Genomic DNA, 115,343 nt, shown 5'->3' on the forward strand with positions numbered 1-115,343 from the left:
CTGGTTTTTTATTTAGATGACAGCGTCAATTTGTGTGACTTTCCAATTTTTTTGTACTTTTTCGTACGTAACAGTTCGTTTTACTTTGCGTCCATCAAGTGTTGGGACAGTAAATTCATATGTGCGGACCGTTTGTTTTTTAGAAACAAGTTTAGGTGTGGCTTTTTCCCAATTGAGCATGTTGTCTCCATCACCGACTGGAACAGCCATTTTGCCTTTATGAACAATGAACTGATAATCTTTTAAACCATGTTTGATGGCATCTGGAGTGAAAACTTGAGATAGGTAGCTGTTTAATTTTTTCTTTGTATCAAATGTTTTAGAAAGATAGTTGTACGTCATATCTTTATAGGTAAATGATTTTAATTTGACATTAGAGTGGTCTTTAATTTTGTAGCCTGACATTGCACTCCAAAAATGTTCTCTTGCATCAAGGGCAATATGTAACGCTTCTTTATTTGTCAAAGAGGCTGATTTCTTGGAAGCGGCCAATGTTGTTGTTTGTAATGAGATCATAAGCATAATAGCAGTTAATAAAACAAATAATTTTTTCAAGGCGATTGCCTCCTTTTCTCAATGAAAACTTCTTATGTTACAAATGTTACAATAATTACAGCGATATTACAAGTATTAAATCTAAATGTTTTTTTATTTCTTTTGTTTCTAATTATATAACGTTTGAGGGAGACAAAAAGTTTTCATTTTTTTTATTTTTCTTCTTAATCATTATTTAACCGTTCTAAAGAAGAACGAAACGTCTTTTGGAAAAATTTCTATTTAGACGTTTAACACTCTTTTTTATTTATGACATATACTGTCGTGATGAATGTCTAAGGAAAGTGGTGTTTATTATGTATCATCCGTATGAAGGTGTGTGGAATGGGTACTCATATGATAGGCAGATACAAGGATTTCCATCTATTGGTATTCCTTCAGGTGGAGGGTTTCCTGGGTTTCCAATCGGAGGAGGAGGTACTTTACCAGGGCAAGGTTCAGGCGGACACTCAGCACCGCCAGCACCGCCGCAGCATATCATTTCCCAGTATCAGCAAGCACTCTCTCAGCCTCAAAGTATGCAGTCATTTCTATTTGGGCATGGTGCAGGGGGAGGCCATCAAGCTGTACAATTTGCAGCGGGATGTAATAGAAGATGGACGATTGTGCTTTTGAGAAACGGCCAAGTATTTTTAATGTTCGTTCTTTCCTCACAGCCTTTTGGCCGAACAACTGGATTTATATGGCCGAACTTTACATTTGGTTCCTTCCCAAGCTCAAGTATTCTTGCCTATTCTTGTGCATAAGAAAAAGCCGGTTCTCATCAGCAGCTGATGAATACCGGCTTTTTTTAATGAATATTTCGAAAAACGCCAATCACTTTACCTAGTATACTCACATTCTGTAAAATAATCGGTTCCATTGATGGATTTTCTGGCTGTAATCTAAAGTGTGTATCTTCTTTATAAAAACGTTTCACTGTCGCTTCATCTTCCTCTGTCATGGCGACCACAATATCTCCATTGTTAGCAGTGCTTTGCTGACGCACAATGACATAGTCCTTGTCCAAAATACCTGCATCAATCATACTTTCTCCCATAATTTCAAGCATAAACACTTGTTCGTCTGGTGCAGCAAATGTCTCTGGAAGAGGGAAGTATTCTTCTACATTCTCAACAGCTGTGATAGGAAGGCCTGCCGTTACTTTTCCGATGACTGGAACGTTCATTACAGCACTCTTTGGAATATTCATTTCCTCTTCATCTAGTACTTCGATCGCTCTAGGTTTTGTCGGGTCTCTTCTAATTAAACCCTTTGTTTCTAGTCTAGCTAAATGTCCATGGACCGTTGAACTGGATGCTAGACCGACAGCTTCTCCAATTTCACGGACGGATGGGGGATAACCCTTGCTTTTTACTTCATCTTTGATGAATTTCAGGATATCGAGTTGTCTTTTTGATAGCTTCGTCATCTTTTGCACCTCAAAACGTCAATTTTAAAGAAATTATAGCATGTTTTTCCTAACAGTACAAACATAGGTTCGAAAAAACGTTTGACAGAAACGTTTGTTCGTATTTATAATGAGAGACAGAAAGAGCGAACACATATTCTATTAGGAGAGATGACATTATGAGGTTAAAAGAATCTATTATTTTTATTGGGGTATTCTCATTCATCGTTGGCATTTTTCTCTCACTTATTGCAGTCACAAGCCATAATGATTCAAATCAATATGTTAAAATAGAGGTTCAATCAGGAGATACTCTGTGGGGGTTAGCTGATCAAGTAAATGACAGCAAATCAATCGACAAAAATGCATTTATTGACTGGGTAACAGAACACAATGATCTTGCTTCAACAGAAATCCAGCCTGGAGACATTCTTGTCATACCCGTGAAAAAAGAGCATCCAGTCGTATATCAGCTTGCAACAGTACAGTAGAAAGGTCGATTGAAGACATGAACGCAATCATTTATGCGAGAGTAAGCACTGTGAAAGAAGAGCAGGAAACCTCGCTGAAAAGACAAGAAGAAGAACTGCTGGCTTTAGCTGCCATGCACAAGATGAATGTGGTCAAAGTCATCAAAGAAAAAGCAAGTGGATATGAGCTAGATCGTGATGGCGTGTTTGAAATGCTTGCTGCACTGAAGGAAGAGTCGATCGATGCTGTTCTTATCCAAGATGAAACACGTCTTGGAAGAGGACAAGCAAAAATTGCGCTTCTTCATTGTCTATTTAAAGAGAACGTAAAGGTATACAGCGTGTTTCATAGAGGAGAGCTTGAGCTTTCAGAAGCAGATGAAATGGTCATCGAGATTGTAGGAGTCGTCGAAGAGTACCAACGGAAAATTCATAACCTGAAAATCAAGCGGGGGATGAAAAGGGCTGTTGAGCGCGGATATCAGCCTGAACTGAATTTAAGACAGCAGAACCATGCACCTGGCCGTGAGCGTATTGAAGTGCCGATTTCAGAAATTGTTCGATTAAGAAAAAATAACATGACGTTCGCCGAAATTGCCGCAACTCTTCAGGCATTAGGTTTTGACATTTCAAAAGCAACGGTGCATAGAAGGTATCAAGAATATGAAAAAGGCTTTACCACCTAAAGCGTGATTTGTTGTCAAAATGATTGATATTTAGTAGTATGTAGAGAAAATGCTTTAAAGGAGTTTGTCATGATTTCTAAAGAACAGCTTGCAAGAATAAATGAGCTTTCAAAAAAGTCGAAAGAGACCGGTTTATCAGATGCTGAAAAAACAGAACAAAAGCAGTTGAGAGAAGAGTATTTGAAAGCTTTTCGTTCTTCTATGAAAAATACACTTAAAACTGTTAAAATCGTTGACCCTGAAGGAAACGATGTTACACCAGAAAAATTAAAAAGAGAAAAAGATCAGAACCTTCATTAAGGCTGTGATTTCTTGAATTTTGAAAAGATGGGAAGAATATTCTCGTCTTTTTTCATATTTGCATAACTTTTTAGGTGATCGATAAACTAAATGTGACAAAATCCTTCTTTTTCAGCGTGAAATAGTTGTGAAAAAAGGACAGTAGATTTATGATAATGGTGTACACAAGATACGGAAGGGGATTTATATGGAAACGATTGAATTGAAATCTATTGCAACAATACGTACTCTCTCCATAGACGCAATTGAAAAAGCGAATTCCGGTCACCCAGGAATGCCGATGGGTGCTGCACCAATGGCGTACGCTTTATGGACGAATCACTTAAACGTAAGTCCGCAAAATCCAAATTGGTTTAACAGAGACCGCTTTGTTTTATCTGCGGGCCATGGTTCTATGCTTCTATACAGCATGCTTCATTTAAGCGGATACAATCTGAGCATTGATGATTTAAAACAATTCCGCCAATGGGGAAGCAAAACACCTGGACATCCTGAATTTGGACACACAGAAGGCGTAGACGCGACAACGGGTCCACTAGGCCAGGGAATTGCTATGGCAGTAGGAATGGCACTTGCAGAAAGACATCTTGCGGAAACGTATAACAAAGACAACTTTCATGTTGTAGACCACTATACATACAGCATTTGCGGAGATGGAGACTTAATGGAGGGAATTTCCTCTGAAGCAGCTTCACTTGCTGGTCATTTAGGCTTAGGCCGTTTAATCGTTCTTTACGATTCAAATGACATTTCTTTAGATGGCGACTTAGATCGTTCATTCTCTGAAAATGTGAAGAATCGTTTTGAAGCGATGAACTGGGAAGTTCTTTACGTGAAAGACGGCAACAACATCGAAGAAGTAACAGCTGCTATTGAAAAGGCGAAGCAAAGCACAGACAGACCTACATTAATCGAAGTGAAAACAACGATCGGTTTCGGATCGCCAAACCGTGCGGGAACGTCTGGTGTGCATGGTGCACCGCTTGGCAGTGAGGAAGCAAAGCTGACGAAGGAAGCTTACTCTTGGACGTTTGAAGAAGATTTCCATGTACCTTCTGAAGTGTACGATCATTTCAAAGAAGCTGTCAAAGACGCTGGACAGAAAAAAGAAGCAGCGTGGAATGAATTGTTTGCGCAATACGAAAAAGAATATCCAGAGCTGGCAGCACAGCTGAAGCTTGCGATTGAAGGAAAGCTTCCTGAAAATTGGGATCAAGAGGTTCCTGTTTATGAAGCAGGTTCAAGCCTTGCCTCCCGCGCATCTTCAGGTGAAGTGTTAAATGGCATTGCAAAGCAAGTACCTTTCTTTATTGGCGGGTCTGCTGACCTTGCTGGATCAAATAAAACAACGATTAAAAACACAGATGATTTCGGTAAAAATAATTATGCCGGCAAAAACATTTGGTTCGGTGTCAGAGAGTTTGCAATGGGTGCAGCGCTCAATGGTATGGCACTTCACGGCGGTCTTCGTGTATTCGGCGGAACGTTCTTTGTTTTCTCAGATTACTTAAGACCAGCGATTCGTCTTGCTGCCTTAATGGGACTTCCAGTCACTTACGTCTTTACTCATGATAGTATCGCTGTTGGTGAAGATGGCCCGACGCATGAACCGGTTGAACAGCTTGCTTCACTGCGTGCGATGCCTAACCTTTCCGTTATCCGCCCAGCAGATGGAAATGAAACAGCTGCAGCGTGGAAACTAGCTGTATCTTCAACGGATAAACCGACAGCACTAGTTCTTACTCGTCAAAACCTTCCAACGATTGACCAGGCACCAGAGAAGGCATATGAGGGAGTAGAAAAAGGTGGATACGTTGTAGTTGAAGCAGCTGATGCACAGCCAGAAGCACTTCTACTCGCTTCAGGATCTGAGGTTGGTTTAGCCATTGAAGCACAAAAGGCACTTGAAAAAGAAGGTATCCGCGCATCTGTTGTCAGCCTTCCTGCATGGGATCGCTTCGATCAGCAGTCAGACGAATACAAAGAATCCGTTCTTCCTAAAGCAGTGCGTGCACGTATTGCGATTGAAATGGGTGCTTCACTTGGCTGGGAGCGTTACACTGGCCTTGATGGTGACATAATTGCAATTGATAAATTTGGTGCTTCTGCTCCAGGTGAAACCATTATCGAGAAATACGGCTTTACTGTCAGCAATGTAGTCAGCCGTGTGAAAGCGAAGCTGAATAAATAAACGAACTCCAAGCATCATGCTTTTTTGCTATCTGTTTGCAGAGCATTTTCATCCGCTCTGCAAACTTTTTTCTTTTTTCTTGTTTTTTTGACAAAACTAGTTTCTTCTTGCTTCATATATAGACAATTCTTTCTTTCACATTTTTGTATAATACAAGCAATAAACGAGATTGACGAAATGTGAAAGGAAGGGATAGACATGGAACGTCATTATTATATTTATTGGATTGAGGATGAATTTGCGCATCACTATTTTGGCAGAGAATCGATTTTGTTTCATTTGTTTGAGTCGTTACATTGGACGAACCGCACTGACGATGAGTTGGTTATGCTTGTGAAGCAAGTGGATTATGTGACGAAACGTATCCCTGCTTTTCATATGCACCAGCGTCTAATGAATAACTTAACGAACATTCACTATACACAAATAGGCTCGATTTACAGCGCTTCTTTACCAGATGGAAAAGGAACTGCAGCATTTATTATTAAAGACCGGTATATTCAAATGTCTGCCACTGGCAGTTATGAGGCAGAAGCGGTGTTTTTTGAAGTGCTGAGAAAAATCAGCCCTTGTTTTCTTGCGATGGACTTTAGTTCAAAGAAACACGGATGGCTCAATCCAGTAAAAGTGAGGAATTTTGTTTAAAAAAATAAAATTGAACGTGAAATGTTGTATAATAGCCTTTTGTTTAGTACACTTTATACGAGACAACATGAAGGAGGAAGAATTATGGATTTATGGGTTGTCATCCTTGTAGGCGTTGTTGCACTGCTTGCAGGAGTTGCACTCGGATTCTTTATTGCTCGTAAGTATATGATGAGCTATTTGAAAAAGAATCCACCGATTAATGAACAAATGCTTCGAATGATGATGATGCAAATGGGCATGAAACCGTCCCAGAAGAAAATCAATCAAATGATGAAAGCCATGAACAACCAAGCGAAATAATACGTACGATATTATGATCATAGATGGAACATGGTTTTAAAGAATGGACAAGCGTTGTCCTTTCTTTATTCAATTCACCTTCATCAGACGCTTAAAACCACTGTACTTGCATGAATGAAGCAGGGAAGGTGGTTTTTATTATGGCGTCAAGAGCATGTGAAAAACAAAAAACCCCTATGTCAGAGGTTTTTGTTTCGTTTATGGTCACACATATCAACTGTTCTAAAAATGGTACGGCATGTTTGATATCATGAAGTATGATTAGTTGGCTGAGTTTGAGTGTAAGTGTCGTTGATATTGTAAGAGGAGATGATCTAGCTGCTGGCTATGTTCGATGGTCACTGTTGATGTCATCCCATTATGCAAGACAACTTTCATCAGCTCTTCTCTTTTTTCTTCGATTTGAGTTAATAATGATGTTTTTACCAAAGTCATGTTCCTTTCATGCAAATCTTGATAAAAAGAATCGATTCTATTATATCCATTTTAAGGTTTATTTTCAAATTTAAAGGATTCATTATCTTGATGTCAAATTAAATTATATAAGGTTTTAAGAGAATAGACCATCTTTATTGAGGTGATGTAAAAAAAATGAAATGATTTTGTCATCTCTTATTGTATATTGTAAGAAGGGGGTGTTCTTTTGACAGATTTGAATTACTTTTTAGCATTTGGAGCAGGATTTCTTTCTTTTATTTCACCGTGCTGTCTGCCGCTTTATCCAGCGTTCTTATCGTATATTACGGGCGTTAGTATAGATGAAGTGAAATCTGAGAAGGTGATGCTGAGAAGAAGAAGTCTGCTTCACACATTATTCTTTTTAGTTGGATTCTCTATTATATTTATTGCGATTGGCTTTGGGACATCGTTTGTCGGGAAGTTTTTTAATGATTATCATCAAGCGATTCGTCAAATTGGAGCCATCCTCATTATTTTCTTTGGTTTTATGACTCTTGGCGTATTTAAGCCCTCTTTCCTCATGGGCGAAAAGAGAATCCAGTTCAAAAACCGTCCTGCTGGTTTTTTTGGATCCATTCTCATCGGAATGGGCTTTGCCGCTGGATGGACACCTTGTACTGGACCTATTTTATCCGCTGTCATCACACTGGCGAGTAACAATCCTGAGTCGGCTGTCATGTATATGATTGCGTATGTATTCGGATTTGCCGTCCCGTTTTTTATTCTCTCCTTTTTCATTACGAAAATGGCGTGGATCAGAAAACGTCAGCAGCTCATCATGCGAATTGGCGGAATCATTATGATTGTGGTAGGGATTTTGCTGTTCTTTGATCTTCTAACATGGATTATCATCATGTTCTCATCATTGTTTGGCGGCTTTACAGGCTTTTGAAATCGTTTTCTACAGTCGCGGCGAATGGTTTTTTTTCGTCAATTGGAGTATATTATACATAGGCTGACCTTAAAGAATAAAGGAATGATTTGATATGATGATCTTGATCTCTTCTATAATTGCGGTATGTATGGCGGTGGCCGTCATGTTTATTCGCATTAAGTCATCTGCAAAACCTGCAACTGCGAAAAAAATTATTTTACCTCCTATTTTCATGAGCACTGGCGCATTGATGTTTTTTGTTCCTATGTTTCGGGTAACTGGAGCTGAATTTCTAGAAGCGATCACAGTGGGGATGTTTTTCTCTATATTTTTAATCAAAACATCGAAGTTTGAAATTAGAGGCAATGACATCTACTTAAAACGGTCGAAAGCATTTGTGTTCATTCTCATTGGACTTCTTGTCCTTCGTATCGGGATGAAGACCATCCTAAGCTCTTCTATTGATTATGGTTCATTAAGCGGGATGTTTTGGATTCTTGCCTTTGGCATGATCGTGCCTTGGCGGGTTGCCATGTATTTATCGTTTAGAAAGCTGTCTAAACAATTAGATCCGCAGCAGATCCAAATGAATTAAACCTCCTTTTTTAAAGGAGGTTATTTTAATAACGATTCATATGGCGAGTGATCAATGTTTTTTTCTTGAAGGCGCTTCAGTAAAAACTTATGATCCCTCTTTGGTGTGGCCATAATGTAGCCGCGAATGATTAAGTCTAAATTAATGCTGGCAGCCTGTTCTTTTAATGCCAGCTCACCAATTTTACCCGCTATTTTTTCTTTGGCAACATCTCTAAACAGCTCTGGAACAGGTAATACGAGTTCATTTAACAGCTGTTTGTCCTCATCCCGCCATAGGTGAAGGCTCTTTTGAATATATTCATCCTGCCAATCAAGCTCTGATTTCCCATCTTCCTTTGGCAATCGTTTTAAAAATTTACGAAACATAAAAAAGCCACCGATTGCGAGTAATCCGATCATCACTGTACCCCAAAATAAAATGAACCACAAAAACCAGCCGCTTAACATGTTCTCACTCCTTATACCCCTTATCTCTCTATTTTATATTACATGAAGAGAGGATAGAAGAAAATAACAAAAATGTATGTCTATTTTCTCTATAAACGCCCTTTTTCATTGATAGCCGCCCATTTACTAGAATGACCCAAACCAATTAGTAGAAAAAGAATACTTTATCATATAGCGACTCTACTATTTGGCCATGGTGGTTCGCAAAAGGTATTGACTTGAAACGAACGGGAAGAGAGCCCACCTATATAAAGGTGGGCTCTTAATGTTTGAAGTGCGGGATTTGAAAGGAAAATGCACCGTTTGGATGGTCGGAACATTTTTTAATTTTTATCGATATGATTCGGTTTTCATAATCTGTTTCAATGTCTTTGTCGTTTAAATAAAAAGGGAGCATCACGCTTTTTTCAATTGGCTGTTCGCCTTCACCATTTGGATGCTGTACTGTGTAAGTCAACGTCAGCTCATGTCCAGCGAAGGTCAGCTTTACATCAGTGATCGATAAGGTGGAGACATCGATTTCGATAATATAATCACGGCTTGTTTCATAAAGATCAATTGGGAGGTGTTCATCATACCAGGCAAATGGATCATCCATTAAAACATTGAGCCAATCATCTATTTCAATAAAATCAGAGGAATTCGATTGCTTTTCATTCTCCATAAACACTCCTCCATCACATCTCATAATAAATCATATGATGAAAATGTAAATGTGTGAAAGACCTAAAACATCCCGTGTGGTCACGGGATGAGAGGGGAATAATTACATATCATGATGAGAATTGTGCTTTTGTCTTGTATGGTTGCGGTTTTTCACTTTTTTACTGCCTGATAACGGCTCAGGCTGACCGCCTTGATGCTCCTTAGGAGAGTTTTGACGGATGTCTTTCCCTGTGTTTTTATTCGTCATGATGTTTGGCTCCTTCTTATTGATTCTTTTTACGTTTTTTATTGTTTTGCCTTTGTTCTTCTGTTAAAACGAGCTGATCATCTTCCGTATAGCCTGCGCCATTACCCTGGCTTTTGGCTGCGTTCATGCCATTAATGACATGATTAGCTTTGCGTTTTGTCATGTTCTATCACCTCATTTGTAGTATGAGCCCGCCCCGCTTCGTTTATGAAGAGTAATCATTTCCTAATGATAAGTTAAACTTATTGAATTTAATAAAAGCATTGTTATTTACTTATGTATGAATTTGTTTTAAGATGAAATTGTGAGAAAATTGTGGTGAAATACGACGATTTTTCTGAGAATTGAAATTGATCTTGATCATCAAAAGGGGGATTTTGGACATGTCGAAACAGCAGCAAGTCGCTAAACAAGACGCTTTTCAATCTAGAAAAACGTTTTCGACAAATGGGAAAACGTATCACTATTATTCGTTAGAAGCACTAGAGAAACAAGGAATCGGAAATGTTTCTAAGCTGCCTTATTCCATTAAGGTACTTTTAGAATCAGTGCTTCGCCAAGTAGACGGTAGAGTGATCAAGAAGGAACACGTTGAAAACTTGGCAAAATGGGGAACTGCCGAGGTAAAAGAAATTGATGTTCCGTTTAAACCTTCTCGTGTTATTTTACAAGACTTCACGGGTGTACCAGCCGTCGTTGACCTTGCTTCTTTAAGAAAAGCAATGGCAGATGTAGGCGGGGATCCGGATAAAATCAACCCTGAAATTCCAGTTGACCTTGTGATTGACCACTCAGTACAAGTTGATAAAGCTGGAACTGAAGATGCATTAAACATTAACATGGATTTAGAATTCGAACGTAACGCAGAGCGTTATAACTTCCTTAGCTGGGCAAAGAAAGCGTTTAATAACTATCAAGCTGTCCCGCCTGCAACAGGAATTGTTCACCAAGTGAACTTAGAGTATCTTGCAAGTGTTGTTCATGCGATTGAAGAAGATGGCGAGATCATCACTTACCCAGATACATTAGTTGGAACTGACTCTCATACAACGATGATTAACGGTATCGGTGTACTTGGATGGGGCGTTGGCGGTATCGAAGCGGAAGCTGGTATGCTTGGTCAGCCTTCATACTTCCCAGTACCAGAAGTGATTGGTGCTAAATTAGTTGGAGAGCTTCCAAATGGAACAACTGCAACTGACCTTGCATTAAAAGTCACACAAGTCCTTCGTGAAAAAGGCGTAGTGAACAAGTTCGTTGAGTTCTTCGGACCGGGTGTTGCACAATTGCCGTTAGCAGATCGTGCAACCATTGCGAACATGGCGCCAGAATACGGTGCTACTTGCGGATTCTTCCCAGTAGATGAAGAAGCGCTTGCTTACCTGCGCCTTACTGGACGTGATGAAGAGCAAATTAATATCGTTGAAGAATATTCTCGTGCAAATGGCTTATTCTATACGCCAGATGCAGAAGAACCAATTTTTACTGATGTTGTGGAAATTGATCTTTCTAAAATTGAATCAAACTTATCTGGTCCTAAACGTCCACAAGATTTGATTCCACTTTCTCAAATGAAAGAGACGTTCCATAAACACATCGAAAGCCCAGCTGGTAACCAAGGGTTTGGCTTAGATAAATCAGAGCTTGATAAACAAATCGAATTTGATCTTGCAAACGGTGAAAAAGCTGTGATGAAGACAGGTGCGATTGCGATTGCAGCGATTACGAGCTGTACGAATACATCGAACCCGTACGTGTTAATCGGAGCAGGTCTTGTTGCGAAGAAAGCAAGTGAGCTCGGTATGAAAGTGCCAAACTACGTCAAAACGTCACTAGCACCGGGTTCTAAAGTTGTAACAGGGTACCTTGTGAATTCGGGACTTCTTCCATATTTAAAAGACCTTGGATTTAACATTGTTGGATATGGCTGTACAACATGTATCGGAAACTCCGGACCGCTTGAGAAAGAAATTGAAGATGCAGTCTCTGAAAATGATCTGCTGATCACTTCTGTTTTATCAGGTAACCGTAACTTTGAAGGTCGTATTCATCCGCTTGTGAAAGGGAACTACCTTGCATCTCCACCATTAGTTGTGGCTTATGCACTTGCTGGTACGGTGAATATTGATTTAACAAAAGATCCTATCGGTGTCGATAAAAATGGCGAGAACGTTTATTTCAATGACATTTGGCCATCAATGGATGAAATCAACAGCGTCGTTAAAAGCACTGTCACACCTGAGCTATTCCGTTCAGAGTATGAAACTGTTTTTGACAACAATGACCGCTGGAATGAAATTAAAACGACGGATGATGCATTGTATAAATGGGATGAAAATTCCACATACATTGATAACCCGCCATTCTTTGAAAACCTATCAGTTGAACCTGGTAAAGTTGAACCGCTTAAAGGCTTGCGCGTCGTTGCGAAGTTCGGTGACTCTGTCACAACTGACCATATTTCTCCTGCTGGAGCGATTGGTAAGGACACACCGGCGGGCAAATACTTGCAAGAAAGAGGCGTATCGCCTAGAGACTTTAACTCATATGGATCTCGCCGTGGTAACCACCATGTCATGATGAGAGGTACTTTTGCAAACATCCGTATTAAGAACCAAATTGCACCAGGAACAGAAGGCGGTTATACAACTTACTGGCCAACTGGTGAAGTGACATCGATTTATGATGCATGCATGCGTTATAAAGAGGATGGAACAGGTCTTGCGATCTTAGCAGGTAAAGATTACGGAATGGGTTCTTCACGTGACTGGGCTGCTAAAGGAACAAACCTTCTTGGAATTAAATTTGTTCTAGCTGAAAGCTTTGAGCGTATCCACAGAAGTAACCTTGTCTTCATGGGCGTACTTCCTCTGCAGTTTAAAGATGGAGAAAGTGCAGAAACTCATGGTCTAACAGGAACAGAAACATTTGAAGTTCATGTTGACGAAACAGTTCGTCCACGTGATCTCGTCACTGTGAAAGCAATTGACACAGATGGAAACGAGAAAACGTTTGAAGTGGTGGTTCGCTTTGACAGTGAAGTCGAAATTGACTACTATCGTCATGGCGGTATCCTTCAAATGGTACTTCGCGAAAAATTGGCAAGCAACTAATACAGCAAAGAAGAGAAGGCGATCCAACAGCTTTCTCTTCTTTTTTAAAATAGTGGAGGATCAATCATGTGGAAAAAAGGAATGGCAAGCGCTGTTTTACTTGTGTTGATTGGTTTACTTGCGTGGAATTTATTTGGGCCAAAAGAGCCCGCAATCGGTCTTGAAAAAGGGGATCAAGCCCCTGATTTTGAACTGAAAACCCTTGATGGCAAAACCGCCTCGTTATCTGATTACCGAGGGAAAAAGGTGCTCGTCAATTTCTGGGCGACATGGTGTAAGCCGTGCAGGACGGAAATGCCGGATCTAGACGCGATTAGGAGCGAAAATGACCAAGTTGAAGTACTAGCAGTGAATTTAACGACCACTGAAAAGAGTGTGGATCATGTGGCAGCATTCACAAAAGAATTAAAGGTGAGCTTTCCTGTTTTATTGGACCAAAAAGGCATTCAAGCAAGATATCAGGTGCTTTCATACCCAACGACATACATATTAGATGAAAAAGGGCGCATCATGTCTGTGAAGCATCAAATGCTGACAAAAAAAGAAATTGAAAAAGAGCTGGATCTATAATGATTCAGCTCTTTTGCTTATTTTCTAAATGTTTTGGCGAAAATGTAATCATACATATATGGAGGTGAGTGAAATGAGAAGAAGAAAACGACGCACATTTGAAGAGCTTGTGCTTGAAAATAAAAAAGAATTATTAAGCAATGAGGAATTTTTAAACCAGCTTGAAGAAAAGTTGGAAGAGCGATTTAGACAGAAATAAGTTATGAATTATCCGTTTTCGTTCATCCTAAAGAAGAGGGAGGGATGAATAATGGGTAGAGAGCATGATAAACAAGCGCAGTTTACACCAGACCATTTAGGGACAAAACCTGTAGCATACAAACGGAATAAAGGTAAAAAGATGCATAATAAATCAAATGAACAGCCTGATGTGATACAGACGAAGGGCGAATAAGGAGGGGAATCATCATGAATAACGAGTCATATCAATCCAATCCAGATGATCGTTCTGATAATGTTGAAAAGCTGCAAGATATGATCGAGAACACACTTGACAATATCGATGAATCTGAAGCAGCGATGTCCGTTTCGACAGAGACAGAAAAGCAAATGATCAAACAAAAAAACGAAAACCGCAAAATGAGTATTGACGCGATGCGTTCTGAGATCAAGGACGAAGAAGCGGCAAGAAAGAATGGTTATACCGAATAAACCAGGGATTCCTGGTTTATTTTATTGCCTCTTTTTAGAAGAACCATTTGGAATGTGGTAAAATGGCAGAGACAGACCTTAGGTTTTGATAGGAGAGCGATGAAAACGTGTATGTATCCAAAAAAGAAATAGAAGTCCGTTATGCAGAAACAGATCAAATGGGCATCGTGTATCATGCCAATTATTTAATTTGGATGGAAGTCGGCAGAACAGCATTGATTAAAGAATTAGGGTTTTCCTATGCGCAGCTAGAAGCAGATGGTGCTCTTGCACCTGTGATAGACTTGCAGGTTCAATATAAAAAACCATTGCTGTATGGTGAAACAGCAACCGTTCATACATGGATTGAAGAATATAATGGTCTCAAAACGGTGTATGGCTATGAAATTCAAAAACCTGATGGACAAACAGCGATTACAGGGACAACCTCACATATATGTGTGGATAAAGACACCTTTAGACCTATTCAATTTAGAAAAGCCTTTCCTGCCTGGCATAAAGTATATGAACAGTCGAAGAAGCAGGTTTAATTTATGGCTTTTGGTATTAAACGAAGCGATTTAAACGCTTGGAAATCAGCTGTCCAGCAAGGAAAAGTTGCTTTTTTAACACACTACTGGCTCGATGACCGTTTTCCAAATGCCAATACTGTCACAAAAGCAGCCTGTCAGGATATGAAGCGGTTAGTTGAGTGGGGAGAAAGACATGGACTAAAAAAAGAATGGATTCATGACCGCGAAGGGTTTCCTCATTTTGACTTGATCGGTGAGCCGCAAAAAAGAATTCTGCAAAAGGAACGATCTTTAGGGAACATTCAGGAGTATGGGCTGTATATTGAAGTGTAAAACAAAAAAGATACCCGAGGGATGAGGTATCTTTTTTGTTTATTCATAATGAAATTCTGGTTCTTTCACGGACTCGTTATAATCAATATGCAGATCATGGTTGTCAAAGTACCAAATATCACTTTCCTCAATAAAGAAAGTAATACCTTCTATTTCAGCGGTTGCGCCGGCATTTTGAGGTTCATCTTTTGCGACGCCGAGAGAAAAGCCTTTTTGTACATTACTGCACCCGCCATATCTCACAAAAAAGCGAACTTGATCACCTTTTTCTAAATCTAATTCATTCTTGTACCAATTGAGTGCATCTTCTTTTATCGTTAATTTCAATGTGATCGCCCCTTTTTGAAGTCATGCTGTTTTTAAAATGCAGGATGCAAAAACAGCTTTTCTTTACTTTTACCACATATTTAAATGGATGAAACGGCTAGAGCCATTTGATTTTCGGTTCAGTTTTGTTGAGAATTCGTTTGAGGTTGGCGATGTGTCTGTAGATCACAAAGCCAGCAAGAACGGCAACAACAATGATTAAGAATAGGTCTTTGGTGAATATGCTGTAAATGAATGTATAGATCCCGGTCAGCATAGATGATAGTGAAACATATTTACTAATGTATAAAAATAAGAAAAAAGCAGCGATCATCGTGATAAATAGGAATGGGGCATAAAATAGCAGCACACCGCCTGATGTAGCGACTGCCTTTCCCCCTTTAAATTTTGCAAAGACAGGAAAGCTGTGACCGATAACAGCAGCAACTCCTGCTAATAAGGGATGGATGTCCAGCTGCATGAAAAACGGTAAAGCTGAAGCAAGCGTCCCTTTTAGGATATCAGCAGTAATCACAATAGACCCTGCTTTTACGCCAAGTGTACGAAATGCATTCGTCGCACCTAGGTTTCCGCTGCCATGTTCACGGATATCGATACCCTTTGCAGCTTTCCCGACAATGAGACCGGATGGAATACTGCCGAGAAGATAAGCCAAAATAAACATCAAAGCAATTAACATCTGCATAACTCCTTTATATTCTCCCTCTTGTCTTACATTTTAACATGATCTTGTGAAAAACATGGGGAACTTTTTTTGAAAAAATCGAAAGCAGATGGATTCGGCTTTGTTTTTAAGCAGAAATTCGCTAAAATGGAGGAAAAGGAGTGTCTTGATGAACAATCCTACGAAAGAAGAAATCGGCCGTATATTAAAAAGCAGTAAACGAATTGCTGTTGTTGGATTATCAGATCAGCCGCACCGGACGTCTTATATGGTGTCTAAGGCGATGCAGGATGCCGGGTATGAGATGATCCCAGTGAATCCAACGATCGATGAAGCACTCGGTGTGAAAGCAGTCGCTTCTTTAAAAGATATAAAAGAGCCTGTTGATATTGTCAATGTCTTTAGACGTTCAGAGTTTTTACCAGAGGTGGCAGAAGAGTTTCTCGAAATAGACGCACCTGTTTTTTGGGCGCAGCAAGGCATATATCACGAAGAAGCGAAAAGGCTGATTGAGGAAAATGGCAAGGTCGCCATCATGGATTTATGTATCAAGGTGGCTCATGCGATGACAAAAACTCATTAAATCGTCAAAAATCCTTGGTTTTTCAAGGATTTTTGCTTTTTTGTTGCAGAAATATATTTGCGATTCTGAAAGAAAGCGATAAAATAAGGCGACAGGGACATATCGGCGGCCTTGCATATCGAGAAAAAGAGCGATAAGATAAATATAGAACATTTGTTCTGTTTTGCTAAAACCATCATATGATTGCATTTGGCTTATGAAACAGTCTTGTTTATAATGGACTTCTAGTTCTGATTGCAGAATGTAGAATGATTCTCATAGCTGTGCAAAAGAGCATGTATTGGTGAATGACACATGCATGATGATGATGCAGCTTATTAAAGTGGACAGTAATGAGCAGCATGATCATCATTAAAATCTAGAGAGATCATTTGATGATTAGCCGGTTATGTTTGTTAGTGAAAGGGGATTAAGCATTTGGTTAAAAAGCAGCAAGTAGATTATAACGATGATTCTATTCAGGTGCTAGAGGGGCTTGAAGCGGTCCGTAAACGTCCAGGGATGTATATTGGATCTACGGATTCGCGCGGTCTTCATCACCTTGTCTATGAGATTGTAGACAACTCTGTCGATGAAGTGCTCGCTGGCCATGGAGATCATATCATTGTCAAAATACATAAAGATAACAGCATTTCCGTCCAAGATAAAGGGCGTGGAATGCCTACTGGTATGCATAAGCTTGGAAAACCGACACCTGAGATCATTTTAACGGTCCTGCACGCAGGCGGAAAATTTGGTCAAGGCGGATATAAAACAAGTGGTGGACTTCACGGAGTTGGGGCATCTGTTGTGAACGCGCTGTCAGAATGGCTCACTGTCACAATTGAACGTGACGGATTTATTTATCATCAGCGCTTTGAAAACGGCGGTAAACCTGTCACATCACTCGAAAAAATCGGAAAATCGAAAAAAACGGGAACACTGATTCATTTTAAGCCGGATCCTACCATGTTCAGTGTCACGACCTATAATTTCGATACATTATCAGAGCGTTTAAGAGAATCTGCCTTTTTATTAAAAGGGTTAAAAATAGAGCTGATCGATGAACGGCATGATGTACAAGAAACGTTTTACTATGAGACAGGCATTGAAGCCTTTGTTGCTTATTTAAATGAAGAAAAAGATGTTCTCAGTGAAGTCGTCTCATTTGAAGGAGAGCATCAGTCCATTGAAGTAGATTTTGCTTTTCAATTTAATGATGGCTATTCGGAAAATATCCTTTCTTTCGTTAATAACGTCAGAACAAAAGATGGCGGAACACATGAGTCTGGTGCCAAAACGGCCATGACGAGAGCCTTTAACGAATATGCTCGCAAAGTCGCTCTTTTAAAAGAAAAAGACAAAAATTTAGAAGGCACTGATATTCGCGAAGGACTGTCTGCTATTATTTCTGTCAGAATTCCTGAAGAGCTGCTTCAATTTGAAGGGCAGACAAAAGGAAAGCTTGGGACAAGTGAGGCACGTTCAGCTGTTGATGCTGTCATTTCTGAAAAACTTGCGTATTTCCTTGAAGAAAACCGGGAAACAGCCACTCTTCTTGTGAAAAAAGCGATTAAAGCGCAGCAGGCAAGAGAGGCTGCTAGAAAAGCCCGTGAAGAAGCAAGGAGCGGCAAGAAACGGAAAAAGTCTGAAGCCACGCTGAGCGGAAAATTAACACCTGCTCAATCTAGAAACCCAGCAAGAAACGAACTATACCTAGTAGAGGGTGACTCAGCGGGCGGGTCAGCAAAACAGGGGCGCGACCGTAAATTCCAGGCAGTGCTGCCGCTGCGCGGAAAGGTCATCAATACAGAAAAAGCAAAGCTTGCTGATATTTTCAAAAACGAAGAAATCAACACCATTATTCATGCAATTGGTGGAGGCGTCGGTGTCGATTTTAATGTAGAAGACATCAATTATGACAAAATCGTGATCATGACAGATGCGGATACGGATGGAGCACATATTCAAGTGCTTCTCTTAACATTCTTCTACCGCTATATGAAGCCGCTGATTGAGCATGGCAAAGTGTTTATTGCACTCCCGCCTTTATATAAAGTCAGCAAAGGCTCAGGGAAAAAAGAAATCATTGAGTACGCATGGTCTGATGAAGAAATGGATGACGTTTTGAAGAAAGTTGGAAAAGGGTACACGATTCAGCGCTACAAAGGGTTAGGTGAAATGAATGCCGACCAGCTATGGGAAACGACAATGAATCCAGAATCGAGAACACTTGTCAGGGTCAAAATTGATGATGCTGCACGTGTGGAACGCCGCGTCACAACTCTAATGGGTGACAAAGTAGAACCACGCCGTAAATGGATTGAAAAGAATGTCGCCTTTGGACTTGATGAGGAAAGCAACATTCTTGAAAATGAAAACTTGTCGCTAGCTGAGGAGGTTTAAACATGGCACAACAAGAACGATTTCATGATTTACCATTAGAAGAAGTAATCGGGGACCGCTTTGGCCGCTATAGTAAATATATTATCCAAGACCGTGCGCTTCCAGATGCACGTGATGGACTAAAACCTGTACAACGAAGAATTTTATATGCGATGTATGCAGAAGGAAATACGCAGGATAAAAACTTCCGTAAAGCCGCTAAAACAGTCGGTAACGTGATTGGTAACTATCACCCGCACGGAGACTCATCTGTTTATGAAGCGATGGTAAGAATGAGTCAGGAGTGGAAAGTACGAAATGTACTGATTGAGATGCATGGGAATAACGGGAGTATCGATGGTGATCCGCCTGCTGCCATGCGTTATACGGAAGCAAGGCTGTCTGCTATTGCTTCAGAGCTTTTAAAGGACTTAGACAAGGAAACGGTCGAATTTGTCGCAAACTTTGATGATACAAGCAAAGAGCCCGTTGTATTACCAGCGATGTTCCCAAACCTTCTTGTGAACGGATCAACAGGGATTTCAGCCGGGTATGCCACTGATATCCCGCCGCATCACTTGGGAGAAGTCATTGATGGCGTTATTAAACGAATCGAACAGCCGCATTGTACGGTTGAGGATTTAATGACGGTCATCAAAGGGCCAGATTTCCCAACAGGCGGTATCATTCAAGGTGTAGACGGTATTAAGAAGGCGTATGAAACAGGAAAAGGAAAGATTATGATTCGAGGCAAAGCGGAGATTGAAACCATCCGCGGCGGACGCCAGCAAATCGTGATCACAGAAATTCCTTATGAAGTGAATAAAGCCAATCTTGTCAAAAAGATGGACGAGTTCCGAATTGAAAGAAAAGTAGAAGGCATTTCAGAGGTCCGAGATGAGACAGACCGTACTGGGCTTCGAATCGTAGTAGAGCTGAAAAAAGAAGCAGATGCAAATGGTGTGCTGAATTTCTTATATAAAAACTCAGATCTGCAAATCCCATATAACTTTAATATGGTAGCGATACATAATCGAAGACCGACCTTAATGACGCTCACCACTGTACTAGATGCATATATTGCCCATCAAAAAGAAGTGGTGACGAACCGCTCAGCGTACGAGCTTCGAAAAGCGAAGGAACGCCACCATATTGTAGACGGATTAATTAAGGCACTTTCCATCTTAGATGAAGTTATTGCCACAATTCGCTCCTCTAATGATAAGCGTGATGCAAAGAACAACTTGATGGCCAAATATGACTTTACAGAAGCACAATCAGAAGCGATTGTTTCACTCCAGTTATATCGTTTAACGAATACAGATATTACGCAATTAAGAGACGAAGCAAGAGAGCTAGATGTGCGCATAGCAGAGCTTGAAGACATTTTAGCGAACGAGAAAAAGCTGCTGAAGGTCATTACAAACAGCCTGAAAAAGCTCAAAAAGACATATGCTGATGAGAGAAGATCCGTTATTGAGGAAAAAATCGAAGAAATTAAGATTAACCTTGAAGTGATGATCGCATCAGAGGATGTATACGTCACAGTCACAAAGGATGGTTACATCAAACGGACAAGCCAGCGCTCCTATGCTGCCTCTAACGGTAAGGACTTTGGCATGAAGGATACTGACCGTTTGATTCATCAGTTTGAAATGAATACAACGGATGTTCTTCTGCTGTTTACGAATAAAGGAAGCTACATTTATTGTCCTGTTCACCAGCTGCCAGATATACGCTGGAAAGACATGGGGCAGCATATTACGAATATCATTTCGATTGATCGCGAGGAATCCATCCAAAAAGCCATTCCAATAAAAGAATTTGATGAAACGTCATATCTTTTATTCTTTACGAAAGGCGGAATGGTGAAGAAAACAGAGCTTCTTCAATATAAGGCGCAGCGTTATTCGAAACCGCTTGTTGCCTTGAACCTAAAAGGTGACGATGAACTCGTCGATGTTCATGTCACAACAGGACAGCAGGAATTGTTTATTGCAACGAAAAATGGTTACGGTTTGTGGTTTGATGAAGAAGAAGTAAGTGTTGTTGGACCGAGAGCGGCCGGCGTCAAAGGAATCAACTTGAAGGAAGGGGACGAGGTAGTCTCTGGCCAGATCATTGATCCGAAAAACGATGTCCTTGTGCTCACGACACAAAGAGGGGCTGTAAAGCGAATGAACCTCTCTGAATTTGATAAAACATCAAGAGCGAAACGCGGAGTTCTTATGCTGAGAGAATTAAAGAAAAACCCGCACCGTATTGTGGCTGTGATCGCTGCAGCGCTGCACGATACACTTGAGATAGATACCGAAAAAGGTACAACGATTCCACTTGATATTTCTACTTTAAGAGCAAATGACCGCTATAGCAATGGATCATTTATTGTAGATGAGGAAGAGCAGGGAGAAGTGACTCATGTCCTTCTGACACCTGAACCTGCACCAGATGACAATAAATAAGCAAACGAAAACCCCCTGCGACTGGCAGGGGGTTTCTTTTATATACGGGTCATTTAGCTCTCGTGGTTGCCAAACATGCTTGTAATGGCGTGCACTACTTCAATTCCTTGGTAAACGAAAAGAGAAAGTGAAGTGACAGAGAAAAGACCTAGAATGAAAATTCTTAAGAAAAATAACATCGTGTAAAACCTCCCAATTTTTGTTTTGATTTAGATGGTTGGGTTAAACACGAGCTTGTCGGAAATAAGAAGATTGATAGAACACTGCAAGTAAATGCTTCTTTTTCCGGTCAAATCGATCAGTATGAGTGATGCGTGCAAATCCAGCTGTCATACTGCCAATAATCAGCAGTGCTGTAAATGCGGCAAATACTGCGTTCACATGTTTTTGTTTCTTTTCATCGCCCATTGTCTGGACGATTTTCATTTCATGTGATTCTTGATCGGCAACCACCTTAGCATGATGGTATACCTGAACGGAATGAGGCATTGAGAACAAATGAAAACTTGCAAGTGCTATGCATAAAACACCTAATTTTAATAGCATATTTTTTTTCATTTTTCTCACCCCTTCCTGGTTATTTTCATGATCTTACCACGTTTTCAGTTATTTGAAAAGTCTTATTTTTTTACTTTCCCTCTTTAAAAAAGCGATAAACATCACGACATCTATAGGACTGTTTCACTTCATGAAAGGTTTCAATTTTATTTTTTAAATTTAAAAAAAGTGCCATGATCACAAAGGATCAGACACTTTTAGTCGCTTGTAATGAATGTGGTTTTGCTACAGCTTTAGTAAAGATTCCTGCAATACATATGGCAAATAGAACAAAGATAAAGGCATGAAGGAGTCCAACCTGATTGGCAAGCAGCCCTAAAATAGGAGGACCGGAAAGGGAGGCTGTGTAACCAGATAAGGTCACAATACTAACGCGTTTGACAGCGTACCGGCTATCATCGCCTGCTGCAGAAATGGTTAGCGGAAAGCCTAAAGATGCGCCAAGTCCCCATAAAAAGATTGATATCATACATACAACAAGTGAAATCTTCAAAATGACTAAGAATAGGCCGGCAGCTGCTGATAAAATCGCAACTCTTAGCAATAATACTCTGCCAAAGCGATCGATCAAACGTCCGCTGATCAGTCTGCCGCTAATCATGCCGCACAAAAACAAAGCATAGATGACCGTACTCATGGAATGTGAAACTTGGTAGCCATCCACCATTGCAAGTGGAATCCAATCATTGGCGGAGCCTTCGACAAACGCAAGACATAAGGCGATCATCGCAAGAGATATCGTTCGTTTGTTCAGCCATGCCGTTTGAGTAGGCTCAACTGTATCGGACTGTTTCTCATGCTGATCCTTTCCTGTCCCGTGCGGAATAAACCGTGTACAAACCAATATGCTGAGGAAAAGCAGAAGGGCAATAGCGAGAAGGTGTATCAATACAGAAACCCCTAAATGGATAAAAAGAATACCAGCACCTGCTCCAATTAAAGTCCCAATGCTAAAGGAAGCATGCAATATAGGCAGAATGGTTTTCTTGATGCTGTACTCAATCTCTGTTCCTTCTAAGTTCATCGCTACATTGCACATGCCAGAGCCTGCGCCAAAAAGAAAAAGACCAGAAGTGACGACAAAGATAGAAGAGAGTGTTGAACCAATGGCAAGAGTAGTAAATCCAAGGAACATCAAAAAAGCACTGATCACAATCGCCACTCGGCCGCCTTTTTTGCGGACGAATACATTTGAAAGAACAAGCCCAACAATTGAACCAACGGATAAACCGAGTAAAATAAGTCCCATTGTTCCAGTGTTTGCTTGTAATAAATCTCTCACTTCCGGTGTCCGTGAAAACCATGTAGAAATGGAGATCCCAGACATCGTAAAGATCACAATAATTGCTTTATACCACTTTAATTCCATCTAATCCCTCACATTTAAAGATATATATGTTATTGAACAAATCTACTCGATTATAAATGAGACTTGCTGATTCGTAAATAACTTGCTGGAGGAACAAGGTCAATTCTAGTCAAAAGAAATCATTCCTTCCCAATTCTTATGATGAGAAGGTAAAATAAACATAAAGGGGGCGGTAGGATGTAATCATATCGCATCAATTTAAATAGAAGGGAGGAGGAGATCAACATGAAAAGTGAAAAGGAAAAAATGATTCAAGGAGAACATTATGTATCTAGTGACCAAACACTGATCGCAGATCGTGAAAGAGCGAGACAATTGACATACGCATATCAGCAAACCAATCAGCAAGAAAAAAGAGCATCCATTTTAAAGGAATTATTAGGCGCTTGCGGAAATGATGTCGTTTTTGAAGGAAGACTGCAGTGCGATTACGGATACAATATCGAGATTGGTGAGCATTTTTTTGCAAATTTTGATGCAGTGTTATTAGACGTGTGCAAAATTACCATTGGACATCACTGTTTATTAGGTCCGAATGTACATATTTATACGGCTGGACACCCGCTTGACCCGATAGTACGTGCAAAAGGCATTGAATTCGGCAAACCAGTCACCATTGGAAACCATGTATGGATTGGCGGCGGTGCTATTATTAATCCAGGTGTCACAATTGGCGATAATGCTGTCATTGCTTCTGGTGCCGTTGTGACAAAAAATGTTCCAGCAAATGTGGTGGTTGGCGGAAATCCTGCGAAAATCATTAAATATCTTGATGAATCAAAATCTGGCGAATAACGTTGGATTTTGATTTTTTCTATTTTGTCTCAATAAGATGAGTATACTTAATTTTGAGACAAGAGAAATTCATTGTTTGTTTAACTTCCTAGAATATATATTATGTAAACTAAGAAATGAGAATACATATTTGAGTGTCGATATTTAATTTCACAACCTCTACCACCTTCTCAATAAATTAGATCGGTCGTAAAGGTTGTGCCTTTCCTTATTGGCTGCTACAGTAAATTAAATACTTTGGGATATTTCGTTTAAAAATACTTTCCTCTTTTCATCTGTTGTTAAGTTAACTCTCGAAAAATGAATCCATTTGGTGTCTTCATTTTTAAGTCCCAAGTCAGCAAGAGTTCTGTTAATAAAAACGCTTTGAATCGCATTCCCACCTTCAGATTCTATATAATCCTTATCTGTTGTAGATGTTGAGATCACGGTTGTTTTTTTAATATTTGTCAATAAACCTTTTAAAGCCCCAGTGTTTTTATCTTCTAAGAATGCGAAACCTCTTAACATGACTTTATCAATAAATCCTTTTAAAATTGCAGGTAAATCCCACCACCAGACAGGAAATATAAATATTAATTCAGTTGACTGCCTTAATTTCTTTTGATAATCCTTAACTAATTGATCAGGCGTTTCTCCTTTATGAAAATACTTCAATTCCTCAGCTGAAAAAACGGGATTAAACCCATCTTTATATAAATCGATCACTTGAAATGGTTCTCTCTTTGTTTCTAGATTTTCTGTAATGGAAGTCAAAATGGCATGATTATAGCTTCCATCCCAAGGATGTGCATAGACAATTGTTTTCATGATTCATTCACCCTTTTTTGTTATTTTCATCATATTTTGATGTACATTCATTTTATTGTATGCTATAACGTACTACAAGTACGGTAATTAAAGTGCGATACTAACCTAAAGGAGAGTGTGAAATGACCAAAGAATCCTTTACAGCTCATGCTGATCTAAAAGAAACTGGATTTGGGTACACTTTATCATTAATTGGCGGGAAATATAAGATGACGGTACTGTATGCTTTATATGCAAACAATGCGCCTATTCGCTATAATCAGTTGAAACGAATGCTTGGGGCAATCTCTTTTAAAACATTAACCAATACACTAAAAGAGCTTGAAGCAGATCAGTTAATTAATCGTAAAGAATATCCTCAAGTGCCTCCAAAAGTAGAATATAGTTTATCGGAAAAGGGATTATCATTGATCCCTGTATTAGATGCGATTTGCTATTGGGGTGAAGAACAAATGAAAAAATAGTTAGACGTTGAGTGAAATTGTACTTTTAGGCAAAAGGGTGTACATTCAGTCAAAAAAAGAGCATCTCTCTTGAGATACTCTTAGAACATTGATAAATCTCATGAAATATTAAGTTGTCTTTCTCTTATCTTTTGTTTGAGTTATGCTGCAAATAAACAACATGAGTTTGTAAAAATTCTTCTAAACCATGTTTACCATCTGCTCCGCCAATTCCAGATTTCTTACGACCTGCGTGGAATCCCTGAATGGCTTCAAAGTTTTCACGGTTAATGTACGTTTCTCCAAATAGTAACTCATTTGCAGCACGCATCGCTGTATCTAAATTCTGTGTAAAGATAGATGATGTTAATCCATATTGGCAATCATTCGCAAGCTCAATTGCTTCATCTAAATCTTTAAACGTCATAATCGGGAGAACCGGTCCAAATACTTCTTCCTGTACAATTTCTGAATCTTGTTTTACATTCACGAGGACTGTTGGTTCATAGTAATATCCAGGTGTCACATCTGCACGTTTTCCACCAGTTAACACTTGGGCCCCTTCTTCAACAGCTCGGTTTACCATCGCTTCAATTGATTCTATTGCTTGCTTATTTGTAAGTGGTCCCATATCTAAACCTTCATCTTCGAGAGGATTGCCATATTTCACATTTTTCATTGATGTGACAATTTTTTTGATAAATGGATCGGCGATACTTTCATGAACATACACGCGTTCAGCACAGTTACATACTTGTCCCGTATTAATGATACGTGAGTCGACAATTGCTTTCACGGCTAAATCAATGTCTGCATCTTCAGCTACAATAGCTGGTGCTTTACCGCCAAGCTCTAGACTGACTTTTGTTACATTTTGAGCTGCAGCTTTCATGACACTTACACCTGCATCCACGCTCCCTGTTAAACTGACTAAACCAATCTTTTCATTTGAAGCAAGTTCGTCTCCCACTGTATCTCCGCGCCCTGTTACAAGATTGAATACCCCTTTTGGAATACCCACTTTATCTACTAATTTTGCAAATTCTATTGCATTATTTGGCGTATCACTACTAGGTTTAATGACAATGGTATTCCCTGTTACCAATGCAGGCGCAGCCTTTCTCGCTACAAGGAAGAATGGGAAATTCCATGGTAAAAAGCCAGCTACAACCCCGATTGGCTCTTTAAAGATCATTATATTTTCATTTGGTCTGTCACTTTGAAGAATTTCCCCTTCGTACGTCCTTGCTGAACCTGCCATATAATCAATGTACTCAGCAGTAAAATCAACTTCTGTAGTAGAGAGAGCAAGTACTTTTCCTTGTTCTTCTGAAATGACGCGTGCAAGAAAATCTCTATTTTTTCGAATTTCTTCAGCTAAACGTGTTAAATACTTTGCACGCTCAGCAGCCGGTTTCTTTTTCCATTCTTTTTGTGCAGCTTCTGCAAACTCAATCGCTTCTTGAACCTCTTCTTTAGAACAACTTGGCACTTCTGAAATCACTTTTTCAGTTGCCGGATTTAACACCTGTATCACTTCGCCAGAGCTAGCATTTACAAATTCTCCATTAATGTACATTTGAAATTGTTTAACATTGGTTTGTGAGTTCATTTACTGAAACCTCCTAATATTGGATTGTAGGAAAGACTATTTTTATAGATTTAAAACTCCTTGTCTTGGCACAACACCAAAAGCATCTGCCAAGTCTTGAAGCTGTTGATCTGTAATGGTTTGTTTCACGCTTCCTTGTGCACATACAACTGTGTATACTTCCGCAGCTTTTTCAGCTGTTTCAATTAACCCAAATGTCTCATCCATTGTAGTTCCAGCACCAAAAATTCCGTGGTGTGGCCAAATAACTGAACGAACATCTTTCATTTTTGCAGCTGTAGCTTCTCCAATTGAATCAGTTCCTGGAACCATCCATGGAATAATACCAATTCCTTCTGGGAATACAACAATGCATTCGGTACACATCTGCCATAAAGTTTTTGTAAATGCTACTTCATCCAAGCTGTGTGTGAATGTCATACCAATAAGGTTTGTTGCATGACAGTGCATGATCACACGATGGTTTGGATCTGCTTTTAATCTTTCAATATGGCTCATTAAATGTGATGGAAGCTCACTTGTTGGAACGCCTCCCTCTTCTAACCCCCATAAAATATCAAGCGATTTGCCATCTTCAGTTATACGAATAATACCAAGGTTAGCGGCTGGATCATCTATTACATTTTTAAAATATTTCCCCGAACCCGTCACAATAAAATATTTCCCTGCTAACTCAGCACCATTAAAAATCATCGGCACCGTTCGTTTCACATCATGAACGTCAAGGTACTCTGCTACTTCGTCTTCTTTTAATAAATAACTAATATTCCCGCCATTTCGTTCATCCCAACCTAAGCGATATAGGTTTGCTGTCGTTTTGGTCATTTCTTGAAGGAAAGGTGCTTTTAGTATATTTTTCTTTGTCAAAAGGTCTTTCATCTCCATCTTCTCCCTTGTTTTCATTGATATATATCTTTCTAAATAAAAATTATACTTTTGATAAACTCATGCAAAAGCGTTTACATCCTCATATTACTTCGAGAAACACATTAAGTCAACACAAACAAACATTTTATCTTTGTTTGTGTTTGTTTTGATTGTGATATAAGTGGTTATTTTATGAATGATACAATGCTGTTTCATTCGCGTTAAATACTAAACCTTGCTGCTGTTTAAGGTCATTTTTTTGAAGTTATAAGTATGTTATGATGAAAACAAACAAAAATAAAAACAAAACAACAACCTTATAGGCAATTTTATGCTGTTTTTCTTTTATTCATATTTAAAAGCGAAAGGAAGTTACACATGTTATTAGCTGAAAGGCATCAAAAAATAGTAGATTTAGTTAATTTACGATCCAGCATTCGTGTATCAGAATTAAGCGAAATTTTTTCTGTGACAGATGAAACGATTCGCCGTGATCTTGAAAAATTAGAGAAAGAAAATAAGTTGCGGCGAAGCCACGGCGGAGCAGTTAGTATTGAGGAAAAAGAATCAGAAGTTGATTTTTCAGAGCGAGAAATTACGAATGTATTAGAAAAGAAAGTGATTGCACGTGAAGCTGTGAAGCAAGTTGAAGAAGGCGACCGTATTATCCTTGACGCAAGTACCACTGCATGGTACATGTCAAAAATCCTTCCGAATATTCCTTTGACTGTTATCACCAACTCCATTAAGGTAGCCATAGAATTAAGTAAGAAAGAAAAAATTCAGGTGATCTCAACAGGAGGTCTCCTCCTTCCTAAATCGTTGTCCTACGTAGGACCTCTAGCAGAGCGCTCACTGGAAAATTATCATGTGAATAAAGGGTTCTTATCCTGTAAGGGTATTGACTTAAATAGCGGCTTAAGTGATTCAAATGAGTGGCAGGCTCTCTTAAAAAGAAAAATGATTGAACGGTCACATGAGACCATTTTAATGGTCGACTCTAGTAAGTTTGGATCCCGTGAATTTTCTCATATCTCTTCATTAAGTGATATTAGCCGCATTATTGTTGACGATAAACTAAGCAATGATGCACATGCCATTTTACGTGATAAAAATATTAATGTTACTTCTGTAGCCTTGATGAGTGAATCTGCTTCATAGTCAAATCCAAATAGAAGATTAAGGTCTCTCCTTTTCTGTGTATATACGTGTTCAAGACAAACCTATATAGGTTTGTCTTTTTCTATATCCACAATTTTATCTTGCCTTATTTATGATGAACCCCTCTCGTAATCAACATTAACAAAAACCAATAATAAAAAAATGTTGTTTTATTTTTGTTTTTATAATAATATGACCATATAAACAAAGAAAAATAAAGATTTTGCAGAAATCAGGGGAAAAAATCACTTTATTGTGAAGATTAAATTGCTTTTTGCAAACGCTTTCTTTATTTTTTTCATTTATTCTACAGTACAAGGAGCGAGAGAGATGATAAGAAAAGCCAGTATTATGTTTGTACACAAGGATCAATTTGATGAATACAAACGTCGACATGATGAAATATGGTCGGAAATGGTTGAGGCATTAAAACAGCATGGAGCTCATAACTATTCTATTTTCTTAGAAAAAGAAAGTGGCCAATTGTTTGCTTATTTGGAAATCGAAAATGAAGATAGATGGAACCAGATGGCTAAAAGTGATATTTGTAAAAAATGGTGGGATTACATGGCACCTATCATGGAGACAAATTCAGATAACAGTCCACGCTCTGTAGATTTAAATGAATTGTTTTACTTAGCATAATTTTTTAGGAAAACAAAGACAGCAAAAATACAGGCATTCAAACGGATGTATCGTTTGAAGGTACTTGAGAGGAGATTTAAATATGGCTGGTAATGCAAAAGGCGGATTAAAGTCTACTATTACTGTAGCAATGTCAAATTATTTGGAGGCAGCATCCATCGTAGCTGCTGCTGGCGGCCTGACACTCTGGATGGAATATTTAAATTTAAATGACTTTAAACTGGGATTATTAGGAGCGCTGAGTGCTAATGGATTTGCTTCAGCTGCAGGAGCCCTCATAGGAGGCGTTCTGGTTGATAAATATGGGCGAAAGTTAATTTATAAATACGATTTATTGGTCTATATGTTTGGTGTCTTATTAACGATGTTGTCTTTTAACTTCCCCATGTTGTTAGCTGGTTACATTATTACTGGAGTAGCCGTAGGAGCTGCCATTCCAGCTGCTTGGACGTATATAGCAGAAGAAGCGCCTGAAAATGAACGTGCATCTCGTGTAGGATGGGGACAGTTAGCGTGGTCGGTTGGTCCAGCTATTTCGTTACTCCTCTCTGTCGCCTTGGCCCCATTAGGTCTTTTAGGAAGCCGAATTATTTTTGGTCAATTATTTGTAATCGCTTTAATTACTTGGATTATGCAACAACAAATTAGTGAATCAAAAATATGGGAAGAAGAAAAACAAAAAGAAGAGAATCAAAAAGCAAATGGTGAAAAATTAAAAAGTCCAGTCAAAGAATTATTCACAATCAAAGCAAACCGTCATGCCATTATTTTATTACTAGGGATCTATTGCTTTTGGAACTTAGTAGCTGGTGTAATGGGATACTTCATGCCGTATATTTATCAGACCGTTGGAGGGCTTTCATCATCACAAGCAAATTTATTACAAGCGTTTTTATGGATTTTGACCGTTTTAGGAACGTACTTTGTCTTTATTAAACTAGGTGATAAAGTGAACAGACGTGTATTGTATGGCATAGGAGCGGCAATGGGGATTGCTGCTTGGGCTACTCTTACGTATGGCGGAATGGGCATGACTGAACTGCTTATATTTGTAATATTATGGGGAATTGCAGCTGGTTTTGGTGCTCAAGCATTTTATGGTCTTTGGTCAAGTGAGTTATTTCATACAAAATACCGTGCAAAGGCACAAGGATTCCTTTTTTGTACAGCGCGTGTAGCCGTTGGCCTTATATCACTTGTGATTCCAACGATGATTTCTACATTAGGATTTAAAATATCAGGTTCTATTATGATTGGGTTTCTTGTAATTGCTGCAATTATTGGATTAGTCATGGCGCCAGAAACAAGAGGAAAATCATTAAAAGAAATTGAAAAAGAACGATACAGCGCTTAAAAAAATAGCCAAGCTTTCTTTGAGAAGCTTGGTTATTTTTCTGCCTCCCCTCTGCTCTCCTTACTACAATAAAAAATAGAGATTCCAAATGGAAACTCTATTTTTTATATCAACCAACCTTACACAATGAAATAAAAAGCTTTTAAAGGTCCATGCACACCTACGACCAAATTCATTTCGATATCTGCAGAATTACTTGGTCCAGAAATAAAGTGAATACAAGAAGCAACAGCTTCTCCCTTTTCCACACGTTGGTTTAGGTCAGAAACAGCCTGTGTAATACGTGCCACAATCGTTTCACGCGGGATAATCGTGACATAGACAGTCGGCAAAAAGTGAAGTGCCCGCCCTTGTCCCTCATGAGTTTTTACAACAATTGTTCCTGACTCGGCAAGTGCATAGTCACTGAATGTAATACCAATATTGGCTTTTTCGGCGAGGGAATGATTCGCTTCACGTCCTCTTTTTGAATCCCATACATGTACCTCTATATTTTCTTCCGGCCATTCTTTTTCAAGTAAATCTGTTAAGCCATATTCTTTGAAACGTGAATCTTGGGCTGTCATTACGGGCCCCCCGCCATGTTCAGCAACAATTTTCTTTAAATCTTCAGCTAAGTGATCTTTTGTTGTTTCAAAAACAGTGGTATGAATTTTGCTGCAGTGCTCTGTGAACGTAGCGATTAACTCCTTTTCTGTATAACCTTTCATTACATCCCAGTTTACGTTATTCTTCCACTCTGGACGTACAACACCACTTATTCGTCTTTCCCGTCCCAGCTGTTTAGCCACATGATTTAAAAAAACTTCCTGATTTTGAGCTGTTCCTCTCATTACTTTTCACCACCTTTTTTATGATTGTCAAACCAGTCTCGAAAACGTTCTTTACTTGGAGCTGGGAATTCTCGAATTTCAGTCCAATTTTTTAATGGGCCAATTCCTTTGGAGACTCGATCTCCTGATACAATGGGCTTCATAGCTGTAGGTGCCATTTTTGTACCTAGTTTGTATAGAGCAGCAGATGATGCTCCCATTCCAAACATTTTCATCGCTAGTTTCTCACCTAGAGGAGCACGTCCTTCTTTTTCAACAATTACTTGACGATGTTTTAAAAGTAGTTCGTGTAGCGGAATTTTAACTGGACAAGCATCAGTACATGCTGCACAAAGAGTTGATGCATATGGCAGTTCTTTATAATCGTCATATCCACCTAAAAGTGGACTTAATACTGCACCAATTGGCCCCGGATAGATAGAGCCATAAGAATGTCCTCCGACATGACGATATACTGGACATACATTAATACATGCCGCACAACGGATGCATTGTAATACTTGTTGGAACTCAGACCCTAAGATTTCAGAACGGCCGTTATCAACGACAACAAGGTGAAATTCTTCTGGACCATCTGCCTCTTCTTCATATTTAGGCCCTACTGTTGTAATGTAACTCGTTAGCTTTTGCCCTACTGCACTTCTGCAAAGCAATCCAACGAGTACATCCAGCTCCTCCATTGTTGGTACAAGACGTTCCATTCCCATTACAGCGATTTGCGTTTTTGGAATAGCAGTTACAAGATCGGCATTTCCTTCATTGGTCACTAAACAGATTGATCCTGTATTTGCAACGGCAAAGTTGCAACCGGTGACACCGATTTCTGCTTCAAGAAATTTTTCGCGCAGGATTTTACGAACAAATTTTGTCATCTCGTAAGGATCTTCCGACTTTCCATAACCTAGTTTTTCTTTAAATACATCACGAATTTGTTCTTTTTTCATATGAAGAGCCGGCGCTACAATGTGGGAAGGTGGTTCACGATCATCAACTTGCAAAATGTATTCGCCAAGGTCACTTTCTACCACTTCACAACCTATGTCTTCTAGTGTTTTATTCATTTCGATTTCTTCGGTTACCATTGATTTGGATTTCACGACTTTCTTGGCTTGTTTTTTTTCTGCAACTTCCTTCATGTATTGAGCGGCGTCTTCTTTTGTTTTCGCAAAAAAGACATGTCCCCCGCGTTTTGTAACATTTTCACTTAATTGCATTAAGTAATAATCTAAATTCTCCAGCGTGTGTTGACGGATTTGCTCCCCTAAATCGCGCCATTCTTCCCAGTTCCCAAGCTCTTCACTAGCTGCCAAACGACGTGTATACAGGCGTTCTTGAGCTGTAGACACAGCTTCACGCATCGTAGAATCTTGGATTCCTTTATCAATACGTTCATTAAATTTTTTATCACTAATTTTCATGCTCATGTCGTGTTCCCCCCTTGAATTAACGGCTATTTAATACCTCTGCAATATGCAGTACCCGCGCTGATTTTCCTAAACGTTCTATTCGTCCTCCAATATTCATTAAACATCCACAATCTGCACTAATTAAATAGTCCGCACCTGTCTGTTCAACACTTTCCACTTTTTCGTCTACCATTTGTTCAGATATTGGCATCATTTTCACAGAAAAAGTTCCACCAAATCCACAGCAATTTTGGGCGTTGGGAAGGTGCTCAACCTCTAATTCTTTTACATTAGAAAGCAGCGTAAAAGGTGCTTCCTTCACACCTAGCAAACGTGTCATATGACAAGATGTATGATAGGTCGCTTTCCCTTTTAAACGTGCCCCTACATCTGTAACCTTTAACACCTCTACGATAAATTGAGTTAGTTCATACGTTTTCTCAGCAAGACGCCTTGCTCGCTCCTCCCATTGAAAATCTCCTTTGAATATATGTGGATATTCGTGGAACATCGCTGCACAAGAACCAGAGGGAGTTACTATATACTCTGCATCTTCAAAGGTTTGGATCATATTTTTCGCTGCTTGCTTGGCTTCGGCAACATAGCCACTATTATAGGCGGGCTGGCCACAACATACTTGTGATGTAGGAAATGATACTTCACAACCAAGGTGTTCAAGTATCTCAACTGTTGCCTTACCGACATTTGGCTGGAAAGTATCAATTAAACATGTAATAAATAAGCTCACTTTCAATTTTAAAACCTCCTCTTAACGAATATTTAGATTTACCTGGTCGGCTGATGACTGAAAAATAAAAGCAGGACCCTTCTCTCATAAGTATTTTATTGTGTATTCTCCATGTGAGATGAATATGATTCCCTTCAATTAACCCTATAGCACGCGTAGAGTGGAAAAAACATTGAGTTGTAACCTATTCATCTAAAAAGGAATCCTTGTAATATAAACAGGGGAATTGATCTATTAGACCCTTCCCCTGACTGTATCTCTTTGTAAATTTACTAGTTAGCCTTTCATGATTTTTTAGGCTAATACAGAGTTTCTTTTTGTTAATACATCTTGCTCATATTGTTTCACTTCTTCCAGCCATGTTTCTTTTACAGGCACGCCCATTTTTTCACAATAGTAATCCCAGATTGCACCGAAAGGATACGTTTTGAATTCCTCTATTAATGCTAATCTTTCTGTAAAGTTTCCATCTTCCTGTAACTCTTTTAAATGTTCATTTGGTACTAACATTGCATATAGTAACGATTTAATCATGTTTCTTGTTCCAATTGTCCATGCTGCAACTCGGTTAATACTTGCATCAAAGAAATCAAGGCCAATCATCACTTTATCCAATGCTTGATTTCGAACAATTTCGAGACCAATTTCACGTAACTCATCATCCAGCGTCACAACATGATCACTGTCCCAGCGAACAGGACGAGAAACATGAAGGGCAAGCTTGTCACTGTAAAGCAGCATAGATGAAATTTTGTTTGATACCATTTCAGTCGGATGGAAATGTCCTGTATCTAATAAACATAGTTTATTATTCTTTAATGCGTATCCAAGATAAAATTCATGCGATCCAACCACATAAGATTCAGAACCAATACCGAATAACTTACTTTCAACGGCATCAAGATTATAGTTTTCATTGATCTCCTCTTCAAAAATCTTATCTAACGAATCTTTTAACCGTTGACGAGGCGTTAGTCGATCACTTGGAATATCTTTATAACCATCTGGAATCCAAATATTTGTTAAGGATGCTGTTCCTAATTCTTTACCAAAATACTCACCAATTTTGCGGCTGGCGATACAATGATTGATCCAAAAATTTCTGATATGTTCATCAGGATGAGACAACGTTAGCCCATCTGCTGCTTTTTCATGTGAGAATAATGTTGGATTGAAATCTAAGCCTACACCTTGATCTTTAGCCCATTTCACCCAGTTTTCAAAGTGTCTTGGCTCTAATTGATCCCTTTCAACGACTTCTCTATTTGTTTCCGCATAAATGGCATGTAAGTTCACACGATGTTTTCCAGGAATTAAAGACAACGCTTTCTCTAAATCTGCTCTTAGTTGTTGAGGTGTGGTTGCTTTACCAGGATAATTTCCCGTTACATCAATTCCACCTGACAATTCTCCTTTATTTACTTCAAATCCAGCAATGTCATCTCCCTGCCAGCAATGAATGGAAATCGGTACATGTTTTAATTGTTCCAATACTTCATCAACATTGATTCCCCATTTTTCATATTCTTTTTTCGCAATCTCATAATTTTCTCTTATTGTCATGTGATATTCTTCCTTTCTTTTTTACGGTGTCGTTACTGTTAAAGGTGTGTATTTTTTAACCTTAAAAGAGTTCTTAATGATTGTTCTTGCTTCTTTTATATCTACAATTTCGCCAACTGCCATTAACTGCGTTACAATATTTCCAATGGCGGTTGCTTCAACTGGACCAGCGTATACTTCTTTTTTTGTTGCGTCAGCAATTAGTTGATTTAACAGTTCATTTTGGCAACCCCCTCCGATCACATTAATTTGATTGAATGTTCTTTCAAAAATTTCTTCAATTTGATTAATGGCTTGCTGGTAGCTGCATACTAAACTGTCAAACACACATTTTGCTACTTCTCCAGGTCTAGATGGAATTGGCTGGTTTGTTTCTTGACAATAACTTTGAATCTCTTGAATCATATTTTCTGGCTTTAAAAACCGTGGATCATCTACATTAACGATGGATTTAAATGTTTGAGCCTGATTAGCTAAGACGACCAACTCTGCAAAAGAAAATTGATTTTTATAATTTCTTTTCACTTCTTGTATCATCCAAAGCCCCATAATATTCTTTAAAAATCTATAGCGATAATCAATGCCGCCCTCATTGGTGAAATTGTAATCTAAAGCTTTTGTAATACATATTGGAAAATGATTTTCTACACCAACTAAAGACCACGTTCCTGAACTAATATAGATTGTTTCTTCCTGCTCAGGAACCGAAATGACAGCTGAACCAGTATCGTGAGTGGCTGGGAGAATAACCTTCATATTAAAGCCGAATTCCTCTATTAAATCTTCAGTCAATGTACCCAACACTGTTTTGGGGGTATGAATTTCTTGGAACATTTCTTTGTTCATGCCTAGTTGATCTAATATTTCATGATCCCATTTCTTTGTGAAAGCATTAACCAGCTGAGTTGAAGTGGCATTTGTGTATTCGTTTGCCTTTTTTCCTGTTAATAAATAATGAAAATAGTCAGGAACCATTAGAAAAGATTTTGCATTTTCTAAAATCTCCGGATGATTTTGTTTGATTGAATAAAGTTGATAAATCGTATTAAATTTTTGAAATTGAATTCCTGTCTCTAGATACAGACGTTCCTTCATAAATGTTTTAAAAACCTCATCCATCATCCCGTCTGTTCTCGAATCGCGATAGGCAACAAAATCTGTTAAAGGTTTGTTCCATTCATCTAGTAAAACAAAGTCTACTGCCCATGTATCAATACCGATACTTTCTGGAGATAATCCCATTTCACTACATTGATGAATTCCCTTTTTTATTTCTTCAAATAATCGATCAAGCTCCCAGCAAAACTGGCCATTTTTTTGGACCATTTTATTCTCGAAACGGTGGATTTCTTTTAGATTTAAAAGTCCATCTTCAAGATGACCCGCTATTAATCTTCCACTAGAAGCACCAATATCAACTGCTAAACAACATTTCTTCATTTTAATCACCCTTTGCATGAAAGCGTTTGCTTATGTCTTTATATTAAGCCAGCTAAAAGGAGAAAATAATGTCTAAAATGATTTATTTATTGTCCTTATTTGCAACTGTTTAAAATAAAAAAGAACATTTAGCAGCATCTTATTTTTTTGCTAAGTGTTCTCTGAATTGCTTTGGTGTCTGATGATATTTGTTCTTAAAAATCCGATAGAAATAACTTACATTATCATATCCAACTTGATCTATGACAGAGGCAATTGGCATATCTGTACTTTCCAGTAACTCTTTCGCTTTATTTAAACGTTTTTCTTGAAGTAATTCTTTAAATGTATAGTTGGTAGCCTTTTTAATCTCTTTACTTAAAGCATAAGCGGGCTGGCTTAATTTTGTGGCTAATTCATTCAGTGATGCACTCTGGAAATGTTCATCAATATACTTTAATGCTTCAACAATTAAATAATGTTGTACAGGATTGTCTTCTGTATGTTCGGCCTTATCAGCGTGTTTAATTAACTCCACCATTAAAAGACCCATATACAATTTAATGGTGGATTCAGACATAAAAGCAGGAGACATAATTTCAATAATAATTTTTTTTATTAATTCTTGAATGCTTTCTACTTCTGAAACTTTAAAGTAAAGGAATTGTCCATTTTGAGTACTGTTATATAAACTGTTAATTAAGAAATTACTAATTCTGTTTTCAGTCGTTAAAAACGAAAAGATAAAATCAAAAAAATGAGGTAAAATGATAAAATTAATAATAATGTCTTCTTCTGCACAAGCTTGAGTTTCATGCTCAATATGCTGGTTTAAAAATAACAGCTCCCCTTGTTGCAAATTTATTCTTTGATTCCCTACTTTTTGGTTATACTGTCCATTGTAAACATAATTAATCTCAATGTAGTCGTGTTTATGTTTAGGAAAATCCACAAAGCGTGTATGTTTTCGAACCGTAATCATACTCTCTTGATTGAGAAATTTTTGACTTTCTATAATAAAATTAGACTGATTGGTATAAATGTCTTTATTTATCTCTCTTCTGTTTTGTAGAATCAGTTCCTCTTCATCTGTTATCTTTAATAATTGATTCAGAAGATCATGTTGCATAGGTTTCTCCTTTGTTTATAATCTTACTTCATTGTTTATTAGACTTCTTCAACCAAAGCCCACATACCTTCTTTCTTTTATAGAGTCTAACTCCATGCTTTTTAAAAAAAGACTACCTAAAGTAGTCTCTTTATTATTTCCCAAGCTCATAGGTTTGTACAAAAGTGCTTTCTGCAAGAGTGGCTTTCACTCCTGTTTGTTCAATTATCTAAAAATGAATGATTCCTAATTCAATTGATGTTTTAATGGCTTCAGCTCTTGATGTCACATTTAGTTTTTGATAAATGTTTGTTAAATGTGCTTTTACAGTTCTCTCGGAAATTCCCATATCAAATGCAATTTCCTTACTCCGAAACCCTCTAGCTACTGCTTGCAAAACGAGCATTTCTTTTTCGGTAAGCAAGTGGTTGTCTGTTTTCAATTTTACTTGAGGTTCTTTGTGTACGGTTGATTCAAATACCTTTGAGGCCACATTTGATTGAAGTAAAATGTCTCCTCTGATGGCCGCTTCAATTGTATTAAATAAGTTTTCTCTGCTGGCATCCTTTAAGAGGTAGCCTTTTGCACCAAGCTGTAACCCTTGGATCATTAATTTTTCTTCATTATAAGTAGTCAGAATGAGTACAGGAACTTTTATTTGAAGAGTCTGCATTTCTCTAAGCATATCAAGCCCGCTCATCATAGGCATGTTGAGGTCAAGTAATACAAGGTCTGGGGATTTTTCTTTTATGACATCTATCCCCTTTCCTCCATCTTCTGCTTCTCCAACAACTTCAAATCTTTCGTCTGTTTCAAGAATTAATTTTAATCCTTCTCTCACAACATAATGATCATCAACAATCACAATTCGATAAGACACTGTATTTACTCCTTTTTCAAAGGTATGTTCACTATTACTTGTGTACCTTCATTTTTTTTACTTTTCAAATGGATCTCTCCACCAAGCAGCCGAACACGTTCTGACATACCAATGATGCCGTAATGTCCAAAAGTGGATTCTCGTTTTTTCTCATCAAATCCCACTCCATTGTCTGCTATTTCCAAATGGATGTGATCACCTTGTTGTACCAACACTAACTCGACATGGCTTGCTTTCGCATGTTTTGAAATATTCGTTAAGCATTCTTTTATAATATAAACGGTATGTTCAATAAAAAAAGGCGACATATTCTGAGGTACAGAGATCTTTGTACGAATTGTGATGTTCGTTGCTGTCATAAATCGATTTACTTCATTTTTCACTGTTTCAGTTAAATCGTATTGATCATGACGATCCTTCCGAAGATCATCGATCACCAATCGTGCCTCACCTAATGTTTTTCGCGCTTGGCTCATTGAGCCCTTGATAATGCTTTGAGCACGCTGGGTATTTTGAGTCTCTAAATGTGCTTGAACAGCTTCCAATTGCATAATAATGCCTGCAAGCCCTTGTGCAAGGGTATCATGTAAATCTCTCGCCATTCTTTGACGCTCATTAGCAAGGGTTAACTCCTCCACCTGCTGATGTGCGAGTTCGAGTTCCTTTAGAAACGTTTGAGTTCGAATTCTAGCCTTTACTTGTCTAAAAAATAAGATAGAGTATGCAACGACCACAATAAGGATAAGAAATAAAATCGGAATGTAGACAGTCAGATCATCTGTATCATTAACCAAAATAAGAGCTAGAAAAAAAAGTACATAAAAACAAAGTCCTGTCAAAATAATCTTTAATGTATGATAGTATACACCGATGCTTTGAGCAATTAATAACGGTAAAAGACCAATTAAAATAACAGGAGAGGCAGCTTGCATAGCTAAAACACAAAGTAAAATAACGATTCCTTGTATGAAGAAATAAATCCAAGGCTTCTTCTTAAACCAATAAAATGACCACCAGTGCAAAATGAGATGGATCGCGATAAGGCCCGAAAAAAACAAACTTGAAAGCGATAAAGATGCTGTTAAAAACTGAAAAATCATCGCTGCAGCATAAACAAGAACGCCCCATAATAACGCGGGAATTCGGGAATAGATCATTTCATTAAAAGGGTCTATCCGTTTCTTAACCATAAACTCTCACCTTCCAAACCCCATCATAACACGAAAAATACCGCCCGCCTTTTAAAGAGGCAATGGCGGTATTAGGATTTTAACATTTTAAAAAGAATACATTATATAATCTTCTTTTCTTTTTGGGCAATTGACTCTCCTTCAATATCAATATGCGGAAGCAATCGTGCCAGCCATTTTGGTAAGTACCAATTTGCCCGCCCTAATAGCATCATACAAGCAGGGATAAAGGTCATTCTAATGACAAATGCATCGAATAAAACCCCAAATGCCAATGTTAATCCCATTGTTTTAATAATCAAGTCTTGAGCAAAAATAAAGCTTGCGAAAACGAAAATCATAATTAAGCCTGCTGCAGTTACAACCCTGCCACTATGCTGTAATCCAGAAATAACAGATTTCTTTGCATCATGAGATAGAAGGAATTCTTCCCTCATTCTACTAACTAAAAATACTTCATAATCCATTGCAAGACCAAATAATATTCCTGTCACTAGTACAGGCATAAAGTTTAACAACGGTCCTGCTGCAGGTATTCCAAACAATGGGGCAAGGTGTCCATCCTGTAAAACAAAGACAGCAAAACCTAATGTAGCAGTTAATGTCATTAAAAACCCTAGTACAGCCTTTAATGGAACAAGGAATGATCTAAATACAAGAATCATTAACACAAAAGCAAATCCAATAATGACTCCTGCAAATTTTGGCAATGCTTCACTGAGTCTATCTGAAATATCTATATTCACGGCAGTAGAACCAGTCACAAGAAACTTTGTGTCAGTCACACTCGATACATTTCGAATGTCTTTCACTAATTGCTTCGTTTCTTTATCCTCCGGACCACTTCTAGGTAAGATTGTTAACATTGCGTACTCACCCGATGGATCAGGGATCGCCGGCGTGATTTGTTTGATACCATCCATTTTTTCTAACAATTTTGATGATTTCTCGATGGACTTGGACTTCATCGTTTTATCTGCTTGAGAGGCATCTATGATGACAACAAGTGGTCCATTAAACCCCTTGCCAAAACCTTCTGCTAAAAGATCGTATCCTTTACGTTCAGTTGTTTCTTTGCCTTTCATACCGTTATCCGGAAGACCAAGCTCCATATGAAGTGCTGGCCAGCTTATCAATCCTGTCAATAAAATGACACCTAGCATTATTTTACCCGGATGCTTTTGAATAAATCTTCCCCAGCCCATTGTTTTTTTCTCTTTTTTTGGCTGTAATTTAGAAAATAACTTATTTTTCCTAGAAGGACTCACCTTATCTCCAAGAAGCCCTAGTATAGCTGGAACAATCGTGAGGGAAACAAGCATAACAGATAGTACCATAAAGGCTCCCACAAGGCCCATGATACCTAGAAACGGTATGTCAACTAATACAAGTCCACATAATGCAACAATGACAGTGACGCCCGCAAATAATACAGCACTTCCTGCGGTACCCACAGCTCTAGCAGCAGCCTCATTCAAATTGTAGCCTTCTGCTAACAGCTGTCGATATCTTGAAATGATAAACAGCGCATAATCAATTCCTACTGCAAGACCAATCATCACCGCTAATGTGAGACTAAATGCAGACATGTCTACAAAGTTTGAGGTGATTAAAATGACCATCACACCTATTACTAACCCAATCACAGCCGTCAATATTGGTAATCCTGCGACCAAAAGTGAAGCAAATGTAAAGGCTAAAATCAAGAAGGCGAAGATAATCCCTATGATTTCAGAAATGCCACCTACTTCAATTTCAGAGAATGTCACGGAGCCGCCTAATTCCGTTTGGATGCCCGCATCTTTTGAAATCTTTATGCTATTTAATACTTTCTCTTTTGAGGATTCCTTTACCTTGTCCGCTTTCACTCGATACGTAATATCCGCATATCCTATTTTCTTATCTTTACTTATCGTAAAGGTCTCATATAAATCGGTCACCTGCTTAACTGCTTTATCCTTTTTAATTTCTTTTATCGTCTCATTAATTTTATGTTTCACTTTCTTTGCTTCTAAAGTTTCATCTTTAGGTGCTTTAAATATTAGACGAATCGTTCCCTCATCATCACCTGCTGGGAACTTCTTTTCCAAGAGATCCATCGCTTTTTCAGATTTTGTTCCTGGAATCGACATATCTCCATTAAATGAAACGCCTGTCCCTATTGTTGCTGCAACTACAGCTGCTAAAATAAGTAACCAACCGATTAACATTCGTTTCGGCTTAGTAAAAGCAAAGTTTCCTAAGTTATATAAAAATTTAGCCATTCACTTACTCCTTTTTCATCGAATTCATGATATTCACCTCTTTATTCTACGTAATGAAATACTTGATTAAAATTGTACTTTTGGGCAAAAGGGATTGTACATTTAGGCAAGAAAAAGAGCATCTCTTTTGAGATACCCTTCTATTTATAGAGAGCGTTCATTTTATCTATATCATCATCTGGCCAATTCCGGATCAGTTGTATTAGTCATATCTGGTTATTTTGATTTAATTCCTGCACCGCAAAGAGGTATGACGATTGTTTCTTTTGCTTCTTTTTTATATTTCATGTAGCCAGCAAAATTGACTGCAGATGTCACTTCCACATAAAATCCTTTCTCACTTAGTTTAGAGCGTGCATTCAATATCTCATCCTCTTCAATATCTATAAATGTACCATTGGTATCTTGTACAGCTTCTAGAATTTGTTTGGAGCGCGCCGGGGCAGCAATGGCTATACCTTCTGCCAAAGTTCCTGTATTCGTAACAGGCGATGCTGAATCTTTCGCATTTTGAAAAGCTTTCACGAGAGGAGCACAGTTTTTCGCTTGTATGGCAATGATTTTCGGTATTTTTTGAATTAAACCATTTTCAAATAACTCTTTAAAACCGTAATATGCACCTAGGAGGAGAGTACCATTTCCAACCGGAATGATTAATGCATCAGGTGCTCCTTTTATTTGTTCATAAATTTCATAGGCGTATGTTTTTGTTCCTTCAAAAAAATAAGGATTATACACATGGCTTGCATAAAAAACGTTTTCGGCGTCTACTGCTTTTTGCGCCGCTGCTGCAATATCCTCTCGTGTACCGCGAATTTCTTTAATCGTTGCTCCATGGGCTTTTATTTGAGCGATCTTTTTAGGTGAAGTTTCATCGCTTAGATAGATGTCACATGCAATCTCGCAACGAGCTGCATAAGCGGCAATCGCCGTTCCTGCATTCCCGCTGCTATCCGCAATGACTTTTGCTACCCCTAATTCCTTTGCCTTTGTCATTAAAACAGCAGCTCCTCGATCTTTAAAGGATAGCGTAGGCATCATATAATCAATTTTTACATAAGTGTTTGGCTCATGAGGATCTAAAACGATTAACGGAGTTTGACCTTCACCCATTGTCACAGATTCCCAAGTCTTTGACCCTTTTGAAAATGGCATGGTTTCAACATAACGCCATAATGAGTTTGGGTAGTGATTCCAAACCGCAATATCTATTTGAGGGGTATCTTTCACCAGGTTTAATACGCCGTTACAATCACATTTCCATAAAGTTGGTGTCATCTCATACTTTTTACCGCAATGGTTACAAATCAATTGATTCATCAATCATCAACCCCCTTTGGATAATTTTTTATATAAAATATACTTTTTTATATATCATGGGCAAAAAAATATTCTAAATATAAGAAATAGCATCAATTTCAATTTTGAAACCAAAATGTAATTCATTCGTTGGTACAACAGTACGTGCTGGTTGATGTTCACCGAAAAATTCAGTGTAAACCGCATCTACTTTGTCCCATAGTTCAATATCAGAAATGTATAATGTCATACGCAAAATCTTTTCTTTTTTACTTCCGGCTGCTTCTACAATCATCTCCACATTCTTAAGCGCTTGTAATGTCTCTTCTTCAATGGGGCCGAATTCTTTTTCTCTCGTTTCAGGATTGATGGCAAATTGTCCTGAAACATAGACCGTGTTTTGATGAATGGTTGCGAATGCATAGTGTCCGTTGGATTTTAGATTTCCTACCTCAAGGATGTTTTTCATTTCGTTTCCCCTTCATTCGATTTATGTTTGATTTCATCCAAATAGCTATAGACGGTGACTTTAGAAATTCCTAACATAGATGCGACTTTCTCAACTGAACCTTTCATTAAAAAGATTCCCTTTTCATCCATGAACCTTATTAATTCAATTTTTTCATGACGTTTCATAACTGGGTGGACACTGTTTTGAATGATCTGTTGAATCAATTGATCTACGATTCCTTCCACATTTTCAAGATCATCATTTGATGTTGTTTCATTCTCTTGAACTTCAACTTTTGTAGAAAGAAAAGTATCCATAAATTGCTGCATTTGATTCAATGCTTCAACATCAAAATTGATACAGAATGCCCCGATCACCTTTTTCTTCGAATCACGAATTAATGAAGTCGAAGAACGAATGGTACGGTTGTCTTCTGTTTTAAATGTATACCCAGCAAGATAATCTTCTTTAAAATTTTCTGATTGTAAAACAGTCTTTACCAAATGATCAAATGATTGACCGATTTTTCTTCCCGTCACATGATGATTGACTGTAAACATGACAGATGCTTGAGGGTTCGTTAAATCATGAATAACGACTTCACAATTTGGTCCAAACATTTTTGCCGTAGATTTTGCTAAAGGAATATAGCTCTCTAATAAATTCTTTATATTTTCCATGCCTAAGCACCTCATTTGTTTATTCCACTAGATTATATAATTTTTTATATATAAAAACAATATATAGATTTTTTTATATATGTTGAAAAAGTTAAGAAAATATAAAAAAAGCAGCCATTGACTGCTTTTTGCTTGTGCTCCTTTCTAATTGATTTCTTGCTGGATTCCATACAAAATGACTTCAATTCCCCACCTGAACCGTTCCATTGATACGGTATCACCTGCAAACATTTCTTCTTTTAGGCTATGGATGAAAGGAAACCGCGTTTTGTCTGCATCATGAAATGCTTTTTTTGTATCTGAAATCTGCGAAGAGCCATGTTTCTTCCAAGAGACCTTTTCGTATGCTACGGAAGATACGTATAACAGTAACAGGTCTACTCCCCATGCAGCAGATGTAGATTTGATCCCGCCTTCATGCAATGCAGCGAGAATATGTTCGGTCAACTGTAAAAAGTTCGTTCCTTGCGGGATGGTGGAAAGAGAAATTTCAGCAAGACCAGGTTTTTCGAATAACAGTAGGAAATAAGTATGCAATATGTCAAATAACTGTTCTTTCCATGTGCCATTCACTGAATTTGGGTAAACCATTTGGCCGAGACCATAATCCAATACGTAAGCACTTAGTTCTTGAAAATTGTTCACGTAGACATACAAGGATGCAGGTCCCGTATCGAGTGCTTTAGCCACCTTACGCATACTCATGCCCTCTAACCCTTGCTCCTTTAGTAGCTCATAGGCAGTTTTCACAATGAGTTCACGGCTTAAGGGCTCTTTAGCCGGCCGAGACCGACGACTTATAATACGACGATTTGAATTGTTCATAATCTCTTTATAACATGTCAAAGTCAAATAGTAAATTGAGCATCAATCACCGTTTTCTTGAAAAGAATTCATCATTTCAGCAAGCTTGATTGCAGCATCTTTTGAAAAACACAGCTTTAAACTTTTTTCCGATTCATGAGCTTTCTCCGATGAATATTCGTACATCCTGTCTTCGTATTCTTCAATAGCCTTTTCAATATGATGAGGATTTCGAACAATCGCAAGTGCAAGCTCCATTGCATCAAACATCGCCATGTTTACACCCTCCCCTGCGAATGGCGACATGACATGAGCGGCATCACCGATAAGCGTTGCTCCTTTATGGCGGTTCCATTTAAAACCGACAGGAAGCGTATAAATCCGTCTTGGAATGATGGCATCTTCAGCATAACGAATATAATTTTTCAGCTGATCGTCCCAATCACTAAATAATTCTAATAATTGTTCTTTTGCTTCTTTCGCTTGATGAAACGGAATACCACAAGTCTCAATCCAGTTACGCTCTACCATAAGGCTTGCATACACTTTGATTCGTCCATCTCCGTTTAACTGACCAATCAGTCCTTTGTGGTCAGCTAAAGCAAACATCTTACCACGTTTATTAAATGCAGCTAAATCAGGGTGGTTTATCTCTACGTTGAGGATATTCAGTTCCAGCATCGTGAGTCCGGCGTATTCAATATCAATATCTGTTAACAGAGGACGCACACGAGAAAAGCACCATCTGCCCCGATTACAAGATCAACTGTCTCAACAACTCCGTTTTCAAAATGAAGCTCCGTCATGCCGCTTTCTAGTGAAATGCAACTTTCTAGTTTATATCCATATTTGATGTTTTCAGCATCAATTTGATCTAACAGCAGTTCGCACAAAACACCACGATCAATTTCTGGGCGGGTTCCTTTTTGATCTGATTCCGTTTCTTCATCTAAATAAATTCTTCCTGATTTATCAAGTAAACGGAAATCTTCTCCTTCATAGCGGGCGTTCCTTTGAAATTCCTCATAAACTCCTGCTTCTTTTAAAGCTTTTTGACCTGTTTCTTCATGAATATCCAGTGAGCCCCCTCTTTCAAGACTCTTGTCATGCATCTCTCGCTCATAGATAGTAGTTTGTATACCGTAATTTTGCAGAATTAAGGCGAGTGTTAGCCCCCCAGGTCCTCCTCCAATAATAGCGATCTGCTTTTGTTTCTTAGATAATGCCGTCATCGTATGCATCTCCTCTTCTTTATGGAAATCGTTTAAAGCCACATCACATTTATATTATAACGAACACCGTTCGTAAAGAACAGTGTTCGTTTAAAAAGTTTATTTCACAATTGTGTATTTTACAATCGCCCGCCACCATATGATACACTCCAACTAGGAATGTGAAAGGATGTCGAATCATCACAATGATTCTTGAATCAGTCGTTTCCATTGTTCTAATTCTGAGTGTAAGAGGTGTTTCTATGAATAAATTATTGGCAACGTTCATATTAGGATTGAGCTTTAGTGGTGCGGCTCTCATTCTTTCTGTCCCTTTGTTATTCAAGTCAAAACCAGAACAATTTGAGCTAGTGTTTGCTGCTGGATCAGCGGGCGCTTTCGCAGTATTCGCTGTCTCATGCCTAGTTCTTCGAAAACAATTCAATCGCTAAAAAACCTAAACACAATCCGCCATTAGAACAATGGAGAGTTGTTTAGGTTTTGTGTTTTATTCTGATATCAACTTAAAGAATGTGGTACAAGCTGACCCCGATACTGAGAGCGAATAACACAAGTGCAGGGAGTGCTTTTTTAAAGGGATCTTTGGCTAATACGATCAGAGTAAAGGCAGCTGCAAGCATCGTGCCTCCTAACAGTAAGCCTGATAATATTGCTATTGTTGGCATCCATATGCCGATCAGCATTCCAGCTGCGCCTATGAGCTCAAAGGCTCCGGTTAAAACATTAAAAAAAGCAGGTAAACCAAATCGTTTGAACTCTTCTGCCATTTTCCCTGATATAATTTTCGATCCTGTTACAAAAAAGAAAGCAGCCAATATCATTTGCAGAATAAGTATGAAAATCGTGATCACATCTTTCTAAGTTATTTGACTGAAACACTCAGTCCAAATGGACAAATTTTCAGCTGGTGAAAATTATATGTCATAGCATATATTAGATATAAATCGTTTGTTACAGATTAGACGTTTCAAGATTCATAGTGTGAATGAAATAATTTGTTCAAAAGTAATTTTAATTGTTGAATCTCTTCATCGCTTAATTGTTTTGTTACCGTTTGGTGTGCATCCATGACGACAGGAAGAATGGCCTTTTTGACCTCGTGCCCTTTTTTTGTTAAAAGCAGGTGATGTGAGCGCCGGTCTTGTTCGTTATAGATTTTTTTGACAAGCCCTTTTCGTTCCATTGATTGGATCATTCTGACGACAGTGGTTTGATTTTTATCAATTCCTTCTGCTAATTCTTTTTGAGTAGTCCCCTTTTCACTGCTCAGAATACTGATAATACTCCATTGTTCAGGAGTGACCCCGTAAGGCTTTAACCTGTTTGTAAAATAATTTGTCATTTTGAGATCGGTACGATGAACGAGATAGCCTATTAAATCTTGTAACTCCATGTAAAACACCCTCTATGAAATTTATATGCTATAGCATTTATATTAGTGAAGCCTTTGAAAATTGTCAAATCAACTATCTGCTTGTTTAAAATCAATCCCTGACAAAATATATGGCACTGCTGATTTGATAAACTCCTCTGATGATATGTGCGAACTATTTTTTCTCCACTCAACAGAAGCTCCGTGAATTCCCCAGCTTAAAAAAACAGCTGTGACCTTCAGAATTTGCTTTCCGACATTTGTATATTGATTGATTAACAATTGATAAAAAATGATTTCAAGCTGTTCCCTCACAATAGGAGCAAGTTCAGTTTCATATTCTACTTGGCAGCGGTTATGCAGAGATTGTTGAAAATTCGTTAATGCTTTAAAAATATTGATGATCGTATCTTCATCTAGTTTACGATGATTGAAATGAATACTTTCTAAATTAATCGATAATACTTCTGACAGCGTTTTATCCAGCAAATCGTATTTATCCTCAAAATGATAATAAAACGTCGCTCGGTTGATCATGGCTTCTGCCGTGACATCTTTGATCGTAATATCCTTAAATTCCTTTTTCGATGAAAGTTTCATAAAAGACTCCATGATTAACTTACGCGTTCTCAGAACCCGAGGGTCTGTCTTTGGCTGCGTCATCTTATCCCTCCTCCTTTTTCTACACATCTATTAATCTGTTGGATAAACAACAAATTGAAGAAATTATTGGTGTTGGTCTTACTCATTGTGTCTTAAGATCTAATTGTAATGCAAATGATTGATTCAAACAAACATAGGGAATAGCGTTTCCTGCATAATTTGAGGAGGTAAATGAAATTGAAAAACAATGAGATGTTTTGTGATATAGAAACAGGTGTATGTGGTGTAGGTGAAGAAGAGGATATCCAGGTGATTGATTTTCAACAGCCTAAAAAAACAATAACGCTCTATTATGTAACAGATCCGATTTGTTCGCATTGCTGGGCAATTGAACCTGTCCTGCGTCGATTTAAAGAGCAATATGGACATTATTTTCATTTCCAGACTGTGTTGGGTGGACTGTTAGAGAAATGGCATGGTGGTCCAATTGATCCTGCAAACGGAATTTATAAGCCTGCTGATGTTGCTGGTCACTGGAGAGAGGTTGGAGAACATTCCCGCATGCCAATTGATGGTTCCTTAATGATTGACAATCCTGTTCAATCCTCCTACCCGCCCTCTCGCGTGTTCAAAGTGATTCAAAAACATCATGATGATGCACTAGCCTATACTTTTTTACGCCGTGCAAGAGAAGCGCTATTTGCCTTCAATCAAAATATATCGGATATCACGGTGTTAATTGATATCGTCAACGACCTTGGACTTAACGGAGATGTGATAGTCCATGAAGCGGAGCTGCCTAGCGGCCAGGAATTATTAGATCAAGATTTTACTCTTGTTCGAGACCTTGGTGCTAGAGGTTTCCCAACGATCATCTTCGTCAACGAAGAAAATAAAGGAGTCAAAATCACGGGTGGCCGCTCATTTGAAGTCTATGTTGAAGGATTAAAGCAAGCTTTAAACACTGAAGAACTTGAACCGAAAAAGCGCCCAGCTGTTTCTATCCTGCTCGAAAAAGAAAAACTTCTATTTTCTAAAGAAATTGAAGTAATGTACGATGTTGACCAATCAGATGTACGGTCTTTTATGAAGAAAGAACTTCCGCAGCAGCAGTATCAAATGAAAGAAGTGCTGGGAGAACTGTATTTTACAACTTCGATATAAGGAGAATGACGATGGCACATTTATTACAGGTGGATTTTAAGATGAAGGGCCCTTTCGGTGATGAAATGACAAAAGAGTTTTCTGATTTAGCGAAAAGTATAAATGAGGAAGACGGATTCATATGGAAAATATGGACGGAGAATCCCGAGAAGAATGAGGCTGGCGGAATCTACTTATTCGAAACAAAAGAAGCAGCTGAAAACTATCTTGAGATGCATTCTAAAAGAATAACCAGCTTTGGAATAACAGACATCAACGCTAAAATCTTTGATATTAATGCTGAGCTTTCTCAAATCACAAAAGGTCCATTAAAAACTCATCAAGGTTGACACACGAAAAAAAGAGCGGCTGATGGCTGCTCTTTTTTTCGTGTGATTTCATCGATTCATCCACTTTACATTTTCTTTTTTCTCTTCATTGACGACGAGTTGGAAGACATCAGGTCTTGAATAATGTCCTACGACATCGAAGTCAAATTGACTAGAAGAAATATCACGCAAATCAAGATCTGCCAGCAGTATCTCTTCTTGACCATAGACAGGTTCTTTTATATATTCGCCTAACGGACCGACGATTGCACTTCCCCCTCGGCACATTTCATCAGGAGAAGATGCTAATTCATCATAGCAGGCTAAATCTTTAGGATACATCTCTTTATTCACATATTGATTACAAGATAGAACGAAGCAGCGGCCTTCTGCGGCAATATGGCGAATCGTTGATTGCCATAGCTCCCTGGAATCTGCTGTAGGGGCTATATAGATTTGGACGCCTTTTGCATACATCGCTGCTCTAGCTAATGGCATATAGTTTTCCCAGCAAATTAAAGCACCTATTTTACCATACGGTGTATCGAAAACCGGCAGTGTGCTGCCATCCCCCTCTCCCCATATGAGTCGTTCAGAGCCTGTCGGCTTTAGTTTACGGTGCTTTCCAAGTAAGGTTCCATCTGGTCCGAAAAACAATACGGAACAGTATAAAGTCCCGCGGCTTGATTCATCATCTCTTTCAATGACACCGATGACGAGGTAGACACCAGCTTTGCGGGCTGCTTCTCCTAATCTGTCTGTTGTTTGACTAGGAACTGGAACTGAATTTTCTAAGTAACGAAGCCAGTCCTTTCTTCCTTCTGGAGAACGGCTTCCTACAGTGGCGCCAAAAGCTAGTCCTCTTGGATAAGCAGGTATAAAAGCTTCAGGAAATACAACAATATTGGCTCCTTTTTCTCCAGCCTCAAGTGTTAATGAAATGGCTTTTTCAGTACATGCTTCTCTATCCATAATGACAGAAGCAGCTTGCACAACAGCAACTCTACATGTTGACATCTTACCCCTCCTTATTCTCAGTGTAAAAATAAACGTTTATCATGTACAATATATCATCATCATAATGAGTATGCCTTATTGGAATAATGGGAGGATAAAATGAACATACGGGACTTTGAAATATTTAAAACGATTGCGGATTGTGGAAGTTTTTCAAGAGCAAGTGAAAAGCTTTTTATCGCACAGCCTTCCCTCTCTAAAACCATTCAAAAATTAGAGAAAAAACTGGGTGTCATTCTTTTCGATCGGTCAAATCGAATTTTTAGGTTAACGGATGAAGGAGAGCTTGTATATGAAAAAGCGATTGCGGTGCTTCAGCAAATGAATGAGCTGCAAATGGAGCTGGGTGATACCGACACGCATATTCGCGGCCATTTAAAGATCGGTCTGCCACAAATAATTGGTACCTTTTTCTTTTCCAAAGTGGCAAAGGCTTTTACTAAAAAGCATCCAGATGTGACGCTCGAAATGATTGAAGAGGGCGGCTTGCATGTAGAAAAACTCGTTGAGAAAGGCGAAGTAGATGTTGCCTTTGTTGTCATACCTGCGCAAAGTCATGAATTAGAAGAACAACTCATTTTTGAAGCGCCATTTGTAGCTTGTGTACCAAAAAATCACGCTTTAAAAGATGAACAACAGCTCTCACTCGAACAGCTTAAAGAGGATAACTGGATATTGTTTGATTCTTCATTTGCGTTGAGTCAAGTGATTTTAGAAAGCTGCCGTAAGGAACATTTTGTTCCCAACATCGCTTACAGCACAACACAATGGGATTTGCTTTTGACATTAGTTCGTGATGAACTTGGAGTGGCGATCCTTCCAAGTCCTTTAACGGATATGTACAGAGAGGACATTTGTGTAAAACCAATTAGCAGTCAATATATTCCCTGGAAAATTGGCATTGTCGTGAAGAAAGATCGATATAAGACACGTGCTTTGAAGGCTTTTTTAAAAATCGTTGCGGATATCTATTCTGGGGAACAGAAATAGAAACAAATAAAAAATCATCCTTCTTAGTTTCTCCATGATAGCACCTGTCAGCCATGCAATAGACATGAGACCATCAGGTCATCACTTTCTGCTCGTTTTCTTAATCAAGTCCACGCCATCGTATGACAGACTTTCCACATGTACAGGCTTTTGCAGAATGTAATGATCAAAAAATGAATGTGAAATACACATTTTGATATAAGCGCTTTTCAAAACGATGACCACTCTCTTTATGTTTCTAGCTTTATGATATAATAACTTGTCAGTGCCAACCGCTTAGTGAAACCGAAATGAACTTGCTGGAAGGTATTCATCATTGGAAAAGATTCTGAAGAAATGATAGGTGATCACAATGAGAAGGCTCGAGTCTGGAATGTCAGTAGACAACGAAATATTTTCTGATATTGTCAGGTATGAACATGAAACGATAAGCGGAACGACCATCAATAACTCGAATGTTCATTCACCTATATTTTGGAGCTGTCAGCTGCGTCATCTTGTATTTAATACGTGTGATCTGACGAATGCGAGATTCTTTGCAGGTAGTACGATTGAGCATTGTACGTTTATTCGTTCCGATTTGCGCTCTGTTGGGATTGCTAAAGGCGAGGCTGTTTTTACGAATTGCGAATTTTCCTCCTGTGATATGAGAGGAATGACATTGGAAAATGCTGCGTTTATCAACTGTACATTTTATCAATGCAGGTTTAATGACCGCGTTTTACAAGCAGCAAATATCGTAAATTGTACCTTTACCGGTAAGCCGGTGGATATAACGTTTGAGGGAAATGGTAAACAAAAGCTGATTGCCAATTTTGAAAACTGTATTCTTGACGGTGTTCGCTTTACAGGCTGTGACCTGTCGCAATGTATTCCGCCAGCTTCCAAAAACCATCTATATGTTGAAAAGGTCTCCGCGCGTGTCAAACAGGCATTGCTGAAGATAAATCATGACCCTCATCTTTCTGACGAGGATCGCAAAGTACTGGTACGCAGCCTGCGCAAGCTTGAGCATATGGAACAATATATTTTTAATACGGCGCATATGGAGAACATACATGGGGCTGATTTTGTGGAGCGATTTTTCAGTTATCTGGAATGTAACAAAGAGAACGCTTGAAGCTGCTAAGTCTAGGCTGTATATCAACTTCTAGTATATTTGAGTGGAATGAGTTCTCCAATTTTCACTTTGACTAGTTCGCCATCTATTTCTAAGATGACAAAACATTCTGGTCCGAAATCTGAAATAAGCTCTCTACAGATGCCGCAAGGGCTTACGACCCTCAATCTTCTATCCTCTTCATCTGAATATGGATGTCGAACGGCAACAATTGTATCAAAATCTTTATATCCATTCGATAAAGCACTGCCAATTGCAATGGCTTCTGCACAAACCGTTACCCGCCCGATATAGGCTTCTATATGGACAGCCGAGATCATTTCTCCTGTTTTCATGCGGATAGCGGCTCCTACATGGTGTTTATCCTCTTCATAAAGGCTCGTAATCTTCTTTTTTGCTTCGTCTATTAACTCTACATCTTTTGGAGTAAGATCAAATGTGTGCATTGTGTTCCCTTCGCCCTTCTTTGCTCGTTTTGAATATACTGATCTATTATACCAAACTTCAGATAATGGGCGGTTCCGCTACATGAAGAATGGATACAAAAAAGCTGATTTTTGTGACCATCAGCTTTTTCGTTATGCTCTTTTATAGCGGGCATACATATATCGAATGATTTTTGTGATGACAGAGGTACACATGCATAAAAAGGTCATCACCACGACCCAATACATATTTGACATGTCAAACCCAGTATAGGCAAATATGAAAATAGTGGAGACTGCAAATGTGATGATAAGAACGATGTAAACTCGCTTAAAGATGCAGTAGCCAACAATCCCCCATATCAAAGATAACAAAGGCAGTGTAAATAAGATCAGCGCCATGGGATGAAGAAAGAAAACACTCATCATGTCACTCTCCTTTATGAACCGGTGAAGAACCGAATATGTATCATATTAATAGGAAATCCGCACATTGTAAACAAAAATTGGAATTTAAGGAATATTTAATCTGAGGTGAATTGACATTCCGAATGTTATGTCATGTTGAATGGAAAAAGACTGCTTTCAGTCAGCAGCCCATTTCGCTAAGCTTTCAAATATTCAAGCCGGAGCATTTTGATATGTGAAAAGAGAATCTAACTATTTATCACCTGAATGATTTTTTCCTGAGCGTCTTGTGCCTCAGGGATTGGCATGACGACAAATACATGCAGCATTTCTGGATAAACAAAGGTTTTCATGTCAATTCCTTGTTCTGCTAGCTTTTCATCAAGCTTTAGTGCATCTGGATATAAAATATCATGTGTTCCAATAAAATGAGTGATCTTCGCAAGACCGTTAAAGTCACCGTGAATCGGACTGATTAATGGGTCAGTTACCTTTTTATCTGCTGCCCACATTTTTGTAATGACATCTATTCCTTCTGGCGCTAGAATGGGATCTTTATCGGCATATTCAAATATAAGAGGATTGCTTAAACTCATATCAACACATGCAGATAATAAAATGATATCCTTCGGCTGCGGCAGACCTTCCATCTTTAAGAGGTGCGCAAGGCCAAGAGAGATATTTCCGCCCGCTGAATCACCCATGATCGTTAATTGATCGGTACTCTCAACCGTTTTTAGTATTTCTTTATATAGATTTAGAATTTTTGGATAGGTATCTTGGTAGCTGTAATGAGGTAATTTAGGGTAAATAGGAGCGATGACTTTGGCGTTAAGGGACCTAGCCATTTTATCCATGTACCACCAATGGAAATCGAGAGGCTGGTTTACCCAGGCACCACCATGTATATATAAAATCACCTTTTGTTTTTGCGACATTTGGTCATTCAATGTGAAAACCTGCATTCCTTCGAAAGTCTGCTCCTTTATCTCACTCTTTAATTTCACATCGTCTCCGATTGCATAAGGCTTTATATTTTCTATTTGAGACAGAAGATTTTTGGTTTTTTCGACACTAGCAAAACTCTCTTTATTACTTTGGGACGTGAATAATGTTTCAAATTGAATACTTTCTTCAGAACGTTCTCCATTAAAAATGTCGATACTCATTTTGTTATCTCTCCTTTAAGCAGATATGTTTATTCGTCATCCTCATTCATCACACGAAATGATTTGAGATACACTTGTACTTCTTTCTCAGGAGTCTTTAATAAGTTAGATAAAAGGTCTTGTATGAGACGGAGACCCTTAATTTTCTTTTCAATTTCTTCATGTTTTTGATGTACAATTCTTTTTAAAGTATCAAGTTCTATGTCTTGACTCAGCATTTCCAATATTTCTTTTATTTCCTTTAGTGAATAACCCAATGATTTGGCATCTTTGATCAATTGAATTTTCACAATGTAGTCTTCTGTGTATCGTCTATAACCGTTCGAACGGCGTCTCGGGACAGGTAAAATGTTGTGTTCTTCATAGTAACGAATTGCGGCAGGGCTTATTCCTGTTTGTTTGGCAAGTTCTCCTCTAGTCATCAACTCCGTCGTTACTCCTTTTTCGTGATTTTGTCTTTCTATATTTACATTATAAAGGTTGAACTATACTTCAAGGTCAAGATACGTTTTCTTAAAAAACAAAACACCATCGCATGCAGCCGGTTAAGGCGCCCTGAGATGGTGTTTTACATCATTCAATTTGCTTTTATAGGTCTTCTCCATTTGATGCGATTACATTTTTGTACCAGAAGAATGAGTCTTTGCGGTAACGATTCAGTGTACCATTTCCTAGGTCGTCTTGATCCACATAGATCAAACCATAGCGTTTAGTCATTTGAGATGTTCCGCAGCTGATTAAGTCAATGCAGCCCCAAGGTGTGTACCCCATTAAGTCAACACCTTCTTTTACGGCTTCTTTCATCTGTTCAATATGTTTTTTCAAATAATCAATTCGATAATCATCGTGTATTTTTCCGTCTTGTGTCAATGTATCCCTTGCACCAAGTCCATTTTCACAAACAAATAAAGGCTTTTGGTATCTGTCATACAGTTTAATTAATGAAATGCGCAGACCCATTGGATCGATCGGCCAATCCCATTGTGATAATTCCAAGTGTTCATTTTTAATCGGACTGTCAAACGTACCCGCTAGCTCAGCTGCATCTTCACGTGCTTCTGCTACATGGGACATATAGTAGCTGATCGCAACAAAATCAACAGTGCCTTCTTTTAAAATTTGTTCATCCTGCTCTTTAATATCCAGCTTGATTTGATTATCAGCAAAGTATTTTACCATGTATGTTGGATATTCGCCTCTAGCTTGAACATCAGGATAGAACATATTCAATTGATTCGATTTGACTGCCTGCAGCTGATCCTCTGGTTTTGTTGTTTTTGCATACGCTTCAATTTGGTTAATCATACAGCCAATTTGGACATCTGGAATGATTTCCTTTGCAGCCTTCACTGTTAAGGCACTTGCCACAAATTGATGATGAGATGCTTGGTAAGCAGCTTGTAATTTATGGTCTACTAGATCCTCTAAAATTCCAGCACCTGTATAAAGACTATTAAGGTTCATATTCATTTCTTAAACGTAATCCAATATTTCACTTTGTTTTTATATCTTTCTAAAATCGCACGTGCGTATTTTTCGAACAATGGGACAAGCTCTCTACTCATCCATCCATTATATTTTTCTGTTAAAGTAATCGGCATTTCATAATGGGACATCGTTACTAGCGGTTCAATTCCATATTTCGCACATTCATCAAATACTTTATCGTAAAAAGCCAATCCTTCTTCATTCGGCTTGTCCTCTAAGCCTGTTGGAAAGATTCTTGCCCATGAGATAGACAAACGAAATACTTTAAATCCCATTTCTGCAAACAGTGCAATATCTTCTTCATAACGATGATAAAAATCAATTCCGCGTCTTTTTGGGAAATCAAATGCATCAGGATTTTCCTTGTACTTGTTTAGTTCAGCTGAACTCACATCGAATGTAAAGTTGTTCACTTTTCCTTGTGCGTAAGGATCTTTATATGCAGCGAAGTCTGAAGTTGACAGCCCTTTTCCACCTTCTAAATATGCACCCTCTATTTGATTGGCAGCGGTTGCGCCACCCCATAGAAAATTATCTGAAAATCCTTTTTTTAATTCTTTCATTTCAATCATCCCTTCTATTTTGATTAATGAATAAGCATTAAGAGTTTATTTTCTCCTGCGTTGACATAAGAGTCACCTGTATAGATAACATCCAGGTACTTCGAGGAATTAGTGACGATGATAGGTGTCACGACATCTAATCCTTTTGATTGAATTCCTTCTATATCAAATGATAATAAATGATCCCCGATGTTGATTTCATCTCCTTCTTCCACCAATACCTCAAAGAATTGACCATTTAGGCTGACGGTATCAATCCCTACATGTATTAATAATTCAACCCCATCATCTGAAACCAAACCAATTGCATGTTTAGTAGGTGTAACGGTCACTACTTTTCCGGCAAACGGCGCTTGTACCACCCCCTTATCAGGTATAATCGCTACTCCCTTTCCCATCATTTCGCTTGAAAAGACGGCATCATTTACGTCAGATAAAGGAACGACTTTACCAGTTATAGGTGCTTGTACTTCATAAGGATTTACTTGTCTGGCAGCTTGTTGATTGACTGGATTTTCTGGATTTTTAGATGGCTTTCCCTGTTTTTCTGGCTGCCCTTCATCCTTTGTGGCAGGTTCATTGAAGCCAAGAAACATAGTGGCAAGCAGTGAGACCAAAAAGCTTAGCGCTATTCCAATTAAAGCCAGCTGAAAATTATTTGTGCCTTTCATAATATAGGTTGGCAGAGATGTAATACCTGGAATTGAAAATGCTGTCGTTTTGACTGAGAATAAACCATAAAAACATCCGCCAACTGCGCCGCCTATTAATGAAGCATAGAAAGGTTTTTTCAATCTCAGTGTTACTCCATAAATGGCTGGTTCTGTAATTCCAAAGAAACTCGGAAGCAATGTTGATAACGCCAAAGACCTTGTTTCTACTCGTTTTGTGCGAATGATGACCCCTAAAACGGCACCTGCTTGTGCCATATTGGCAATAAAGTTCATCGGAAGCAGCATGATATCGTAGCCAACTTTTTCAAAGCTGGCAAACGTGCTTGGGAAGAATGCGTAATGCATCCCAGTTAGCACAATTAAAGGCATGAGGCCTCCCATTAATAAACCTGCAATCGGCCCAGCAAAATGGAATAAAGAAGTGAAAAAGATCTCTAAATACTGACCGAAAACGTTTCCAATAGGCGCTATGAAAGCTAGTGTAAGAGGCGCCGTGATCATTAAGCTCAGTACCGGTGTAAACACGATGCTTAAGGATTTTGGAATCACTTTCGTTATCCACTTATCAATAAAGCTAAGGAGCAGCACTCCTAAAATAATCGGTAAGACAGAAGAAGTATAATTATTTAATGGAATACTCAATCCTAAAAAACTAAGTGGATCTGCCCCTTTTGCTGCACCTTCCACCATCGTTGGATACAATAAAATCCCAGCGAGTGCCATCGCAAGAGATTCTCGTGTTTTAAATTTCTTCGCTGCAGAATACGCAATGAGGAAAGGTAAAAAGTAAAAGACAGCATTTGAAAAGATTTGAAGTACAGCATAGGTAGAGCTTTTTTCCGTCATCCAGCCTAAACTAACGAACAAAGCCATGATCCCTTTTATCAATCCACTACCAACAATCGCCGGCAAAATCGGTGTGAAAATCCCGCTAATGACATCGAATACGACTTCGATTGGATTCATTTTTGACGTATTTTTAGCAGGAGTAGAAACATTGCTGCTCTCTCCAATCAGATGGTCGATTTCTTCATAGACTTCTGCAACCTTTGCTCCAATAATGACTTGGAATTGTCCGCTTTGGAATTGCGCTCCCAGCACACCGTCTACTGTTTTCAGTTCATCTACTTTCACCTGTTTTTCATCGTTGATATTAAATCTCAGCCTCGTAATACAATGCCAGCTTTGAGATATATTGCCGGTTCCACCGATTAATTTAATAATTTCTTGCGCCAATTCTTTGTTTCCCATGTCTTCACCCCTTCATTTTCACAAAAAAAACCTAAACAAAATCCACCATTAGAAAGACTTCTAAATGGAGATTTGTTTAGGTTAATGCTTTTTCATAACACGCCTAAAAGAAATCATTTATTTTGTTGATGTTTCTTTGTAATTCTTTCAATATGAATGACTAGAAAAACAAGTTCGTCTTCAGTGACATTCCAATTGAATTCCCGCTTTAACATTTCTTTAATAATTAAACCGCATGCATAGCTCTTTATATAACGATCCTGAATTAATTCTTTTAATGAATCATCCATTTGCTGCGGTGGTTGATTTGTTTCTTGTCTGACAATAAAATATCTCAAATGAGTGATAAACCTCGAATAATCTATTGATGATTTATCTAACACCATCTCGAAAATGTTTTGAATAATCTTAACGATTTCCTTCGTGAGATGGGTCATTTTGATCGTATCTCCCATAGACTGACCATCTATTTGAGCGTTTACAAAATGAAGGGCAATGAGTGAAGCCTCTGTATCATGAAAAGTAATCCCCATCATTTTTTGAATAATTTTAAGTGCTTTTTTCCCAATTTGATATTCTTGAAAATATAGATGTGGAATTTCCCATACAATTGGGTTTTCATATTCCATTTTTTCTTGATGCCTTTGAATAGAAAAGGTAAGATGATCAGATAGCGAAAACAGCATGCTAGAACCTAATTTTTTATTCAACATCTCTTCGCCCATATGAATGATTTTTTCAGTTAATAAAAGGATATCAGTTGGGATAGCGGCAAGTTGAGATTCTAATGGAGACGTCTGATCAGAATAAAATGTCTTACTGACAGCGCTCTCATCAAGTGTATCACCCTTTTTCTTCTTAAAGCCTATTCCTGTACCAAAAACAACTACTTCATTTTGAGTGTCTGTTAGAGCTAATACGATATTATTGTTTAAAACTTTAACGACGGTGAACATCTTCATCCCACCTTACCTAAAACTGCTAAAAAAGCATAAAAAAACACCAAAATCTCAGCAAACAACGTACAAATGTACAACATGTTTACCTGACTTGGTGGTGCCTGATGATATCAGTAACACTCCTGCATCGGTTACGACTTTATTGTAAACACAGGATAAACCAAAGTCAACTATTTTTTTCGGTAAAATAGATTTAAATACCTATATTATAGTATGTCGTTTATAAATTATTTTAAAAGGTAAACATTTTTAAGGTTGCTGTAAGGTTCAGATTAATACGGATTAAGGTTGAGGTAGTACAATGTGTATGTAGTGAATAAATCATAGAGGTGAAACGTTTTGAGAGAAAATAAAGTCTTGTCATCATTATGTTACTTCAGTATCTTTTTCGCACCATTTTTGTTCCCAATTATCGTCTATTTCTTAGGTCAGGACGAAGTGAAATATCATGCGAAAAAATCATTATGGACGCATGTCATACCTTATTTGATTTTTGGTATTGGCATCCTTGGTTCAGGTTTACTTGGTATGAAAGATATCAGCCATGCGGGGCCTTTCTTAATTGCGACATATGCAGTGACATTCCTTGTTGCCATCTACTTCTTCATTTGGAACATTGTGAAAGGCATCAAAGTATTTTCAGAATAAATAATTAGGTGAAAAAACGGTTCTGTTGTTGATCAGAACCGTTTTTTTGTCTATTTTTATGCTGGTAGTTGGATATCAATTGTTGTTCCTTTTCCTACACTGCTGCGGATCGTGATGTCTCCGCCGTGCTTGACGATAATATCCTTTGCAATGGCCATCCCAAGACCAGAGCCAGCATGTGAAACTCCTGTATTCGTCCCCCTGTAATAGCGGTCAAACACTTTTTCCAGCTCTGCCTCTTCTATTCCTCTGCCGTTGTCTTTAATCGTGATATGGGTTTTTTCTTTTTGTTCAAGCTGTACAATGATCGTCACATCAGGATCATTGTGAACGAGTGCATTTAAAATCAGATTGGTAACCGCTCTTCGCATGAGGATTTTATCAATATTCAGCATGAGCTTGTCTTCATTCGTTTGAAGCTCAATCGTTTGATCCGCATATCTTGAATCGTTTAAAATATCAATTAACGTTTCCCGCAGCAGTGACACGATGTTGACCAGCTCTTTATTGAGCATGACGCCGTTATTTTTCAGCCTTGTCGTTAAATTCAGATCCTCCATGACATCTTTGATATACAATGATTTATTCTCAATGATGCCCGCGTAATGTCTGATGTCTTGCTTTGAAAGAGGATACTTTGGGTCTTTCATGATTTCTGCATAGCCTTGAATAGAAGCAAGCGGCGTTTTAATATCATGAGAAATATGGCTGATCCATTCTTCACGCATTTGCTCTAGTTTGTCTTTTTCTTTTTTGCTTGAAGCGAGCTGCTCTGATAAGTGATTGACATTATAGAAGACATCTTTATAAATTCCTTTAGCAGGTAGATTTGTCGTGTAATCTCCGTTTGCCAGCCGCTGGATGCTATGAATGGCACGGCCGAGCGGTTTTGTGAGCTGCCGGCTGAATAAGTAACCAATGAGTAAAGCTATGATGGCATCAATTGATAATAAAATCATCGTCCCGATATTGAATCTTGTTACTAAATCCTTCGTGTCAAACGAGAATAGATATTTTCCAATGGAAGGATCTTTAAATCCGATAAAGTAGCTGTATTCTTTGCCCTTTACTTTTTTTCCGCCAGCATAAATGGTCGATAATAATTGCTTATCTTTATATTTATGTAAGTTCACGATTTCAATCGGTGTATATTTGTTCTTTAATCCTTTAGGTGCCTGCGCATGATACACGTCCTGTCCATTTTCGTCTAAAATTTGAATCCATGCATTCTGTTGTTTTAAGGCTTTCTGCCCTTCTTTGTTTACGGTTATCCCTTGATCAGAAAAAGAGACGTATTGTTCAAATGATCTTGTAAAGGTTTCGGGTGTATTTTCCTCGTTATGCTGGCTGTTTGCCTGAAGTATGAGCCAAATCATAAATACGAATAAGTTGATAAAGACTGTGATTATGGTCACGATAATGACAGAGACCATATATCTGCCTGTTAATCGCCATTTCATCCTTACGCATCCTTTACAACAAATTTATAGCCAAGCCCTTTGACTGTGACGAGAAACTCTGGTGTTGACGGGGAATTTTCTATTTTTTCCCGAAGTCTTCGGATATGAACCATCACCGTATTGTCAGAACCGAAGAAGTCTTCCCCCCAAACAGTTTGATAAAGCGTTTCTTTACTGATGATGCGGTTCGGATGCTGCAAGAAGTAGGTCATCAGCAGAAGCTCTTTTGGCGTGAGCTCAATGACCGTGCCGTTTTTCGTCAGTTCTGCTTGCTGCTCGTTTAATTCAAACGGCCCTTTTTTGATCACGGGATCGGCTTGAGATGACTGCAAGTATGAGAGCCGTCTCAGCTGCGCTTTCACCCGGTAGGCGACTTCCTTTGGGCTGAACGGTTTTGTAATGTAGTCATCCCCGCCGATGGCAAGTCCTACAATTTTGTCTGTTTCCTCTCCCTTTGCTGATAAAAAGATAATCGGAACATGGGAGGTCTCTCTGATTTGTCTGCAAATATCATAGCCTTCACCGTCTGGCAGCATAATATCAAGTATGACAAGATCGGGCTGTTCTTGATGAAATTTCGTGAGCCCCTCACGGGCAGTTGAAGCTGTTATGACACGATCAATGCCTTCTCTTGTTAAAACTGTGTTGATTAATTCCAAAATTTCTTTTTCGTCATCGATCATTAATACTTTGCTTTGATGCTTTGGCATACATTGATCACTCTCCTGAAGTCATTGCCATTATTATACCCAATGTAAGAACATAGTGAAAAAATCAACTTCCTATTTGCATAAAAAAAGCCAATTTCCTTTTGAAATAAGAAAATTGGCTTTTGGTGATACAATTAATTTTTAGCGTTTGACTACAAATGTTGTCACACTTTGAGCCGGGAGATGAGCCCAAAATTGATTACCTGATATATTTAAGTCTGTACCCGGCTGAAGGTTGCTGTTACTGCTCGTAATCCATCTTGATGCTTGCGAAGCAGTTCCATTTTGCATCACAAAGTGCTGATTCACTCCTGAATTGTTTTTGTTAATGGCGACAATGACGACCTGATTGTTTCCTTTGTAGGCAGATACGAAAACATTTGGTTCAGGACTTTTCGTTGCATCAATTCTGACGTATCCTGGGCGTACAAACTTGGAGAAATGCGCCATGTTGTAACCGCGTTTACTGATCAGGCCATCTTCCTTCATAGGGCCGTAGGATCTGCGGATGTACCACCAAACATATGCCTGAAAGTCCCCTTCTACCATCGAATGGTGAATATGCTCTGAAACCCCTAATGCCTCAGGCCAGCGGTCCGCTGAATTGTTATCGCTATTCGGGTAGTAGACCTCTGTCATCCAAAGCTCCTTCCCCCCGCCTTTTTGTTTGAACAGAGGATACGGAAGCTGGCTGATTTGGGTTCCGTACAAATGGGCTCCGAGAATGTCCATATTTCCTAGCGCCTGCGGATCGTTTAAGATAGGATCTGATATATTTTTAAGGTATTGAAAGGATTCTGGTGCAATCACGCGGGCATTAATGGAGCCGGCATTTTCTCTCATGAAACGCAGGATTTCCTGAGGAGTCCACCAAGTCCATTCATGTGCATAATCGGGCTCGTTTTGTACTGATATCGCATAGAGATTGACGCCATTATTTTTCATATACGTCACAAAATCGTTCAGATGCTGAGCATATGCAGCGTATTGATTGTATCTCAGACGCTTTGCAGTTGTACCATTACGGTTGAAAGTCTCGACCATATGGCTTGGAGGATTCCAAGGTGAAGCGATCACTAAAGCCCCATGCTCTATTGCTCTTTTGGCTGTGGCGACCTCTCTGTGCCAATTATTTCTGTTCTCATCTACAAAAATTCTTAGAATGGAAAACCCTAATTGATTCTGCCCATTGCCAAAAGCGGTTTCCCTTTGAGGTGCGGTCAAATCACCAATCCAAGCCGGGTGGTTCATTCCGCCAAAGCCACGAATCACTTGTCTTTCTGCATTGATATTAATATTGGCATCTGCTGCTGAAACTTCAGTGACGCCAGGTCCGATGAACATGACAGACAGCATGGTGAAGCAGATCAATAAAGTACAGATTGGTTTTTTGATCATTGACATCAAATTTTTCCACTCTCCTATCATTTTGTCATCCTTTGTTATTGAGTAAAACGCCAGGAATCAAACTGAAATAGGTTTGAACCTGTTCCAGTAAAGACAAAAAATACGTTGTGCACGCCAGCTGCTCCGTTTACTGTCGTTTCTACTTCTCGCCAATTGTTTGTTCCGCCTGTCGAAGGGACATTTAGTGTCCCGACGAGTCTGCCGTCAGGGCTTCCGAGGCGTACTTCTATTTTTCCGCCTGCATTTGATGCTATATTCGCTTTAAATGTTCTTGCGCCGTTTGATCCGAAATCGACGTTACTGGCAGCCACCCAATCTCCGTTTTGAATGTTTGTGACATGCTGGTTATTGACCGGTCCGCCTGGAGCTGAAGAGGCCTCTGTCAAAATGCGTCCATTCCATGCGAATGTTTCAGCTTCTACCCGCTGATAAGGATTCAGGTTGGAAAGCTGTTTGACCCCTTCAAAATTGGCTGCAACCTCTCGAAGGGAGCCGTCAGCATTATGCACAAGCTTATTTATATGTGGAGATCTGTAGCCTTTTCCTGCCCCGTATAAGGCAGAGCTGACCGTTTGGGTATGATACACGACATACCACTCGTTTTTAAAATTGAACACAGCATGATGGTTGTTACCGCCTCCACCGAAAAATGCACCCGGATTTTTCAGGAAGTGCCCTCTATACGTAAAGGGACCCATCGGACTTGAGCTCGTCATATAACCGATCTCACCAGGTGGTTTATCTGCTGGGTGGGAGCCGCCAAAGTTGATGCAATAGGAATAGTAATAGGTTCCGTTATACTTATGCATCCCTGAGTCTTCAAACATAAAAGGAGCATCAATGGTCGAGGCGCTGCCCACAACACTTGTCATATCAGGACCTAGTTTTAAGACTCTTGCTGTTTTCGGATTGGCCCATTGTCCCTGCGTTGGATTAGAACCGCCTGGTACACCTCCGCCGGCATATAGATACCCAGTGCCGTCATCATCTACAAAAACGGCTGGATCAAACAGCCATACAACCCCAGACATTCCTGGTGTATTTGGCGTGACGAGCGCTTTTCCGATAGGATCTGTCCATGGACCGATTGGGGAGTCTGCTGTCAGAACACCAATCCCTCCGCCGCTGTTCGCGAAATAAAGGAAAAATTTATCTTTCCCATTGATTTTTTTCACCGCCGCTGATGGAGCCCAGGAAGCACCTGCCCATTTAGCGATCCCTTTGCCGCCATTTGCTCCATTTGCACCGGCTACTGGAATCGCGCCATGATCTGTCCAGTTCACCATATCTGCTGAAGAGATGACGAAGACCCTATTCAAATTGGCAAAAGAATTATCCTTAATCGTTCCGTTGCTGTGATATTCATAGTCATCACTCGACATATAAATGTACACTCTTCCGTTATAGGTGAGCGCAAACGGATCAGCGCCCAAGTGGTGGTCTATGAGCGGGTTTGCATTTCCTACACGTTTTGCAATTGTTGTGCTTGCCGCACTCGCATCATATACCGGTAAAAAGCTCAGTACCAAAGCAAAAATCAATAAACCAACGCCGCACTTCATCCTCGTCCTCATCGTTTCATTTCCTCCTGTTTTCGTCTTCCTAATATTGGGGTTTAGGCCCAATTTCAAAATATGTTGATAGATACTGATGAAGAATGAATAGAAAGAATGATTTCTAGGGCAAATCCTTGCTGGAATCACGATGAAAACCCTTACTTTTTGACTAGAAGACAAAAAAATGCAGTCTCCCATGATGGAGCTGCATTTTTTCTTTTTTGGAATGAAAAAGAAACTGCTTTCAGCAGCCTCTTCTTTTGAATTGATTATACTTTTTCAGGAACAAATGATTGATGATAAAAGGCTGGACGTTGTTGGAGATGGATTGGTGTTGTCTCACCAGTTGCCTTTGCTTTAAGACAAGCATCTGCTGTTACGGCAGCTACATATCCATCCCAAGCAGTAGGTCCATTTACTTCTCCTTTTAAGGAGGAATTGATCCAATCCTGCAATTCTTCGTCATAGGCTGCTTTAAATCGATGCTGCCAGTCTGTTAAGATATTTGTAGATCGTGTTGCCTGACTATGCAAAACGACACTGGCAGGATCAGGCAGACTTGCAATTCCTTTTTCACCGACAATTTGACACTGAATGTCATAGCCGTACTGACAATGAACGAATATTTCGCCGTTGATGATGGTTCCTTGTTGCGTCTTCATGATCACTATTAAAGGATCTTGTAAGTGCTCAGCAGCTTGCTGCGTTTTTTTAGGTGCAATGACTTGTACGGATACGTATTCATCATTTAGTAACCAGCGGTGGACATCGATTTCATGAATGAATGTATCGACAATTGACATATCTCCTGTATATGTGTCAGGGACGGTTTGGTTTCTATGTGCAGCATGAATTATTAATGGTTCACCTACTTGTCCTTCATCCAGTACTTGTTTTAAAGCGCGATATCCCGAATCGTACCGGCGCATATATCCAACCTGTACGAGTAATTTGCCTTTCTTCATTTCAGCCTCGACAATACGAAGGCAGCCTTCTGCTGTGGTTGCAAGTGGTTTTTCACAAAAAACAGGTTTATTAGCTTCAATAGCAGCTAACACATATTCTTCATGTGTCGGCCCCCATGATGTGACGATAACGGCATCTACCTCATCTGATTGAATGAGTTGATGGCCATCCTCATAAATACGTGCATCCAGGCTGAATGCATCTACGATGGCTTTTGCCTGCTGTCTGTTCACATCAGTAACAGCCACCACTCTTCCTTTAGACAGCGTATTTGTAATTCGCTTCATATGATCTTGACCAATGGCACCTATACCAATAACACCAATCTTTAATTCCATCTTGTTACCTCCTGTATTTGTGCTTTTTCGCACAGCTGTTTTGAAGTTGATAGGAGTATGTTGTATTACATATAACGAGCGGTGACCATTTTCTTTCTAGTATAAAATTCAACACCGTCCGTGCCATTTGCGTGCAGGTCGCCATAGAATGAATCTTTCCAACCTGAGAATGGGAAAAATGCCATTGGTGCTGGAACACCGACATTAATACCTAACATGCCTGCATCAATATTCTCGCGGAATTCCCTCACACTTGATGCACTATCAGTGTAAAGGCAGGCACCATTTGCAAATTTAGACTCATTGGCAATTTCAATAGCATCAGCAAGCGATGAAACGCGAACAATGGATAAAACGGGAGCGAAAATTTCGTCCTGCCAAATTTTCATTTCTTTTGTTACATGATCAAAAATAGTCGGTCCGATAAAGTATCCTTCTCCCTCTGTTTCACGATCTTTGCGGCCATCACGAATGAGACTCGCTCCTTCTTCAATACCTGATTGAATATATTGAAGCGTTCGTTCTTTGTGACTTTCCCGAATGACCGGGCCGAGGAAAACATCTTCATTCATACCATTTCCAATGACCATCTGATTGGATTCAGCGATTAATTTTTGAATGAGCTCGTCAGCGATATCTTCTTCTACTGTGACAACAGCTGCAGCCATACATCTTTCTCCAGCAGAGCCAAAGGCAGCACCAACAATTTGTTTGACGGCTGCATCTATATCTGCGTCTTTTAGGACAATGGAGTGATTTTTAGCCCCTGCAAGTGCTTGGACACGTTTGCCATGCTCTGTTCCTTTTTTATAGACATATTCTGCGACTGGCTGAGAGCCGACAAATGAAATAGCTTTGACGTTTTGATGTTCAAGCAGGCCGTTAACGACATCGTGAGCCCCATTGACTATGTTAAGAACACCTTTTGGAAGACCCGCTTCTTCAAACAGCTCTGCTAACCGTGCCGCAAGAACAGGCGTACGTTCTGAAGGTTTTAAGACAAATGTATTTCCGCAGGCAATGGCAAGCGGGAACATCCAGCAAGGAACCATCATTGGAAAGTTAAATGGCGTAATGCCGCCAATGACACCAATAGGATAGCGGTACATGCCTGATTCAAGTCCAGTCGCAATATCTGGCAGCTGTTTTCCCATCATTAAAGTTGGGGCACCGGCTGCGAATTCGACGCATTCAATGCCTCGCTGTACTTCTCCGCGTGCTTCAGTTAAGCTTTTTCCATTTTCGAGCGTAACCAGTTCGGCTAATTCCTCCCATTTTTCGACTAATAATTGCTGATATTTAAAGAGAATACGTGCACGTCTTGGTACAGGGGTTTTCGACCAGCTGGTGAACGCTTCTTTAGCTGCTTGAACTGCTCGTTCTACATCTCCTTTTGTTGATAGGGGAACTTCTGCAATGATTTTCCCTGTTGCTGGATTATAAACGGGTTCAGTTTGACTTGTTTCAGCATTTACCCATTCTCCTCCAATATAATTTTTTAATGTTTTGACAGTTGTTTTAGCCATGGTATTCTCTCCTCTACGATTAAATTGGTTGTGTTTGTTCAACTTTTGTTTCGTTCATAAAGTCTTTGATTTCTTTAACTGTGGGCATGGCATCTGATGAACTATGCTTAGAAATTACGATGGAGGCAGAAGCGCTTCCAAAACGCATAGCTTCTTCAATGGACATGTTGTTCATCAGTCCATAAATAAAGGCTGAAGCATATGAATCACCCGCTCCGAATGTTTTGAGGACCTTTGTTTTAAAGATGCCGCCTCGATATGACTGTCCATCCTGCGTATAAGCGATGGAACCATCACCCCCATGTTTAATAACAACGATTTTGGCATGGTGTGAAAACCATTTTTTGGCCGTTGATTCATCATTTGATGGTCCATCTGCTATGAGTTTTTCCATCATATCAAACTCTTCTCTTGTGCCGATGATCACGTCTGATTTTTCAGCAGCTAAATTGTAATAAATCGCTGTTTCTTGCTCGGTTTGCCAAGTGTATGGACGATAATCCAGGTCAAAGAAGACAGTTACGTGATGCTTACGTGCATAATCAAGTGCCACAAATACTGCTTCTCTTGATGGACTTTTTGCTAGCGCAGTGCCTGAGATGAGTAAGGCTTTCGCCTTTTTGATATATTGTTCAGATACTTCTTGGACATCGATTTTTAAATCTGCTACATTGTCTCGGTACATTAAAATACTGCATTCTTCGGGACTCTTAATCTCAGTAAAAGCAAGACCCGTGACAGCACCAGATTGATCTATGACAATGCCGTCTGTATTGATGTTGTTCTTTACCAAGTAGCTTGTTGCAAAACGTCCCATCTGATCGTTAGCGACTTTTCCAATGAATCCAGATTTCATACCGAGCCTTGCTAAACCAATGGCAATGTTGGCTGGAGACCCCCCGACGTATTTTGTGAAAGTCATCGTCTCTTCCATCGGCCGATTCAGTTCGTTCGCATTTAAATCAATACATAATCTTCCCATTGCAATAACATCAAGCTGCCGATCTTGTTTAAATGATAAATCTAGCATCAGCGCCCCTCCCTTTTCATACTCAATTTGTTTTTCATCACCCATTCATGTTCAGCATTGTTATGAAACTTCCAAGTTCTCACTGGACCTGCCATGACATTCAAATAATAGATTTCATAGCCTGGTGGTGCTGACACAGGGTGATATCCTTTTGGTACAAGAACGGCGGAACTATCTCTTACAGCCATTGTCTCATCTAGTGAAAGATCATCTGTATATACTCTTTGTAAAACAAAACCTTGTTCTGGGTTTACTTTGTGATAATACGTTTCTTCTAAATAAGATTCGTGCGGTAAATTATCTTGATCATGTTTATGCGGCGGATAGCTCGACCAGTTTCCTTCCGGTGTAAATACTTCTACAACAAGCAGGTGGTCAGCTGGTTCATGTTCGGGTAAAATGTTGTGAACCTGTCTTGCAATATTACCTGCGCCTCTATGTTCAACCCCTACTCGTTCAGGAAGAATGAGACGAGCTGGATATGTGCCTTTTCCAGGTGCACTACAAACGGCGATCTCAATATCTGTTATGGCTTCAATTTCGTAATGATCATCGTTTGGTATATAAATGGAGAAAGGAGGTGTTTTCTCAAAAACATTCATTCGTTCCCCAATTTCTTTCCATGTCTTTTCTTTCGTTTGGAGATGAAGTTTACCTGAGAGAATGACAATGCACACCTCATTTTCACCTGTTTTTTTACGAAGGTTTTCACCTTTTGCCAATGTGTACACCTCAAAGCCAATATAGGTCCAACCTGCTGATTGAGGTGTGATGCTCAGCACCTTTCCCTCTTTGTCTCTTTTTTGTTTAGGTACAATTAAATCAGCCATTATGCACACACCTTTCATGTAGCTTTTCTTAATATTGTCTTGCTTGTTTTAATTTTTGCTGTTTTTCTTCATATTCTTTTTTGATCTGTTCTTTATCAGAGATTTCTGAGATACCTACGTTCCACCATGAGTCACCGTAACCTGCTGTCATAGTTTTTGGAAGTACCTTCACATCAATCAGGGTACTGACTGTCTGCTTTTTAGCATCTTCAACCGCAGATTTCAGTTCATCGAGTGTATGAACTTCATATGTTTTTGCTCCATAACCTTTTGCTGATTGTGCAAAATTGATTCTCATAATCTCTCCATCAAGCTGTCCTGTTTTCTTGTTTCTTTTTCGAAATTCAGTCGCAAAACTGTCCATTCCATGGCCCATTTGCAAATTATTAATACAGCCAAAACCGGAGTTGTCAAAAAGAATGATATTAATCTTATAGCCCTCTTGAATGCTTGTGACAAGTTCACTATGCAGCATTAAATAACTGCCATCACCTGTTAAGGCATACACTTCTTTGGTTGGTTCAGCCATTTTTACTCCAAGTGCAGAAGCAATTTCGTAGCCCATACAAGAGTATCCATATTCAAGGTGATATGTGTTTCGCTCTTTTGTCACCCACATTCTCTGTAAATCTCCTGGGAGACTGCCTGCAGCACATGTAATAATGGCGTCAGATGGAATCCATTCGTTTAAACAGCCAAGTACAGTCGTTTGAGGTAGCGTTGTATGAAGTTTTTCCTTATATTCATCTAATTCATGATCAAAGTGGCTTTTGATTTCAGGTGTAAAGCCTGTTTCAGTGTACTGAATATGATGAAGCCGATGTAATTCTTGTGCCCAGCGCTGCTTTGCTTCTTTGATTTCATTTTGATAACCTGTTTGATAGTTTGCCAGTTCATCCTTTAATGCAAGGAGTGCCATCTTCGCATCAGAAATGACTGTTGTTGCATCTAATTTAGATGCATGATAATCGGATAGATTGATCGTTAAAACATCACTGTTTGCGTATAGCCGTTTAGATGATGTTGTAAAGTCTGTAAATCTAGTGCCGACGCCAATAATAAGGTCAGCCTTCTGAGCGAGTTCATTGGCAGCACTATTGCCAGTGACACCAAGTCCGCCTACATTTAATGGGTGGTTGCTTTCAACACAGCTTTTACCAGCTTGTGTTTCACTAAAGGGTATATGAAAAGTTTCAGCAAATTGGACAAACTCGTCAGCCGCCTCTGAGTAACGCACCCCTCCGCCTAAAATCAAGAAAGGCTTCTTTTTCTTACGAATGAGTGCCGCTGCTTCTTGAATACTTCTTGCTGAAGGTGCATATCTGTCTAAAAAATGCGTCCGCTCTTGAAAAAAAGACAGCGGGTAATCCCATGCTTCTCCTTGAACATCTTGAGGAAGCGAAATTGTGACCGCACCAGTATCTGCTTGATTTGTTAAAACACGCATGGCGTTAATCAGTGCGGACATGAGCTGTTCTGGTCTTGAAACCCGGTCCCAGTATTTACTCACAGCCCGAAAGGCATCATTCGTCGATAAACTCAAGTCGTATGTTTGTTCAATCTGCTGAAGTGCTGGATCTGGCTGTCGTGTGGCAAAGACATCACTTGGGAAAAGCAAAAGTGGAATTTGATTCGCTGTTGCCGTTGCAGCAGCTGTGATCATATTGGCAGAGCCAGGCCCAACGGATGAGGTGCAGGCCATTACTTGTTTACGTTGCTTTTGTTTTGCGAAAGCCGTTGCAGCATGTGCCATCCCTTGTTCATTTCTTCCTTGATATACCTCGAGCCTTCCAGGGTTTTCTTGAAGGGCTTGACCGAGCCCCAACACATTTCCGTGACCGAAAATAGTAAAGATTCCTTTGATAAAAGGCTTTTTTTCACCGTCATATTCAACGTACTGGGCATTTAAAAATTTGACCAATGCTTGACTCACCGTTAATCTGATTGTGTCCATTTTTTCCCCTGCCTTATCTGAAAATATTTTTGACATGTTCCTTCATGTTAAAGTCTGCTGACTTTCATCTTGTGAAGGAGCAACGATCCATTTGATATGATTCTTTTTGAAAAAGGTTGTATAGGAGGTATCCAGAGAATCGTCAGTGATTAAGTAGTCGATTTCATCCAGCTGGCAATATGTCAACATCGCATATTTATTGAATTTTGTATGATCGACTAATAGAATCACTTCTCTACCTTTTTTGACGACCATTTCCTTCATGCTTGTTTCTACTGGCGATGAATTTGTTACTCCATTTGAAATAGAGACACCTGTTGAGGCCATAAACACTTTATCGAAGTTGTATTGAAGTACATCATTTGTATTAGTAATGCCGGAAAATGATTTCGTTTTCCGCTCTAATTGGCCGCCAGTTGAAATGACTTGAAGCTGAGTGTAAGGCAATGCTTGTACAATAAAGTCTAAGTTGTTCGTGACAACCGTTAATTCCTTTTCTTTTATAAAATGAATCATTTCTAATGTTGTGGTACCAGAGTCAATAAAAATGACATCGCCATCATCTACTAATTGAGCCGCATCTTTTGCAATCCATCTTTTTTGAAGTTGGTTTCGTGTTTGTCTGTCATGAAATGATTCAAGCCTTGCATGATTGGCTGCTACTCCCCCATAAACTTTTTGGATATGTCCTTCTTCAACGAGCTTTTGAACGTCTCGCCTAATCGTATTTTTTGACACCCCAAAGGTTGAGACAAGATCATCTAACGAGACAGACTGATGTTGGATCACATATTCTTTTATTTGCTGGATTCTTTTCGTTTTTATCATGCTTAATCTTCCTTTTCATCTTATCTATGGGAGTGTCTGCTAGATGTGATCAAACACGCTGACTTGATCCAAATTGTTGGATTTTCATCTTGACAGCTTGTTTAATGGCTTCTGTACCAGGTGTTAAAATTGTTTGTGGATCATTGGTTGCTTTGTTTTTAGTTAGTTGAGCTCGGACAGCTTGATTCCAAGCTTCCAAGCATTCAGTGTTGACATTGATTTTTGCATGACCAAGTGAGATTGCCCTTTGAATCTGATCAACAGGAATGCCTGAACCGCCGTGTAAGACAAGCGGAACGTCTGTGAGTTCAGCTATTTGCTTCATCTCATCAAATCCTAGCTTCGGTTCTCCTTGATAAGGGCCATGCACTGAACCGAGTGCTGCGGCCAAGGCATCAATTCCTGTTTCTCTAACAAGACGCACACATTCGTATGGATCAGCATAGATGATATTTCCTATCAAGCCATCTTCCATTCCTCCAACAGAGCCAACTTCAGCTTCGACAGATACACCTCTTTTAGAGGCATAATGAACAACTTCTTTTGTCATGGCAATATTTTGTGAGAGAGGATAGGAAGAGCCGTCTATCATGACTGAGCTAAATCCTGCATCAATGGCAGCTTTGCACCGAGAGACAGTCATGCCATGATCTAAATGTAAAGAAACTGGGACACTGATCTCCAAATCTTTCATTAACCCTTCAACCATGCCTACAATCGTGTGAAAGCCGCCCAAATAATCAATGAGCCGGTCAGATGCTGCTAAAATGATAGGAGATCGCTCCTCTTTTGCCGCAAGTAAGATGGCTTTCACCCATTGCAAACCATTGATATTCATTTGTCCTACTGCATATTGTTTTTGTTTTGCTTCATGCAGTATGCTTTTCATTGAAATGAGCTTTGAATCTATTACTTTCATCTATTGAACACTCCTTACTGTTGAAACTCCATTTTCACAAATTGGTTCGACACCATCTTTGTTTTCATCCCTTTTATTTAAGACAGTGTTTGATGATCTGTTGTGATGTCAATTGATGTTTGATCGTGCTTACGGAAATTCATTTCTAGTTCTTCAAGTGTCAGCCCTTTTGTTTCCGGTAAGCACTTCACCACAAACAAAATAGACAGGACTCCGAAAGCGACAAAAACGAAGAAAGTCATCGAGAGGCCGATCTGAGCAAGTAATATTGGGAACGTCAAACCAATTAAAAAGTTCACCATCCATAGACAAAATACACTTACCCCCATACCAAGCCCCCGCAGCCGAAGAGGAAAAATTTCTGACAGCATGAGCCAAGTGACAGGAGAGATGGCGCCTTGCTGGAATGAAAGAAATGTAATCGTCAAAAATAAAATCAAATATGGAAGAAAGGCTGTTCCTGCAAAAAGATTAGAGCAAATGCCGATAGACAGTAATGTAAAGGTTGTTCCAATCAAGCCTGAAATTAACATAGGGCGACGTCCTATTTTGCCAAGCAGCCAAATGCCAACAAATGTAGCAAGGACAGAGATAACACCATTCCCAATATTCCCAATTAGTGCTGCCTTCGTTTCGAAACCTGCATCTTTTAAAATTTCTGTTCCGTAATACATGATGGAATTAACTCCTGTGAACTGCTGTACAACCGCAATTCCTATGCCGATAAACACAAGCCGCCTAATCCAAGGCGTGGATAAATCTTTTAAAGTCGCTTTATCTAAATTCACTTCTTCCCTGTAAGCGTTCTCTATTTCGAGCAACTCCGTTTTCGCCGCTCCTTTTGAGCGAATGCGGTGAAGTACTTGAAGTGCTTCTTTGTTTTTCCCCTTTGTTACAAGCCATCTTGGGCTCTCTGGCACTTTTAGCATACCGAAGAATAAAATAATGGCTGGAATCGCCGCAATTGGTAGCATGATGCGCCATACATACGGGTTCTCTCCAAATATATTTCCAATCAATGCATTACAGGTAAAAGCAAGTAATTGACCGGATACGATCATCAGTTCATTTTGTGTGACGATTCTTCCGCGATTTTCTGCTGGAGAGATTTCAGCTAAAAAGGCTGGAACTATGACTGAAGCTCCTCCAACTGCAAGCCCTAATAAGAATCGGAATAAGACCATTACTTCAGCGTTTGGTGATACAGTACATCCTAATGTAGAAAAAAAGAATAGAGCGGCTAAGTAAAAAATAGTTTTACGGCGTCCGAACCTGTCTGATAAACGTCCGCATATGACTGCACCTAATGCTGCACCTAATAATAATGCACTTGTCACAATCCCTTGCATCAATGCTGTTAAATTTAACTGATTCGGTAAAGACATGTAAGGTAATGCACCATTTAATACACCAGTGTCATAACCAAAAAGAAGTCCTCCAAAGGTCGAAATTAGGATAATAGATCTTAAATTGGTTTGTTGACTTTTGTTCATGGTCTTTTCTCCTGTTCTCTTTAAGAATGAATAGCCAAGTTTTCATCAATATACTGACGAGCCTTTAATGCATATTCTAAAGGATGGGCAATCGCAGGATTCTGTTCAGCTTCTATGACGATCCACCCTTTATAGCCATGACTGATTAACAAACGGTATACTTCATTAAAATCGATACAGCCATCCCCAGGTACTGTAAACAATCCATTTAAGAAAGATTCAGAAAAAGACAATTCTTTTTGACGACAGCTTTCCATCACTTCTTTTCTCACATCTTTAAAATGCACGTGCTGGATACGGTCGATATGCAGCTTGAGCAAGGATAAATAATCGCCATCTGATACGTAAATATGTCCAGTATCATATAGAAGGTGAACATACCGAGGGTCTGTTCCAGCTAAAAGACGTGTGACATCTGATAAGGTTTGTACCCCTGTTCCGAGATGATGATGATAGACTAGTTTGAGATGGTAACTGTTTGCTATTTGACCTAATTCATTGAGACCTTCTAAAAGCAGTGCCCATTCCTCACCTGTGAAAGATGGCTGATGCTGATAGATGTTGATGTTTTCTTTTTGAATGGAATACGTTTGCTCTGAGACAACAGCTACACTAGCATGAATGTCTTGCAAGTACTGACAATGCTTTTTGAATGCTTGTATTGAAGCCGCTAAACCATCTCGTATCATATAACTGCTAAACCATTTTCCAGCTATTTTTAAATTGCGAAGTTTTAGTTCTTTATTCAAGACAGCTGCTTCTGGAAAGAAACCACCTGCTTCAGTTCCTTCAAAGCCAGCGACACAAATATCACTTAATAAATGAGATAGTGTGTTTTCGGCGCCAAGTGCTGGAATGTCATCGTTCCTCCATCCAATAGGCGCGATGCCCCATAAAATTTCTTCTTTAGACACGTTGTTTGTCACCATCCTTTTATTCATCATCTTTATTCCCATCAAACTTTATCACAACTTAACCAATATGGTGATGATTAATTGGGTAACTTATGGTTAAGTTTGAGGTAATCATAATATTAAAAGCGCTTTCAGTCAATTATTTTTCTGAATTTTTTCTATTTATTTATGATTTTTTGTATAAAAAAACCTGATGGCATTTGCGCATCAGGTCTCGTTCCTTATTCATTTATTATAGATTTGACTTAATTTTAATGATAGATTCACCGTAATGCTTCATGGATTCTTTTAGTTCTTCAATAAACTTTTTCACATATGTTTTCATAATGAATGACTCCTTCGTTTTTCGGATTCTTTCATTATGAAGACAGTGTGTTTTATTTGCAAAACAGATGAAAGCGTCAACAAACTTTCAATTCATCCATTTGGCTCTTTTTCCTGTGATTTTCACCGACTCCTATTTTTTTAAAAAAGATTGATTGGCATGATTAATTTGATGACGGTGATGAAGCGCTATACTGTGTAGCCCCTTTGTAGGCTGGCAGTCTATCTCCATGTGCTTCAATGAGGTCGTCGCAAAGATTCACGATGTCATCAATTGATAGTTCAGCGCTTGTGTGTGGATCCAGTAGAGCTGCTTGATAAATGTGTTCTTTTTTACCGCTGATCGCTGCTTCAATGGTCATCAGCTGTGAGCTGATATTCGTTCGATTGAGTCCTGCCAATTGTTCAGGTATTTCTCCGACATAGCATGGCATGATGCCGCTTCGATCTGCCACACACGGTACTTCTACACAAGCTTTTTCAGGCAGGTTGTCAATGAGCCCGCCAGTGTTCAGAACATTTCCGCCAAATTTAAAGGGAACGTTCGTTTCAATCGCTTCAATGATCCGGGAACCATATTCTTTTGAGCGGGTATGTGTGATCTGTGTGTTTCCCACCAGGTCATGCTTCATTGTATTCCAATTGTTGATTTGTTCCTCGCAGCGTCTCGGGTATTCATCGAGCGGAATGTTAAACTGACCGATTAGTTCAGGGTACCGTGATTTGATGAAATATGGATGGTATTCGGCATTGTGCTCTGAGGATTCTGTGACATAGTAGCCGAATTTATCCATCAGTTCAAAACGAACCATATCATGATGCCGCGATTGCTGCTTTTCTTTTGCTCGTCTTTTGATTTCTGGATACAAGTCTTTTCCGTCCCGTTTTACTTCTAATAACCATGCCATATGGTTAATGCCGGCGATTTTTTCTTCAATGCCTTCATGTTCCATTTCAAGAGATTCAAATAGGTCCTTTGTACACACCTGCACACTATGACAGAGACCAACCGTTTGAATCTGTGTATAGCGAAGCATCGCACCTGTCAGTGTGGCCATTGGATTCGTGTAATTTAACAATAAAGCATTTGGACAAACCTCTTCCATATCCTTTGCAAAGTCTAGCATGACAGGAATCGTCCGAAGGGAGCGAAAGATGCCGCCGATCCCTACCGTATCCGCAATCGTTTGTCTTAATCCGTATTTTTTAGGTATTTCAAAATCAATGACAGTACTTGGCCGATAGCCTCCAACTTGGATGGCATTGATGACATATTTTGCATCCTTTAAGGCTTCTTTGCGGTTGTGATAGGACTGGATGGTCACGTTTGCACCGTAATTTGCTTTTAAATGCGACAGCATTGTTTCTGATTCTTTCAGCCGGTTGTGGTCGATATCATATAATGCGAATTCAAACCCTGCAAGGGCGGGAACAAACAGACAATCTCCTAATATATTTTTAGCAAACACGGTACTCCCTGCACCGATAAATGTAATTTTAGACATAGACGACTCTCCTTTTTACATCCATATTGGGCTAGCCTTTGACAGAGCCTTGTGAAAGCCCTGCGATAAAATATTTTTGCAAAAGTAAAAACATCGTGACCATTGGCAGCATCGCAATGAGTGCAGCTGCCCCAACGAGCTGAAGCTGATGCTGATTTTGACCAAAAAAATGGGATAAGGCGACTGTGAGTGTATGCATCTCTTTATCTTGCAAAAAGAAGATAGCAAATTGATAGTCGTTCCAAATATACACGCAGGCAATGATTAATACAGAAGCGGTAATAGGCTTCAGAAGCGGAAAAACGACTGTGAAAAAAACTCTGAGTGTCCCTGCTCCATCAATACGGGCAGCTTCTTCAAGCTCCTTTGGAATTGTCGACCGGATAAAGCCTGCGTATAAGAAAATTGTCAGCGGCAAAAAAGCAGCCACATTATTTAAAATAGCAATTTGATAGGTATTCATCATCCCGATTTGAACGACCATTTTATAGAGCGGGACAAGGGCTGTAAGCGGTGGAATGACCATAATGGCAATAAATAAAACATAGACTGCTTTATTCAGCTTTGTGTTCCTTCTTGCAAGCGGATAGGCTGCAAGAGATCCAAAGATAATGAGCAATACAGCGGAACTGAACGTAATGATCACTGTATTCAAAAAGGACTGGCCAAGCTGAGCCTCTGTCCATGCTGTGCGGAAGTTTTCAAGATGCAGTGCTTTCGGAAACAGCCATTTTGAACTAAAATCTCCTATCCCCTTTAATGATGTCGTCACCAAAATATAAAATGGAATGAGGTGCAGCAATGTGATCAATAGTGCGAGGACGGAGTACCATCTTTTCTTGCGTTTATAGGCGTTATCCATCACACCTCGGTCTCCTTTCGTTTGAAATAAATCAGCGCTGCGACACTAATGACAAGGATGATGACCGCCATGAACACCCCTTGCGTCGCTGCATAGCCTGCATCCTGACGTTTGAAATACAGATCATACATAAAGGTCGACATGGATTGCGAGGAATCTCCAGGTCCGCCGCCCGTGAGTGCCACAATGACATCAAAGAGCTTGAGCCCGCCAATGACATTCAGCACAACATTAATGGTGATCGACGGCATAAGCAGTGGCAATGTAATCCGCCTGAATTGCTGGAAGCTCGATGCGCCGTCTAATTGCGCCGCTTCATAATAATCCTTAGGAATACTTTGAAGTCCTGCTAAATAAATGATCATCGCAATCCCCACAAATTGATATGTGTTGACAAGCACAATGATCCATGTGTTTAATTCCGGATTGCCGAGCGCATTTATGTGATCGAATCCAAAAAGCGTCACCACATCATTTAAGGCACCGCCTTGGTAAGCAAACACAAAATACCAAATATAGCCCATCGCAATCGGGCTGATCATGACAGGTAAATAGATGACCGTTCTTGTGATGGCTTTCATCTTTAAGCTTTGATTTAATAAAAGAGCATATCCAAGTCCGATGATATTTTGCAAGATGGTGCTCCCAATTCCATAGAGAAGCGTGTTTTTGACAACAAGCCATGTCGCTTGATCCTGAAGCAGTCTTTGATATTGCTCAAGACCAATCCATTGATAAGTTTGTGAGAAACCGTTCCAATTCGTAAAAGAAAGCTGAATGCCGTTCAAAAAAGGATAAATGATAAAGGTACTGACGACGAGAACAGCTGGCATGTACATCCACCAAAGTGAGGAATTCTGGCGTTTTTGCATCTTTTCTTTTGGTAAAGAGGTGAATGCGGCTGGCTGCTTTGCTTTTGTGATGTCATTCATTGGCTTCACTCCTGTTTCAGCATCCATCAGCTATTGTTTTTTCAGACGCTTATATTCCTCTTCCATTTTCTTTGATAACTGTTCTGGTGTGATCGAGCCTGCTAATAATTCTTGACCGGTTGTTGCCATGACCGCCCACATTCCGCTTGGTAAGTATTTTCGATCGAAATACGGTTCAATCTTTACCTGTTCGTATTGATCGTAAAATGTAGAGTAATAGTTTTTCGCTTTCACTTGTTTTAGAGCTGTTTCAGAGGATGTGCCCTCTGCGATTTTTTTTGCGTTTTCAGGTTTTGCTAAAAAATCGATGAATTGTTTTGCTTCTTTTAGATGCTTAGAGCCTTTCCAAGCAGCAACAGTAAAACGTTCTCCGCCAATCCAGCTTTGTTCATCTGCTTTATGAATGGCTGGAACAGGCATCGTGCCTACTTTGATCGATGAATTCAGCTCTGTTGCTTCAGGTCCTAAGGATCCTCCGACAAAGGTGAAGGCGATTTTGTTTTGCGCCATGAGTTCAGGCGCTTGAGATAGTTTCGCTGTCAAGACATCCTTGTTTAAAAGGTCTTGATCCTTCAGATCTTTCATGAATTGTGCAAGCGGGGTATAGAGAGTCCAATCAAATGATCCGTTTTCAAGTTCCTTTCCGTATTGATGCTTTTGATCGGTGATTAATAAAGGCGTCGCCAGCTCATCAAAGACTTGGGCAATATTTGAGTTATCTCCTCCTGGTATCCAGAGCGGCACAACATCTCCTTTGCTCTTTTCTTTCACTGTCAGCAAAGCAGATTTTAATTCATCAAGTGTTCTAGGCACTTCTATACCATATTCCTTTAATAGATTGGCATTAAAGCTAAGCCCGTCTTTTGCTTGATTCAGCGGATAAGCGTACACTTTCCCATCTTGGTCTTTTAAAATCTGGTCGAGTGAAGGATCAAGCTGTTTGACCCAATCCATCTCTTTTAAATCAGCCACATACTCGCTATAGCGCAGTTTGGCCCAGCCATGTGTATCAAACAGGTCTGGCATATCGTTTGCTCCCATTTTGACGCGGATCATATCTTCATAGCTGTTGCCTGGGAAATTAGCATCGATTCGAATCTGTTGATGCTCCTTCTCAAACTCGCGAATGACTTCTTCAAACGCTTTTCTTTCCCCGCTGTTACTCATCGTTGAAAATAGCGTCAAGGTGACCTTTCCATTTGCTTCAGATGAGCTGTTATTACCGCAAGCAGACAAAATCATGGTCAAGAACATGGCTGCAGTCAGCAGCATGATTTTTTTATTCATGGTTTCCTCCTTTTAATCACTGAAAATTCAGACGATAATCGGTAGAATTCATGCAGTTGCGGAAACAAAGGAAGTCCATTATACTGGAATTCTATTCTTTTCTAAGAGATAAGAGAGCATACCGGCAGGCTGCCTTGTTCTTAGCATGATCTGGCCATCATGCTAAGCAGCTTGCTTTCTGCTTTTTTGTCTCTTTTTTGTGTGCTGAAATCTATTGTTCACCCCCTTTCATGGATGAGACATGTACTGCCTCGCTCGATGAGTGTTGTTGGCACGACGACTTTTAGAGGAAGTTTTCTTCCGTTTATTCTCTCAAGCAAAAGCTTCAGACCGACTTCCCCCATTTCTTCTGTATATACTTTGACGGTCGTAAGCGGCGGGCTTGAAAATGACGCGGCTTCAATGTCATTAAACCCAACAATGGATACATCTGAAGGTACGTGTAGACCGGCTTCATGCAGAGCGCGCATTGCGCCGATTGCCATCGAGTCACTTCCAATGAAAAAGGCTTGCGGCAGTTTTCCCTTTTTGATAGCTTGCTGCATAAGCGTATAGCCTTCTTGCATGGAGTATTCACCAATGTGGATGTCTTCCATATGAAGAGCGCCCGCCTCCTGCATTCTTTTCATAAACGTCGTTTGTCTTTCGTCCTCAATCACAGCATTACCTTCAAAATAATGCTCCCGCTCTTTCCCGCCAATATAGCCTAGATGTGTATAGCCAAGAGATTGCAGATGACGAATGGCGCGATCTGCCGCTCTGACAAAATCCACATGTACACAATCATACAAATCTTCATCCGCATAATGATTGATAAAAACAATGTGTTCCATTCGATTTGTCATTTTTTCAACCGTATCCGGGCTGATTCGTCCAATGACGATCAAGCCGTCAATATCCTTTAGCATCGCCCCTTTATCCATGCTTCTTAGGCGAAAGGTATGGAGAGTGGACAAGCCTTGTTTAGCATATTCTTTTTCAATTCCTTTTCGAATCGATGAAAAAAAGGGATCATTTAATTCTTCGTCAATGGATTGAGCGACAACGACACCGATGACTGGGGATTCAGATGGGCTTTTTTCTTCTGTTTGATCTGCTTTTCTTGCTCTCACTGGGGTATAGTTTAACTTCTTAGCAATGTCGAGGATGTTTTGTCTCGTTGCGTGTGAAACGGCAAGCGTTTGATCGCCATTTAACACACGGGATACAGTGGAAACGGACACTTTTGCATCATGAGCAATATCTTTGAGTGTGGTCATAGGCAAACTCCTCATCGTTATTTGACTAAATATTTACTAAAGATATTTGAAGGATAACACATAAATAAAGCGCTTTCAATTATGAATTTTTGATTTTTATTTTGTTTTTAGGTAAGTTTTGGTGAATGAATTGTGTTTTAGTAAAAATTTGCGTAAAAAAGAGGATGGTTTTCATCCTCTCTTTTACTAACGTGATTCGATTGAGGCTGTTTCTTTTGCAAATATTTGCTTCATTCTTTCCCAAGCAGTGTCGAGTTCTTTATGAAGTCCAAATAAACCTGAGGTGCCGATGATGTAAATTTCATTTCCAGCCTCAGCAAGCAGCCGGAACGTGCTCTCATTACAAGAGCCGTCTACTTCAATTGAAAACGAGTATCCTCCGTGTTTTTTGATATCTCTCACCTGTTTAATTTTTTGAAGCATTTCTTTAATAAAAGGCTGCCCGGCAAAGCCTGGATCGATTGTCATGATCGTCACTCTGTCTATTAAATGAATAAAGGAATCTAATGCTGCAACTGGTGTGGCGGGATTTAGAACAAAGCCAACATCACATTTTCTTTGGTGAATATGCCGGATGATTCGAAAGGCATCTTTTTGCACGACTTCTGGGTGTAAACAAATCATCGTTGCGCCTGCATCAATACATGCATCGATTAAAAATTCCTGCGGATGTTCGGCCATTAGATGAACATCAATCGGTAAATTTGTCAATTTCCGAAGCTGTTCAATGAAAAAGGGTGATAACGTCATATTCTTCACATAATGCCCATCCATCACGTCGACATGATACCGGTCTGCTCTCGTGTTGAGAAGATGAATTTGTTCACGGAAGTGCGTTAGATCCATGCACATCAATGAAGGTGAAAAAACGGCTGTCATTCTCAGGCGCCTCCTTTTTACAACTGAAATAAAAACTTGATTAATCCAATCAAGATTCCGATGATACCAAAGTCTGTATCCCCAAACGTTGTCCCTTCAAAGCCAAGGGCTCCTAACACAGGTAATAAACAGGCAGGTAAAAAGGAAAGAAGCAATCCATTTACAAAGGCCCCAGCGACAGCACCTCTAACCCCTCCTGTTGCATTGCCATACACGCCTGCTGTAGCACCGCAAAAAAAGTGCGGGACAAGTCCAGGGACAATGACAGTCAAACCAAACAAAGGTAAAAGAAAAATGGATACGATGCCTCCTGCAAAGCTGCATAAAAAACCGATAATGACCGCATTTGGCGCAAATGGAAAAACGGTTGGCGCATCAAGTGCCGGCTTTGCCCCCTTCACGAATCGATCGGCAATCCCTTTAAACGCAGGCACGATCTCGCCAATGGCCATCCGTACCCCTGCTAAAATAATGTACACACCAGCAGCAAACGTAATCGCTTGAATGAGAATGAAGACAGCGAAGTTCGTGCCACCGCTAATTTGTTCTATATAAGGAATTCCTGCAAACGGTGCAATTGCAAAGAACAGTAAAGCCATCGTAATCGAAATGGCAACAGATGTATCTCTTAGAAAACCGAGTGATTTAGGCACTTGAATGGTTTCCGTTGATTTTTCTGGAGATCCAACCCATTTGCCGATCATTCCCGCAGTAAAATAACCGAAAGTACTGAAGTGTCCGAGCGCGAGATCATTGCTTCCGGTGACTTTCCTCGTAAACGGCTGAAGGATTGCGGGTGCAATGACCATAGCTGCACCTAATATCATGGAGCCAGTGGAGATGAGCAGCCACCCGTGCATGCCGGCTGTCGAGAGAACGACGGCGAGCATCGCCGCCATATACAACGTGTGGTGACCAGTCAAAAAGACGTATTTAAAGGGTGTAAATCTTGCAAGTAACAAATTGACCAGCATACCAAAAATCATGATAAGTGCTGTCTGTGTACCGAATTCCTTTTGAGCAATGGCGGCCATAGCATCTGTATTTGGGACAACCCCTTGAATGTGAAAGGCTGCTTCAAACATCTTTCGAAAAACCCCAAGTGAATCAGAGACGACTGTAGCGCCCGCCCCTAATATTAAGAAACCCATGGTTGTTTTCAAGGTGCCTGACACAGTGTCTGCAGCTGATTTTTTCTGCAAAAGTAAACCGGCTAGTGCAAACAAACCGATGAGAATGGCAGGTGTGCCCAATATATCGTTCATGATCAGTTCTATCATGATGTGAATCCCCCTTTTTCATGACTTAAATGTGTTGACGAAGGACGTCTTTAATGGCTTCCTGGTCTAACAAATTGTTTAAGCCAGCCACATTTTTTGTGCCGTCATTCAGCTGGTCAATAATATCAGCTGCTCCGATATAAAGGTCTGCTTGTTCATTTTTACTTGTACTGAGATCGGTATGATCCACTTCAGCTTTAAGACCTAATTCTTCTAAAGCTTTTTTGACATTCATTTCTACAATAAAGCTGCTTCCTAACCCGTTTCCACACACAACAAGAATTTTTTTCATTTTCTTACTCCCCCTTTATACTTGTGAAAATTGATCAATTAGTTTTTGAACCGATGCTAAATCTTCTGCTTCAATCAATTGTTTCGTGCGTTTCTCTTCACTTAACAGCATGGTTAGCTGTTTGAGTGCTTTCAAGTGGCTCATGCTGTCAATAGCAGCTAACACAATGACAAGCCGCACCTGCTTTTTTCCATCCTTTGAAAACGAAATGGGCTGTTTGAAGGACATGAGCGTCATGCTCAATTTGTTCACGCCATCCTCGGGCCTTGCATGTGGGATGGCCACTTGTGGTGCAATGACAATATAAGGACCATTTTGATGAACAGACTGTATCATGGCTTCTACATAACTTGGTTTAATAGCATTTTGATCAAGTAAAGGCTGCGCCGCTTTTGTAATCGCCTCTTGCCATGTGTCTGCTGTTTGGTGGAGCTTGATGGTTTGTTCTGTTAATAAATCATTTAACACTGGGTTCCACCCTTTCTGATAGGATACATATGTGGGATGTAGCAGCTCCCGAATGTCATGAAGCAGTGCTTGTTTATTTTGTACGATGGTATGCTGCTGAATGATGTTGAATAAAGCGTTTACATGCTTCTCGTCAATCTTCGCTTCGGAGCCTTTCCCGTATTGAAGTAATGTTTTTTTCTCATAGGCAGTTAAAATAGGATGAACGAGATGAACTGGTTTTCCTTTAAACGAAATAGGTGTTGTGGACACAACGAAATCTGCATCAACTGCTGCTAATTCTTCATATGCACGCTTTGATAAAAGTCCGCGTACTTCAATATAGCCGATTAATTCGAGAAGCTGAGTTTTCAGCATGTTACTTGTGCCGATTCCTTCTCCGCAGACAATGTATACAGACCGCCTGGCAATGGATGAAATTCCTTCTCTTCTCATCCAGCTGCCAAAATGCATGGCGAGATATGCAATTTCATGGTCACTCAACTTTGAACAGGCCGCCTTTTCTAAATGACATGCAACTTTCTGAGTGATTTCAAACACTTCTGGCTGTGCTTTTTTTATAGAATCCGTCAGTTCGTTGATCATACCAATGTGATAGATGAGCCTGTAATAGGCTGGAATTAAATGCATTGTTAAGTTTTGCTCCAATGCTTTAGGTTCTTGAAAGGAAATACAAGCATATCGCTGAAAGTCAAATATCATTTGTCTGGCGATGGTGCGAATGAGATGTTCTTCTGGTTTTTTAATTGATGGAAGTTTTTGTTTTTTGGCACTGAGCCATAAGGTGCTAAGAAAATAGATCTCATCATCATGAACAATGAGACTGGCCTCTTTTTGAATCTGTGCCATGAAACGAATAGCCGCCAAGCATTCCTCTGTTTCCTGCAATGTTCGCTTTTCTTCGTTTGAAATGTGTACAGCATGCCCCAGCTTCATCCGCTTGAAGTAAAAAAAGAGATCCAAAGAGAGCTGATCCAGCATCTCATCTGCAAATTCAAGCTTAAGTTCTTGTTCTGACTGCTGGAGGAGATGGTGTACCCGTTTGGATGAAATAGGTCCCTTTAACCAAAACGACGGAAACGTTTTTTCGTTTTTTATCATGGTGCGAATGAAATGTATATAAGGTTTGAGTGCCAATCGAATGGCCCTTTCGTCTCCTGAAATGACATAGCCGCTTGCTGCCTGATAGCGGAGTGTGATCTCCTGCTTTGAAAGCGCTTCTTTTAGCTGTTTCATATCCTCGAGCAATGTATTTCGGCTCACCTTTGTCATCTTCATAAAATCATCAATTCTTAGGCAATGCTCGCTGCATGCAATGGTTAAAAGCAAGATAGCCCTTCGTTCCTTTACACATGGTTCATAATCGTGACCAACAAGAATGGTATCAGCTTTTTGAATAATGATTTCTTTTTCATGAGGATTTAAATAATAGCCAAGTTGGCCTTTTCGCTGCACACCACTAAGCTGATGAGTTTCTAGCCAGCTGTTCATTCGCTTGATTTCAGCGTAAACGGTTCGAGTCGAAACGTTCATTCGATTCTGCAAATCTTCTATTGATAGATAAGATGTCGTATGAAGCAGCATAGATAGTAACGTCGTGCCCCTTTTGGTTAAGTACAGTTGGAATTCCTCCTTTCTTTCCCTTTGCTTATAAGTCTAATCAACTCACATGCATCAAAGAAGTCCAAATGTCTTCAGCACGTGCTGTGCAGCGATTGTGTGCTCTTTTCATAAAAAAAACACACCATTTGAGTGTGCTTTCAGGCTTGTATACAAAGGGTTTTTTGTCTTCTTTTGCGTGTTTGCGAACCAATAAACGCAAAAAACCTTGAATGATATAAAGCCAGCCAAGGTTTTTTCACTTCTTATCATCTTTTGATTTCTTTTCCCTCCTGCCCATGCCTACCGTTGCATCGAGTGAATGCGATTTCAAAAAAAGAATGTCTTTTAAGAACAAATACAAAATGATGTCATAATACAGATGAAACTTGTTCTCCTCTTAGGAATTCAATAAATGCTTTAACAGTTTTAGTCTCTGTAGATTTCTGATCATACATGAGCCAAGTATCTCTAGTTAATGGCTTTTTCTTAGTATCATATATTTCCATTGTATATAGTTTATCTGAATTTCTTAAGCAAATCTCGGGTGCTATCGAGTACCCAAGCCCTTGCTTCACCATTTCTTTGCATGTCTCATGTCGATCAACTTTCATAGCTATGTTTGGTTGCAGGACTAGATTGTCGTACATCCAATCATCGAGAATAGTCTTTAAAGAATTATCAGTCTGATATTTTATAAATGGTAACAAAGGAAGCTGTCCTATATTAATGGGATCTCTAGAGATGATTAGTAATTTTTCCTTTGTAAGCCTCTCCTTCTCTCCTTTCCATCGATGGTCCCCTCTAATTATTCCAACTTGTACAATACCTGCATCTAATAACTTCATGACATCAGTGCTCCATCCAGTTTGCACACTAAATTGGACATTGGGAAACATGTTGGAAAAATCTCTAAGTAATTTTGGGAGCTTATATTGTGCGAAATTGCTGGAAACGCCAAGTCTTAAGTGTCCCTGTACCTCTTTTCCTAAGTTAATGATTTGATCCTTGGTATCCTGCAGTTCCTTTAGCATTCTTCGTGCATAGAAAACTAAATGCTCTCCCTCTACAGTAAAGGTAATTCCCTTATGTCTTTTGTTGAACAATTTAATCTCAAAAACTTCCTCAATCTTATTTAATCTATAAGTAATTGAGGGCTGAGATGTATACAACTTTTCCGCTGTTTTTGTTAAATTTTGCTCATTGTAAAGGATATCAAGTAAAATCCAATCTTTTTCATCCATAGTGGTCATCCTTTCTAAGGTTATTATAATTATAGATGTGTTCTTGTTAAATTGAATAATACTTTATTTTGTACATCCTACACGAACCTTATAACACGAAGTATACGTGCTGATTTACATACAGAGAGCATATCAAATAGGTAAAGGGGACTCTTTAAGAGTCCCCTTCACCCTATAGCCCTATTTCTATGCATGTTGTTTTAGAAATGATGCAGCATTGAAACCAGCAGTTTTCCCAAATACTGAACCAGACATTAAACCTGAACCACCTGGATAGTTCTCATAGAAAATACCCCCTACCATCTCACCAGCTGCGTATAAACCCTTGATAGGTTTATTTTTAGAATTTAAGACCTCTGCATTTGTATTCACTCGAAGACCGCCAAATGCAAAGGTAACACCGCATGTTACCGGATAAGCATAATAAGGTGCTTGATCTATTGTCAGCGCCCAATTTGTTTTTGGTGGCGTTATCCCTACAGTCCCCTTTCCATCCTTAATGGAAGGATTATAGTCTCCTTCTTGCACGGACAAATTATATTCATGTATCGTATCTTTAAACACTTCTTTACTGATTTTCATTAAGTCTGCAAGCTCTTCTAAGCTATCAGCTTGATAGCAGGTAGCTTCGTCCAAAGTATATTCATCGCGTAATAATGGATGTACTTTGGCATCAAATACTTGAAATGCTTTATGACCGGGCTGCTTGAGAATTTCTCTTCCATATTTAGCGTACGTATAATTCCTAAAATCTGCTCCTTCATCTACAAATCTCTTCCCTTCCAAATTAAACATTAAGCCAAGTGGAAAAGAGGATTTCTTGTAAATATCGCCAGGTTTGTTAAAATCACCAACCGCTGGAGCATTATAATCAGTGCCTATAGAATGGCAGCTGCCCCAATCTCCATATTTAGAAGCTCCAGCTTTCACTGCCATATCCAAGCCGTCTCCAGTGTTATATTCCGTACCTCTGACAATCGCACCTTCCCATTCCTTACCCAGGAATTCGATTCTCATCTTTTTATTTGCTTCAAAACTACCACATGCAAGAATGACGGTCTTAGAATAAATTTGAACTAACTCACCGTTCTTTTCAACTACTACACCCGTTACCCCATCATCAACACTAATTAAATCAACCGTTCTGGCATCATACTCCACTTTTATTCCTAATTGATCAACACATTGATAAAGTTGTTTGATGAGGCCAACACCTTTTCCAGAAGTCTTAAGAGGTAAACCACCCCAAAAATGCCGCTTTCCTTCTTTTTCATATGACTGATTATCATAATTTAATTCAAATTTTACTCCGTTTTTATACATCCACTTAATAGTTTCAAAAGATTTTGAAATTAAATGGCGGGCTAATTTGTTATCACTTTTACCAGAAGTCACTCTCATCAAATCATTCATGAAATCATCCTCTGTATAAGGAGGCATTACAATTTGTTCTAAGTCATAATCTGTCAAATCCGGAAGCACTTCTCTTAACATATCTAATCTGTTATAGGCTACTCGAATTGCACCATCTGTGAAATATGAATTTCCTCCACGTTTTTCCATAGGTGCCCTTTCAAGAACAAGTACATTTGCCCCTCCTTCATGCGCACTAATAGCAGCACACAAAGCCGCATTACCCCCGCCAACAATGATAACATCATATGAGTTATTCACTCAGCTACTCCTCCTTGACTTTATTTTGTAACATAAATGTACCTTAATGTTAAAGAAGATATAGCCATAAGTGAAATATATGTTTTTTTAATTCAATTTAAAATTTTGTTTATAACTGTTGATTGCTTTCAATTATTAATAGGTTTATCTATGTAAACATTTAGCTAATTAAGCACAAGGACTTTTAGATAAATTCTCTAGAGTTAATGGTTCAAACTAATATGAAGGAGTTAGATCCCTCTACAATATAAAAATGCCTTCCCAGTTAAGGAAGAGGCACTTTTTAAAAAAACCTATTTACTTATGGTACGGTTACCATGAGGTCTAACCAGCATTGATTATGGACAATATAGGAGTAGTCTCTCTTGTAAACTTTTCTTGATTTCTACAGGCATTTCCCGGATCTTAATATCATCGCCTAGGAAAAGTAGCCAATTTGTCATTTCCGTTATTTCTTCTGAATGATTAACATCGATAAAAGTCTTTAAAATGGCTGTAGTTTGGTAAGGATTCGTATAAGAAATTGACATTTTGAAAGGATGGTATTTTTTGAACTGTGCAATTGCCTTTGGACCAAGTTCAAGGACAAGGTTGATCACTTCCTCCTGCTTACTTAGTTTTTCTAAAATCTTTTTCCTGCTTAATCGATTTTTTGTAGAGCATGGTTCTACATCTGTGAGGTTGTCGACAGGCAAAATCCGTTTCTTCTCTTCCTTTAAATCAAAGCCTTCAATCAGCCAAAGGCTTTTTTCACGATAAAGGTTCAAGAGGTAAATAGGATAGGACTTCATCACTTTCTCCTCTCTCATGGTAATCAGTAAATATCGATCCAAAATAAGCAGTTGGATTAATTTTTCTAACATGGGATGAGGGAGATCTGTCAAATCAAGCAGATCAGGATTATTCGGATTAGTCCCTTCAAATAGCAAGAGGCGATTTAACAGAACAAGGTCATCTTGCTGGGTTTCTGAGATGAGTCCTAGTAATTTTTCAGCTAAAGACTGGCGACTCTTTAAATAAGGGAGTTGTTGGTTTCTTGTGGCCATAAAGGCAATAAAAAGAGCTTTAATTTCATTATCGGTAAAACGAACAGTTGGCAGGACGGAATTGTTCATCACAAAATATCCCCCGTCCCTTCCGACTTCAGCGACAAGCGGCATCCCCATAGCTTCAATTTCTCTGATGTCTCTAATTGCTGTCGAACGAGAGATATGAAATTCTCTCATGATTTCAGAAATTGTAAAGTTGGCGCGGTTGTTAATATACCGCATGATGGTATTAATCCGTTCAACTTTTTTCATCTGATCCCCCTAAATAGTATCATTTTTTGACATGATTTAAGCCTATTATATATTTATCAAGTGAAAAGAAAAAACATTTGATCAATTTTTCAAAAGGAAGTGTTGAATATGGCAGATTTTATACTAGAACAAAAAGACAGCTTTCACGTGTTAGGTATTGGAACTGAACTTAAAAGTCATTACACAGACTATGCGGGCATAACGAAGGAAAAAGCAGACTTTTGGCAAGCAGTCACACAAGAAGGTAAGCTTGACACCTTAAAAGCCATTGCCTCAAATGACTATATTTTTATCGTAAACGAAGCGGTAAATAACAAGATGATGCATTATGTCGGGGTCATGACAGAGGAATCGTTACCAGAAGCGGACAGAGTAATTCAATTTCCTAAAGGGGAATATCTAATCGTTAAAGGGGAAGCTAAAACCGCTGATGAATTGCATCAAACGCTTACTGGTATTGCATTTGGTCAAGTCTTGCCTGAAGCGAAGAATTTCGCCTATGTTGGTGGACCAAATGCAGTGGTAGAGATGGGGCAGCGAAACGACTTATTACTTGGTGAGATGTGGATTCCTGTTGTAGGAAAATAAGAAGGATATGGAGGGATAGAAATGGCCTATATCGTTGATTTTAAAAATGTGTCTACGATTGGTTTAGAGTCTTCACCTGTAGCAGAAGCACTTGCTGGCTTACGAGCTAATGAGGCTCGTTACTTTATGAACAAATATAAGCATGAATTTACAGTATTACCTGCCAGCGAAAGTCAGGATACCCTTGATTATGTGAACCGAGTGTTAAAAGAAGAACGTGAACTAGAGTTTGCAGCAAAACCTTTAGAAACGGCAAGTTTTCAAGTGGAAAATATCAAATGGACTTACGTCTTTTATGAGGATGGTCTTGCAATTAACGTCCTGTATACATTGGATGATCCGAAAAAACGTGCTGTTGGTTTTAAGCTTTCTGAAGGTATGGAAGTACCAAAGGAATTAGAAGGGAAATTTAAATTTGCTAGGCAGAAGTCTAAACTTGCTGGAACGATTCGTGGGTCATTTTTTAAAATTAAAGGGGAATATTGAACTCGAATTTGTGAATCTGATTGAACAAATAAATTAAAATTATTTCCTCTTCTAAACAGAGTAGCATTCTCTATGCATTATTAGAGGATGTTTTTCTGTTTATTGTACCCACTTCATTTTCTTATGAAGAAGTTCGCCGTTAAAATGGCTTGGCTATTTCACTGTTTAACATCTATACTTTTTTCAGATCTATATTCAAAGAAAATGATGTGAAGTATCCCTCATTCAAAAAACACTCACCATAAAAGCTGTGAGTGCCTAGTTTTGCTTGTCTCTATATACGATGATCCACACAGGAAAAAAGGTCCCCATTCTCCTTTTGGTCGGTTTTTTCTCGGATAGGAGTCCAGAGTCCAATAAACACCAAAAACCTTGAAAGGCATTAGCCCATCAAGGTTTTATATAATCTATAAATTCTGTAAATCATCTCCACCGCCAGCTAATTTCCCTATCAGGATAAACTGCAGGTATATATATCCCCCTTCTTTTATTTTCATCATCAATAATGTACCAATTGTTATCCTCTAACCATTCTTCATTAAAATTTGCTTCTACAAAATCATTTTCTTCATCAACAAGTGCTGCGAAAAAATCATTAAATTTGTCTATATTATTTGAAGGGGTAATCTCACCATTAACCCACATACCATCAACATTAATATCGCGTATATCTCCTAAAAACTCGTTTAGAAAGTATAATTTCACAATTCTCACTCCTTAGGTGAAACCTTAATATATTGGCTTGGAACTTCCCCTTTAATCAAATACTCATTATCCCTTTTAGTCCAATTAATCGCTCTTTTCTTCCAAAAATCAGAACAAGTAACATCTCTTTCAATCAACTTTTGAATTTGTTTTGGAGAAAGTATAACAACACCTTTTAGCTTTCCAGACTGTATATCTTTCCTTAAAGCTGATATGTTTAGTTCAATTGCATTTTCTCCATAATTTCCAATAACATTTTTGTTATTTGTAAAACTAGTATAAGGGCTATTAGATTTAGCTCCTTTTCTATAACCTCCAAGTATATGCTCTGTAACAGTCACTTCTCGTCCTTTATATAAACCTTCTTTACTAGCTGGTACTAAATCACCTGAACTTGATATATGAGGTTTACCAATTCCATTTGGTCTAGTTGGAGAGTGTAGTAAACTATCCCCTCTATATAAATTACTTTTGTTGGTTAAAGAAGCATCATCTATACCCCTAATCCCCATCTTCCCATGAAACCCTTTAGCCCCGATCGGCAAAAGCATCCCCAGAGCCGCATTCATACTCGCTTCCTGCTGTTCTTTTGAGATCTTGTTTCCAAACATGTCTCGGCCTGTAATTGCTTCGCTGAAGCCGTTGGTGGCGGTGAGGCCATATAAACCTTTTTGAGATGTTTTCAGGGCGTCAAAGGATTTTTGTGATGTCTTGTAGATATCGACTGCCCTGACTGCGGCTGATGTGGCTTGGGTCGTTTTATAGACAGCTTTTCCGCCTTTGAAAATGCGGCCTGCCCAGCCGACGATTGGGATGTAGCCTGCTGCTGCCATGCCTCCTGCCGCGACTCGCTGGCCTGCGGTGAGTTCCTCGCCTGTGATTGGATCAACGCCTGTTGCGGCACGTTTTGCATCGTTTACGCCAGTCAGTTCATTCACGATGTTTCCACCATAATCGAGGGCTTTTTCATACCAAGGGCGGTTGGCGAGGGCTTCTTGTTCCTTTGCGATCTTACGGGCTTCTTCTTGTTCTTTTTTGATTTTCAGATATTCAGAAGTTTGCTTCTCAATATCGCTCTTTGCCTTGTAGATTTCGCTATTTTGATACGCTTTCTTGTCAAAATTCATAGGCGAAATCGCTTTTCCGTCATTTGTCGCATTCATCATTTCAGCGTACAATGCCATTGTAGCTTGCTGTTCCGTCTCTGACAAAGCATATTCATCTTTTAAATTTTGATCGAGCTCTCTTAGATCTTTGACCGTCTTTTTTCGTTCATCTTCCGCATCTTCTATTTTTTCATCAAAGGTTTGACTATCAAATACCTCTAGAGAAATGAGGTCATCAATGTCTTGAAAAATGGTTTTGAGTGCCTTTTTTTGATCCTTTACAATGCTTTTGGCGTTTTTGATGCCCATATGTACTGCGTTGTCTAAAAAGTGTTCTTCTATAAAGGTATCACCGCCAAAGCTCGTATCATCCAGTGTCCCAGAAACACCTTCATGAAAGGCTTTTTGCTTATCAATGAAGCTAATAAACATGTCTACATTTCCAGCGAGCTCTTTATAAAAGCTTTTAATGTTATCGGCACCTTTCCCAGTGAAGTCGTCACCGAGGTTGGCCACACCTTGTAATGCCTTTTTTAAATCTACCATTTGTTCGCGGAGTTCCTGATAGTGTTTTGCCCTTGTGTCCATGGCACTTGTTAGTGCTTTTGCATCAAGTATCTTCCCCAGCAGAATTCACTCCTTCCTATTCATTGACAAGGTCAATTTTACCAATAAAGATTTTGTCATTAAATAGGAATATTGATACAAAAAACAGTACTTATTATGTAAATGAACAATGTTTCAATAGAATACTTTAGCTCCACTTTTGTCAGTAATAATTATGATGCGATATTTAGAACATCTTTTAAATAAATATTTTTTAAGCTACTTCATTATAAAATTGTTATAGAGCACTTCCATGGTAAGGAAGATGTCACTAGTCGAGGCAATCCCTACATGAATTAGGAATGCACTTAAAAAAGCACACCCGCATCAGTGTACTTTTTACAATTTAGACTTCAGCAATTGCAGCTCTTGCTCCATAATATCTGCTGCTTCAGTTATAAATTGAATAATTAAATCTAATTCTTCTGGTTTGTATTCATTTGTGAGTTCCTTCGTTGATGTTGATAAGGATCGAAAGAGTTCTTTTACCTGTGATTTCCCCGCTGTTAGAGGAACAATGATGACTCTTCGTTTGTCTTTTGGGTCCTTTTCTCTTTTGGCGTAGCCCGCTTTTTCAAGCCGGTCAATAAGAGCTGTGACCGCACCTGAGCTAAGACCTGTTTTTTCACTTAATTCTCCTGCTGTGAGAGGGCCGAGTTCGTTTAATAAATCGGCGGATTTGAGATCTGTTGGAAAAAGGCCGAGCGATTGAGCGGCCGCTTGGTGGAACAAGACGGTTCGTGTGGCGAGCCGCCTCATTGTATGTATGATCTGGGCTGCTCTGTCTTCAGCCTCGTTCTTTATTGACAACTTGTTCTCCTCCCTTTAAAATCAATTTATCTTGATCATCAAGATAAATGTTCTCTTACTTTATGGTTAAGTTGATCATAGCAAAAATAATGAGAGAACGTAAGCAGGAGGTAAATGAAATGAATCATGTGGATAAAGGCAAGGTATCCACTCGCTTTGTTGTCATCGGTTTGCTGTTAGGGATTTTTATGGCAGCGATGGACAATACCATTGTTGCAACAGCAATGGGAAGCATCGTAGCAGATTTAGGCAGTTTTGATAAATTTGCTTGGGTGACGGCTTCTTATATGGTGTCAGTGATGGCGGGAATGCCTATTTACGGAAAGCTTTCTGATATGTATGGTCGAAAGCGTTTTTTTCTGTTTGGACTTATTTTCTTTTTAATTGGATCAGCACTGTGCGGTATCGCACAAACGATGGATCAGCTCATTATTTACCGAGCCATTCAAGGGCTTGGGGGCGGTGCACTTCTTCCGATCGCATTTACGATTATCTTTGACATCTTCCCGCCTGAAAAGCGCGGAAAAATGTCTGGGATGTTTGGAGCAGTCTTTGGTTTATCAAGTGTACTCGGACCGCTTTTAGGTGCTATTATTACGGATTCGATCGGCTGGCATTGGGTTTTCTATATTAATGTGCCAATTGGTATTGTCAGTGTCTTCTTGATCGCCAGATACTATCAGGAATCGCTTGAACATCGTAAGCAGAAAATCGACTGGTCAGGTGCTATTACACTTGTCGTTGCGGTTGTCAGCTTAATGTTCGCGCTTGAGCTTGGCGGTAAATCTTATGCTTGGGATTCGGTGCAAATCCTCACACTTTTTGCTGTGTTTCTTGTGTTCGGTACGATCTTCTTTATTGTTGAGCGTAAGGCTGAGGAGCCGATTATCTCATTTTGGATGTTTAAAAATCGATTATTTGCAACATCTCAAATTTTGGCGTTTTTATATGGCGGGACATTTATTATTCTTGCTGTCTTTATTCCTATTTTCGTGCAGGCGGTGTACGGTGAATCTGCGACAAGTGCAGGGTTCATTTTAACACCGATGATGATTGGATCAGTCATTGGCAGTATGATTGGCGGAACGATGCAGACGAAGGTGCCTTTCAGACGTCTTATGACTATTTCTGTCATTTCATTTTTCGCTGGGATGCTGCTGCTTGCCAATATGTCACCAGATACAGCAAGACTGTGGCTCACACTCTTTATGATGATATCAGGCTTTGGCGTCGGGTTCAGCTTCTCCCTTCTGCCGTCAGCTTCAATGAATGATCTTGAGCCGCGCTACCGAGGCAGTGCAAACTCGACCAATTCATTTATGAGATCACTTGGAATGACGCTCGGTGTAACAATTTTCGGAACGATTCAAACCAATGTACTGACAAATCGTTTAGCTGATGCCTTTAGCGGAATGAAAGGAGCCCCTTCTCAAATAAGCGATCCACAGGCTATTTTCCAAGAAGGTGCCCGCTCACAAATTCCGACTGATATTTTAAATAAAGTCATCGATGCGATGTCACAAAGTATTACGTACGTATTTTTGCTTGCATTATTCCCGATTGCACTTGCGGCGATTACGGTCGTATTTATGGGAAATGCACGGGTACGCACATCTAATGAAATGAAGGAAAACGAATAATGTGAAAAAGCAGAGCGATAGCGGCTCTGCTTTTTTTCTTATTGATATAACGGATGGGCTTTGCCCTCACTGCCAACGATTCGTATTTTCGATTGGACCATGTCTTTTGCTGCTTGTTTTGCTTTTTGTAAATACATACGCGGATCTAAGCTTTCAGGTTCGTTTGAGAAATGATCACGTATCGCTTCGGAATATGCATTTTTCAGTTCAGTTGAGACATTCACCTTTGCCATACCAAGTGCAACGCATCGCTTGACGTCCTCATCTGGTACAGCGGAACCACCGTGCAGGACAAGTGGTACATCGACCAGCGCTGCAATTTGTTCAATGCGGTCAAAGTCAATATCCGGCACCCCTTTATAAATGCCATGGGCAGTACCAATCGCAGGCGCTAAAGTAGGCACCCCAGTTTCTTCTACAAATTGACGGCATTCTGATGGAACGGCTTTTTCAGCATCTTTTTCGTCGACGACGATATCATCTTCTACACCGCCTACCTTGCCTAGCTCTGCTTCGACATTTACACCGACTTTTAAGGCAAGATCCACGACTTCTTTTGTGCGGCGTACATTTTCTTCATATGAGTGCATAGATGCATCGATCATAACGGATGTATATCCAGCCCTGATACAGGTGAGAATCACATCAAAGTCTGTACAGTGATCCAGGTGAAGACCGATTGGGATTTGATATTGATCAGCAGCCGCCTTCACTGTATCTGCAATCGCTTTTGCTCCAAGAGATTGAACCGTTCCAACCGTTGTTTGCAGAATCACAGGTGACTTTAATTCTGCAGCAGTTTCGAGCACCCAATAGATACTGTCAAAGGAGTGTACATTGAATGCCACAATTCCGTATTGTTCTTTTTTCGCAGCCTCAAGCATTGGTGTTGTTGAAAGTAAAGGCATGATCAAACATCCTCTCTAGTTAAAATATCCGTTTCTAATACAGCAAGCATGTCTTCATTTGTTCTTGTTTCCAGCAGTTTTTGACGTTTCGTTTCATCCATTAAGCCTCGTGAAAGGGCTGAAAGAGCTTTTAAATGAGTCGTCCCTGCTTCACTTTTAGGGATCAGTAAGGATAAGAAGAAAAAGCAAGGCTTCCCATCAAAAGCGTCCCATTCAATACCTGTTTCCGTGCGGACGATCACAAGTGCTGGTTTCGTGATGGCTTCTGTTTGAGTATGCGGAATGGCAAATCCATCTTGAAATCCGGTTGTACTCAGTGCTTCCCTTTCCGCTAACCCTTTTTTGACATCCTCTGGTGAGGTGCAAATACCTGCTTTGTAGGCAATGTCAGCAATGGCTGAGAACACGCCAGCCTGTGAAGAAGCTGTTTCGTGAAGATTCATATAGATATGTTCCATCATTTCTCCTCCTCCGTTTTAAACTGCGGGGTTGTCTATTTTTTTACGGTAAAGTCCGTAGAGAATCGCACCTACGAGTGAGCCGATTAGTATGGAAAGCACCCATTGGAATGCACCTGTGACGACCGGAAGAACAAGGAATCCACCATGCGGAGCTGGAACCTGTACGCCAAACAAATATGTCAATATAGCAGAGATGGCCGAGCCAAACATGATAATTGGCAGGACAACGACCGGGTTTTTGGCCGCAAATGGGATGGCTCCTTCTGTAATATGTGTCGCTCCTAGAATATAGTTGATTGCCCCTGCATTTCGTTCTTGTGGCGTGAAATGTTTTCGGAAAATCGTTGTGGCAATCGCAATGATAAGCGGCGGTGTGATACATGCTGCTGACACACCTGCCATGAAGTAAAGGTTACCTTCTGCAAGTAAAGCCGTTCCTGTGACATAGGCTGCTTTGTTAAAGGGTCCGCCCATATCAAATCCACACATTGCTCCAACAATTAAGCCTAAAAGCAGCGGATTTGTGGATTGTACAGATGAAAGAAAGTCCATTAAGGAATTATTTAGCCCTGTGATTGGAACTAACAACGGGGTCATGACAGCCCCAATTAAGAAAATACCGATGACAGGATAGATGAAGATTGATTTTAATCCATCAAGTGATGCTGGTAATTTTTGAAGCAAGAATTGAAGCAATAAAATGATATATCCTGCTGCAAAACCTGCGATAATACCACCTAAGAATCCAGCACCTCCATCATTTGCAAGGAGACCACCTATAAATCCGACGACCATCCCTGGGCGTTTTGCGATCGAATCAGCGATAAATGCTGCTAAAATTGGTACCATTAAGCTGAAGCCAAGTCCGCCAATGCTTTTCAAGTAGGCAGCAAATGGATGATACGTTTCGTGTTTAGGATCAGCAGAGTAGATACCGAATAAGAAAGAAAGGGCAATTAAGACACCGCCTCCAACAACAAATGGGAGCATGTGTGATACACCGTTCATTAAGTGCTTATAGATCGTGTGTATCCATTTATTTGCCGACTTTTGTTGAGCTGATGTAGGAGCAGATGTTTTTTCTGTTCCAGAAGCTCTTCCTTTCACTTGATGAACGGGGGCATCTCCATTGATAATGCCTTGGATCAGTTCATTTGGCGTGCGGATACCCTTCGCTACAGGCACTTCAATCAGTGGTTTGCCGTGAAAACGATCTGTATTTACATCTTTGTCAGCTGCCACAATGACCCCATCTGCTTCCATAATGTCTTGATCAGTTAAAGCGTTTTCAATTCCTACTTGACCATGCGTTTCGACTTTAATGTCGACCCCTAGCTGCTCAGCAGCGATTTTTAATGCTTCAGCTGCCATAAATGTGTGTGCAATACCTGTTGGACAGCCGGTTGCAGCGACAATTTTTTTACGGCTCATGTGTTATTCCCCCTTATATCTTCTGAATGTGTACTTGCTCAATCAATGAATCAATATCATGTAAATCACTTAAGCCTTTTGAAAACGCAGTGGATGCTCCCGTTGCAATGCCGTAGCGTAAGCATTGTTCAGGTGAATGTTCTTCAAGGTGTTTACTAAGAAAAGCTGCGAGCATCGCATCTCCAGAACAAGCTGTGTTTACGACAGTGCCTGTTGGTGCGTTTCCTTTAAACACTGCGTCCTTCGTAATGAATAAAGCCCCTTCTCCCCCGCGGGAAATAAGCACTTGCTCTGCACCCATCTCAATGAGCTTCTCTCCTGATTGAATGAGTTCTTTTTCTGACAAAGGATGTGTTTTGCCGAAAAAAGCTGCAATTTCTTCTTCATTCGGTTTTAATAAATACGGCTTGTATTGAAGCGTCTCAAGAACAGCTGCTGAGCTTGTGTCTAAAATGAACTTGACCTTCTGTTGATGACAAATAGCTGCTACTTCTGAAAAAATGCTGGCAGGAACGCCTTTTGGCAGACTGCCTGACATGATGAGGATGCCTCCCTGCGGGATAGCCGCAATTTTCTCACGAAAGGCGTGAAGCGCTTTTTCTTCAATTGCAGGGCCTTGATTCACGAGTTTGTATTCTTCTGTCGTATTGATAAAAACATTAATGCGTGTAATGCCTTCAACCGAGATAAAATCGGTTTGAATGGAGAGATCCTTTAAAGATTGTTCAATATAAGAGCCTGAAAACCCAGCAATAAATCCTAATGCGGTGCTGGTGAAGCCATATTTCTTTAGCATAATCGACACGTTCACGCCTTTTCCATTCGGCTGATAATCTTCATCTTCTGTGCGATTGACTGCATTTGCCCGCATTTCTTTTAATGCAATATATAGGTCAATAGCAGGATTTAAGGTGCAGGTATAAATCAATTGGTTTCACCTTCTTTCTTTTCTCTAAAGAAAGTATCTCATACGATTCGGTGAAAATGTTTTCAGAATGTGTAAAGGTTTTCATGAGAAAAAGCCTTCCAGATCAAAGTCTCGAAGGCTTTCTTATTGGTTATTTCATTCGGATCACATAGGCATCGAGTAAAATGCGGGCAATGACATGAAGAGACAGGCGGGATCTGACTTCATAATCTGGGAAGAAAGATTGTTCCCCTTTATATCCGACTAGTGTCATATCTGATATTTTGCTTAATGTAGAATCTATTCTTGTCGTCACCGTAATGGTTGTGACTTGCTTCATACTGAGGTTTTGACACGCTTCAACAAGCTCAGCTGTTTCGCCATTTAATGAAACAAAGATAGCAAGCTCACTTTTTTCAATGTCTCGCGATTTCAGCCGAATGATATTCGGATCGTCGTGTACTTCACATGTTTTCCCGATGAGCTGTAATTTGATGGTCATCTCTTTGGCGATCATCTCTGAGAAGCCTCTGCCGAAAATATAAATTTTGTCTGCATTATGTATTTTTTGAACGGCATCTTCAATTTGCCCAATACTTTGCAGCTGTATCGTTTTTAAAACCTCTTCTTCATTTTTCCGAATCGCTAGTTTGATGTCTTCATCAATATTTTTGAGCTGGTCGCTTGCATCTGTCATTTTCTTTTCTTGTTTCAATCGATATTTAAAGGATGTATAGCCGTTATAGCCAATTTTTTTCATCAGCCTGACTATCGTGGCAGTCGAAACATTGGCTCTTTCGCTTAAAGTGACAATGGATAAGGTGGAGATATCCTCTAAATGCTGGTGAATATAATTGAGTAAATAACGTTCTGTTTCACTTAACGTTTGATATACATCGCTTGGGATGTTAAATAATGATTCATTCAATTCGATTCCCCCTTATTCATTTCATACTATAATTAAATGCCCAATAAAAACAAGATGATTCTTTTGTCATATATTTTGATGAACGGCGAAAATGAGTGAAATTTTAATTTTGACATAAACTAAGGAAAAGTTGTGTCTATGTGAAAGGAGCTGATCCGTATGCTTCATCTTTTGTTTTATCTGATCCTTCTCTATGTCGTTTATGTCTTTTTGACCGCGTTTGTTTTGTTTTATTTACCGATACAAAAAACATGCAAAGAACATTGTATCTATAAAGCCTCTTCGATCTCAGGCGACGATCAGGGCACAAATCAAGTAATGCTTCTTGACGATGGATTTGAGTCTGGTCAGGCCAGAATCCAAATGATTCGTGAGGCAAAGAGGATGATCCGCCTTAGTTATTATTCCATTCAAAAGGGAAAAACAGCCGAATGGGTACTAGGTGCTTTAATTGAAGCCGCTGATCGAGGAGTGAAAGTCCAGCTGCTTTTAGACGGCATTTGCCACAGTTTGCGTGGACCGCTGAAAGATTTACGATATGCCGTGGCAAATCACCCGAACATGGCCATTCGTTTTTATGAGCCTTTTCGGTTATTTAAGCCATGGACGTGGCATAACCGCCTTCATGATAAGCTTCTGCTGGTAGATGGCCGAGTGGCTGTCATGGGCGGAAGAAATATCGGTGATAAATACTTTGCAGATCAGCCGCCGAAAGACTTTGCATTTGACCGCGATGTGCTGCTCTATAACGACAAAAAAGGAAAAGTATTAGATGAAATGGAGCAATATTTTGTTTATTTATGGAATCATGACTTTACGAAAAGAACAAAAGCTGTATTCTCCAAACAAAAAGCAAAAAAAGGCTTAAAACTAAGAAAGAAACTGCTTAAATCCTATCAGGAGGCAGTGCATGCGAAAGAACCTTTTGTGATGTCCTCCTTTCATTGGGCAGCAGATGGCACCTCAGTGAAACAGATTGCATTTTTTACAAATCCTGTGGAGCGTTTCAATAAGCGTCCTCTTGTGCTGAAAAAACTAAACGATCTTGCTCACCGGGCAAAGCGTTCTGTGCTCATACAGACGCCCTATGTCATCCCGACACGCCCCATGAAAGACGGCCTCACTCCCTTAGCTAGCGGGATTCAAACGACAGTTGTCACGAATTCTCTTACAGCGACGCCAAATCCGTTAGCTTTTGCAGGTTACTTAAGCACGAAAAAGGAACTGATGAAAACAGGCGTTCATTTGTACGAATATGAAGGTCCGTATTCCATTCATGCAAAATCGATGGTCATTGATGATTATTTAAGTATTATCGGAACATATAATTTAGATGCGAGGTCTAGTTTTTTAAATACAGAGTCGATTTTGGTCATTGATAGTGCCCCGTTTGCGCTATCACTTACTGAGGCAATTGAACGGAAAATCGCTTATAGTTATCTCGTCGCGAAGGATAAAGCAGCTTATAAATCGAACGCCTACGGGCAGAAAAAAAAGCCTTTAATGAAAAGGCTCCTTTTAAATGGTTTATCCGCGATAACCGTTCTATGGCGGCGGTTAATCTAAAGGGCAGCTACTCTTGTGGCAGCCCTTTTTCTTCTGATTGCTCCTCTTCTGCTGACTCCAATTTGGTCAATTTAAACACCAGGATCCCCGCAACAATCACAATGACACCTAATAGTTTTGCGGGAGAAAATTCCACTTTTTCTAACCCAAGCCAGCCGAGCGAATCGAACAAAAGCGCGGAGCCGAGCTGTGAAATCAGGACAATCGAGATTCCATAAGTCGGACCGAGACGTTTGATGCTTTGAACGAGGCAGATGACCACCCCTACTCCAATGGCTCCGCTAATCCAGTACCACGCTTCCATATGTCTTAATTGAAACATGCCGGTTCCTTCTAGCAAAAGACCCATCAAAAGTGAAGCAATAAAGCCCATACCTAGAACGAGAGTGGTCGTTGACCAAGAGCCTGTCTGCTCATTGACCTTACTGTTAAAAATGGTTTGTAAGCTGACAAGTGCGCCAGCTGCAATGGCTAATCCTATTCCTATGATCATGTCTGAATCCCTTCATTTCTTCTATTCATAAATGTTTCGCTCCGCTATTTCTAAGAGTCCTTCCCGGTCAAGGATCGTAATCTTCCCTCTTCGCCTCTTGATCAGCCCTTTTTCACAAAATTGCTGAATCACCCGGTTAATATGACGGTAGCTTGTACCAATTAAGCTCGCCGCATCAGTAAGACGAAGTGCGCTCGCGCTGTTATCCCCTGTTAACACAGACAATAAGTAGCTTGCGAGTCTGACCTCTACAGGGTATAAAAGGTGGAAGCTCAAATCGTTTGATTTCGTATAAAATTTGTTTGTGATGCCCTTTAGTAAAAAGGTTAACACGCGGGGGTCATCCTTCGCATGGCGCATGAGCGCTTGATGAGAAATCCTTAGCATATGTACTTCTGTGACAGCCTCCACTGTATTGACCATATCAGTCTGCTGAACGTATTCAATATCTCCAATCGCTTCAAGAGGATGTTTAAAACAAAGAATGAAGGTCTTTCCTTCTTTTGTGGTGGTGAAAATCTTTAATTTTCCTTTTACTAACAAGTACAAGTGCTCCCTCTGATCTCCCTTTGAACAAATCAGCTCACCTTGCTCATAGCGCCATAAGCTGACGTGTGATATGAGTTTCTGATGAAAGACGTTTTCTAATTCATGTGCCTTGAGATAAGAGGAAAATAGAGATTCATCATGAAGCTCCTCCATCTGACGCCCTCCTTTATAACTTTAAAATGATTACGCCTGCGATCATCAATAGAATTCCTGCATAATGCTGCCATTTCATTTTCTTCTTCTGTACACCAAACCATCCTTTTGCATCGATTGCAAAGGTGAAAGCAAGCTGAGCAATGAGTAAAGCAGCGATGGTCAGTGTGACACCGATCATTTGAATCGCAGTCACTTCATTGAAAATAATAATGGCTGCAAATGCACCGCCTACTAAATAAAGCGGCTGCACCTTTCGATATTCTCGAAAGTGTCCGTCACGTACGAGCAGTAAAATGATCAGTGCAATAATAAAACCGGTCAGCTGCGTGATGGTTGCCGCTTGCCATGTGCCGATATCCTGGCTGATTCTTGCGTTTGCGACGCCTTGCAGTGTAATACAAGCGCCTCCTAATAAAGCGAAAATAACACCTTTCATTCGTTCAAATGCTCCTTCTTTTTCAGTCTAGTTCCATTAAAAGATAGATGCCCTGATGTTGAAAAGGACATATGTCCCACTTAGCGTATTATATCAGAAACTTTTTCTTTTACAGTTGCATCGTTTTAGATTTTTCACAGTGGGTACAGTTTTATATCACCTGAAAACAGAATATTGAATGGAATCACATATAAAAAGGAGACATGTCAGAATGAGAAATCAAGAGAAACATTTTATTAACGGAGAATGGATCGCATCAACAGGAAACGAAACGACGGAAGTCATCAATCCTGCTACAGAGGAAGTCATTGGCACCATTAGTTTAGGTACAAAAGAAGATTTAGATAAGGCAGTCAAAGCTGCTCGTGCCGCCTTCCCTTCTTTCTCAAAAACATCTCGAAATGAACGCGTAAAGATGCTGGAAAACATTGTGCGCGGCTACGAAAAGCGTAAGGATGAACTAATTGAAGTCATGACACAAGAGCTCGGTGCACCGCTGAAAGTATCGGAAGAGGTTCATTACAAAATGGGACATGAACATTTTTCTAAAGCAGCGGAAGCACTTAAATCGTATACATTTACTGAGGACCGCGGCGGACATACCATTATAAAAGAAGCGATTGGTGTCAGCGGATTGATTACACCTTGGAATTTCCCAACAAATCAAACATCACTTAAAATCGCGGGTGCCATTGCAGCAGGCTCACCAGTTGTCTTAAAGCCTGCGGAAATTACACCTTTTGCCGCAATGATTCTTGCAGACATCATTGATGAAGCTGGCGTACCGAAAGGCGTCTTCAACCTAGTTAATGGAACTGGTGATGTCATTGGTGACGGCATTAGCTCACACCCTGATATTGACTTTGTTTCATTTACAGGATCAGGCGCTGTCGGCTCTAAAATAATGGAAAATGCTGCAGACAATATTAAGAAAGTGGCTCTTGAGCTCGGCGGGAAATCCCCTCTTATCATCTTAGATGATGCAGATGTGGATGAGGCAGCCGAAACAGCCGTTCATCATATTGCGATGAATACAGGTCAAGTGTGTTCCGCAGCTACACGTGTGCTGATTCCTGAATCAATGAAAGACGCATTTGAAAAAGCGCTGCTGAATGCTCTGCCGAAGTTTACAGTTGGTGATCCGCGAGAAGATCACGCCACTGGTCCGCTTGTCTCCAAAAAGCAATGGGATACCGTGCAGTCTTATATTGAAAAAGGAATTGAAGAAGGTGCTCACCTGCTTGCTGGGGGAACTGGTAAGCCGGACGGACTAGACAAAGGATATTTCGCCAAGCATACTATTTTCACAAATGTGAAAAATGATATGACCATTGCGCAAGAGGAAATATTCGGACCCGTCATGAGTGTGATCACATATCAAGACTTGGATCATGCCCTTGAGATTGCCAATGATACAGTATACGGCCTTGCTGGCTATGTGGTTGGAAAAGATGAAAAAACATTAAAATATGTAGCTGAACATATTCGTGCCGGTCAAATTACCATTAACAATGCCGAAACAGATTACTTTGCCCCGTTTGGCGGCTTTAAGCAATCTGGTATCGGAAGAGAATGGGGAGACTTTGGGATCGAGGAATATTTAGAAGTGAAAGCTGTGATGGGACTTCCAACAGCATAATTTGAAAAAGGAGAAAAACTCTAAGGTTTTTCTCCTTTTTTCATGATAGAAAGAATCTGCCCCCTGCTCCCCTACTTATCCATCATGATTTTATATTTTTCGACCTTTGCTTTAGGAGGAAACGATTCTTGTAACTCATCAAACCAAACCTCAATCGTTTGACCCTGTGACAGCTCTTTAGAATCTACTTTTGTTAAATCCATAACGATAAGATCATTTTTATACTTTTCAATAAGAAGATGGGTTTTCAATGAATCATCGCTTTTTAATGGCGTTTTATTGTTTATAAGAAGTAAATTCGTCTCCCCTTTTCTTAGCAGGATGCCTTTTTTTGAAAAAGGTGCTGTTGTTTTATTCTGATTGTATGAATCTTTTATATTATCCTTTGGAGAATTGCACGCTACTAATAAAATGAGAAAAATCAAGATGACAAGCCGAAAACATTTTATATTTTTAAACTTTATCTGCATCAACTTTCATACACCTCTTTTCAATTTTTTACGATCGTCTCTTCATTCAAAACGGCCCATTTTTCTTAAGGTGCTTTATACAGTTAAGCGATTCACCTTCAAGTTCTGTCACTTTGCAAAGGTATTAGAAATCTTAATCATGACAATCAATATTATATATTTTACTTAATGGCAAACTTTCGGTAAAGTTCAAATTGAACCTATATATATAATTCCTATCGAATTAATCTATGTTTATATTCCTTGTGAGGTGGATATCGTTGCAACTTCATGTATTGAACAGTCCGTTTAGTCAGGAGCAGGCAGAACTGCTTAATCAGCTGCTTCCGACTTTAACAGATCAGCAAAAAATTTGGCTTACCGGTTATTTATCAGCACAGGCAGCTTTAGCCGGATCAGAAAATACTGCCCTAGCCCCTTCTCCTTCTGCCGCAGCACCAGCGCAGCCTATCAGCAAAGATGTGACCGTCCTTTATGGCTCACAAACAGGCAATTCTGAAGGGTTAGCAAAAAAGACAGCGCAGCATCTTGAAGAGAAAGGTTTTCAAGTGACGCTCTCTTCTATGTCAGATTTTAAACCAAATAGTCTGAAAAAAATAAACAATTTACTGATTATCGTCAGCACACATGGCGAGGGAGATCCGCCTGATAATGCCCTTTCTTTCCATGAATATGTTCACGGCAGACGTGCACCAAAGCTTGATCATTTAAGCTTTTCTGTCCTATCACTTGGTGACAGCTCTTACGAATTCTTCTGTCAAACAGGTAAAGAATTTGATGAGCGCTTAAAAGAGCTTGGCGGAACGCGTCTTTTCGATCGAGTGGACTGTGATCTTGATTATGATGAGCCGTTTTCTGAATGGCTTCAAGGGGTGGCATCTTCACTTAGCGAAGGTGGAGCCGCAGCAGCCCCGCAGGAATCAGCTGAAGCAAACACTCAAACGGCTGCATCTGAATACTCAAGAACAAATCCCTTTTATGCTGAAGTGCTTGAAAATATCAATCTAAATGGCCGCGGTTCTAACAAAGAAACCCGTCATTTGGAGCTTTCTCTTGAAGGATCAGGACTTGTTTATGAGCCGGGTGACAGCCTTGGTATTTATCCAACAAATGATCCTGCTCTTGTTGATGAATTGATCACAACATGCGGATGGAATGCAGAGGAAGCCGTAACCGTTCATAAAAACGGCGACACGCTTCCTTTAAAAGAAGCACTTACCTCTCATTTTGAGATTACCGTATTGACAAAACCTCTTCTTCAAAAGATGGCGTCCTTTACAAAAAGCGAAGCCTTGCAGGCCCTTTTAGAAGAAGGAAACGAAGAAAAGTTAAAAGCATATATAGCAGGAAGAGATTTAGTAGATGCTGCTCGTGATTTCGGTCCTTTTGAAGGAACAGCGGCAGACTTCACTGCCATTTTAAGAAAAATTCCGGCTCGCCTTTATTCCATTGCAAGCAGCCTTAAAGCAAATGAAGAAGAAGTTCATTTGACGATCGGTGCTGTGAGATATGATGCTCACGGAAGAGAACGTCAAGGTGTCTGCTCAATCTTATGTGCGGAGCGCTTAGAGCCAGGTGATAAGCTGCCTGTTTATATCCAGCACAATCAAAACTTTAAGCTTCCTGAAAACCCTGAAGCACCGATCATTATGGTAGGACCAGGCACAGGCATTGCCCCTTTCCGTTCCTTTATGCAGGAGCGCGAGGAAGTCGGTGCAGACGGAAAGTCATGGTTGTTCTTCGGTGATCAGCACTTTGTGACGGATTTCTTATATCAAACCGAATGGCAAAAGTGGTTAAAAGATGGTGTGTTAACGAAAATGGATGTGGCTTTTTCAAGAGATTCAGAGGAAAAAGTATATGTCCAGCACCAAATGAAGAAACAAAGTAAAGAATTATTCGAATGGCTGGAGCAAGGTGCCTATGTATATGTCTGCGGAGATGAAAAACATATGGCGCATGATGTTCATAATACCCTTCTATCAATCATCCAAGAAGAAGGTGCGATGAGCAAAGAGAAAGCAGAAAGCTATCTAGCCAACTTGCAGCAGCAAAAACGCTATCAGCGTGACGTATATTGATTGAATGCTTGAAAGAAAGGAGCTTTTACTTACATGGTGAAGACAGCATTAACAGCGCCGGATGGACCTCCGAGCGACGTAGAGGAAATCAAAGAAAAAAGTGATTATTTACGGGGTACATTAAAAGAAGTGATGCTTGATCCGATTTCAGCGGGTATTCCTGATGATGACAACCGCCTGATGAAGCATCACGGCAGTTATTTACAAGATGATCGTGACCTGAGAAATGAACGGCAGAAACAAAAGCTTGAGCCTGCCTATCAATTTATGCTGCGCGTCCGCCTGCCTGGCGGAATCGCCACATCCAAGCAGTGGCTTGTGATGGATGAGCTTGCTCATAAATACGGAAACGGTACGTTAAAGCTGACAACTCGTGAAACCTTTCAGCTTCACGGTATTTTAAAATGGAACATGAAAAAAACCATTCAAGACATCCATTCCACTATGCTTGATACGATCGCTGCTTGCGGCGATGTGAACCGTAATGTCATGTGTACGTCAAACCCCTATCAATCAGAAGTGCACCATGATGTATACGAGCTCGCCAAAAAATTAAGTGATGACCTGCTTCCGCAAACAAGAGCGTATCATGAAATTTGGCTTGATGAGGAAAAGGTAGCGGCAACGCCTGATACAGAGGTTGAACCGATGTATGGTCCACTTTATTTGCCGAGAAAATTCAAGATTGGTGTGGCGGTCCCTCCTGCTAACGATATTGATGTTTTTTCGCAAGATTTAGGCTTCATTGCGATTATTGAAAATGATCAATTAGTCGGCTTTAATGTCGCGATTGGCGGTGGAATGGGCATGACTCATGGTGATACAGCGACTTATCCTCAGCTCGCAAAAGTAATTGGCTTTTGTACGCCGGAACAAGTTGTAGAGATTGCCAAAAAAGTGATCACCATTCAGCGTGACTATGGAAACCGTTCGGTGAGAAAAAATGCCCGCTTTAAATATACAGTGGACCGCCTCGGTCTTGAGAATGTAAAAGAAGAGCTGGAACGCCGCCTTGGTTTTTCCCTATTAGACGCAAGAGATTATCATTTTGACCATAATGGTGACCGCTATGGCTGGGTAAAAGGCATCAATGGCAGATGGCATTATACGATGTTTGTAGAAGGCGGCCGGATCACTGATTACGATGATTATCCGCTAATGACGGGCATTCGTGAAATCGCAAAAATTCATACAGGTGACTTCCGCTTAACAGCGAATCAAAATTTAATGATTGGAAATGTCACATCTCATAAAAAGAAACAAATCGAGCAGCTCATTCAGAAGTTCGGTTTATCAGATGGCCAGCAGCACTCTGCACTGCGCCGCAGTTCAATGGCCTGTGTTTCTCTTCCAACATGCGGCTTAGCAATGGCAGAAGCAGAACGCTACCTTCCGCGTTTGATTGACAAAATTGAAGAGATTGTCGAAGAAAACGGCTTAAGTGATAAAGAAATCACGATTCGAATGACAGGATGTCCAAATGGATGTGCCCGTCATGCGCTTGGTGAAATTGGCTTTATCGGGAAATCACCTGGCAAATACAACATGTATCTTGGCGCTGCGTTTGATGGCAGCAGATTAAGTAAACTGTACCGAGAAAATGTAGGAGAAGAAGACATTTTAAACGAGCTTGGCTCGCTTCTCCCCCGCTATGCAAAAGAACGCAAGGAGCATGAACATTTCGGTGATTTTGTGATTCGGGCAGGTATTGTAAAAGAAACAACAGATGGCACGAATTTTCATGTGCAATAAAAAGACAGGACGCTCTCCTGTCTTTTTTTTATGGACTTTGTTTTCTTTTCAAGTATTCGCAAATGCTGTTATGCACATCAGGATTATCTAGAGACGAAAGATCTGGTGAAGGCTGCTGTTCATAAGCTCCTTTTAATAAACGCCGGACGATTTTTCCGTTTCTAGTTTTCGGTAAAGCTGAAATGAGATGAATTTCCTTTGGTGTGAGCGCTTTTCCCGCATATGAACCAACATGTATTTTGAGCTCTTGAATGAGTGCTGCTTCTTCAAAAGTCTGTGAACTGGCCACAATGAAACAAACTAGTGCTTCTCCCTTCACCTCATCCTTTACTCCAATCACAGCAGCCTCATGTACGGCTGGATGCCCGACAAGAATGGATTCAATTTCAGCTGGACCAATGCGTTTACCTGCTGTATTAATGACATCATCCGATCTGCCCGTGATATGGAATGCGCCATCCTCTGATTGCATCACCCAATCACCGTGCGTCCACACCCCATCAAATCGTTTAAAATAGGTGTCTTCATATCGCTTCGGATCTTTCCAAAACCCACATGTCATGCCGACCCACGGCTTTTTCACAACAAGCTCCCCTACCTCATTCAGAACGCTCTCTCCTGCCTCATTATACACATCTGCCGCCATTCCTAAGATGGCCGCATTAAAAAGGATCGGTTTGATTGGACGAAGCAGCGTACTTCCTACAATACCGCCAGAAACCTCTGTTCCCCCTGAGTAATTTAAGATTGGAATGTGCTTTTGACCAATGGTGTCAAAAAGCCATTGCCATGGTGCTTCATTCCACGGTTCACCTGTAGATATGATGGCTTTCACATGCGGCAGCTCAATGTCTGAAAGGTTTTGCTGCATCGCAGATCGAACAAAAGTAGGTGAAAGTCCAAAATGGGTGACTTTTTGCTCGTGGATGAATGACCAAAGGTGCTGTTCATCTGGATAATCGGGGGCGCCGTCATATAAAACAATTGCAGCTCCATTGATCAAGCCGCCAAAGACGAGAAAGGGCCCCATCATCCATCCCATGTCTGTGAGCCAAAACAAACGATCTCCTTTTGCAACGTCCATACAAAGACCGGCATCAAAAGCCGCTTTTACAGGAAAGCCTGCGTGTGTATGAACAGCCCCTTTTGGTGTACCGGTTGTTCCAGACGTGTATAAGATCATAAGTGGATCTTCATTTGAAAGATAAGTCGTTTTACTCAGTGGTTCCTCTTTTAACAAATCGTTTAGCTGAATATCCTCTTTATATCCAGTAGAAGAGGAAGCATGTACAATGACTGTTTGGACAGTCTTGGTTTTGTCGATCGCTTCTGCCGCACATTCACGCATGTTGATCGTCTTTCCCCGGCGCGTCACGCTTGAGCCTGTGACGACAATGGTTGCACCTGATGCACGAATACGTACGGCAAGAGGCTCGCTTCCATAGCCAGAAAAAACCGGGCTAAAGATGACACCAATCTTTGCAAAGGCAAGCATGACAGCAGCCGTTTCCGGAAGCATCGGCATATAAATGACCGCTACATCCCCTTTTTGTATTCCCTTCTTCAAAAAACCAGCAGCGAGACGATTGACCTTTTCTTGAAGTTCGAGGAACGACCATCTTCTCTCTTCTCCCGCTTCATTTCTCCACATCACAGCTGGTTGATGCTGGGTTTCTTCATTCTCTGCCCATTTGTCAACAGCCGTTTCGACCACGTTGAGCCGGCCGCCTTTATACCAATTGGGCCACATGAATGAATTTTGGCCTAATGCGGCTTCATACGGCTTCTTCCACACGATGCCGACCGCCTTTTCGGCTTCTCTCCAAAACCAATCGGTCCGCTCGATACTAGCTTGATAGAACGCATCATAAGTAGAAAAACCAAGTGAATGCATCCATTTGTAAAGGCGTGTTTGTTTCATCATCTGCTCTTCGGGTATCCACGCTGGTTTTAGGTTCATCATGAGGCCGCCCCCTTTAGACCGGATAAACCGGGTGTTTTCGTCTTGTAAATGTCATCTCTTTAGAGGTATAGGCTTGTAATCTATGACAAAGCTCATCTCGCAAATGGTCAAATGGGATGACACCATCGACAATCATTTCAGAGGCAAGCTCATATATATTCATATCTTCCTGGTATTCCTTGCGTTTCTCTTGAATAAATGCTGCTCTTTCCTCAGCAGGCAGTTCGGCAATTTTATTCGCATAGACAGCATTTACAGCGGCTTCTGGCCCCATGACAGCAATTTGTGCTGATGGAAGTGCGAGACAGCAGTCCGGTTCAAAGGCCGGTCCTGCCATTGCATATAAACCTGCACCATATGCTTTACGAACAATGACGGATATTTTCGGAACGGTTGCCTCTGACATGGCGGAGATCATCTTCGCCCCGTGCCTGATAATACCTGCTTGTTCCACTTTTGTTCCGATCATAAACCCCGGTATATCTGCAAGGAAAAGGAGTGGAATATGAAAGGCGTCACATAGCTGAATAAATTTGGCGGCTTTGTCGGCTGAGTCATGGAATAAAACACCGCCTTTTACCCTCGGCTGGTTGGCAATAAGACCGACAGGCTGACCATTCATGCGGCCAAAGCCTGTGATCAATTCTGCGGCAAACAGCTTTTTGATTTCAAAAAATGACCCTTCATCAATGAGTAAATCAATGAGCTGATACATATCAAAAGGGGTATTTTGCCCTTTAGGAATGAGGTCTTGGATGGTGATCTCTGATGGTTTAGGTGCGATTGCGGCTGCCCGTTTTGGTTTTTCTGTATAGTTGGCAGGCATGTAAGTTAAATAAGTGCGGGCGATTTGAATGGCTTCTTCCTCTGTTTTTGCTAATATATCGCCGCATCCAGAAATGCTGCAATGCATTTTTGCCCCGCCCATTTCTTCAAGTGATACTTTCTCTCCAATGACCATTTCGGCCATTCGCGGTGAGCCTAAGTACATTGAGGCATTCCCTTCGACCATGACGACGATGTCACAAAAAGCAGGAATGTAAGCACCTCCGGCTGCCGAAGGACCAAATAGTAAACAAATTTGCGGAATACGTCCAGACAGCTTCACCTGGTTATAAAAAATGCGGCCTGCACCCCTTCTGCCTGGAAACATAGCGATTTGATCGGTGATTCTAGCACCCGCAGAGTCAACTAAATACAGCATTGGGCAGTTGAGCTTTTCGGCTGTTTCCTGGATTCTAATGATTTTTTCTACCGTTTTGACGCCCCATGATCCTGCCTTGACGGTAGAATCATTTGCCATAACGCAAACAGTCTGCCCATTCATCCGCCCTGTCCCTGTGACAACACCATCTGCTGGTAAATGTTCATTTTGACACTCGGCAAACATGGCATCCTCAATGAAAGAATCCTCATCTAATAACAACTGGAGGCGGTCACGGACAAACAATTTTCCTTTTTCTTTGTTTTTTTGATGGTATCGGTCTGCCCCGCCTTTCAGAATCTGCCGTTTTTTTAGTTCATATCCTTCGATCATACCCATTCCCCTTTCTTGCTACCTGCCTCTGTATTGAGGCGTTCGTTTTTCTTGGAAGGCTCGAAGACCTTCCGTTCGATCTTCTGTCTCAATGAGCCGTAGATACGCTTCGTATTCCTTTGTCAAACCTGTATGCAAATCGTGATCAAGGCTTGATTGAATCGCTTGTTTCGCTTCTTTTAAGGCAAGCGGGCCATTTTTGATGATTTGTTTTGCAAGAGAGATGGCA

The 115,343-nt window shown here is 39.8% G+C and carries 116 protein-coding genes and 2 pseudogenes (1 of these 118 running past the window's edge); 38 read left to right on the plus strand and 80 right to left on the minus strand.

Annotation, left to right across the window (positions count from 1 at the left end):
• Positions 1-12: 12 nt before the first annotated feature.
• Positions 13-555, minus strand: a complete 543-nt coding sequence (locus NSQ76_RS09265) for an IseA DL-endopeptidase inhibitor family protein (RefSeq protein ID WP_341053458.1) — start codon at positions 553-555, stop codon at positions 13-15.
• A gap of 296 nt (positions 556-851) precedes the next feature.
• Between NSQ76_RS09265 and NSQ76_RS09270 the strand changes: the two genes are divergently transcribed.
• On the plus strand, positions 852-1,301 hold the full coding sequence (locus NSQ76_RS09270) for a hypothetical protein (protein ID WP_341053460.1): 450 nt from the start codon (positions 852-854) through the stop codon (positions 1,299-1,301).
• A gap of 44 nt (positions 1,302-1,345) precedes the next feature.
• Here the strand turns inward: NSQ76_RS09270 and lexA are convergent, their stop codons facing one another.
• Positions 1,346-1,966 carry a transcriptional repressor LexA gene (lexA, locus tag NSQ76_RS09275; RefSeq protein ID WP_024425129.1) on the minus strand — a complete coding sequence of 207 codons (621 nt, stop codon included), beginning with the start codon at positions 1,964-1,966 and terminating at the stop codon, positions 1,346-1,348.
• A 158-nt stretch (positions 1,967-2,124) separates the two neighbouring features.
• Here lexA and yneA point away from each other — a divergent pair, with 158 nt between their 5' ends.
• The 6 genes from yneA to NSQ76_RS09305 all read left to right on the plus strand — a co-directional run bounded on the left by yneA (position 2,125) and on the right by NSQ76_RS09305 (position 6,540).
• Entirely contained in the window at positions 2,125-2,436 is a 312-nt protein-coding gene (gene yneA / locus NSQ76_RS09280) for a cell division suppressor protein YneA (RefSeq protein WP_024425130.1), read from the plus strand.
• Between the two features lie 17 nt (positions 2,437-2,453).
• On the plus strand, positions 2,454-3,101 hold the full coding sequence (locus NSQ76_RS09285) for a YneB family resolvase-like protein (RefSeq protein WP_025093247.1): 648 nt from the start codon (positions 2,454-2,456) through the stop codon (positions 3,099-3,101).
• Positions 3,102-3,170: 69 nt separating this feature from the next.
• Positions 3,171-3,401: a DUF896 domain-containing protein gene (locus tag NSQ76_RS09290; protein ID WP_024425132.1), complete on the plus strand. Its 231-nt coding sequence runs from the start codon at positions 3,171-3,173 to the stop codon at positions 3,399-3,401.
• Positions 3,402-3,588: 187 nt separating this feature from the next.
• Complete coding sequence (gene tkt / locus NSQ76_RS09295; protein WP_125587374.1) at positions 3,589-5,592, plus strand: transketolase; 2,004 nt, start codon at positions 3,589-3,591, stop codon at positions 5,590-5,592.
• A gap of 198 nt (positions 5,593-5,790) precedes the next feature.
• The gene (gene sirA / locus NSQ76_RS09300) at positions 5,791-6,237 is read left to right on the plus strand and encodes a sporulation inhibitor of replication protein SirA (RefSeq protein WP_024425134.1); all 447 of its coding nucleotides are present in this window, start codon (positions 5,791-5,793) and stop codon (positions 6,235-6,237) included.
• A gap of 84 nt (positions 6,238-6,321) precedes the next feature.
• Positions 6,322-6,540, plus strand: coding sequence for a YneF family protein (locus NSQ76_RS09305; protein WP_003212379.1), 219 nt, complete (start codon positions 6,322-6,324; stop codon positions 6,538-6,540).
• 261 nt (positions 6,541-6,801) lie between these two features.
• Here NSQ76_RS09305 and NSQ76_RS09310 read toward each other — a convergent pair whose 3' ends face one another.
• The gene (locus tag NSQ76_RS09310; protein WP_369810454.1) at positions 6,802-6,975 is read right to left on the minus strand and encodes an aspartyl-phosphate phosphatase Spo0E family protein; all 174 of its coding nucleotides are present in this window, start codon (positions 6,973-6,975) and stop codon (positions 6,802-6,804) included.
• A 208-nt stretch (positions 6,976-7,183) separates the two neighbouring features.
• Between NSQ76_RS09310 and NSQ76_RS09315 the strand changes: the two genes are divergently transcribed.
• On the plus strand, positions 7,184-7,891 hold the full coding sequence (locus tag NSQ76_RS09315; protein WP_034283434.1) for a cytochrome c biogenesis CcdA family protein: 708 nt from the start codon (positions 7,184-7,186) through the stop codon (positions 7,889-7,891).
• Between the two features lie 94 nt (positions 7,892-7,985).
• Positions 7,986-8,468 carry a CcdC family protein gene (locus NSQ76_RS09320; protein WP_024425136.1) on the plus strand — a complete coding sequence of 161 codons (483 nt, stop codon included), beginning with the start codon at positions 7,986-7,988 and terminating at the stop codon, positions 8,466-8,468.
• A gap of 20 nt (positions 8,469-8,488) precedes the next feature.
• Here NSQ76_RS09320 and NSQ76_RS09325 read toward each other — a convergent pair whose 3' ends face one another.
• The 4 genes from NSQ76_RS09325 to sspO all read right to left on the minus strand — a co-directional run bounded on the left by NSQ76_RS09325 (position 8,489) and on the right by sspO (position 9,993).
• Positions 8,489-8,917: a DUF2621 domain-containing protein gene (locus NSQ76_RS09325; protein ID WP_024427086.1), complete on the minus strand. Its 429-nt coding sequence runs from the start codon at positions 8,915-8,917 to the stop codon at positions 8,489-8,491.
• Between the two features lie 262 nt (positions 8,918-9,179).
• A complete protein-coding gene (locus tag NSQ76_RS09330; protein ID WP_024425138.1) occupies positions 9,180-9,581 on the minus strand; it encodes an Hsp20/alpha crystallin family protein in 402 nt (133 codons plus the stop codon).
• Between the two features lie 102 nt (positions 9,582-9,683).
• Entirely contained in the window at positions 9,684-9,830 is a 147-nt protein-coding gene (locus NSQ76_RS09335; protein WP_003211331.1) for a small acid-soluble spore protein P, read from the minus strand.
• Between the two features lie 16 nt (positions 9,831-9,846).
• On the minus strand, positions 9,847-9,993 hold the full coding sequence (sspO, locus tag NSQ76_RS09340; RefSeq protein WP_034283440.1) for a small acid-soluble spore protein O: 147 nt from the start codon (positions 9,991-9,993) through the stop codon (positions 9,847-9,849).
• 220 nt (positions 9,994-10,213) lie between these two features.
• Between sspO and acnA the strand changes: the two genes are divergently transcribed.
• The 7 genes from acnA (at position 10,214) to NSQ76_RS09375 (ending at position 15,009) form a co-directional block, all read left to right on the plus strand.
• Positions 10,214-12,943 (plus strand): aconitate hydratase AcnA, encoded by a 2,730-nt coding sequence (acnA, locus tag NSQ76_RS09345; protein ID WP_024427088.1) that lies wholly within the window; start codon positions 10,214-10,216, stop codon positions 12,941-12,943.
• A gap of 66 nt (positions 12,944-13,009) precedes the next feature.
• A complete protein-coding gene (locus NSQ76_RS09350) occupies positions 13,010-13,513 on the plus strand; it encodes a TlpA family protein disulfide reductase (protein ID WP_024425141.1) in 504 nt (167 codons plus the stop codon).
• A gap of 58 nt (positions 13,514-13,571) precedes the next feature.
• Positions 13,572-13,712 (plus strand): FbpB family small basic protein, encoded by a 141-nt coding sequence (locus tag NSQ76_RS09355; protein WP_235046685.1) that lies wholly within the window; start codon positions 13,572-13,574, stop codon positions 13,710-13,712.
• A gap of 51 nt (positions 13,713-13,763) precedes the next feature.
• On the plus strand, positions 13,764-13,907 hold the full coding sequence (locus NSQ76_RS09360) for an acid-soluble spore protein N (protein WP_008357830.1): 144 nt from the start codon (positions 13,764-13,766) through the stop codon (positions 13,905-13,907).
• Between the two features lie 14 nt (positions 13,908-13,921).
• Positions 13,922-14,164, plus strand: coding sequence for a small acid-soluble spore protein Tlp (gene tlp, locus NSQ76_RS09365; RefSeq protein WP_024427090.1), 243 nt, complete (start codon positions 13,922-13,924; stop codon positions 14,162-14,164).
• Positions 14,165-14,271: 107 nt separating this feature from the next.
• A complete protein-coding gene (locus tag NSQ76_RS09370) occupies positions 14,272-14,694 on the plus strand; it encodes an acyl-CoA thioesterase (RefSeq protein ID WP_117730445.1) in 423 nt (140 codons plus the stop codon).
• A gap of 3 nt (positions 14,695-14,697) precedes the next feature.
• Complete coding sequence (locus NSQ76_RS09375; protein WP_041117529.1) at positions 14,698-15,009, plus strand: hypothetical protein; 312 nt, start codon at positions 14,698-14,700, stop codon at positions 15,007-15,009.
• A 39-nt stretch (positions 15,010-15,048) separates the two neighbouring features.
• Here NSQ76_RS09375 and NSQ76_RS09380 read toward each other — a convergent pair whose 3' ends face one another.
• Together NSQ76_RS09380 and plsY are read right to left on the minus strand one after the other, a co-directional pair.
• Positions 15,049-15,336 (minus strand): HesB/YadR/YfhF family protein, encoded by a 288-nt coding sequence (locus NSQ76_RS09380; RefSeq protein WP_056766600.1) that lies wholly within the window; start codon positions 15,334-15,336, stop codon positions 15,049-15,051.
• A 97-nt stretch (positions 15,337-15,433) separates the two neighbouring features.
• Positions 15,434-16,015 carry a glycerol-3-phosphate 1-O-acyltransferase PlsY gene (gene plsY / locus NSQ76_RS09385; RefSeq protein ID WP_024425146.1) on the minus strand — a complete coding sequence of 194 codons (582 nt, stop codon included), beginning with the start codon at positions 16,013-16,015 and terminating at the stop codon, positions 15,434-15,436.
• A gap of 75 nt (positions 16,016-16,090) precedes the next feature.
• Between plsY and NSQ76_RS09390 the strand changes: the two genes are divergently transcribed.
• The 4 genes from NSQ76_RS09390 to parC all read left to right on the plus strand — a co-directional run bounded on the left by NSQ76_RS09390 (position 16,091) and on the right by parC (position 21,409).
• Positions 16,091-16,219, plus strand: coding sequence for a hypothetical protein (locus NSQ76_RS09390; protein ID WP_254966706.1), 129 nt, complete (start codon positions 16,091-16,093; stop codon positions 16,217-16,219).
• The gene (locus tag NSQ76_RS09395; protein ID WP_024425147.1) at positions 16,170-16,583 is read left to right on the plus strand and encodes a CoA-binding protein; all 414 of its coding nucleotides are present in this window, start codon (positions 16,170-16,172) and stop codon (positions 16,581-16,583) included. The genes NSQ76_RS09390 and NSQ76_RS09395 overlap by 50 nt, the downstream gene beginning before the upstream one ends.
• A 417-nt stretch (positions 16,584-17,000) precedes the next feature.
• A complete protein-coding gene (gene parE / locus NSQ76_RS09400) occupies positions 17,001-18,968 on the plus strand; it encodes a DNA topoisomerase IV subunit B (protein ID WP_024425148.1) in 1,968 nt (655 codons plus the stop codon).
• A gap of 2 nt (positions 18,969-18,970) precedes the next feature.
• Positions 18,971-21,409, plus strand: a complete 2,439-nt coding sequence (gene parC, locus NSQ76_RS09405) for a DNA topoisomerase IV subunit A (protein WP_024427093.1) — start codon at positions 18,971-18,973, stop codon at positions 21,407-21,409.
• A 53-nt stretch (positions 21,410-21,462) separates the two neighbouring features.
• On the opposite strand, the gene NSQ76_RS09410 is transcribed toward parC, so the two are convergent.
• The 3 genes from NSQ76_RS09410 to NSQ76_RS09420 all read right to left on the minus strand — a co-directional run bounded on the left by NSQ76_RS09410 (position 21,463) and on the right by NSQ76_RS09420 (position 23,336).
• Positions 21,463-21,588 (minus strand): hypothetical protein, encoded by a 126-nt coding sequence (locus NSQ76_RS09410; protein ID WP_254966705.1) that lies wholly within the window; start codon positions 21,586-21,588, stop codon positions 21,463-21,465.
• A 43-nt stretch (positions 21,589-21,631) separates the two neighbouring features.
• Positions 21,632-21,967 (minus strand): hypothetical protein, encoded by a 336-nt coding sequence (locus NSQ76_RS09415; RefSeq protein WP_024425150.1) that lies wholly within the window; start codon positions 21,965-21,967, stop codon positions 21,632-21,634.
• A 187-nt stretch (positions 21,968-22,154) separates the two neighbouring features.
• Positions 22,155-23,336: an MFS transporter gene (locus NSQ76_RS09420; protein ID WP_044335354.1), complete on the minus strand. Its 1,182-nt coding sequence runs from the start codon at positions 23,334-23,336 to the stop codon at positions 22,155-22,157.
• A gap of 225 nt (positions 23,337-23,561) precedes the next feature.
• On the opposite strand from NSQ76_RS09420, the gene NSQ76_RS09425 reads away from it, so the two are divergent.
• Positions 23,562-24,131 carry a sugar O-acetyltransferase gene (locus NSQ76_RS09425; protein ID WP_044335352.1) on the plus strand — a complete coding sequence of 190 codons (570 nt, stop codon included), beginning with the start codon at positions 23,562-23,564 and terminating at the stop codon, positions 24,129-24,131.
• Positions 24,132-24,359: 228 nt separating this feature from the next.
• Here NSQ76_RS09425 and NSQ76_RS09430 read toward each other — a convergent pair whose 3' ends face one another.
• On the minus strand, positions 24,360-24,941 hold the full coding sequence (locus NSQ76_RS09430; protein WP_212051905.1) for an NAD(P)H-dependent oxidoreductase: 582 nt from the start codon (positions 24,939-24,941) through the stop codon (positions 24,360-24,362).
• Positions 24,942-25,063: 122 nt separating this feature from the next.
• Between NSQ76_RS09430 and NSQ76_RS09435 the strand changes: the two genes are divergently transcribed.
• A complete protein-coding gene (locus NSQ76_RS09435; RefSeq protein WP_024425154.1) occupies positions 25,064-25,405 on the plus strand; it encodes a winged helix-turn-helix transcriptional regulator in 342 nt (113 codons plus the stop codon).
• Between the two features lie 124 nt (positions 25,406-25,529).
• Here the strand turns inward: NSQ76_RS09435 and aldA are convergent, their stop codons facing one another.
• Both aldA and rhaD read right to left on the minus strand, forming a co-directional pair.
• The gene (gene aldA, locus NSQ76_RS09440; protein ID WP_149126616.1) at positions 25,530-26,996 is read right to left on the minus strand and encodes an aldehyde dehydrogenase; all 1,467 of its coding nucleotides are present in this window, start codon (positions 26,994-26,996) and stop codon (positions 25,530-25,532) included.
• A 42-nt stretch (positions 26,997-27,038) separates the two neighbouring features.
• Positions 27,039-27,875, minus strand: a complete 837-nt coding sequence (rhaD, locus tag NSQ76_RS09445; RefSeq protein ID WP_341053479.1) for a rhamnulose-1-phosphate aldolase — start codon at positions 27,873-27,875, stop codon at positions 27,039-27,041.
• Between the two features lie 366 nt (positions 27,876-28,241).
• On the opposite strand from rhaD, the gene NSQ76_RS09450 reads away from it, so the two are divergent.
• The 3 genes from NSQ76_RS09450 to NSQ76_RS09460 all read left to right on the plus strand — a co-directional run bounded on the left by NSQ76_RS09450 (position 28,242) and on the right by NSQ76_RS09460 (position 31,023).
• Positions 28,242-29,024 carry a DeoR/GlpR family DNA-binding transcription regulator gene (locus tag NSQ76_RS09450; RefSeq protein WP_341053480.1) on the plus strand — a complete coding sequence of 261 codons (783 nt, stop codon included), beginning with the start codon at positions 28,242-28,244 and terminating at the stop codon, positions 29,022-29,024.
• A gap of 330 nt (positions 29,025-29,354) precedes the next feature.
• A complete protein-coding gene (gene rhaM, locus NSQ76_RS09455) occupies positions 29,355-29,669 on the plus strand; it encodes an L-rhamnose mutarotase (protein ID WP_341053481.1) in 315 nt (104 codons plus the stop codon).
• Positions 29,670-29,751: 82 nt separating this feature from the next.
• The gene (locus tag NSQ76_RS09460) at positions 29,752-31,023 is read left to right on the plus strand and encodes an MFS transporter (protein WP_125587379.1); all 1,272 of its coding nucleotides are present in this window, start codon (positions 29,752-29,754) and stop codon (positions 31,021-31,023) included.
• Positions 31,024-31,142: 119 nt separating this feature from the next.
• Here NSQ76_RS09460 and NSQ76_RS09465 read toward each other — a convergent pair whose 3' ends face one another.
• The 14 genes and pseudogenes from NSQ76_RS09465 to NSQ76_RS09530 all read right to left on the minus strand — a co-directional run bounded on the left by NSQ76_RS09465 (position 31,143) and on the right by NSQ76_RS09530 (position 46,900).
• Complete coding sequence (locus tag NSQ76_RS09465; protein WP_224426493.1) at positions 31,143-31,856, minus strand: LutC/YkgG family protein; 714 nt, start codon at positions 31,854-31,856, stop codon at positions 31,143-31,145.
• Positions 31,856-33,280 carry a LutB/LldF family L-lactate oxidation iron-sulfur protein gene (locus NSQ76_RS09470; protein WP_224426492.1) on the minus strand — a complete coding sequence of 475 codons (1,425 nt, stop codon included), beginning with the start codon at positions 33,278-33,280 and terminating at the stop codon, positions 31,856-31,858. The genes NSQ76_RS09465 and NSQ76_RS09470 overlap by 1 nt, the downstream gene beginning before the upstream one ends.
• A 19-nt stretch (positions 33,281-33,299) precedes the next feature.
• Positions 33,300-34,016: a (Fe-S)-binding protein gene (locus NSQ76_RS09475; protein ID WP_111927442.1), complete on the minus strand. Its 717-nt coding sequence runs from the start codon at positions 34,014-34,016 to the stop codon at positions 33,300-33,302.
• A 288-nt stretch (positions 34,017-34,304) separates the two neighbouring features.
• On the minus strand, positions 34,305-35,573 hold the full coding sequence (rhaA, locus tag NSQ76_RS09480) for an L-rhamnose isomerase (RefSeq protein WP_125587381.1): 1,269 nt from the start codon (positions 35,571-35,573) through the stop codon (positions 34,305-34,307).
• A gap of 21 nt (positions 35,574-35,594) precedes the next feature.
• Positions 35,595-37,013: a rhamnulokinase gene (gene rhaB / locus NSQ76_RS09485; RefSeq protein WP_341053482.1), complete on the minus strand. Its 1,419-nt coding sequence runs from the start codon at positions 37,011-37,013 to the stop codon at positions 35,595-35,597.
• A 139-nt stretch (positions 37,014-37,152) separates the two neighbouring features.
• Positions 37,153-38,121, minus strand: a complete 969-nt coding sequence (locus NSQ76_RS09490; protein WP_327823353.1) for an AraC family transcriptional regulator — start codon at positions 38,119-38,121, stop codon at positions 37,153-37,155.
• A gap of 208 nt (positions 38,122-38,329) precedes the next feature.
• Positions 38,330-38,980, minus strand: coding sequence for a response regulator transcription factor (locus tag NSQ76_RS09495; RefSeq protein WP_024427104.1), 651 nt, complete (start codon positions 38,978-38,980; stop codon positions 38,330-38,332).
• 5 nt (positions 38,981-38,985) lie between these two features.
• The gene (locus tag NSQ76_RS09500; RefSeq protein ID WP_341053483.1) at positions 38,986-40,170 is read right to left on the minus strand and encodes a sensor histidine kinase; all 1,185 of its coding nucleotides are present in this window, start codon (positions 40,168-40,170) and stop codon (positions 38,986-38,988) included.
• Between the two features lie 101 nt (positions 40,171-40,271).
• Complete coding sequence (locus tag NSQ76_RS09505; RefSeq protein ID WP_135031661.1) at positions 40,272-42,434, minus strand: MMPL family transporter; 2,163 nt, start codon at positions 42,432-42,434, stop codon at positions 40,272-40,274.
• 216 nt (positions 42,435-42,650) lie between these two features.
• Entirely contained in the window at positions 42,651-43,754 is a 1,104-nt protein-coding gene (locus tag NSQ76_RS09510; protein ID WP_341053484.1) for a threonine synthase, read from the minus strand.
• A 73-nt stretch (positions 43,755-43,827) separates the two neighbouring features.
• The gene (locus NSQ76_RS09515; RefSeq protein WP_034622005.1) at positions 43,828-44,202 is read right to left on the minus strand and encodes a RidA family protein; all 375 of its coding nucleotides are present in this window, start codon (positions 44,200-44,202) and stop codon (positions 43,828-43,830) included.
• On the minus strand, positions 44,199-44,864 hold the full coding sequence (locus tag NSQ76_RS09520; RefSeq protein ID WP_034622007.1) for a helix-turn-helix transcriptional regulator: 666 nt from the start codon (positions 44,862-44,864) through the stop codon (positions 44,199-44,201). Before NSQ76_RS09520 ends, NSQ76_RS09515 begins: the two co-directional genes overlap by 4 nt.
• Positions 44,865-45,008: 144 nt before the next feature.
• Positions 45,009-45,689 carry a TetR/AcrR family transcriptional regulator gene (locus NSQ76_RS09525; RefSeq protein WP_208300724.1) on the minus strand — a complete coding sequence of 227 codons (681 nt, stop codon included), beginning with the start codon at positions 45,687-45,689 and terminating at the stop codon, positions 45,009-45,011.
• A gap of 42 nt (positions 45,690-45,731) precedes the next feature.
• Positions 45,732-46,900, minus strand: a pseudogene (locus tag NSQ76_RS09530) (FAD-dependent oxidoreductase).
• 242 nt (positions 46,901-47,142) lie between these two features.
• On the opposite strand from NSQ76_RS09530, the gene NSQ76_RS09535 reads away from it, so the two are divergent.
• Positions 47,143-47,331: a hypothetical protein gene (locus NSQ76_RS09535; RefSeq protein ID WP_025093227.1), complete on the plus strand. Its 189-nt coding sequence runs from the start codon at positions 47,143-47,145 to the stop codon at positions 47,329-47,331.
• A 72-nt stretch (positions 47,332-47,403) separates the two neighbouring features.
• Here NSQ76_RS09535 and NSQ76_RS09540 read toward each other — a convergent pair whose 3' ends face one another.
• The 3 genes from NSQ76_RS09540 to NSQ76_RS09550 form a co-directional block, all read right to left on the minus strand.
• Positions 47,404-47,751, minus strand: a complete 348-nt coding sequence (locus NSQ76_RS09540) for a DoxX family protein (RefSeq protein WP_024425167.1) — start codon at positions 47,749-47,751, stop codon at positions 47,404-47,406.
• 116 nt (positions 47,752-47,867) lie between these two features.
• The gene (locus tag NSQ76_RS09545; RefSeq protein ID WP_125587386.1) at positions 47,868-48,293 is read right to left on the minus strand and encodes a MarR family winged helix-turn-helix transcriptional regulator; all 426 of its coding nucleotides are present in this window, start codon (positions 48,291-48,293) and stop codon (positions 47,868-47,870) included.
• Positions 48,294-48,362: 69 nt separating this feature from the next.
• Complete coding sequence (locus tag NSQ76_RS09550; RefSeq protein ID WP_034622018.1) at positions 48,363-48,935, minus strand: TetR/AcrR family transcriptional regulator; 573 nt, start codon at positions 48,933-48,935, stop codon at positions 48,363-48,365.
• Positions 48,936-49,112: 177 nt separating this feature from the next.
• Here NSQ76_RS09550 and NSQ76_RS09555 point away from each other — a divergent pair, with 177 nt between their 5' ends.
• Positions 49,113-50,039: a DsbA family protein gene (locus NSQ76_RS09555; protein WP_024425169.1), complete on the plus strand. Its 927-nt coding sequence runs from the start codon at positions 49,113-49,115 to the stop codon at positions 50,037-50,039.
• A gap of 11 nt (positions 50,040-50,050) precedes the next feature.
• Entirely contained in the window at positions 50,051-50,368 is a 318-nt protein-coding gene (locus NSQ76_RS09560; RefSeq protein ID WP_024425170.1) for a monooxygenase, read from the plus strand.
• Positions 50,369-50,416: 48 nt separating this feature from the next.
• On the opposite strand, the gene NSQ76_RS09565 is transcribed toward NSQ76_RS09560, so the two are convergent.
• The gene (locus tag NSQ76_RS09565) at positions 50,417-51,364 is read right to left on the minus strand and encodes a carbon-nitrogen hydrolase family protein (protein ID WP_024425171.1); all 948 of its coding nucleotides are present in this window, start codon (positions 51,362-51,364) and stop codon (positions 50,417-50,419) included.
• Positions 51,365-51,463: 99 nt separating this feature from the next.
• On the opposite strand from NSQ76_RS09565, the gene NSQ76_RS09570 reads away from it, so the two are divergent.
• Together NSQ76_RS09570 and NSQ76_RS09575 are read left to right on the plus strand one after the other, a co-directional pair.
• Positions 51,464-52,354: a LysR family transcriptional regulator gene (locus tag NSQ76_RS09570; protein ID WP_025093223.1), complete on the plus strand. Its 891-nt coding sequence runs from the start codon at positions 51,464-51,466 to the stop codon at positions 52,352-52,354.
• Between the two features lie 352 nt (positions 52,355-52,706).
• On the plus strand, positions 52,707-53,474 hold the full coding sequence (locus tag NSQ76_RS09575) for a pentapeptide repeat-containing protein (protein WP_025093222.1): 768 nt from the start codon (positions 52,707-52,709) through the stop codon (positions 53,472-53,474).
• 23 nt (positions 53,475-53,497) lie between these two features.
• Here the strand turns inward: NSQ76_RS09575 and NSQ76_RS09580 are convergent, their stop codons facing one another.
• The 7 genes and pseudogenes from NSQ76_RS09580 to NSQ76_RS09610 all read right to left on the minus strand — a co-directional run bounded on the left by NSQ76_RS09580 (position 53,498) and on the right by NSQ76_RS09610 (position 60,408).
• Complete coding sequence (locus NSQ76_RS09580) at positions 53,498-53,920, minus strand: cytidine deaminase (RefSeq protein WP_025093221.1); 423 nt, start codon at positions 53,918-53,920, stop codon at positions 53,498-53,500.
• 132 nt (positions 53,921-54,052) lie between these two features.
• Positions 54,053-54,325, minus strand: coding sequence for a DUF2651 family protein (locus NSQ76_RS09585; RefSeq protein WP_025093220.1), 273 nt, complete (start codon positions 54,323-54,325; stop codon positions 54,053-54,055).
• A 230-nt stretch (positions 54,326-54,555) separates the two neighbouring features.
• Complete coding sequence (locus NSQ76_RS09590) at positions 54,556-55,476, minus strand: alpha/beta hydrolase fold domain-containing protein (RefSeq protein WP_034622030.1); 921 nt, start codon at positions 55,474-55,476, stop codon at positions 54,556-54,558.
• A gap of 29 nt (positions 55,477-55,505) precedes the next feature.
• The gene (locus NSQ76_RS09595) at positions 55,506-55,898 is read right to left on the minus strand and encodes a MerR family transcriptional regulator (protein WP_103132481.1); all 393 of its coding nucleotides are present in this window, start codon (positions 55,896-55,898) and stop codon (positions 55,506-55,508) included.
• 166 nt (positions 55,899-56,064) lie between these two features.
• Positions 56,065-57,527, minus strand: a pseudogene (locus tag NSQ76_RS09600) (glycoside hydrolase family 1 protein).
• Positions 57,528-57,550: 23 nt separating this feature from the next.
• On the minus strand, positions 57,551-59,452 hold the full coding sequence (locus tag NSQ76_RS09605; RefSeq protein ID WP_277721951.1) for a beta-glucoside-specific PTS transporter subunit IIABC: 1,902 nt from the start codon (positions 59,450-59,452) through the stop codon (positions 57,551-57,553).
• A gap of 113 nt (positions 59,453-59,565) precedes the next feature.
• On the minus strand, positions 59,566-60,408 hold the full coding sequence (locus NSQ76_RS09610) for a PRD domain-containing protein (RefSeq protein WP_341053492.1): 843 nt from the start codon (positions 60,406-60,408) through the stop codon (positions 59,566-59,568).
• 342 nt (positions 60,409-60,750) lie between these two features.
• On the opposite strand from NSQ76_RS09610, the gene NSQ76_RS09615 reads away from it, so the two are divergent.
• A complete protein-coding gene (locus NSQ76_RS09615) occupies positions 60,751-61,059 on the plus strand; it encodes a DUF4870 domain-containing protein (RefSeq protein WP_025093214.1) in 309 nt (102 codons plus the stop codon).
• Positions 61,060-61,115: 56 nt separating this feature from the next.
• Here NSQ76_RS09615 and NSQ76_RS09620 read toward each other — a convergent pair whose 3' ends face one another.
• The 25 genes from NSQ76_RS09620 to NSQ76_RS09740 form a co-directional block, all read right to left on the minus strand.
• A complete protein-coding gene (locus tag NSQ76_RS09620) occupies positions 61,116-62,519 on the minus strand; it encodes a sensor histidine kinase (protein ID WP_341053495.1) in 1,404 nt (467 codons plus the stop codon).
• Positions 62,520-62,521: 2 nt separating this feature from the next.
• The gene (locus NSQ76_RS09625; RefSeq protein ID WP_208945758.1) at positions 62,522-63,229 is read right to left on the minus strand and encodes a response regulator transcription factor; all 708 of its coding nucleotides are present in this window, start codon (positions 63,227-63,229) and stop codon (positions 62,522-62,524) included.
• Between the two features lie 141 nt (positions 63,230-63,370).
• The gene (locus tag NSQ76_RS09630; RefSeq protein WP_044334533.1) at positions 63,371-64,636 is read right to left on the minus strand and encodes a glycoside hydrolase family 30 beta sandwich domain-containing protein; all 1,266 of its coding nucleotides are present in this window, start codon (positions 64,634-64,636) and stop codon (positions 63,371-63,373) included.
• Positions 64,637-64,671: 35 nt separating this feature from the next.
• The gene (locus NSQ76_RS09635; RefSeq protein WP_163115082.1) at positions 64,672-66,210 is read right to left on the minus strand and encodes a glycoside hydrolase family 43 protein; all 1,539 of its coding nucleotides are present in this window, start codon (positions 66,208-66,210) and stop codon (positions 64,672-64,674) included.
• Between the two features lie 251 nt (positions 66,211-66,461).
• Positions 66,462-67,496: a Gfo/Idh/MocA family oxidoreductase gene (locus NSQ76_RS09640; protein ID WP_268479508.1), complete on the minus strand. Its 1,035-nt coding sequence runs from the start codon at positions 67,494-67,496 to the stop codon at positions 66,462-66,464.
• 65 nt (positions 67,497-67,561) lie between these two features.
• Positions 67,562-69,022, minus strand: coding sequence for a CoA-acylating methylmalonate-semialdehyde dehydrogenase (locus tag NSQ76_RS09645; protein ID WP_025093208.1), 1,461 nt, complete (start codon positions 69,020-69,022; stop codon positions 67,562-67,564).
• A 19-nt stretch (positions 69,023-69,041) separates the two neighbouring features.
• Positions 69,042-70,052, minus strand: a complete 1,011-nt coding sequence (gene iolC / locus NSQ76_RS09650; RefSeq protein WP_341053500.1) for a 5-dehydro-2-deoxygluconokinase — start codon at positions 70,050-70,052, stop codon at positions 69,042-69,044.
• Entirely contained in the window at positions 70,052-70,882 is an 831-nt protein-coding gene (gene iolB / locus NSQ76_RS09655; protein ID WP_025093206.1) for a 5-deoxy-glucuronate isomerase, read from the minus strand. The genes iolC and iolB overlap by 1 nt, the downstream gene beginning before the upstream one ends.
• 28 nt (positions 70,883-70,910) lie before the next feature.
• Positions 70,911-72,836, minus strand: coding sequence for a 3D-(3,5/4)-trihydroxycyclohexane-1,2-dione acylhydrolase (decyclizing) (gene iolD / locus NSQ76_RS09660; RefSeq protein ID WP_327823376.1), 1,926 nt, complete (start codon positions 72,834-72,836; stop codon positions 70,911-70,913).
• A gap of 42 nt (positions 72,837-72,878) precedes the next feature.
• Positions 72,879-73,664 (minus strand): DeoR/GlpR family DNA-binding transcription regulator, encoded by a 786-nt coding sequence (locus NSQ76_RS09665; RefSeq protein ID WP_025093204.1) that lies wholly within the window; start codon positions 73,662-73,664, stop codon positions 72,879-72,881.
• 49 nt (positions 73,665-73,713) lie between these two features.
• A complete protein-coding gene (gene fba, locus NSQ76_RS09670; protein ID WP_197172888.1) occupies positions 73,714-74,583 on the minus strand; it encodes a class II fructose-1,6-bisphosphate aldolase in 870 nt (289 codons plus the stop codon).
• Between the two features lie 77 nt (positions 74,584-74,660).
• A complete protein-coding gene (locus tag NSQ76_RS09675; protein WP_025093202.1) occupies positions 74,661-76,076 on the minus strand; it encodes a sugar porter family MFS transporter in 1,416 nt (471 codons plus the stop codon).
• Positions 76,077-76,096: 20 nt separating this feature from the next.
• Positions 76,097-76,990, minus strand: coding sequence for a myo-inosose-2 dehydratase (gene iolE, locus NSQ76_RS09680; protein WP_103132509.1), 894 nt, complete (start codon positions 76,988-76,990; stop codon positions 76,097-76,099).
• A gap of 488 nt (positions 76,991-77,478) precedes the next feature.
• Positions 77,479-78,819, minus strand: a complete 1,341-nt coding sequence (locus NSQ76_RS09685) for an alpha-glucosidase/alpha-galactosidase (RefSeq protein WP_025093200.1) — start codon at positions 78,817-78,819, stop codon at positions 77,479-77,481.
• Between the two features lie 31 nt (positions 78,820-78,850).
• Entirely contained in the window at positions 78,851-79,681 is an 831-nt protein-coding gene (locus NSQ76_RS09690) for a carbohydrate ABC transporter permease (RefSeq protein ID WP_024425187.1), read from the minus strand.
• Positions 79,681-80,613: a carbohydrate ABC transporter permease gene (locus tag NSQ76_RS09695; RefSeq protein WP_280149544.1), complete on the minus strand. Its 933-nt coding sequence runs from the start codon at positions 80,611-80,613 to the stop codon at positions 79,681-79,683. The genes NSQ76_RS09690 and NSQ76_RS09695 overlap by 1 nt, the downstream gene beginning before the upstream one ends.
• Before the next feature lie 30 nt (positions 80,614-80,643).
• Positions 80,644-81,900 (minus strand): ABC transporter substrate-binding protein, encoded by a 1,257-nt coding sequence (locus tag NSQ76_RS09700; protein ID WP_280149543.1) that lies wholly within the window; start codon positions 81,898-81,900, stop codon positions 80,644-80,646.
• Between the two features lie 218 nt (positions 81,901-82,118).
• A complete protein-coding gene (locus tag NSQ76_RS09705) occupies positions 82,119-83,159 on the minus strand; it encodes a LacI family DNA-binding transcriptional regulator (RefSeq protein ID WP_034622055.1) in 1,041 nt (346 codons plus the stop codon).
• 186 nt (positions 83,160-83,345) lie between these two features.
• The gene (gene alsE, locus NSQ76_RS09710; RefSeq protein WP_024425190.1) at positions 83,346-84,038 is read right to left on the minus strand and encodes a D-allulose 6-phosphate 3-epimerase; all 693 of its coding nucleotides are present in this window, start codon (positions 84,036-84,038) and stop codon (positions 83,346-83,348) included.
• Between the two features lie 17 nt (positions 84,039-84,055).
• Positions 84,056-85,318, minus strand: coding sequence for a PTS ascorbate transporter subunit IIC (locus NSQ76_RS09715; protein WP_024425191.1), 1,263 nt, complete (start codon positions 85,316-85,318; stop codon positions 84,056-84,058).
• Positions 85,319-85,343: 25 nt separating this feature from the next.
• Positions 85,344-85,610: a PTS sugar transporter subunit IIB gene (locus NSQ76_RS09720; RefSeq protein ID WP_034622058.1), complete on the minus strand. Its 267-nt coding sequence runs from the start codon at positions 85,608-85,610 to the stop codon at positions 85,344-85,346.
• A gap of 15 nt (positions 85,611-85,625) precedes the next feature.
• A complete protein-coding gene (locus tag NSQ76_RS09725; RefSeq protein ID WP_152550494.1) occupies positions 85,626-87,698 on the minus strand; it encodes a BglG family transcription antiterminator in 2,073 nt (690 codons plus the stop codon).
• A gap of 350 nt (positions 87,699-88,048) precedes the next feature.
• Positions 88,049-88,921: a LysR family transcriptional regulator gene (locus tag NSQ76_RS09730; RefSeq protein WP_034622062.1), complete on the minus strand. Its 873-nt coding sequence runs from the start codon at positions 88,919-88,921 to the stop codon at positions 88,049-88,051.
• Between the two features lie 186 nt (positions 88,922-89,107).
• Positions 89,108-90,595 carry an FAD-dependent tricarballylate dehydrogenase TcuA gene (gene tcuA / locus NSQ76_RS09735; protein WP_034622064.1) on the minus strand — a complete coding sequence of 496 codons (1,488 nt, stop codon included), beginning with the start codon at positions 90,593-90,595 and terminating at the stop codon, positions 89,108-89,110.
• Between the two features lie 338 nt (positions 90,596-90,933).
• Complete coding sequence (locus NSQ76_RS09740) at positions 90,934-91,896, minus strand: helix-turn-helix transcriptional regulator (RefSeq protein WP_034622065.1); 963 nt, start codon at positions 91,894-91,896, stop codon at positions 90,934-90,936.
• A gap of 108 nt (positions 91,897-92,004) precedes the next feature.
• On the opposite strand from NSQ76_RS09740, the gene NSQ76_RS09745 reads away from it, so the two are divergent.
• Positions 92,005-92,484 carry a GyrI-like domain-containing protein gene (locus NSQ76_RS09745; RefSeq protein WP_034622067.1) on the plus strand — a complete coding sequence of 160 codons (480 nt, stop codon included), beginning with the start codon at positions 92,005-92,007 and terminating at the stop codon, positions 92,482-92,484.
• 21 nt (positions 92,485-92,505) lie between these two features.
• Positions 92,506-92,970: a hypothetical protein gene (locus tag NSQ76_RS09750; RefSeq protein ID WP_034622069.1), complete on the plus strand. Its 465-nt coding sequence runs from the start codon at positions 92,506-92,508 to the stop codon at positions 92,968-92,970.
• A gap of 423 nt (positions 92,971-93,393) precedes the next feature.
• Here the strand turns inward: NSQ76_RS09750 and NSQ76_RS09755 are convergent, their stop codons facing one another.
• The 3 genes from NSQ76_RS09755 to NSQ76_RS09765 all read right to left on the minus strand — a co-directional run bounded on the left by NSQ76_RS09755 (position 93,394) and on the right by NSQ76_RS09765 (position 96,146).
• Positions 93,394-93,675, minus strand: coding sequence for a hypothetical protein (locus NSQ76_RS09755; protein ID WP_025093189.1), 282 nt, complete (start codon positions 93,673-93,675; stop codon positions 93,394-93,396).
• A 5-nt stretch (positions 93,676-93,680) separates the two neighbouring features.
• Positions 93,681-95,369 carry a ribonuclease YeeF family protein gene (locus NSQ76_RS09760; RefSeq protein ID WP_445661662.1) on the minus strand — a complete coding sequence of 563 codons (1,689 nt, stop codon included), beginning with the start codon at positions 95,367-95,369 and terminating at the stop codon, positions 93,681-93,683.
• A gap of 357 nt (positions 95,370-95,726) precedes the next feature.
• Positions 95,727-96,146 (minus strand): MarR family winged helix-turn-helix transcriptional regulator, encoded by a 420-nt coding sequence (locus NSQ76_RS09765; RefSeq protein ID WP_051582029.1) that lies wholly within the window; start codon positions 96,144-96,146, stop codon positions 95,727-95,729.
• Positions 96,147-96,316: 170 nt separating this feature from the next.
• Here NSQ76_RS09765 and NSQ76_RS09770 point away from each other — a divergent pair, with 170 nt between their 5' ends.
• Positions 96,317-97,837, plus strand: a complete 1,521-nt coding sequence (locus tag NSQ76_RS09770; protein WP_034624366.1) for an MDR family MFS transporter — start codon at positions 96,317-96,319, stop codon at positions 97,835-97,837.
• A gap of 38 nt (positions 97,838-97,875) precedes the next feature.
• Here NSQ76_RS09770 and NSQ76_RS09775 read toward each other — a convergent pair whose 3' ends face one another.
• The 5 genes from NSQ76_RS09775 to NSQ76_RS09795 all read right to left on the minus strand — a co-directional run bounded on the left by NSQ76_RS09775 (position 97,876) and on the right by NSQ76_RS09795 (position 102,472).
• Positions 97,876-98,745, minus strand: a complete 870-nt coding sequence (locus NSQ76_RS09775; RefSeq protein WP_034624364.1) for a class II fructose-bisphosphate aldolase — start codon at positions 98,743-98,745, stop codon at positions 97,876-97,878.
• 2 nt (positions 98,746-98,747) lie between these two features.
• Complete coding sequence (locus tag NSQ76_RS09780) at positions 98,748-99,206, minus strand: PTS sugar transporter subunit IIA (RefSeq protein WP_025093184.1); 459 nt, start codon at positions 99,204-99,206, stop codon at positions 98,748-98,750.
• A gap of 15 nt (positions 99,207-99,221) precedes the next feature.
• Entirely contained in the window at positions 99,222-100,637 is a 1,416-nt protein-coding gene (locus NSQ76_RS09785) for a PTS fructose transporter subunit IIC (RefSeq protein WP_034624362.1), read from the minus strand.
• 13 nt (positions 100,638-100,650) lie between these two features.
• Positions 100,651-101,565, minus strand: coding sequence for a 1-phosphofructokinase (gene pfkB / locus NSQ76_RS09790; RefSeq protein ID WP_034624360.1), 915 nt, complete (start codon positions 101,563-101,565; stop codon positions 100,651-100,653).
• A 130-nt stretch (positions 101,566-101,695) separates the two neighbouring features.
• A complete protein-coding gene (locus NSQ76_RS09795; RefSeq protein ID WP_024425669.1) occupies positions 101,696-102,472 on the minus strand; it encodes a MurR/RpiR family transcriptional regulator in 777 nt (258 codons plus the stop codon).
• Positions 102,473-102,631: 159 nt separating this feature from the next.
• On the opposite strand from NSQ76_RS09795, the gene NSQ76_RS09800 reads away from it, so the two are divergent.
• Positions 102,632-104,038, plus strand: coding sequence for a phospholipase D-like domain-containing protein (locus tag NSQ76_RS09800; RefSeq protein WP_341053526.1), 1,407 nt, complete (start codon positions 102,632-102,634; stop codon positions 104,036-104,038).
• Between the two features lie 7 nt (positions 104,039-104,045).
• On the opposite strand, the gene NSQ76_RS09805 is transcribed toward NSQ76_RS09800, so the two are convergent.
• From NSQ76_RS09805 to NSQ76_RS09815, 3 genes are read right to left on the minus strand one after another with little or no spacing between them, the layout of a single operon-like run.
• Positions 104,046-104,531 (minus strand): DMT family transporter, encoded by a 486-nt coding sequence (locus NSQ76_RS09805; protein WP_341053528.1) that lies wholly within the window; start codon positions 104,529-104,531, stop codon positions 104,046-104,048.
• Positions 104,532-104,552: 21 nt separating this feature from the next.
• On the minus strand, positions 104,553-105,233 hold the full coding sequence (locus NSQ76_RS09810; RefSeq protein ID WP_208946158.1) for a Crp/Fnr family transcriptional regulator: 681 nt from the start codon (positions 105,231-105,233) through the stop codon (positions 104,553-104,555).
• A gap of 13 nt (positions 105,234-105,246) precedes the next feature.
• Positions 105,247-105,672, minus strand: coding sequence for a DMT family transporter (locus NSQ76_RS09815; protein ID WP_208946159.1), 426 nt, complete (start codon positions 105,670-105,672; stop codon positions 105,247-105,249).
• 211 nt (positions 105,673-105,883) lie between these two features.
• Here NSQ76_RS09815 and NSQ76_RS09820 point away from each other — a divergent pair, with 211 nt between their 5' ends.
• Positions 105,884-107,311 (plus strand): aldehyde dehydrogenase family protein, encoded by a 1,428-nt coding sequence (locus NSQ76_RS09820; RefSeq protein WP_024427775.1) that lies wholly within the window; start codon positions 105,884-105,886, stop codon positions 107,309-107,311.
• Between the two features lie 71 nt (positions 107,312-107,382).
• Here the strand turns inward: NSQ76_RS09820 and NSQ76_RS09825 are convergent, their stop codons facing one another.
• Complete coding sequence (locus tag NSQ76_RS09825) at positions 107,383-107,781, minus strand: DUF3221 domain-containing protein (RefSeq protein WP_145925719.1); 399 nt, start codon at positions 107,779-107,781, stop codon at positions 107,383-107,385.
• 260 nt (positions 107,782-108,041) lie between these two features.
• Between NSQ76_RS09825 and NSQ76_RS09830 the strand changes: the two genes are divergently transcribed.
• Both NSQ76_RS09830 and cysI read left to right on the plus strand, forming a co-directional pair.
• Entirely contained in the window at positions 108,042-109,862 is a 1,821-nt protein-coding gene (locus tag NSQ76_RS09830; RefSeq protein WP_341053536.1) for an assimilatory sulfite reductase (NADPH) flavoprotein subunit, read from the plus strand.
• Positions 109,863-109,895: 33 nt separating this feature from the next.
• On the plus strand, positions 109,896-111,614 hold the full coding sequence (gene cysI / locus NSQ76_RS09835; protein WP_341053539.1) for an assimilatory sulfite reductase (NADPH) hemoprotein subunit: 1,719 nt from the start codon (positions 109,896-109,898) through the stop codon (positions 111,612-111,614).
• Between the two features lie 28 nt (positions 111,615-111,642).
• Here the strand turns inward: cysI and NSQ76_RS09840 are convergent, their stop codons facing one another.
• The 3 genes in view from NSQ76_RS09840 to NSQ76_RS09850 are tightly spaced (at most 18 nt apart) and all read right to left on the minus strand, a layout consistent with a single transcriptional unit that may run on beyond the window.
• Positions 111,643-113,577 carry an AMP-binding protein gene (locus tag NSQ76_RS09840; RefSeq protein WP_341053542.1) on the minus strand — a complete coding sequence of 645 codons (1,935 nt, stop codon included), beginning with the start codon at positions 113,575-113,577 and terminating at the stop codon, positions 111,643-111,645.
• A gap of 13 nt (positions 113,578-113,590) precedes the next feature.
• Positions 113,591-115,114 carry an acyl-CoA carboxylase subunit beta gene (locus NSQ76_RS09845; RefSeq protein WP_034624346.1) on the minus strand — a complete coding sequence of 508 codons (1,524 nt, stop codon included), beginning with the start codon at positions 115,112-115,114 and terminating at the stop codon, positions 113,591-113,593.
• Between the two features lie 18 nt (positions 115,115-115,132).
• Positions 115,133-115,343, minus strand: partial view of an enoyl-CoA hydratase gene (locus NSQ76_RS09850; RefSeq protein ID WP_341053547.1) — the end only. Its footprint extends 572 nt past the window's final position; 211 of the gene's 783 nt are visible here — the last part of the coding sequence; its start codon lies beyond the right edge, outside the window — the gene reads right to left on this strand; its stop codon occupies positions 115,133-115,135.

Origin of the sequence: Bacillus sp. FSL M8-0256 (genome assembly GCF_038005765.1) — a bacterium.
Lineage (GTDB): Bacteria > Bacillota > Bacilli > Bacillales > Bacillaceae > Bacillus > Bacillus safensis.

Bases quoted from the DNA above. Each gene is read 5' to 3' on its own strand.
- NSQ76_RS09395 (WP_024425147.1), top strand. From the start codon at position 16,170: ATGAACAATCCTACGAAAGAAGAAATCGGCCGTATATTAAAAAGCAGT.
- NSQ76_RS09720 (WP_034622058.1), bottom strand. From the start codon at position 85,610: ATGAAAAAAATTCTTGTTGTGTGTGGAAACGGGTTAGGAAGCAGCTTT.
- NSQ76_RS09535 (WP_025093227.1), top strand. From the start codon at position 47,143: ATGAATAAATTATTGGCAACGTTCATATTAGGATTGAGCTTTAGTGGT.
- NSQ76_RS09810 (WP_208946158.1), bottom strand. From the start codon at position 105,233: ATGGAGGAGCTTCATGATGAATCTCTATTTTCCTCTTATCTCAAGGCA.
- tlp (WP_024427090.1), top strand. From the start codon at position 13,922: ATGAATAACGAGTCATATCAATCCAATCCAGATGATCGTTCTGATAAT.
- rhaM (WP_341053481.1), top strand. From the start codon at position 29,355: ATGATAAGAAAAGCCAGTATTATGTTTGTACACAAGGATCAATTTGAT.
- NSQ76_RS09595 (WP_103132481.1), bottom strand. From the start codon at position 55,898: ATGACTAGAGGAGAACTTGCCAAACAAACAGGAATAAGCCCTGCCGCA.
- NSQ76_RS09760 (WP_445661662.1), bottom strand. From the start codon at position 95,369: ATGGACACAAGGGCAAAACACTATCAGGAACTCCGCGAACAAATGGTA.
- NSQ76_RS09355 (WP_235046685.1), top strand. From the start codon at position 13,572: ATGGAGGTGAGTGAAATGAGAAGAAGAAAACGACGCACATTTGAAGAG.
- NSQ76_RS09575 (WP_025093222.1), top strand. From the start codon at position 52,707: ATGAGAAGGCTCGAGTCTGGAATGTCAGTAGACAACGAAATATTTTCT.
- NSQ76_RS09410 (WP_254966705.1), bottom strand. From the start codon at position 21,588: ATGTTATTTTTCTTAAGAATTTTCATTCTAGGTCTTTTCTCTGTCACT.
- NSQ76_RS09705 (WP_034622055.1), bottom strand. From the start codon at position 83,159: ATGACCACACTCAAAGATATTGCTCATGATGCAAAAGTGTCCGTTTCC.
- NSQ76_RS09545 (WP_125587386.1), bottom strand. From the start codon at position 48,293: ATGGAGTTACAAGATTTAATAGGCTATCTCGTTCATCGTACCGATCTC.
- NSQ76_RS09685 (WP_025093200.1), bottom strand. From the start codon at position 78,819: ATGTCTAAAATTACATTTATCGGTGCAGGGAGTACCGTGTTTGCTAAA.
- NSQ76_RS09605 (WP_277721951.1), bottom strand. From the start codon at position 59,452: ATGGGAAACAAAGAATTGGCGCAAGAAATTATTAAATTAATCGGTGGA.
- NSQ76_RS09805 (WP_341053528.1), bottom strand. From the start codon at position 104,531: ATGATCATAGGAATAGGATTAGCCATTGCAGCTGGCGCACTTGTCAGC.
- NSQ76_RS09420 (WP_044335354.1), bottom strand. From the start codon at position 23,336: ATGGAATTAAAGTGGTATAAAGCAATTATTGTGATCTTTACGATGTCT.
- NSQ76_RS09745 (WP_034622067.1), top strand. From the start codon at position 92,005: ATGGCAGATTTTATACTAGAACAAAAAGACAGCTTTCACGTGTTAGGT.
- NSQ76_RS09700 (WP_280149543.1), bottom strand. From the start codon at position 81,900: ATGAATAAAAAAATCATGCTGCTGACTGCAGCCATGTTCTTGACCATG.
- NSQ76_RS09825 (WP_145925719.1), bottom strand. From the start codon at position 107,781: ATGCAGATAAAGTTTAAAAATATAAAATGTTTTCGGCTTGTCATCTTG.
- NSQ76_RS09565 (WP_024425171.1), bottom strand. From the start codon at position 51,364: ATGTCAACATGTAGAGTTGCTGTTGTGCAAGCTGCTTCTGTCATTATG.
- rhaB (WP_341053482.1), bottom strand. From the start codon at position 37,013: ATGAAGAAATGTTGTTTAGCAGTTGATATTGGTGCTTCTAGTGGAAGA.
- iolB (WP_025093206.1), bottom strand. From the start codon at position 70,882: ATGGCTGATTTAATTGTACCTAAACAAAAAAGAGACAAAGAGGGAAAG.
- NSQ76_RS09350 (WP_024425141.1), top strand. From the start codon at position 13,010: ATGTGGAAAAAAGGAATGGCAAGCGCTGTTTTACTTGTGTTGATTGGT.
- NSQ76_RS09840 (WP_341053542.1), bottom strand. From the start codon at position 113,577: ATGATGAACCTAAAACCAGCGTGGATACCCGAAGAGCAGATGATGAAA.
- NSQ76_RS09450 (WP_341053480.1), top strand. From the start codon at position 28,242: ATGTTATTAGCTGAAAGGCATCAAAAAATAGTAGATTTAGTTAATTTA.
- rhaD (WP_341053479.1), bottom strand. From the start codon at position 27,875: ATGAAAGACCTTTTGACAAAGAAAAATATACTAAAAGCACCTTTCCTT.
- NSQ76_RS09425 (WP_044335352.1), top strand. From the start codon at position 23,562: ATGAAAAGTGAAAAGGAAAAAATGATTCAAGGAGAACATTATGTATCT.
- NSQ76_RS09625 (WP_208945758.1), bottom strand. From the start codon at position 63,229: ATGCCAAAGCATCAAAGCAAAGTATTAATGATCGATGACGAAAAAGAA.
- NSQ76_RS09770 (WP_034624366.1), top strand. From the start codon at position 96,317: ATGAATCATGTGGATAAAGGCAAGGTATCCACTCGCTTTGTTGTCATC.
- parC (WP_024427093.1), top strand. From the start codon at position 18,971: ATGGCACAACAAGAACGATTTCATGATTTACCATTAGAAGAAGTAATC.
- NSQ76_RS09415 (WP_024425150.1), bottom strand. From the start codon at position 21,967: ATGAAAAAAAATATGCTATTAAAATTAGGTGTTTTATGCATAGCACTT.
- lexA (WP_024425129.1), bottom strand. From the start codon at position 1,966: ATGACGAAGCTATCAAAAAGACAACTCGATATCCTGAAATTCATCAAA.
- NSQ76_RS09785 (WP_034624362.1), bottom strand. From the start codon at position 100,637: ATGAGCCGTAAAAAAATTGTCGCTGCAACCGGCTGTCCAACAGGTATT.
- NSQ76_RS09715 (WP_024425191.1), bottom strand. From the start codon at position 85,318: ATGATAGAACTGATCATGAACGATATATTGGGCACACCTGCCATTCTC.
- NSQ76_RS09610 (WP_341053492.1), bottom strand. From the start codon at position 60,408: ATGTTCACCGTCGTTAAAGTTTTAAACAATAATATCGTATTAGCTCTA.
- NSQ76_RS09775 (WP_034624364.1), bottom strand. From the start codon at position 98,745: ATGCCTTTACTTTCAACAACACCAATGCTTGAGGCTGCGAAAAAAGAA.
- NSQ76_RS09525 (WP_208300724.1), bottom strand. From the start codon at position 45,689: ATGAACAATTCAAATCGTCGTATTATAAGTCGTCGGTCTCGGCCGGCT.
- NSQ76_RS09465 (WP_224426493.1), bottom strand. From the start codon at position 31,856: ATGAGAGGAACAGCTCAAAATCAGGAAGTTTTTTTAAATCATGTGGCT.
- NSQ76_RS09290 (WP_024425132.1), top strand. From the start codon at position 3,171: ATGATTTCTAAAGAACAGCTTGCAAGAATAAATGAGCTTTCAAAAAAG.
- NSQ76_RS09740 (WP_034622065.1), bottom strand. From the start codon at position 91,896: ATGAAAAAAGTTGAACGGATTAATACCATCATGCGGTATATTAACAAC.
- NSQ76_RS09320 (WP_024425136.1), top strand. From the start codon at position 7,986: ATGATGATCTTGATCTCTTCTATAATTGCGGTATGTATGGCGGTGGCC.
- fba (WP_197172888.1), bottom strand. From the start codon at position 74,583: ATGAAAGTAATAGATTCAAAGCTCATTTCAATGAAAAGCATACTGCAT.
- NSQ76_RS09580 (WP_025093221.1), bottom strand. From the start codon at position 53,920: ATGCACACATTTGATCTTACTCCAAAAGATGTAGAGTTAATAGACGAA.
- NSQ76_RS09800 (WP_341053526.1), top strand. From the start codon at position 102,632: ATGCTTCATCTTTTGTTTTATCTGATCCTTCTCTATGTCGTTTATGTC.
- iolD (WP_327823376.1), bottom strand. From the start codon at position 72,836: ATGGACACAATCAGATTAACGGTGAGTCAAGCATTGGTCAAATTTTTA.
- NSQ76_RS09310 (WP_369810454.1), bottom strand. From the start codon at position 6,975: ATGACTTTGGTAAAAACATCATTATTAACTCAAATCGAAGAAAAAAGA.
- NSQ76_RS09640 (WP_268479508.1), bottom strand. From the start codon at position 67,496: ATGGAATTAAAGATTGGTGTTATTGGTATAGGTGCCATTGGTCAAGAT.
- NSQ76_RS09815 (WP_208946159.1), bottom strand. From the start codon at position 105,672: ATGAAAGGTGTTATTTTCGCTTTATTAGGAGGCGCTTGTATTACACTG.
- NSQ76_RS09665 (WP_025093204.1), bottom strand. From the start codon at position 73,664: ATGATAAAAACGAAAAGAATCCAGCAAATAAAAGAATATGTGATCCAA.
- NSQ76_RS09325 (WP_024427086.1), bottom strand. From the start codon at position 8,917: ATGTTAAGCGGCTGGTTTTTGTGGTTCATTTTATTTTGGGGTACAGTG.
- cysI (WP_341053539.1), top strand. From the start codon at position 109,896: ATGGTGAAGACAGCATTAACAGCGCCGGATGGACCTCCGAGCGACGTA.
- rhaA (WP_125587381.1), bottom strand. From the start codon at position 35,573: ATGACAATAAGAGAAAATTATGAGATTGCGAAAAAAGAATATGAAAAA.
- tkt (WP_125587374.1), top strand. From the start codon at position 3,589: ATGGAAACGATTGAATTGAAATCTATTGCAACAATACGTACTCTCTCC.
- NSQ76_RS09645 (WP_025093208.1), bottom strand. From the start codon at position 69,022: ATGGCTAAAACAACTGTCAAAACATTAAAAAATTATATTGGAGGAGAA.
- NSQ76_RS09515 (WP_034622005.1), bottom strand. From the start codon at position 44,202: ATGAAAAACATCCTTGAGGTAGGAAATCTAAAATCCAACGGACACTAT.
- NSQ76_RS09765 (WP_051582029.1), bottom strand. From the start codon at position 96,146: ATGAGGCGGCTCGCCACACGAACCGTCTTGTTCCACCAAGCGGCCGCT.
- NSQ76_RS09695 (WP_280149544.1), bottom strand. From the start codon at position 80,613: ATGAATGACATCACAAAAGCAAAGCAGCCAGCCGCATTCACCTCTTTA.
- NSQ76_RS09620 (WP_341053495.1), bottom strand. From the start codon at position 62,519: ATGAAATGGCGATTAACAGGCAGATATATGGTCTCTGTCATTATCGTG.
- NSQ76_RS09635 (WP_163115082.1), bottom strand. From the start codon at position 66,210: ATGAGGACGAGGATGAAGTGCGGCGTTGGTTTATTGATTTTTGCTTTG.
- NSQ76_RS09845 (WP_034624346.1), bottom strand. From the start codon at position 115,114: ATGATCGAAGGATATGAACTAAAAAAACGGCAGATTCTGAAAGGCGGG.
- alsE (WP_024425190.1), bottom strand. From the start codon at position 84,038: ATGACAGCCGTTTTTTCACCTTCATTGATGTGCATGGATCTAACGCAC.
- NSQ76_RS09570 (WP_025093223.1), top strand. From the start codon at position 51,464: ATGAACATACGGGACTTTGAAATATTTAAAACGATTGCGGATTGTGGA.
- NSQ76_RS09285 (WP_025093247.1), top strand. From the start codon at position 2,454: ATGAACGCAATCATTTATGCGAGAGTAAGCACTGTGAAAGAAGAGCAG.
- NSQ76_RS09470 (WP_224426492.1), bottom strand. From the start codon at position 33,280: ATGAGCATGAAAATTAGTGATAAAAAATTTAATGAACGTATTGATAAA.
- NSQ76_RS09270 (WP_341053460.1), top strand. From the start codon at position 852: ATGTATCATCCGTATGAAGGTGTGTGGAATGGGTACTCATATGATAGG.
- NSQ76_RS09690 (WP_024425187.1), bottom strand. From the start codon at position 79,681: ATGGATAACGCCTATAAACGCAAGAAAAGATGGTACTCCGTCCTCGCA.
- NSQ76_RS09820 (WP_024427775.1), top strand. From the start codon at position 105,884: ATGAGAAATCAAGAGAAACATTTTATTAACGGAGAATGGATCGCATCA.
- NSQ76_RS09550 (WP_034622018.1), bottom strand. From the start codon at position 48,935: ATGACGCAGCCAAAGACAGACCCTCGGGTTCTGAGAACGCGTAAGTTA.
- NSQ76_RS09585 (WP_025093220.1), bottom strand. From the start codon at position 54,325: ATGAGTGTTTTCTTTCTTCATCCCATGGCGCTGATCTTATTTACACTG.
- NSQ76_RS09560 (WP_024425170.1), top strand. From the start codon at position 50,051: ATGGCACATTTATTACAGGTGGATTTTAAGATGAAGGGCCCTTTCGGT.
- NSQ76_RS09460 (WP_125587379.1), top strand. From the start codon at position 29,752: ATGGCTGGTAATGCAAAAGGCGGATTAAAGTCTACTATTACTGTAGCA.
- NSQ76_RS09505 (WP_135031661.1), bottom strand. From the start codon at position 42,434: ATGGCTAAATTTTTATATAACTTAGGAAACTTTGCTTTTACTAAGCCG.
- plsY (WP_024425146.1), bottom strand. From the start codon at position 16,015: ATGTTAATTGCTTTGATGTTTATTTTGGCTTATCTTCTCGGCAGTATT.
- NSQ76_RS09490 (WP_327823353.1), bottom strand. From the start codon at position 38,121: ATGCAACATGATCTTCTGAATCAATTATTAAAGATAACAGATGAAGAG.
- NSQ76_RS09430 (WP_212051905.1), bottom strand. From the start codon at position 24,941: ATGAAAACAATTGTCTATGCACATCCTTGGGATGGAAGCTATAATCAT.
- aldA (WP_149126616.1), bottom strand. From the start codon at position 26,996: ATGAACTCACAAACCAATGTTAAACAATTTCAAATGTACATTAATGGA.
- yneA (WP_024425130.1), top strand. From the start codon at position 2,125: ATGAGGTTAAAAGAATCTATTATTTTTATTGGGGTATTCTCATTCATC.
- NSQ76_RS09435 (WP_024425154.1), top strand. From the start codon at position 25,064: ATGACCAAAGAATCCTTTACAGCTCATGCTGATCTAAAAGAAACTGGA.
- iolC (WP_341053500.1), bottom strand. From the start codon at position 70,052: ATGCTAGATTTATCATTTAAACAAGATCGGCAGCTTGATGTTATTGCA.
- NSQ76_RS09360 (WP_008357830.1), top strand. From the start codon at position 13,764: ATGGGTAGAGAGCATGATAAACAAGCGCAGTTTACACCAGACCATTTA.
- acnA (WP_024427088.1), top strand. From the start codon at position 10,214: ATGTCGAAACAGCAGCAAGTCGCTAAACAAGACGCTTTTCAATCTAGA.
- sspO (WP_034283440.1), bottom strand. From the start codon at position 9,993: ATGACAAAACGCAAAGCTAATCATGTCATTAATGGCATGAACGCAGCC.
- NSQ76_RS09335 (WP_003211331.1), bottom strand. From the start codon at position 9,830: ATGACGAATAAAAACACAGGGAAAGACATCCGTCAAAACTCTCCTAAG.
- NSQ76_RS09780 (WP_025093184.1), bottom strand. From the start codon at position 99,206: ATGATGGAACATATCTATATGAATCTTCACGAAACAGCTTCTTCACAG.
- NSQ76_RS09590 (WP_034622030.1), bottom strand. From the start codon at position 55,476: ATGAGTATCGACATTTTTAATGGAGAACGTTCTGAAGAAAGTATTCAA.
- sirA (WP_024425134.1), top strand. From the start codon at position 5,791: ATGGAACGTCATTATTATATTTATTGGATTGAGGATGAATTTGCGCAT.
- NSQ76_RS09520 (WP_034622007.1), bottom strand. From the start codon at position 44,864: ATGGAAAATATAAAGAATTTATTAGAGAGCTATATTCCTTTAGCAAAA.
- NSQ76_RS09330 (WP_024425138.1), bottom strand. From the start codon at position 9,581: ATGGAGAATGAAAAGCAATCGAATTCCTCTGATTTTATTGAAATAGAT.
- NSQ76_RS09305 (WP_003212379.1), top strand. From the start codon at position 6,322: ATGGATTTATGGGTTGTCATCCTTGTAGGCGTTGTTGCACTGCTTGCA.
- NSQ76_RS09510 (WP_341053484.1), bottom strand. From the start codon at position 43,754: ATGAATCAATTGATTTGTAACCATTGCGGTAAAAAGTATGAGATGACA.
- NSQ76_RS09750 (WP_034622069.1), top strand. From the start codon at position 92,506: ATGGCCTATATCGTTGATTTTAAAAATGTGTCTACGATTGGTTTAGAG.
- NSQ76_RS09675 (WP_025093202.1), bottom strand. From the start codon at position 76,076: ATGAACAAAAGTCAACAAACCAATTTAAGATCTATTATCCTAATTTCG.
- NSQ76_RS09375 (WP_041117529.1), top strand. From the start codon at position 14,698: ATGGCTTTTGGTATTAAACGAAGCGATTTAAACGCTTGGAAATCAGCT.
- NSQ76_RS09730 (WP_034622062.1), bottom strand. From the start codon at position 88,921: ATGGATGAAAAAGATTGGATTTTACTTGATATCCTTTACAATGAGCAA.
- NSQ76_RS09500 (WP_341053483.1), bottom strand. From the start codon at position 40,170: ATGGTTAAGAAACGGATAGACCCTTTTAATGAAATGATCTATTCCCGA.